The 111,014-nt window shown below is 60.3% G+C and carries 118 protein-coding genes, 6 tRNA genes and 1 pseudogene (1 of these 125 only partly in view); 64 read left to right on the forward strand and 61 right to left on the reverse strand.

Translation table 11 applies throughout. The features are described 5' to 3' along the window. Both ACLD1Y_RS17790 and ACLD1Y_RS17795 read right to left on the reverse strand, forming a co-directional pair. Window positions 1–1,203: the 5' portion of an O-antigen ligase family protein gene (locus tag ACLD1Y_RS17790; RefSeq protein WP_429479167.1), read on the reverse strand. 198 nt of this gene lie to the left of the window's left edge; the window shows 1,203 of its 1,401 coding nt (coding positions 1–1,203); it begins with the start codon at window positions 1,201–1,203; its stop codon lies beyond the left edge, outside the window. Window positions 1,204–1,238: 35 nt separating this feature from the next. Then, window positions 1,239–1,655, reverse strand: a complete 417-nt coding sequence (locus ACLD1Y_RS17795; protein WP_429479275.1) for a pilin — start codon at window positions 1,653–1,655, stop codon at window positions 1,239–1,241. A gap of 202 nt (window positions 1,656–1,857) precedes the next feature. Between ACLD1Y_RS17795 and ACLD1Y_RS17800 the strand changes: the two genes are divergently transcribed. From ACLD1Y_RS17800 to yacG, 4 genes are read left to right on the forward strand one after another with little or no spacing between them, the layout of a single operon-like run. Next, window positions 1,858–3,066 carry a type II secretion system F family protein gene (locus ACLD1Y_RS17800; protein ID WP_429479168.1) on the forward strand — a complete coding sequence of 403 codons (1,209 nt, stop codon included), beginning with the start codon at window positions 1,858–1,860 and terminating at the stop codon, window positions 3,064–3,066. Further along, a complete protein-coding gene (locus ACLD1Y_RS17805; protein WP_429479169.1) occupies window positions 3,063–3,929 on the forward strand; it encodes a prepilin peptidase in 867 nt (288 codons plus the stop codon). Before ACLD1Y_RS17800 ends, ACLD1Y_RS17805 begins: the two co-directional genes overlap by 4 nt. Further along, window positions 3,926–4,549, forward strand: a complete 624-nt coding sequence (coaE, locus tag ACLD1Y_RS17810; protein WP_429479170.1) for a dephospho-CoA kinase — start codon at window positions 3,926–3,928, stop codon at window positions 4,547–4,549. Before ACLD1Y_RS17805 ends, coaE begins: the two co-directional genes overlap by 4 nt. Next, the gene (gene yacG / locus ACLD1Y_RS17815; protein WP_429479171.1) at window positions 4,546–4,746 is read left to right on the forward strand and encodes a DNA gyrase inhibitor YacG; all 201 of its coding nucleotides are present in this window, start codon (window positions 4,546–4,548) and stop codon (window positions 4,744–4,746) included. The genes coaE and yacG overlap by 4 nt, the downstream gene beginning before the upstream one ends. Here yacG and ACLD1Y_RS17820 read toward each other — a convergent pair. Both ACLD1Y_RS17820 and ACLD1Y_RS17825 read right to left on the reverse strand, forming a co-directional pair. Further along, complete coding sequence (locus ACLD1Y_RS17820; RefSeq protein WP_003171680.1) at window positions 4,743–4,958, reverse strand: hypothetical protein; 216 nt, start codon at window positions 4,956–4,958, stop codon at window positions 4,743–4,745. The genes yacG and ACLD1Y_RS17820 overlap by 4 nt on opposite strands. A 66-nt stretch (window positions 4,959–5,024) precedes the next feature. Continuing rightward, the gene (locus tag ACLD1Y_RS17825) at window positions 5,025–5,714 is read right to left on the reverse strand and encodes an energy-coupling factor ABC transporter permease (protein ID WP_429479172.1); all 690 of its coding nucleotides are present in this window, start codon (window positions 5,712–5,714) and stop codon (window positions 5,025–5,027) included. Between the two features lie 101 nt (window positions 5,715–5,815). Here ACLD1Y_RS17825 and ACLD1Y_RS17830 point away from each other — a divergent pair, with 101 nt between their 5' ends. Genes ACLD1Y_RS17830 through ACLD1Y_RS17840 form a run of 3 tightly spaced genes read left to right on the forward strand, consistent with a single transcriptional unit; the run spans window position 5,816 to window position 8,032 of the window. Further along, complete coding sequence (locus tag ACLD1Y_RS17830; RefSeq protein WP_315336904.1) at window positions 5,816–6,445, forward strand: DUF1780 domain-containing protein; 630 nt, start codon at window positions 5,816–5,818, stop codon at window positions 6,443–6,445. Between the two features lie 54 nt (window positions 6,446–6,499). After that, a complete protein-coding gene (locus tag ACLD1Y_RS17835) occupies window positions 6,500–6,673 on the forward strand; it encodes a DUF3094 family protein (RefSeq protein ID WP_122489560.1) in 174 nt (57 codons plus the stop codon). Window positions 6,674–6,733: 60 nt separating this feature from the next. Then, entirely contained in the window at window positions 6,734–8,032 is a 1,299-nt protein-coding gene (locus ACLD1Y_RS17840) for an NAD(P)/FAD-dependent oxidoreductase (protein ID WP_429479173.1), read from the forward strand. A 193-nt stretch (window positions 8,033–8,225) separates the two neighbouring features. Here ACLD1Y_RS17840 and ACLD1Y_RS17845 read toward each other — a convergent pair. The 7 genes from ACLD1Y_RS17845 to rluD form a co-directional block, all read right to left on the reverse strand. Then, window positions 8,226–8,302 (reverse strand) — tRNA-Pro (locus tag ACLD1Y_RS17845). 94 nt (window positions 8,303–8,396) lie between these two features. Then, a tRNA-Lys gene (locus tag ACLD1Y_RS17850) sits at window positions 8,397–8,472 on the reverse strand. A 5-nt stretch (window positions 8,473–8,477) separates the two neighbouring features. Continuing rightward, window positions 8,478–8,554, reverse strand: a tRNA-Pro gene (locus tag ACLD1Y_RS17855). Between the two features lie 9 nt (window positions 8,555–8,563). Next, window positions 8,564–8,639 (reverse strand) — tRNA-Asn (locus ACLD1Y_RS17860). Between the two features lie 303 nt (window positions 8,640–8,942). Further along, window positions 8,943–11,507: an ATP-dependent chaperone ClpB gene (clpB, locus tag ACLD1Y_RS17865; protein WP_429479174.1), complete on the reverse strand. Its 2,565-nt coding sequence runs from the start codon at window positions 11,505–11,507 to the stop codon at window positions 8,943–8,945. Window positions 11,508–11,637: 130 nt separating this feature from the next. Then, window positions 11,638–12,363: a peptidoglycan editing factor PgeF gene (gene pgeF, locus ACLD1Y_RS17870; RefSeq protein ID WP_429479175.1), complete on the reverse strand. Its 726-nt coding sequence runs from the start codon at window positions 12,361–12,363 to the stop codon at window positions 11,638–11,640. After that, a complete protein-coding gene (gene rluD / locus ACLD1Y_RS17875) occupies window positions 12,360–13,322 on the reverse strand; it encodes a 23S rRNA pseudouridine(1911/1915/1917) synthase RluD (protein WP_429479176.1) in 963 nt (320 codons plus the stop codon). Before rluD ends, pgeF begins: the two co-directional genes overlap by 4 nt. Window positions 13,323–13,471: 149 nt before the next feature. Here rluD and ACLD1Y_RS17880 point away from each other — a divergent pair, with 149 nt between their 5' ends. After that, window positions 13,472–14,497: an outer membrane protein assembly factor BamD gene (locus ACLD1Y_RS17880; RefSeq protein WP_429479177.1), complete on the forward strand. Its 1,026-nt coding sequence runs from the start codon at window positions 13,472–13,474 to the stop codon at window positions 14,495–14,497. A 126-nt stretch (window positions 14,498–14,623) separates the two neighbouring features. Beyond that, window positions 14,624–14,857: a PP0621 family protein gene (locus ACLD1Y_RS17885; RefSeq protein WP_429479178.1), complete on the forward strand. Its 234-nt coding sequence runs from the start codon at window positions 14,624–14,626 to the stop codon at window positions 14,855–14,857. On the opposite strand, the gene thiO is transcribed toward ACLD1Y_RS17885, so the two are convergent. The 5 genes from thiO to pilV form a co-directional block, all read right to left on the reverse strand. Continuing rightward, window positions 14,844–15,953, reverse strand: coding sequence for a glycine oxidase ThiO (thiO, locus tag ACLD1Y_RS17890; protein ID WP_429479179.1), 1,110 nt, complete (start codon window positions 15,951–15,953; stop codon window positions 14,844–14,846). The two genes, ACLD1Y_RS17885 and thiO, sit on opposite strands and share 14 nt — an antisense overlap. A gap of 62 nt (window positions 15,954–16,015) precedes the next feature. Then, complete coding sequence (locus ACLD1Y_RS17895) at window positions 16,016–16,417, reverse strand: type IV pilin protein (protein ID WP_429479180.1); 402 nt, start codon at window positions 16,415–16,417, stop codon at window positions 16,016–16,018. 11 nt (window positions 16,418–16,428) lie between these two features. Next, window positions 16,429–16,959: a pilus assembly PilX family protein gene (locus ACLD1Y_RS17900; protein WP_429479181.1), complete on the reverse strand. Its 531-nt coding sequence runs from the start codon at window positions 16,957–16,959 to the stop codon at window positions 16,429–16,431. A 7-nt stretch (window positions 16,960–16,966) separates the two neighbouring features. Then, window positions 16,967–17,671 (reverse strand): PilW family protein, encoded by a 705-nt coding sequence (locus ACLD1Y_RS17905; RefSeq protein WP_429479182.1) that lies wholly within the window; start codon window positions 17,669–17,671, stop codon window positions 16,967–16,969. Then, entirely contained in the window at window positions 17,668–18,141 is a 474-nt protein-coding gene (gene pilV, locus ACLD1Y_RS17910) for a type IV pilus modification protein PilV (RefSeq protein WP_429479183.1), read from the reverse strand. Before pilV ends, ACLD1Y_RS17905 begins: the two co-directional genes overlap by 4 nt. Before the next feature lie 194 nt (window positions 18,142–18,335). Here pilV and ACLD1Y_RS17915 point away from each other — a divergent pair, with 194 nt between their 5' ends. Then, window positions 18,336–18,896, forward strand: a complete 561-nt coding sequence (locus tag ACLD1Y_RS17915) for a GspH/FimT family pseudopilin (protein ID WP_429479184.1) — start codon at window positions 18,336–18,338, stop codon at window positions 18,894–18,896. On the opposite strand, the gene ispH is transcribed toward ACLD1Y_RS17915, so the two are convergent. The 6 genes from ispH to murJ form a co-directional block, all read right to left on the reverse strand. Continuing rightward, complete coding sequence (ispH, locus tag ACLD1Y_RS17920; protein ID WP_429479185.1) at window positions 18,850–19,797, reverse strand: 4-hydroxy-3-methylbut-2-enyl diphosphate reductase; 948 nt, start codon at window positions 19,795–19,797, stop codon at window positions 18,850–18,852. The two genes, ACLD1Y_RS17915 and ispH, sit on opposite strands and share 47 nt — an antisense overlap. A gap of 179 nt (window positions 19,798–19,976) precedes the next feature. Then, window positions 19,977–20,414: an FKBP-type peptidyl-prolyl cis-trans isomerase gene (locus tag ACLD1Y_RS17925; protein ID WP_169918885.1), complete on the reverse strand. Its 438-nt coding sequence runs from the start codon at window positions 20,412–20,414 to the stop codon at window positions 19,977–19,979. 7 nt (window positions 20,415–20,421) lie between these two features. After that, the gene (gene lspA, locus ACLD1Y_RS17930; protein WP_429479186.1) at window positions 20,422–20,934 is read right to left on the reverse strand and encodes a signal peptidase II; all 513 of its coding nucleotides are present in this window, start codon (window positions 20,932–20,934) and stop codon (window positions 20,422–20,424) included. After that, window positions 20,927–23,758 (reverse strand): isoleucine--tRNA ligase, encoded by a 2,832-nt coding sequence (gene ileS, locus ACLD1Y_RS17935; protein ID WP_429479187.1) that lies wholly within the window; start codon window positions 23,756–23,758, stop codon window positions 20,927–20,929. Before ileS ends, lspA begins: the two co-directional genes overlap by 8 nt. 14 nt (window positions 23,759–23,772) lie before the next feature. Further along, window positions 23,773–24,711, reverse strand: a complete 939-nt coding sequence (gene ribF / locus ACLD1Y_RS17940) for a bifunctional riboflavin kinase/FAD synthetase (RefSeq protein ID WP_429479188.1) — start codon at window positions 24,709–24,711, stop codon at window positions 23,773–23,775. Window positions 24,712–24,830: 119 nt separating this feature from the next. Next, window positions 24,831–26,369 carry a murein biosynthesis integral membrane protein MurJ gene (gene murJ, locus ACLD1Y_RS17945; protein WP_429479189.1) on the reverse strand — a complete coding sequence of 513 codons (1,539 nt, stop codon included), beginning with the start codon at window positions 26,367–26,369 and terminating at the stop codon, window positions 24,831–24,833. 254 nt (window positions 26,370–26,623) lie between these two features. Between murJ and rpsT the strand changes: the two genes are divergently transcribed. Beyond that, the gene (gene rpsT / locus ACLD1Y_RS17950; RefSeq protein WP_016976313.1) at window positions 26,624–26,902 is read left to right on the forward strand and encodes a 30S ribosomal protein S20; all 279 of its coding nucleotides are present in this window, start codon (window positions 26,624–26,626) and stop codon (window positions 26,900–26,902) included. A 273-nt stretch (window positions 26,903–27,175) separates the two neighbouring features. Here the strand turns inward: rpsT and ACLD1Y_RS17955 are convergent, their stop codons facing one another. Then, a complete protein-coding gene (locus tag ACLD1Y_RS17955; protein ID WP_016976314.1) occupies window positions 27,176–27,661 on the reverse strand; it encodes an FKBP-type peptidyl-prolyl cis-trans isomerase in 486 nt (161 codons plus the stop codon). Between ACLD1Y_RS17955 and ACLD1Y_RS17960 the strand changes: the two genes are divergently transcribed. The 3 genes from ACLD1Y_RS17960 to ACLD1Y_RS17970 all read left to right on the forward strand — a co-directional run bounded on the left by ACLD1Y_RS17960 (window position 27,660) and on the right by ACLD1Y_RS17970 (window position 31,029). Further along, window positions 27,660–27,950, forward strand: a complete 291-nt coding sequence (locus tag ACLD1Y_RS17960) for a DUF3565 domain-containing protein (protein WP_429479190.1) — start codon at window positions 27,660–27,662, stop codon at window positions 27,948–27,950. The two genes, ACLD1Y_RS17955 and ACLD1Y_RS17960, sit on opposite strands and share 2 nt — an antisense overlap. 79 nt (window positions 27,951–28,029) lie before the next feature. Beyond that, complete coding sequence (gene pta, locus ACLD1Y_RS17965; protein ID WP_429479191.1) at window positions 28,030–30,129, forward strand: phosphate acetyltransferase; 2,100 nt, start codon at window positions 28,030–28,032, stop codon at window positions 30,127–30,129. After that, a complete protein-coding gene (locus ACLD1Y_RS17970; RefSeq protein WP_429479192.1) occupies window positions 30,130–31,029 on the forward strand; it encodes an acyltransferase in 900 nt (299 codons plus the stop codon). It abuts the gene before it with no gap. Window positions 31,030–31,204: 175 nt separating this feature from the next. Here ACLD1Y_RS17970 and cysN read toward each other — a convergent pair whose 3' ends face one another. The 3 genes from cysN to ACLD1Y_RS17985 all read right to left on the reverse strand — a co-directional run bounded on the left by cysN (window position 31,205) and on the right by ACLD1Y_RS17985 (window position 35,054). After that, on the reverse strand, window positions 31,205–33,103 hold the full coding sequence (gene cysN, locus ACLD1Y_RS17975; protein WP_122489541.1) for a sulfate adenylyltransferase subunit CysN: 1,899 nt from the start codon (window positions 33,101–33,103) through the stop codon (window positions 31,205–31,207). A 9-nt stretch (window positions 33,104–33,112) separates the two neighbouring features. Then, entirely contained in the window at window positions 33,113–34,030 is a 918-nt protein-coding gene (gene cysD / locus ACLD1Y_RS17980; protein WP_017137614.1) for a sulfate adenylyltransferase subunit CysD, read from the reverse strand. A gap of 265 nt (window positions 34,031–34,295) precedes the next feature. Then, window positions 34,296–35,054, reverse strand: a complete 759-nt coding sequence (locus ACLD1Y_RS17985; protein ID WP_429479193.1) for a Nif3-like dinuclear metal center hexameric protein — start codon at window positions 35,052–35,054, stop codon at window positions 34,296–34,298. A gap of 102 nt (window positions 35,055–35,156) precedes the next feature. Between ACLD1Y_RS17985 and algW the strand changes: the two genes are divergently transcribed. Continuing rightward, window positions 35,157–36,311, forward strand: a complete 1,155-nt coding sequence (gene algW / locus ACLD1Y_RS17990) for a Do family serine endopeptidase AlgW (RefSeq protein WP_429479194.1) — start codon at window positions 35,157–35,159, stop codon at window positions 36,309–36,311. 112 nt (window positions 36,312–36,423) lie between these two features. Beyond that, the gene (locus ACLD1Y_RS17995) at window positions 36,424–38,517 is read left to right on the forward strand and encodes a TonB-dependent siderophore receptor (protein WP_429479195.1); all 2,094 of its coding nucleotides are present in this window, start codon (window positions 36,424–36,426) and stop codon (window positions 38,515–38,517) included. 130 nt (window positions 38,518–38,647) lie between these two features. Here ACLD1Y_RS17995 and hemH read toward each other — a convergent pair whose 3' ends face one another. Then, window positions 38,648–39,664 carry a ferrochelatase gene (hemH, locus tag ACLD1Y_RS18000; protein ID WP_429479196.1) on the reverse strand — a complete coding sequence of 339 codons (1,017 nt, stop codon included), beginning with the start codon at window positions 39,662–39,664 and terminating at the stop codon, window positions 38,648–38,650. Window positions 39,665–39,678: 14 nt separating this feature from the next. Further along, on the reverse strand, window positions 39,679–40,578 hold the full coding sequence (locus tag ACLD1Y_RS18005; protein ID WP_429479197.1) for a TIGR01777 family oxidoreductase: 900 nt from the start codon (window positions 40,576–40,578) through the stop codon (window positions 39,679–39,681). A 211-nt stretch (window positions 40,579–40,789) separates the two neighbouring features. Here ACLD1Y_RS18005 and ACLD1Y_RS18010 point away from each other — a divergent pair, with 211 nt between their 5' ends. The 12 genes from ACLD1Y_RS18010 to ACLD1Y_RS18065 all read left to right on the forward strand — a co-directional run bounded on the left by ACLD1Y_RS18010 (window position 40,790) and on the right by ACLD1Y_RS18065 (window position 50,773). Further along, window positions 40,790–41,776, forward strand: a complete 987-nt coding sequence (locus ACLD1Y_RS18010; protein ID WP_429479198.1) for an NAD(P)/FAD-dependent oxidoreductase — start codon at window positions 40,790–40,792, stop codon at window positions 41,774–41,776. Continuing rightward, window positions 41,773–41,988, forward strand: a complete 216-nt coding sequence (locus ACLD1Y_RS18015) for a TIGR02450 family Trp-rich protein (protein ID WP_429479199.1) — start codon at window positions 41,773–41,775, stop codon at window positions 41,986–41,988. Before ACLD1Y_RS18010 ends, ACLD1Y_RS18015 begins: the two co-directional genes overlap by 4 nt. A gap of 112 nt (window positions 41,989–42,100) precedes the next feature. Further along, window positions 42,101–43,060 carry a YbgA family protein gene (locus ACLD1Y_RS18020; RefSeq protein WP_429479200.1) on the forward strand — a complete coding sequence of 320 codons (960 nt, stop codon included), beginning with the start codon at window positions 42,101–42,103 and terminating at the stop codon, window positions 43,058–43,060. Between the two features lie 3 nt (window positions 43,061–43,063). Continuing rightward, the gene (locus ACLD1Y_RS18025) at window positions 43,064–43,981 is read left to right on the forward strand and encodes a MerR family transcriptional regulator (RefSeq protein WP_429479201.1); all 918 of its coding nucleotides are present in this window, start codon (window positions 43,064–43,066) and stop codon (window positions 43,979–43,981) included. Further along, entirely contained in the window at window positions 43,982–45,427 is a 1,446-nt protein-coding gene (gene phrB, locus ACLD1Y_RS18030) for a deoxyribodipyrimidine photo-lyase (protein ID WP_429479202.1), read from the forward strand. After that, the gene (locus tag ACLD1Y_RS18035) at window positions 45,420–45,842 is read left to right on the forward strand and encodes a nuclear transport factor 2 family protein (protein WP_429479203.1); all 423 of its coding nucleotides are present in this window, start codon (window positions 45,420–45,422) and stop codon (window positions 45,840–45,842) included. The genes phrB and ACLD1Y_RS18035 overlap by 8 nt, the downstream gene beginning before the upstream one ends. Further along, entirely contained in the window at window positions 45,839–46,621 is a 783-nt protein-coding gene (locus tag ACLD1Y_RS18040; protein WP_429479204.1) for an SDR family NAD(P)-dependent oxidoreductase, read from the forward strand. The genes ACLD1Y_RS18035 and ACLD1Y_RS18040 overlap by 4 nt, the downstream gene beginning before the upstream one ends. Then, on the forward strand, window positions 46,618–47,865 hold the full coding sequence (locus tag ACLD1Y_RS18045) for an NAD(P)/FAD-dependent oxidoreductase (RefSeq protein WP_429479205.1): 1,248 nt from the start codon (window positions 46,618–46,620) through the stop codon (window positions 47,863–47,865). The genes ACLD1Y_RS18040 and ACLD1Y_RS18045 overlap by 4 nt, the downstream gene beginning before the upstream one ends. Then, window positions 47,862–48,671, forward strand: a complete 810-nt coding sequence (locus tag ACLD1Y_RS18050) for a DUF1365 domain-containing protein (RefSeq protein ID WP_429479206.1) — start codon at window positions 47,862–47,864, stop codon at window positions 48,669–48,671. Before ACLD1Y_RS18045 ends, ACLD1Y_RS18050 begins: the two co-directional genes overlap by 4 nt. Further along, window positions 48,658–49,929 carry a class I SAM-dependent methyltransferase gene (locus tag ACLD1Y_RS18055; protein WP_429479207.1) on the forward strand — a complete coding sequence of 424 codons (1,272 nt, stop codon included), beginning with the start codon at window positions 48,658–48,660 and terminating at the stop codon, window positions 49,927–49,929. Before ACLD1Y_RS18050 ends, ACLD1Y_RS18055 begins: the two co-directional genes overlap by 14 nt. Further along, window positions 49,922–50,413 (forward strand): DUF2878 domain-containing protein, encoded by a 492-nt coding sequence (locus ACLD1Y_RS18060; protein ID WP_429479208.1) that lies wholly within the window; start codon window positions 49,922–49,924, stop codon window positions 50,411–50,413. Before ACLD1Y_RS18055 ends, ACLD1Y_RS18060 begins: the two co-directional genes overlap by 8 nt. Window positions 50,414–50,467: 54 nt before the next feature. Continuing rightward, window positions 50,468–50,773 carry a YkgJ family cysteine cluster protein gene (locus tag ACLD1Y_RS18065; protein WP_056859129.1) on the forward strand — a complete coding sequence of 102 codons (306 nt, stop codon included), beginning with the start codon at window positions 50,468–50,470 and terminating at the stop codon, window positions 50,771–50,773. A gap of 138 nt (window positions 50,774–50,911) precedes the next feature. On the opposite strand, the gene ACLD1Y_RS18070 is transcribed toward ACLD1Y_RS18065, so the two are convergent. The 6 genes from ACLD1Y_RS18070 to hemA form a co-directional block, all read right to left on the reverse strand. Further along, on the reverse strand, window positions 50,912–51,430 hold the full coding sequence (locus tag ACLD1Y_RS18070) for an acyloxyacyl hydrolase (RefSeq protein ID WP_429479209.1): 519 nt from the start codon (window positions 51,428–51,430) through the stop codon (window positions 50,912–50,914). Between the two features lie 112 nt (window positions 51,431–51,542). After that, complete coding sequence (gene murI, locus ACLD1Y_RS18075; RefSeq protein WP_429479210.1) at window positions 51,543–52,337, reverse strand: glutamate racemase; 795 nt, start codon at window positions 52,335–52,337, stop codon at window positions 51,543–51,545. Continuing rightward, window positions 52,330–53,085, reverse strand: coding sequence for a molybdopterin-synthase adenylyltransferase MoeB (locus tag ACLD1Y_RS18080; protein ID WP_429479211.1), 756 nt, complete (start codon window positions 53,083–53,085; stop codon window positions 52,330–52,332). The genes murI and ACLD1Y_RS18080 overlap by 8 nt, the downstream gene beginning before the upstream one ends. Beyond that, the gene (gene prmC / locus ACLD1Y_RS18085; RefSeq protein WP_429479212.1) at window positions 53,079–53,909 is read right to left on the reverse strand and encodes a peptide chain release factor N(5)-glutamine methyltransferase; all 831 of its coding nucleotides are present in this window, start codon (window positions 53,907–53,909) and stop codon (window positions 53,079–53,081) included. The genes ACLD1Y_RS18080 and prmC overlap by 7 nt, the downstream gene beginning before the upstream one ends. Then, window positions 53,910–54,992, reverse strand: coding sequence for a peptide chain release factor 1 (gene prfA / locus ACLD1Y_RS18090; RefSeq protein WP_429479213.1), 1,083 nt, complete (start codon window positions 54,990–54,992; stop codon window positions 53,910–53,912). Beyond that, window positions 54,989–56,278, reverse strand: a complete 1,290-nt coding sequence (hemA, locus tag ACLD1Y_RS18095) for a glutamyl-tRNA reductase (RefSeq protein WP_429479214.1) — start codon at window positions 56,276–56,278, stop codon at window positions 54,989–54,991. The genes prfA and hemA overlap by 4 nt, the downstream gene beginning before the upstream one ends. A gap of 182 nt (window positions 56,279–56,460) precedes the next feature. On the opposite strand from hemA, the gene ACLD1Y_RS18100 reads away from it, so the two are divergent. The 19 genes from ACLD1Y_RS18100 to ACLD1Y_RS18190 all read left to right on the forward strand — a co-directional run bounded on the left by ACLD1Y_RS18100 (window position 56,461) and on the right by ACLD1Y_RS18190 (window position 70,790). Beyond that, the gene (locus ACLD1Y_RS18100) at window positions 56,461–58,185 is read left to right on the forward strand and encodes a tetratricopeptide repeat protein (protein ID WP_429479215.1); all 1,725 of its coding nucleotides are present in this window, start codon (window positions 56,461–56,463) and stop codon (window positions 58,183–58,185) included. Between the two features lie 4 nt (window positions 58,186–58,189). Next, window positions 58,190–58,807, forward strand: coding sequence for a lipoprotein insertase outer membrane protein LolB (lolB, locus tag ACLD1Y_RS18105; protein WP_429479216.1), 618 nt, complete (start codon window positions 58,190–58,192; stop codon window positions 58,805–58,807). Between the two features lie 49 nt (window positions 58,808–58,856). Further along, window positions 58,857–59,660, forward strand: a complete 804-nt coding sequence (gene ispE / locus ACLD1Y_RS18110; RefSeq protein WP_429479276.1) for a 4-(cytidine 5'-diphospho)-2-C-methyl-D-erythritol kinase — start codon at window positions 58,857–58,859, stop codon at window positions 59,658–59,660. A gap of 37 nt (window positions 59,661–59,697) precedes the next feature. Beyond that, window positions 59,698–59,772 (forward strand) — tRNA-Gln (locus tag ACLD1Y_RS18115). 45 nt (window positions 59,773–59,817) lie between these two features. Next, window positions 59,818–60,759, forward strand: coding sequence for a ribose-phosphate pyrophosphokinase (locus tag ACLD1Y_RS18120; RefSeq protein ID WP_003208392.1), 942 nt, complete (start codon window positions 59,818–59,820; stop codon window positions 60,757–60,759). A 138-nt stretch (window positions 60,760–60,897) separates the two neighbouring features. Continuing rightward, on the forward strand, window positions 60,898–61,497 hold the full coding sequence (locus tag ACLD1Y_RS18125; RefSeq protein ID WP_429479217.1) for a 50S ribosomal protein L25/general stress protein Ctc: 600 nt from the start codon (window positions 60,898–60,900) through the stop codon (window positions 61,495–61,497). Window positions 61,498–61,664: 167 nt separating this feature from the next. Further along, window positions 61,665–62,249, forward strand: a complete 585-nt coding sequence (pth, locus tag ACLD1Y_RS18130; protein WP_010213318.1) for an aminoacyl-tRNA hydrolase — start codon at window positions 61,665–61,667, stop codon at window positions 62,247–62,249. A gap of 21 nt (window positions 62,250–62,270) precedes the next feature. Next, the gene (ychF, locus tag ACLD1Y_RS18135) at window positions 62,271–63,371 is read left to right on the forward strand and encodes a redox-regulated ATPase YchF (protein WP_003171595.1); all 1,101 of its coding nucleotides are present in this window, start codon (window positions 62,271–62,273) and stop codon (window positions 63,369–63,371) included. A gap of 343 nt (window positions 63,372–63,714) precedes the next feature. Next, the gene (locus ACLD1Y_RS18140) at window positions 63,715–64,674 is read left to right on the forward strand and encodes a sigma 54-interacting transcriptional regulator (protein ID WP_429479277.1); all 960 of its coding nucleotides are present in this window, start codon (window positions 63,715–63,717) and stop codon (window positions 64,672–64,674) included. Between the two features lie 171 nt (window positions 64,675–64,845). Then, window positions 64,846–65,019 (forward strand): hypothetical protein, encoded by a 174-nt coding sequence (locus ACLD1Y_RS18145; protein WP_429479219.1) that lies wholly within the window; start codon window positions 64,846–64,848, stop codon window positions 65,017–65,019. Window positions 65,020–65,104: 85 nt separating this feature from the next. Beyond that, complete coding sequence (locus ACLD1Y_RS18150) at window positions 65,105–65,470, forward strand: hypothetical protein (protein WP_429479220.1); 366 nt, start codon at window positions 65,105–65,107, stop codon at window positions 65,468–65,470. A gap of 4 nt (window positions 65,471–65,474) precedes the next feature. Continuing rightward, window positions 65,475–66,260 carry a type III secretion system inner membrane ring lipoprotein SctJ gene (gene sctJ, locus ACLD1Y_RS18155; RefSeq protein ID WP_429479221.1) on the forward strand — a complete coding sequence of 262 codons (786 nt, stop codon included), beginning with the start codon at window positions 65,475–65,477 and terminating at the stop codon, window positions 66,258–66,260. Further along, window positions 66,253–66,795: a type III secretion protein gene (locus ACLD1Y_RS18160; protein ID WP_429479222.1), complete on the forward strand. Its 543-nt coding sequence runs from the start codon at window positions 66,253–66,255 to the stop codon at window positions 66,793–66,795. Before sctJ ends, ACLD1Y_RS18160 begins: the two co-directional genes overlap by 8 nt. Before the next feature lie 10 nt (window positions 66,796–66,805). Then, window positions 66,806–67,402 carry a type III secretion system stator protein SctL gene (gene sctL, locus ACLD1Y_RS18165; RefSeq protein WP_429479223.1) on the forward strand — a complete coding sequence of 199 codons (597 nt, stop codon included), beginning with the start codon at window positions 66,806–66,808 and terminating at the stop codon, window positions 67,400–67,402. 74 nt (window positions 67,403–67,476) lie between these two features. Next, window positions 67,477–67,713, forward strand: coding sequence for a hypothetical protein (locus ACLD1Y_RS18170; protein ID WP_429479224.1), 237 nt, complete (start codon window positions 67,477–67,479; stop codon window positions 67,711–67,713). Next, the gene (locus ACLD1Y_RS18175; protein ID WP_429479225.1) at window positions 67,691–68,110 is read left to right on the forward strand and encodes a type III secretion protein; all 420 of its coding nucleotides are present in this window, start codon (window positions 67,691–67,693) and stop codon (window positions 68,108–68,110) included. The genes ACLD1Y_RS18170 and ACLD1Y_RS18175 overlap by 23 nt, the downstream gene beginning before the upstream one ends. Window positions 68,111–68,125: 15 nt before the next feature. Further along, the gene (gene sctC / locus ACLD1Y_RS18180; protein WP_429479226.1) at window positions 68,126–70,267 is read left to right on the forward strand and encodes a type III secretion system outer membrane ring subunit SctC; all 2,142 of its coding nucleotides are present in this window, start codon (window positions 68,126–68,128) and stop codon (window positions 70,265–70,267) included. Beyond that, window positions 70,264–70,467 (forward strand): HrpT family type III secretion system protein, encoded by a 204-nt coding sequence (gene hrpT / locus ACLD1Y_RS18185; RefSeq protein WP_429479227.1) that lies wholly within the window; start codon window positions 70,264–70,266, stop codon window positions 70,465–70,467. The genes sctC and hrpT overlap by 4 nt, the downstream gene beginning before the upstream one ends. Then, window positions 70,464–70,790, forward strand: coding sequence for a transcriptional regulator (locus ACLD1Y_RS18190; RefSeq protein WP_429479228.1), 327 nt, complete (start codon window positions 70,464–70,466; stop codon window positions 70,788–70,790). The genes hrpT and ACLD1Y_RS18190 overlap by 4 nt, the downstream gene beginning before the upstream one ends. Here ACLD1Y_RS18190 and sctU read toward each other — a convergent pair whose 3' ends face one another. From sctU to sctW, 11 genes are read right to left on the reverse strand one after another with little or no spacing between them, the layout of a single operon-like run. Beyond that, window positions 70,791–71,888, reverse strand: coding sequence for a type III secretion system export apparatus subunit SctU (sctU, locus tag ACLD1Y_RS18195; RefSeq protein ID WP_429479229.1), 1,098 nt, complete (start codon window positions 71,886–71,888; stop codon window positions 70,791–70,793). It abuts the gene before it with no gap. After that, entirely contained in the window at window positions 71,885–72,673 is a 789-nt protein-coding gene (sctT, locus tag ACLD1Y_RS18200; protein WP_429479230.1) for a type III secretion system export apparatus subunit SctT, read from the reverse strand. Before sctT ends, sctU begins: the two co-directional genes overlap by 4 nt. A gap of 10 nt (window positions 72,674–72,683) precedes the next feature. After that, window positions 72,684–72,947, reverse strand: a complete 264-nt coding sequence (gene sctS / locus ACLD1Y_RS18205; RefSeq protein WP_429479231.1) for a type III secretion system export apparatus subunit SctS — start codon at window positions 72,945–72,947, stop codon at window positions 72,684–72,686. Between the two features lie 7 nt (window positions 72,948–72,954). Further along, on the reverse strand, window positions 72,955–73,608 hold the full coding sequence (sctR, locus tag ACLD1Y_RS18210) for a type III secretion system export apparatus subunit SctR (protein WP_429479278.1): 654 nt from the start codon (window positions 73,606–73,608) through the stop codon (window positions 72,955–72,957). After that, window positions 73,608–74,636 carry a FliM/FliN family flagellar motor switch protein gene (locus ACLD1Y_RS18215; RefSeq protein WP_429479232.1) on the reverse strand — a complete coding sequence of 343 codons (1,029 nt, stop codon included), beginning with the start codon at window positions 74,634–74,636 and terminating at the stop codon, window positions 73,608–73,610. Before ACLD1Y_RS18215 ends, sctR begins: the two co-directional genes overlap by 1 nt. Then, window positions 74,633–75,079, reverse strand: a complete 447-nt coding sequence (locus ACLD1Y_RS18220; protein WP_429479233.1) for a type III secretion system HrpP C-terminal domain-containing protein — start codon at window positions 75,077–75,079, stop codon at window positions 74,633–74,635. The genes ACLD1Y_RS18215 and ACLD1Y_RS18220 overlap by 4 nt, the downstream gene beginning before the upstream one ends. Then, a complete protein-coding gene (locus tag ACLD1Y_RS18225) occupies window positions 75,076–75,489 on the reverse strand; it encodes a type III secretion system stalk subunit SctO (RefSeq protein ID WP_429479234.1) in 414 nt (137 codons plus the stop codon). The genes ACLD1Y_RS18220 and ACLD1Y_RS18225 overlap by 4 nt, the downstream gene beginning before the upstream one ends. Then, a complete protein-coding gene (locus tag ACLD1Y_RS18230; RefSeq protein WP_429479235.1) occupies window positions 75,476–76,834 on the reverse strand; it encodes a FliI/YscN family ATPase in 1,359 nt (452 codons plus the stop codon). The genes ACLD1Y_RS18225 and ACLD1Y_RS18230 overlap by 14 nt, the downstream gene beginning before the upstream one ends. Continuing rightward, a complete protein-coding gene (locus tag ACLD1Y_RS18235) occupies window positions 76,831–77,724 on the reverse strand; it encodes an FHA domain-containing protein (protein WP_429479236.1) in 894 nt (297 codons plus the stop codon). The genes ACLD1Y_RS18230 and ACLD1Y_RS18235 overlap by 4 nt, the downstream gene beginning before the upstream one ends. 36 nt (window positions 77,725–77,760) lie before the next feature. Continuing rightward, window positions 77,761–79,854 (reverse strand): type III secretion system export apparatus subunit SctV, encoded by a 2,094-nt coding sequence (sctV, locus tag ACLD1Y_RS18240; RefSeq protein WP_429479237.1) that lies wholly within the window; start codon window positions 79,852–79,854, stop codon window positions 77,761–77,763. After that, the gene (gene sctW, locus ACLD1Y_RS18245) at window positions 79,851–80,924 is read right to left on the reverse strand and encodes a type III secretion system gatekeeper subunit SctW (protein ID WP_429479238.1); all 1,074 of its coding nucleotides are present in this window, start codon (window positions 80,922–80,924) and stop codon (window positions 79,851–79,853) included. Before sctW ends, sctV begins: the two co-directional genes overlap by 4 nt. A gap of 260 nt (window positions 80,925–81,184) precedes the next feature. Between sctW and ACLD1Y_RS18250 the strand changes: the two genes are divergently transcribed. The 9 genes from ACLD1Y_RS18250 to ACLD1Y_RS18290 all read left to right on the forward strand — a co-directional run bounded on the left by ACLD1Y_RS18250 (window position 81,185) and on the right by ACLD1Y_RS18290 (window position 89,743). After that, on the forward strand, window positions 81,185–81,736 hold the full coding sequence (locus ACLD1Y_RS18250; RefSeq protein ID WP_429479239.1) for an RNA polymerase sigma factor: 552 nt from the start codon (window positions 81,185–81,187) through the stop codon (window positions 81,734–81,736). Between the two features lie 189 nt (window positions 81,737–81,925). Continuing rightward, a tRNA-Met gene (locus tag ACLD1Y_RS18255) sits at window positions 81,926–82,002 on the forward strand. A 154-nt stretch (window positions 82,003–82,156) separates the two neighbouring features. Next, window positions 82,157–82,666, forward strand: a complete 510-nt coding sequence (locus tag ACLD1Y_RS18260; RefSeq protein ID WP_429479240.1) for a sigma-70 family RNA polymerase sigma factor — start codon at window positions 82,157–82,159, stop codon at window positions 82,664–82,666. Window positions 82,667–82,669: 3 nt separating this feature from the next. After that, window positions 82,670–83,608: a FecR domain-containing protein gene (locus ACLD1Y_RS18265; protein WP_429479241.1), complete on the forward strand. Its 939-nt coding sequence runs from the start codon at window positions 82,670–82,672 to the stop codon at window positions 83,606–83,608. A gap of 116 nt (window positions 83,609–83,724) precedes the next feature. After that, window positions 83,725–86,154 carry a TonB-dependent siderophore receptor gene (locus ACLD1Y_RS18270; RefSeq protein ID WP_429479242.1) on the forward strand — a complete coding sequence of 810 codons (2,430 nt, stop codon included), beginning with the start codon at window positions 83,725–83,727 and terminating at the stop codon, window positions 86,152–86,154. Window positions 86,155–86,296: 142 nt separating this feature from the next. Then, the gene (locus tag ACLD1Y_RS18275; protein ID WP_429479243.1) at window positions 86,297–87,076 is read left to right on the forward strand and encodes a PhzF family phenazine biosynthesis protein; all 780 of its coding nucleotides are present in this window, start codon (window positions 86,297–86,299) and stop codon (window positions 87,074–87,076) included. A gap of 36 nt (window positions 87,077–87,112) precedes the next feature. Then, window positions 87,113–88,942, forward strand: a complete 1,830-nt coding sequence (ggt, locus tag ACLD1Y_RS18280) for a gamma-glutamyltransferase (protein ID WP_429479244.1) — start codon at window positions 87,113–87,115, stop codon at window positions 88,940–88,942. Between the two features lie 257 nt (window positions 88,943–89,199). After that, entirely contained in the window at window positions 89,200–89,442 is a 243-nt protein-coding gene (locus ACLD1Y_RS18285; RefSeq protein ID WP_429479245.1) for a hypothetical protein, read from the forward strand. Further along, window positions 89,429–89,743 carry a helix-turn-helix domain-containing protein gene (locus tag ACLD1Y_RS18290; protein ID WP_429479246.1) on the forward strand — a complete coding sequence of 105 codons (315 nt, stop codon included), beginning with the start codon at window positions 89,429–89,431 and terminating at the stop codon, window positions 89,741–89,743. The genes ACLD1Y_RS18285 and ACLD1Y_RS18290 overlap by 14 nt, the downstream gene beginning before the upstream one ends. 19 nt (window positions 89,744–89,762) lie before the next feature. On the opposite strand, the gene ddlA is transcribed toward ACLD1Y_RS18290, so the two are convergent. The 4 genes from ddlA to ACLD1Y_RS18310 are packed head-to-tail and all read right to left on the reverse strand — an operon-like array spanning window position 89,763 to window position 92,355. Continuing rightward, the gene (gene ddlA, locus ACLD1Y_RS18295) at window positions 89,763–90,857 is read right to left on the reverse strand and encodes a D-alanine--D-alanine ligase (RefSeq protein ID WP_429479247.1); all 1,095 of its coding nucleotides are present in this window, start codon (window positions 90,855–90,857) and stop codon (window positions 89,763–89,765) included. Window positions 90,858–90,901: 44 nt separating this feature from the next. After that, window positions 90,902–91,537: a LysE family transporter gene (locus ACLD1Y_RS18300; protein ID WP_429479248.1), complete on the reverse strand. Its 636-nt coding sequence runs from the start codon at window positions 91,535–91,537 to the stop codon at window positions 90,902–90,904. 25 nt (window positions 91,538–91,562) lie between these two features. Beyond that, complete coding sequence (locus ACLD1Y_RS18305) at window positions 91,563–91,784, reverse strand: helix-turn-helix domain-containing protein (RefSeq protein ID WP_429479249.1); 222 nt, start codon at window positions 91,782–91,784, stop codon at window positions 91,563–91,565. A 7-nt stretch (window positions 91,785–91,791) separates the two neighbouring features. Further along, window positions 91,792–92,355, reverse strand: a complete 564-nt coding sequence (locus ACLD1Y_RS18310; RefSeq protein ID WP_429479250.1) for a DUF2975 domain-containing protein — start codon at window positions 92,353–92,355, stop codon at window positions 91,792–91,794. A gap of 205 nt (window positions 92,356–92,560) precedes the next feature. Between ACLD1Y_RS18310 and ACLD1Y_RS18315 the strand changes: the two genes are divergently transcribed. After that, complete coding sequence (locus ACLD1Y_RS18315) at window positions 92,561–93,370, forward strand: AraC family transcriptional regulator (protein WP_429479251.1); 810 nt, start codon at window positions 92,561–92,563, stop codon at window positions 93,368–93,370. Window positions 93,371–93,397: 27 nt separating this feature from the next. Here ACLD1Y_RS18315 and ACLD1Y_RS18320 read toward each other — a convergent pair whose 3' ends face one another. Next, window positions 93,398–94,741: an MFS transporter gene (locus ACLD1Y_RS18320; RefSeq protein ID WP_429479279.1), complete on the reverse strand. Its 1,344-nt coding sequence runs from the start codon at window positions 94,739–94,741 to the stop codon at window positions 93,398–93,400. A gap of 122 nt (window positions 94,742–94,863) precedes the next feature. On the opposite strand from ACLD1Y_RS18320, the gene ACLD1Y_RS18325 reads away from it, so the two are divergent. Continuing rightward, window positions 94,864–95,748 carry a LysR family transcriptional regulator gene (locus ACLD1Y_RS18325; protein ID WP_429479252.1) on the forward strand — a complete coding sequence of 295 codons (885 nt, stop codon included), beginning with the start codon at window positions 94,864–94,866 and terminating at the stop codon, window positions 95,746–95,748. Between the two features lie 3 nt (window positions 95,749–95,751). Here the strand turns inward: ACLD1Y_RS18325 and ACLD1Y_RS18330 are convergent, their stop codons facing one another. The 3 genes and pseudogenes from ACLD1Y_RS18330 to ACLD1Y_RS18340 form a co-directional block, all read right to left on the reverse strand. Further along, a complete protein-coding gene (locus ACLD1Y_RS18330) occupies window positions 95,752–96,327 on the reverse strand; it encodes a flavin reductase family protein (protein ID WP_429479253.1) in 576 nt (191 codons plus the stop codon). Between the two features lie 51 nt (window positions 96,328–96,378). Continuing rightward, entirely contained in the window at window positions 96,379–96,810 is a 432-nt protein-coding gene (locus ACLD1Y_RS18335; RefSeq protein WP_429479280.1) for a methyl-accepting chemotaxis protein, read from the reverse strand. Window positions 96,811–96,918: 108 nt separating this feature from the next. Next, a pseudogene (locus tag ACLD1Y_RS18340) lies at window positions 96,919–97,737 on the reverse strand (PAS domain-containing protein); the annotation flags it as partial. Window positions 97,738–97,918: 181 nt separating this feature from the next. Between ACLD1Y_RS18340 and ACLD1Y_RS18345 the strand changes: the two are divergent. Next, window positions 97,919–99,289, forward strand: coding sequence for a gluconate:H+ symporter (locus ACLD1Y_RS18345; RefSeq protein ID WP_429479254.1), 1,371 nt, complete (start codon window positions 97,919–97,921; stop codon window positions 99,287–99,289). A gap of 41 nt (window positions 99,290–99,330) precedes the next feature. Here ACLD1Y_RS18345 and ACLD1Y_RS18350 read toward each other — a convergent pair whose 3' ends face one another. The 3 genes from ACLD1Y_RS18350 to ACLD1Y_RS18360 all read right to left on the reverse strand — a co-directional run bounded on the left by ACLD1Y_RS18350 (window position 99,331) and on the right by ACLD1Y_RS18360 (window position 102,337). Further along, complete coding sequence (locus tag ACLD1Y_RS18350) at window positions 99,331–99,828, reverse strand: DUF4411 family protein (protein ID WP_429479255.1); 498 nt, start codon at window positions 99,826–99,828, stop codon at window positions 99,331–99,333. Beyond that, window positions 99,825–100,961 (reverse strand): ImmA/IrrE family metallo-endopeptidase, encoded by a 1,137-nt coding sequence (locus tag ACLD1Y_RS18355; protein ID WP_429479256.1) that lies wholly within the window; start codon window positions 100,959–100,961, stop codon window positions 99,825–99,827. Before ACLD1Y_RS18355 ends, ACLD1Y_RS18350 begins: the two co-directional genes overlap by 4 nt. Before the next feature lie 71 nt (window positions 100,962–101,032). Continuing rightward, on the reverse strand, window positions 101,033–102,337 hold the full coding sequence (locus ACLD1Y_RS18360; protein WP_429479257.1) for an MFS transporter: 1,305 nt from the start codon (window positions 102,335–102,337) through the stop codon (window positions 101,033–101,035). Between the two features lie 184 nt (window positions 102,338–102,521). On the opposite strand from ACLD1Y_RS18360, the gene ACLD1Y_RS18365 reads away from it, so the two are divergent. Next, complete coding sequence (locus ACLD1Y_RS18365) at window positions 102,522–103,940, forward strand: short-chain fatty acid transporter (RefSeq protein WP_429479259.1); 1,419 nt, start codon at window positions 102,522–102,524, stop codon at window positions 103,938–103,940. 35 nt (window positions 103,941–103,975) lie between these two features. Here ACLD1Y_RS18365 and ACLD1Y_RS18370 read toward each other — a convergent pair whose 3' ends face one another. Together ACLD1Y_RS18370 and ACLD1Y_RS18375 are read right to left on the reverse strand one after the other, a co-directional pair. Continuing rightward, the gene (locus ACLD1Y_RS18370) at window positions 103,976–104,320 is read right to left on the reverse strand and encodes a HepT-like ribonuclease domain-containing protein (RefSeq protein WP_429479260.1); all 345 of its coding nucleotides are present in this window, start codon (window positions 104,318–104,320) and stop codon (window positions 103,976–103,978) included. Continuing rightward, window positions 104,317–104,607 (reverse strand): nucleotidyltransferase family protein, encoded by a 291-nt coding sequence (locus ACLD1Y_RS18375; RefSeq protein ID WP_429479261.1) that lies wholly within the window; start codon window positions 104,605–104,607, stop codon window positions 104,317–104,319. The genes ACLD1Y_RS18370 and ACLD1Y_RS18375 overlap by 4 nt, the downstream gene beginning before the upstream one ends. Window positions 104,608–104,764: 157 nt before the next feature. Here ACLD1Y_RS18375 and acpA point away from each other — a divergent pair, with 157 nt between their 5' ends. The 3 genes from acpA to ACLD1Y_RS18390 all read left to right on the forward strand — a co-directional run bounded on the left by acpA (window position 104,765) and on the right by ACLD1Y_RS18390 (window position 108,412). Then, window positions 104,765–106,465, forward strand: coding sequence for an acid phosphatase (acpA, locus tag ACLD1Y_RS18380; RefSeq protein WP_429479262.1), 1,701 nt, complete (start codon window positions 104,765–104,767; stop codon window positions 106,463–106,465). 122 nt (window positions 106,466–106,587) lie between these two features. Beyond that, complete coding sequence (locus ACLD1Y_RS18385) at window positions 106,588–107,757, forward strand: hypothetical protein (RefSeq protein WP_429479263.1); 1,170 nt, start codon at window positions 106,588–106,590, stop codon at window positions 107,755–107,757. A gap of 157 nt (window positions 107,758–107,914) precedes the next feature. Next, the gene (locus tag ACLD1Y_RS18390; protein WP_429479264.1) at window positions 107,915–108,412 is read left to right on the forward strand and encodes an SET domain-containing protein-lysine N-methyltransferase; all 498 of its coding nucleotides are present in this window, start codon (window positions 107,915–107,917) and stop codon (window positions 108,410–108,412) included. A 5-nt stretch (window positions 108,413–108,417) separates the two neighbouring features. On the opposite strand, the gene can is transcribed toward ACLD1Y_RS18390, so the two are convergent. Continuing rightward, window positions 108,418–109,062, reverse strand: a complete 645-nt coding sequence (gene can / locus ACLD1Y_RS18395) for a carbonate dehydratase (protein WP_003188288.1) — start codon at window positions 109,060–109,062, stop codon at window positions 108,418–108,420. A 154-nt stretch (window positions 109,063–109,216) separates the two neighbouring features. On the opposite strand from can, the gene ACLD1Y_RS18400 reads away from it, so the two are divergent. Then, entirely contained in the window at window positions 109,217–109,519 is a 303-nt protein-coding gene (locus tag ACLD1Y_RS18400) for a serine kinase/phosphatase (RefSeq protein WP_429479265.1), read from the forward strand. Between the two features lie 119 nt (window positions 109,520–109,638). Here ACLD1Y_RS18400 and rimI read toward each other — a convergent pair whose 3' ends face one another. Further along, complete coding sequence (gene rimI / locus ACLD1Y_RS18405) at window positions 109,639–110,091, reverse strand: ribosomal protein S18-alanine N-acetyltransferase (RefSeq protein ID WP_005784514.1); 453 nt, start codon at window positions 110,089–110,091, stop codon at window positions 109,639–109,641. Then, window positions 110,084–110,830 carry an energy transducer TonB gene (locus ACLD1Y_RS18410; protein ID WP_429479281.1) on the reverse strand — a complete coding sequence of 249 codons (747 nt, stop codon included), beginning with the start codon at window positions 110,828–110,830 and terminating at the stop codon, window positions 110,084–110,086. Before ACLD1Y_RS18410 ends, rimI begins: the two co-directional genes overlap by 8 nt. Window positions 110,831–111,014 lie beyond the last annotated feature (184 nt).

A 111,014-nucleotide genomic window follows, 5' to 3' on the forward strand; every position in this document is an offset into this window, starting at 1 on the left:
CACATGCAGCCCCATCAGCCAACCCACGATCAGCGCCAGCCAGACCTGGGAGTTGGGCATCACGATCACGCCATCAACCATCGACTGCACCAGTGCGCCGATCAACGCGGCAAACAGGCACAACCGCAGCAGGTCCGAACGCTCGCTGGACAGCATCCGCTCGCGCAGCACGCCCAACGTGGCCCAACCGCCCCGCCATGCCAGAGTTGCCACACACAACGCCGATGGCACGCCCCATTCACTGGCCCATTGCAGAATGGCCTGGTGGGGATGCGCGGCGATCTTGTTAGCGATATCGGCAAAATGCATCGGCCCGAAGCCCAGCCATGGATGCTCGGCCAGCATATGCCAAGCTTGCCACCAGATCGGACCTCGGCCTGACAGTGACGTGGTCAGCCGATCACTGGCCCCAGCAGACATGCGGATACCTAGGTAATCCGCCAGTACGGTAAACGCCAACCCGTACAGCAGCATCCCGCCAACCATCGCAGCCAATTGCCAAGCCAACCAGCGCCGCCCCCAGGGCCCGAGCAGCGCCAGCACCACGCCGGCCACCGCCATACCCAGCCAGGTACCGCGAGTGCCGCCACCGATTGCGATCAACCACCAGACGCACAGCAACGTGAACACTACAGCCCGCAGGGAACGGGAGACCGTAGGTATCAGCAAAGGAAGCGCCAGCAATGGCAATGTGAACGTCTGGAATTGACCGTAGAAACGCTTGTTGGAAAAACCGATCAGCAACGCGTCAAGGTCCAGCTCCCGCTCGCCGTGGGACAGGGCAAGCACACCTGCGTACAGGTACTGAATCGACTTGATCAGGCACAGCAACACCACTATCAGGATCAAGACGCGGTCCAACCGCTCGCCACCCTGACGACGCAGCAAGGCAAACGCCACGGCGATTGCCCCACAACTGATAACCAGCGCGACTTCGGTGAACGCCCAAAGCGGCTGGTGGGCCAACGCGGCGGACACCAGGCCCAACGTGATGATCAACATCAGGCCCAGAACGGTAGGCCGGTCCACCAGGCGCTCAGCGGAAGGGACCGACACCCGGTACAGCACCGCGCAAACCCCGATGGCGATCTGCATCGCCCGCTGCAGGTCGTGCCCACTGAACGGCGCACAAATCCCGACAACCAACAGGCATACCGTTACGACCAGGAAAATACTGCCACGCTGCTGTACGGATAACGACATCGGCCACCTCTGCGTCCATGTGGAGGGTTTAGCAGTTATGCCCCGTCTGCGCCGCAGCCCTTGGCGACATATTTTTCTTCAGCGGTCGTGGTGCATTTCCAGCCGGTGGTGGCATTGCGCGTCAGGGTGATGACCTTGTTCAGCACGGGCGCCGGGGCGTCGAGGATTTCGCAGCTGAGTGTGCCCGCACCGGTGGTCACATCACCCGTCACGTCGATCTTGCAGTTGGCGGTGGTGTCGCCGGTGCCGCCGATCAGTGCCAGGGTCGGTACGGTGCCCTGGTTGATGGTGGACTCATACCCGGCCTTCAAGGCCGTAATTTCAGCCAGCCCGGCGGTGAACTTGGCCTTGGCTTGGTGCGTGGTGTACATCGGCAGGCCGATGGTGGCCAAAATGCCGATGATTGCCACGACGATCAACAGCTCGATCAGGGTAAAACCTTTTTGACGTATCACATTCACTCTCCAGGATAGAACTCATGACAAGGCGCATCCTGCGCCCCGTATTGTGCAGCGGCGCCAGTGTACTCATCCGCACGCAGCCAGGCGCCTGCAAGACGCATATTCTGACATTTTATCCTTGGCTTCCCGCCGGCCAGAATCCGTCACCTGACTAAGCTATAAATCTTCGACGACCTCTGCGCGGAACCGTGACATGGACAACGCTTCGACGATCTACGCCTGGGAAGGCATCAACCGCAAAGGGCGCCGCGTGAGCGGGCAAACCAGGGGCCACAATCCCGCCCTGATCAAGGCCCGACTGCGCCAGCAAGGCATCAGCCCTGAGCGTGTGCGCAGGCAGTTACCGAGGCTGCCGGGCCTAACGCCGGCGATCAAGCCAGCGGACATCACCCTGTTCACTCGCCAACTGGCCACGCTACTCAAGGCGGGAGTTGCGCTGCTGCAAGCCCTCGACATCATCAGCGAAGGCTTCGACAACCGCCCTGTACGTGAGCTGGTGCAGGGGCTCAAACAAGAGATTGCCAGCGGCACTAACCTGGCCGACGCCTTGCGCAAACAACCGCGTCATTTCGATGAGCTGTATTGCAACCTGGTGGCTGCCGGCGAACAGTCCGGGGCGCTTGAAACGCTGTTGGAGCGCGTGGCGATCCATCGGGAAAAGAGCGAGCAACTCAAGGCCAGGGTCAAAAAGGCCATGACCTACCCGATCACTGTCCTGATAGTCGCCGGCCTTGTCACCGCCGTGTTGCTGATCCATGTAGTCCCCCAGTTCCAGAACCTGTTCGCCGGCGTCGATGGCAAGCTGCCAGGGTTCACCTTGCACATCATTGCCCTGTCCGAATTCATGCAACAGGCCTGGTGGATGCTGGCGCTCGGGCTGGCTACTGGAGCCATGGGGCTGCGGCAAGCCTATAGGGTGCGCGCTGATTTTCGCGATTGGCTGGACGCCGGTTTGTTGAAAGTGCCCCTGGCAGGCAAACTGCTGAAAAATTCGTCCGTAGCCCGCTACGCCCGCACGCTGTCCACCACCTTTGCGGCGGGTGTTCCGCTGGTGCAAGCCTTGGACTCAGTGGCAGGGGCAGCGGGCAATGGGCCGTTCAAACAGGCAATCGAACATATGCGTCACGATGTATCTACCGGCATGCAGTTGAATCAATCCATGGTCAGCAGCGGCCTGTTCCCCAGCATGGCGATCCAGATGACCGCGATTGGTGAAGAGTCGGGCACCCTGGACTGCATGCTGGAAAAAGTCGCCAGCCATTTTGAGGCCGATGTGGACAACCGGGTCGATCACCTCACCAGCCTGATGGAACCACTGATCATGGTGGTGTTGGGGGGGATTGTGGGCGCGCTGGTGATTGCCATGTACCTGCCGGTGTTTCAGTTGGGGAGCGCGTTTTGAGCCTGTTGTTGAGTGAACACCCGCAAGCCTTTGTCTGGCTGGCGCTGGTTCTGGGGTTGATCGTCGGCAGTTTTCTCAACGTGCTGGTGTGGCGCCTGCCGAAGATGCTCGAACGGGAGTGGCGCGCCCAGGCCCATGAGGTTCTCGGTTTGCCCGCCGAGCCTGCCGGGCCGGTCTACAACCTGATGCACCCCAATTCCTGCTGCCCACACTGCGAGCACCCGATTCGCCCTTGGGAAAATATCCCACTGCTCAGTTACCTGATGCTACGGGGCCGTTGCGCCCGATGCCGAGGCGCGATCAGTGCTCGCTACCCGCTCACGGAGCTGGCATGCGGGCTGATTTCGGCGTTCGTGGCCTGGCATTTCGGCTTTGGCTGGCAAGCGGGCGCGGTGATGCTGTTGAGTTGGGGCTTGCTGGCAATGAGCTTGATTGATGCTGACCACCAACTGCTGCCCGACGTGCTGGTGCTGCCATTGCTGTGGCTGGGGCTGATCGTCAACGGGTTCGGCTTGCTGACCCCATTGCACGATGCCCTGTGGGGCGCGGTGATCGGGTACATGAGCCTGTGGAGCGTGTTTTGGTTGTTCAAGCTGGCCACCGGCAAGGACGGCATGGGCTATGGCGATTTCAAATTAATGGCGCTGCTGGGCGCCTGGGGCGGCTGGCAAATTCTGCCGATGACACTGCTGATGTCGTCGCTGGTAGGTGTGTTTATCGGGCTGATCCTGATGCGGGTACGCAAGACGCAGGCGTCCACGCCAATGCCATTTGGGCCGTATCTGGCAATTGCCGGCTGGATTGCATTGCTCTGGGGTGGTCAAATAACCGACTTCTATTTGCAGTCTGTCGGTTTCAAATGACCACTTCTGTTGCAACACCCTGGATTCTTGGCCTAACCGGCGGCATTGGCAGCGGTAAAAGCGCAGCGGCCCAGCACTTTATTGACCTGGGCATCGACCTGGTGGATGCCGACCATGCTGCCCGCTGGGTGGTGGAACCGGGTCGACCGGCATTGGCCCGTATCGCCGAGCATTTTGGTGCCGGGGTGCTGCAGCCCGACGGCCAATTGGACCGCGCCGCGTTGCGTAAACTGATCTTTGAAGTACCCGAGGAGCGCCGCTGGCTGGAAGCCCTTTTGCACCCGTTGATTGGCGAAGAGATTCGTAGCCATCTGGCGCGCGCGCAGTCGCCTTACGCGATCCTGGTGTCACCGCTGCTGGTCGAGTCCGGCCAATCCAGCATGACCCAGCGCGTGCTGGTGATCGACGTGCCGCAATCACTGCAGATTCAGCGTACCCTGCAGCGCGACGGCATCAGCGAGCAGCAGGTGCAGGCGATCCTCAAGGCTCAATCCAGCCGCGAAGACCGCCTGAAACATGCCGATGACGTGCTGGTCAATGACAAGGACCTCGCCTGGCTGCACAGCGAGGTCGAGCGACTGCACCACTTTTACCTTACTTTGCGTGGAGGCCGATCATGAGCCAACCCTTGACCGTCGATTGCCCAACCTGCGGCGCACCCGTGGAATGGACAGCGACCAACCTCAACCGGCCGTTTTGCTCGGACCGTTGCAAACTCATCGACCTGGGCGCCTGGGCCGCCGAAGAACACAAGATCCCGGTAGCACCGGATGCCGAAGACGAACTGTTTTCCGAAAATCTACCGCCGCGCCATTAAGGGCGCATAAAGGCGTATTCCTGCTGGTCGTCGAGGTTCTCTGCAAGGTATTGCAGCTCGTCGGCCAGGTCTTCGAAACTGCGCACGCCCTTGCTCTGCTGCACCACCGCGCTGAGCATGGCACGCAGGGTCAAGCCGGGGTCAAAGCCGATTTCCTGTGCCGCGTCCTGGCTTCTGCGCAACTCCTGCCGTGCCCATTCGTACACACTCATGATCCGTGCTCCTGGAAAAATTCTGCAGAGCATGGGCTTGCCTGGGTGCGCGGGATTTGATCTGGATCAACGCTGCGAATCGTCTTCCTTCCAGGGCGCCGAGAGGTAGCGGGTGCGGTTGAACGTTTCCAGCCATTCCGGGCAAAACACCACCAAAGCGCTGATCACCATGCCGTTGATAAACGCTTCGGGGAAGATGATCAGCCACAGGTAGCCGACAAAATCTTCCAGCCATTCGGGCATGGCGAAAACACCGTCGCACCACAGTAGACCCAGCCCGAACAGCAGGCAGAGCAACGCCGACAGCGCGGCGGCAAAAAAGCCCGAACAGAAGATATACACAAAGGGATTGCGCGGTTGTGCGCGCTCCACCAACAGCGCACAGCATTCGGTGACCAGCACCGGCAGGCCGATCAGCAACAAGCCGTTGACGCCGAGGGCTGCCAGGTCCTGGCGCCCCAGCAACATCAAACCAAGCTGGGCGGCAAACCCGCCGACGATCGCCAAGGGCCAGTCCAGCAGCAGGGTCACGGCGGTCATGCCGATAAAATGGTAGGAGACCCCGGTATCGAAATCCCGTCGCACCAACCACAACATAAACAGCGCGAACACGGTGCCGAACAGCAAATGCTGGCGCCGTCGGTCAGCGAACAACTCTACCCACGGCGAACGGAGGATCGCCCACAGCACCAGCGGCGCATACAACAGCCAACCAACACCGAGGGTTTGTGGTGCGAGCACAGTGGCGCTGATCACGGCGGCATTCCCACACTTGAATAAAGGGTAAGCCGCCAGTCTACACCGACCTTTTGCAGCAGGACTTCCTGCGGTCATCATTTGAACGCTAAGCTGGTGGCATGGATGACTCAGATTACTTGCGCCTGCTCACCGTAGCGGCCGAACAAGCCAACGCGTTTTTGTCCAATGCCCGCAAGTGGGAGCGTGAGCGTTGGGTCTGCCAGCGCCTGCTGCAAGGCCTGAATGTGCCGTACCGAGCCGAAGAATTTCACCCGGCTGGGCAAGAGCCGCCGGACGTGTTGTTTCGCGATGCCAGTTTCGAGGTGTTTTTTGTACTGGACGAAGGCCGGCGCCTGAACGACGAATGGCGCGACGAACTGCTGCGCCGGCGCAGTGCCTTCTCCCTGAGCCAACTGGTACGGCGCGAAGCCAAGCCGCGGCGCATTCCGGCCCATGAATTCCTGCTGCGCCTGGCGCCCACGTTGCGCAAGAAGGCCCACAACTACAAAGAACGCGGGATGGACCTGGGGGAGCTGGACCTTGTCGCCTTCACCAGTCTCAAGCGCGAGGTGCTCGACCTCAATAGCCATTTCCCGCCGCCGACGGAATACCTGCGCCAGGGCTGGCGCTCGCTGTCCCTGGTGGGGCCGACCTTTGCACGGGTGCTGTTCGCCCATCCGGACGCGCCGGATTTCTTGCGCAACAACCTGGGCCGCAGCATAGTGTTCGACGTGGGCATCAGCCTCTGATCCCCCCGACTGTAACGTGGCGCCCTTTTGCAACGTCTACCTGACGAGGCCTTTATGACCAGCCGCCTGAACCCCGATGACCAACAGCATGTCGAAGAGTACCTGCAACTCTCCCAGAACAGAGTCGAGCGCAAGCCTTTCCGGCCGTGGCTGCTCCTTTGTGTGGTGCTGGTAGTGGTGATCGGGCTCGGTCTGCTGAGCCGCCTTTTGAGTTACCTGACGCTATGAGCTGCCTGGCGCTCGCGGGGGTAACTGCTCCGATTTCTTTTAGCCTTGCGAGATATCCCCATGACCCATCGTATTATTATCGTCGGCGGCGGCGCCGGCGGCCTGGAGTTGGCTACCCGCCTGGGTAAGACTCTGGGCAAGCGCGGCACCGCCAGCATCACGCTGGTGGACGCCAACCTGACCCATATCTGGAAACCGCTGCTGCACGAAGTCGCTGCCGGTTCGCTGAATTCTTCGGAAGACGAGCTCAATTATGTTGCCCAGGCCAAATGGAACCACTTCGAGTTCCAACTGGGGCGCATGAGCGGGCTTGATCGCGAACAGAAGAAAATCCAGCTGGCCGCCACCCTCGATGAAGAAGGCCGCGAGCTAGTGCCCGCGCGCGTGCTGAGCTATGACAGCCTGGTGATCGCGGTCGGCAGCACCACCAATGACTTCGGCACCGAGGGCGCGGCGCAACACTGCCTGTTCCTCGATACCCGTAAACAGGCCGAGCGTTTCCATCAGCAATTGCTCAATCACTATCTGCGCGCCCATGCGGGGCAGACCGACGTGGTGGAGCAGATCAGCGTCGCCATCGTTGGCGCGGGTGCCACCGGCGTAGAGCTGGCTGCCGAGTTACACAACGCTGCCCACGAACTGGCAGCCTACGGCCTGGACCGCATCAAGCCGGAAAACATGCACATCACCCTGATCGAAGCCGGCCCACGGGTATTGCCTGCCCTGCCGGAGCGGATTGGCGGGCCTGTGCATAAAACCCTGGAGAAACTCGGGGTCACCGTGCTGACCAACTCAGCGGTAAGCGAAGTGACGGCCGACGCGCTGATCACCAGCAGCGGCCAGGTGATTCCCGCCAGCTTGAAGGTGTGGGCGGCCGGGATTCGTGCACCAGGCTTCCTCAAGGACATTGATGGCCTGGAAACCAACCGCATCAACCAATTGCAGGTGTTGCCGACGCTGCAAACCACCCGTGACGAGAACATCTTCGCCTTTGGCGACTGCGCCGCCTGCCCACAACCGGGCACCGACCGCAACGTGCCGCCACGGGCCCAGGCCGCTCACCAGCAGGCTTCGCTGCTGGCCAAGTCGCTGAAGCTGCGTATCGAAGGCAAGGACCTGCCGAGCTACAAGTACACCGACTACGGCTCGCTGATTTCGCTGTCGCGTTTTTCCGCTGTGGGTAACTTGATGGGCAACCTCACTGGTAGCGTCATGCTGGAGGGTTGGTTGGCGCGGATGTTTTATGTGTCGCTGTACCGCATGCACCAGATGGCGCTGTACGGGTTCTTCCGTACGGCAATGTTGATGCTGGGGAGCAAGATTGGGCGTGGGACTGAGCCACGTCTCAAATTGCATTAACAACCGGGTCTAGAATGTGACATGGTAAATGTGGGAGCGGGCTTGCTCGCGAATGCGGTGGTTCAGTGCCAGATGCACTGACTGACACACCGCATTCGCGAGCAAGCCCGCTCCCACATTTGCTTTGCGCAGGATTCAGGATTTACGCAGACAAAAAAAATCCCCGTATCTTTCGATACGAGGATTTTTAATATGGTCGGGGTAAGGGGATTCGAACTCCTGACATCCTGCTCCCAAAGCAGGCGCGCTACCGGACTGCGCTATACCCCGGTAAAAAAAAGGCGACCTTTCAGTCGCCTTCTTCGATCAGCGCTTTTGGCCTCTGATCTTAAGATTCGATTCCAGCGTTAACTGGTCTCAAAAATGGTGGGTCGTGTGGGATTCGAACCTACGACCAATTGGTTAAAAGCCAACTGCTCTACCAACTGAGCTAACGACCCAAATATGGTCGGGGTAGGGGGATTCGAACTCCCGACATCCTGCTCCCAAAGCAGGCGCGCTACCGGACTGCGCTATACCCCGGTTTGAAATTGGCTCCGTGACCAGGACTCGAACCTGGGACCCAATGATTAACAGTCATTTGCTCTACCGACTGAGCTATCACGGAACTACATATTTCAAATGTACAACTTCTACTGCGGTGTAACCTTCTCTTCGAGTCTTCCGTATCGCTACGTTGTCATGTCTGAGGCGCGCTATTCTACAATCTTAAAAACCCCTGTCAACCCTTTAAATTGCTTTTAAGACAATGATTTGCGCTTGTTTCTGATTTCTTCTTGGGGAGAAGAAACCCGTGGGCTGACGTTGTTGCGGGGCGCACTTTACTAGCCTTTTCCTTACAGTTCAACGCCCTATCGAAAAAAAAGGCCCCGCGATGCGGGGCCTCCTTTTACAACACCACTGACTGGGCTTAGTGGAAGACAATTTCGTCGTTTTCCACAGTCGCTTCGACGCTGGTGCCAGGCATAAAGCTGCCCGACAAAATCAACTGCGCCAGTGGGTTCTCGATCCAGCGTTGGATCGCACGTTTCAGAGGCCGTGCGCCATACACCGGGTCGTAACCGACCGCGATCAGCTTGTCCAACGCCTCGCTGCTCAGCACCAGGTTGAGCTCGCGCTCTGCCAGGCGGCTACGCAGGCGACCCAGTTGGATCTCGGTGATACCCGCGATCTGATCCCGCGCCAGAGGCTCGAAGATCACCACTTCATCGACCCGGTTGATAAATTCCGGGCGGAAGTGGCTGGTCAGCGCATCCATGACAGCAGCGCGCTGGCCTTCACGGTCCCCCACCAACTCCTGGATCTGCGCAGAGCCCAGGTTGGAGGTCATCACGATCACCGTATTACGGAAGTCCACGGTACGCCCGTGGCTGTCCGTCAGGCGGCCGTCTTCCAGCACTTGCAGCAGGATGTTGAACACATCCGGATGCGCCTTCTCGACCTCATCCAACAGGATCACCGAGTAAGGCTTACGCCGCACGGCTTCGGTCAGGTAGCCACCTTCCTCGTAGCCCACATAGCCTGGTGGTGCGCCGATCAGGCGAGCCACCGAGTGTTTCTCCATGAACTCGGACATATCGATCCGCACCATGGCCTCTTCAGTATCAAAGAGGAACTCGGCCAAGGCCTTGCACAGCTCGGTCTTACCCACGCCGGTTGGGCCGAGGAACATAAACGAGCCGCTTGGGCGATTAGGGTCGGACAAACCGGCCCGCGAACGCCGCACTGCGTTGGACACGGCCACCACAGCCTCTTCCTGGCCAATCACACGTTGGTGCAACAAGTTTTCCATCTTCAGCAGCTTGTCGCGCTCACCTTCGAGCATTTTCGACACTGGAATACCGGTCCACTTCGAGACGACTTCGGCAATTTCTTCCTCGGTCACCTTGCTGCGCAGCAACTGGTTCTCAGGCTTGCCATGCTGATCGACCATCTGCAGGCTGCGTTCCAGGTCCGGGATGACCCCGTACTGCAACTCGGCCATGCGGTTCAGGTCGCCTTTACGGCGCGCCGCTTCCAGTTCCTGGCGGGACTGCTCGATCTTTTGCTGGATCTGCGCAGAGCCCTGCACTTCAGCTTTTTCCGACGTCCAGATTTCTTCCAGGTCCGAATACTCGCGTTCCAGACGGACGATTTCTTCCTGGAGTTTTTCCAGGCGTTTCTTCGCCGCGTCGTCTTCTTCTTTCTTCAGGGCCTGGGACTCAACTTTCAGTTGAATCAGGCGCCGATCCAGACGGTCGAGCACTTCCGGCTTGGAGTCGATCTCCATGCGAATGCGGCTGGCCGCTTCGTCGATCAGGTCGATGGCCTTGTCGGGCAACTGGCGGTCAGTGATATAGCGATGGCTCAATTTGGCCGCCGCAATGATCGCGCCGTCAGTGATTGCCACCTTATGGTGGACCTCATACCGCTCTTTCAGGCCACGCAGGATCGCGATGGTGTCTTCTTCGCTCGGTTCTTCCACCAGCACTTTCTGGAAGCGACGCTCAAGAGCGGCATCTTTTTCAATGTACTGGCGATATTCGTTGAGCGTCGTGGCACCGACACAGTGCAACTCACCCCGCGCCAAGGCTGGCTTGAGCATGTTGCCCGCGTCCATGGAGCCTTCGCCTTTACCGGCGCCGACCATGGTGTGCAGTTCGTCGATAAACAGAATGATCTGCCCTTCCTGCTTCGACAGCTCATTAAGCAGGGATTTCAGGCGCTCTTCGAACTCACCGCGGAACTTGGCGCCAGCGATCAACGCCCCCATGTCCAGGGACAGCAGGCGCTTGCCTTTAAGGCCGTCCGGCACTTCACCGTTGATGATGCGCTGGGCCAGACCTTCGGCAATCGCGGTTTTACCCACGCCAGGCTCACCGATCAGCACCGGGTTGTTCTTGGTGCGACGTTGCAGCACCTGGATAGTGCGACGAATTTCATCGTCACGGCCGATCACCGGGTCGAGCTTGCCGTCTTCGGCGCGCTTGGTCAGGTCGACGGTGTATTTATCCAGGGCTTGGCGCGACTCCTCATGGTTGGGGTCGTTCACCGCGTCGCCACCACGCAGGTTGTTGATGGCGTTTTCCAGGGCTTTCTTGCTCACACCCTGGCCCAGCAACAACTTGCCGAGCTTGCTGTTTTCGTCCATGGCGGCGAGCAGCACCAGTTCGCTGGAGATGAACTGGTCACCTTTTTGCTGGGCCAGACGGTCTGCTTGATTAAGCAGGCGCGCCAGGTCCTGGGACATATTCACGTCGCCGGTCGGGTTTTGGATTTTTGGCAGTTGGTCGAGCTCTTTGCTCAACTCCTTGCGCAGGCTGTTGACGTCGAAGCCCACCTGCATCAGCAAGGGCTTGATAGAACCACCTTGCTGTTCCAGGAGCGCCTGCATCAAGTGCGCAGGCTCAATGGCCGGGTGGTCGAGGCCCACCGCCAAGGATTGAGAGTCAGACAGTGCCAACTGTAATTTGCTGGTTAAACGATCAATACGCATTAGTCACCTTCCTTTTGAGCAGGCCGGAGCTATAAAACATCCTGAATGAAGAAACCTGCCAGATACCCCTATAGATGGGGTGGATTCTGGAAGTTTCAAGCGTTCGACAGTTGACCCAAGTCAGGAGAGTCTAGCGTTCCAGCCAGATAAGGGAGGCAAACCGACCAGTGCGAGGACTGCGGCGGTAGGAAAAGAAGCGCGGGTCGTTCACGGTGCAGAAGCCGCCGCCATAAACAGCAGTGACACCCCGCGCGGCAAGGCGCAGGCGAGCCAGCTTATAGATGTCAGCCATGAACTTGCCGGGGTTGCGGCTGGGCACGAAAGCTTCGGCGCTGATCGGCAGTTGCTGCATGAAGGCTTCGCGCACTTCCGGGCCGACTTCAAAGGCTTGCGGGCCAATGGCTGGGCCGAGCCAGACCAGAACCTCGCCGGGTTCGGTATCCAGGCTTTCAAAAGCGCCTTCCAGCACACCCGCTGCCAGGCCGCGCCAACCGGCATGGGCCGCCGCAACACGGGTGCCGGCGCGGTTACAGAACAGAGCAGGCAGGCAATCGGCAGTCATCGAGGTGCAGGCGATGCCTGGGGTGCTGGTCCAACTGCCATCCGCTTCGACGGTGCGACTGGGGTCGGCTTCGACCACAGTGACCCCGTGAACCTGACGCAGCCAGGCCGGCTGAATATTGAAGGCATCACTAAGACGACGGCGATTCTCAAGGACGGCCTCGAGGCTGTCCTCGACATGATCGCCCAGGTTGAGGCTGTCGAACGGCGCCAGACTGACGCCGCCCGCACGGGTGGTGACGCAGGCTTTCACCTGAGCCGGCGCAGGCCAGTCAGGAATCAGCCAGTCACTCATCCGATAAATGCCTCGCGGTCCTGCTTGAGCAGCGACAGCAACCAGACCAGATCGTCTGGCAGAGGCGATTCCCAGCTCATGCGCTTACCGCTCGTCGGATGATCCAGCTCCAGGAAGCGTGCATGCAGTGCCTGGCGCGGGAAGGTTTTCAACGATTCAACCATGGTCTGGCTGGCCGCAGGCGGAATGCGGAAGCGACCACCGTAGGCAGGATCGCCGACCAACGGGAAGTTAATGTGGGCCATGTGCACCCGAATCTGGTGGGTACGACCGGTTTCCAGCTTGACCCGCACATGGGTGTGGGAACGGAAACGCTCCAGCACACGGTAGTGGCTAACGGCCTGCTTACCGCCCTCCATCACCGCCATACGCTGGCGCTGCTGGCCGTGACGACCGATTGGGGCGTTGATCTTGCCACCGGCCACCACGACGCCGATCACGATGCACTCGTAGATCCGGCTGACGCTGCGGCTTTGCAGTTGTGTGACCAACTGCGTCTGCGCCTGAATGGTCTTGGCCACCACCATCAAGCCGGTGGTGTCCTTGTCCAGACGGTGCACGATGCCGCAGCGCGGGACGTTGACGATGTCCGGCACATGGTGCAACAGGGCATTGAGCAAGGTGCCATCAGCGTGCCCGGCAGCCGGGTGAACCACCAGGCCTGCGGGTTTGTTGATCACCAGGATGTCGTCGTCTTCGTAGACGATGTCCAGTTCAATGTCCTGGGCAATCCATTCTCCCTGGGCTTCCTGCTCGGCAGTCAGCTCAAGAATCGCACCGCCATGGACTATGTCTCGCGGGCGGATAACCGCTCCATCCACAGTCAGGCGGCCGTCTTTGATCCAGGCGGAAAGGCGCGAGCGCGAGTGCTCAGCGAATAATTGTGCGGCGACTTGATCGAGGCGTTGGCCGCCCAATTCGGACGGCACCTCTGCGCGAAGTTCAATTTTATCGGACATGCTCAGACTAGGCGTGGCACAGCCTTTGGTTTCGGCTGCGCGCTTGTGGTTAAATACGGCGTCTTTTGCCCCGAGGCTTTCAACGGGGCGCTCATCATAACAGGACGGCCCCGCCCAAGACAGCGGCCGTCATAGGGACGCAAGCCGCCATGCAAGTGAAACACCTGCTGCTGATCGCCATCCTCGCCATGACTGCTGCTTGCTCGTCAACAAAGGAAGTCGTCGACGAAAACCTGAGCGAAGTCGAGTTGTACCAACTGGCTCAGAAAGACTTGGACAATAATAGCTACACCAGCGCCACAGCCAAGCTGAAGGCCCTGGAGTCACGCTATCCGTTCGGGCGCTACGCCGACCAGGCCCAACTTGAGTTGATCTACGCCAACTACAAGAACGCCGAGCCGGAAGCTGCCAAGTCTGCTGCCGAGCGCTTTATCCGCCTGCACCCGCAGCATCCGAACGTGGACTACGCCTACTACCTCAAGGGCCTGACCTCGTTCGACCAGGACGTTGGCCTGCTGGCGCGCTTCCTGCCGCTGGACATGACCAAGCGTGACCCGGGCGCTGCCCGCGACTCCTACAACGAGTTCGCCCAGCTGACCAGCCGCTACCCCAACAGCCGCTACGCACCGGATGCCAAGCAGCGCATGATCTACCTGCGCAACCTGCTGGCGTCCTACGAGATCCATGTGGCCCACTACTACCTGACCCGTCAGGCTTACGTAGCCGCTGCCAACCGTGGTCGTTATGTGGTGGAAAACTTCCAGGAAACCCCATCCGTGGGTGATGGCCTGGCCGTGATGACCGAGGCTTACCAGCGTCTGCACTTGGACGAGCTGGCCAACACCAGCCTGGAAACCCTGAAACTCAACTACCCGGATCACCCAAGCCTGAAAGACGGCCAGTTCGTACCGCAGGTTGCCGAAGCGGACAACCGCTCGTGGCTGAGCAAGTACACCTTGGGCCTGATCGAATCCCGTCCACCGCTGCCGCCGGGCGAAACCCGCGCCAACCAGGACGTGATGAAACAGTTCCAGGACGCCAAAGAAGCCATTCCTTCGGACCTCAAGCCGCATGACGAGAACGGCGACGTGATCGAAGAAGAAGAACCGCAGGCCCTAGGCAACAACCAGGACCGCTCGTGGTTCAGCTACATGACCTTCGGTGTGTTCGACTGATCCAGCCGGCGCAACGCAAAAAGGGAGCCCTCGGGGCTCCCTTTTTTATGGGCCAGCATTATTGCGCTGTGCGCCCGCAACGTCCTTGGCTAAACTGGCGCATTCCTTGTCGAGAAATTACCCATCATGGTTCGTCTACTGTTCTGGATTGCCGTTATTGCTGCCGCGGTATGGTTCTGGCGCAAATTCAAAAGCCCGGCCGCCAAACAGCAACGTACCGGCGAGCCCGGCGCCGCCCTGATGGTGCGCTGCGCCCACTGTGGCGTGCATCTACCGCAGGACCGCGCCTTGAGCTCACGCCAGGAGTGGTATTGCACCCAGGCGCACCTGGAGCAAGGGCCGAAATCTATCCAGCGTTGATCCGACCTTCGGGCGCATAAGGTGCCGGATCAATAATCGGCGCGTGCCCCAGCAATAAATCGGCGAACAACTGGCAGGACGCCGGCGCAAGTACTAGGCCATTGCGGTAATGCCCACAATTGAGCCACAGGCCGTTAAAGCCTGGCACCGGGCCGATATAGGGAATGCCCTCCGGTGAGCCGGGCCGCAAGCCGGCCCAATGCCCCACCACCTCGGCGTCAGCCAGAGCCGGGATCAACTCTATTGCCGACGCCTTGAGGCTTTCCAACGCCGACTCGGTTGGCGTTTTATCGTAGCCCTCATGCTCCAGGGTGCTACCGATCAAAATGTGCCCGTCGCGTCGAGGGATCGCATAACGACCCTTGGCCAGGACCATGCTCGACAGGAAGTCCGAAGCGCACTTGTACAGGATCATCTGGCCTTTGACCGGCTCTACCGGCAACGCCAGACCCAATGTACCGAGCAGATCCCCACTCCATGCCCCGGCCGTCAGTACAACCTGATCGCCTAAGATCGGACCATGAGCCGTATTGACGCCGACCACGGTACCGTCATCCACAACGAACCCGGTCACCTCGCACTGCTCGCGAATGGTTACGCCTGGCAGCGCCAGGAGGGCCGCTTTGAGGGACTTGACCAGGCGCGGGTTACGCACGTTCGCCACATTAGCCATGTAGATCGCTTGCGAGTAACCGCCGCCAAGCACCGGAACGGCATCATGAGCGGCTGAAATGTCTACTTTGCTCAGGGGCCGTCCTTCACGTACGGCCCAGGCCAGTGCCTCGGTCTCATCATCCAGGTCAAGCCAATACAGGCCTGTGGTATGAACCTGCGGATCAACTCCCGTGGCAGCAAACAGGCGCTCGGCCAGCTGTGGATAAAAATCCTGGGACCAATGGGCCAGCGCAGTGACCGCGGGGCTGTAGCGCCACGGATACAACGGCGAAACAATACCGCCACCGGCCCAGGAAGACTCCTGCCCCAACCCAGCCCGCTCCAGCAACACAACCGCCTGCCCCTGGGAGGCCAAGTTGAACGCCGTCAACAAGCCGATGACTCCGCCACCGACAATCACTACCTGCTGTTGCTTTGCCATCATTTGATCCAGCCGATAAATAGGAACAAGCGCACCCGGCGCCCAGTCATCCAGCACCCTCATCATTGCCCCCAACACGCCGTGCGCGACATGTCAGGTGCGGCACCCGGGTTGGCTCGCGCACCGGTACTGGCCAGGCTGAATTCGCCGCAAGGGTCACCCGCCATCACCGAATCAACAACAGGCGTGGCCACCAAGTAGAAATCCTGAGGGGTCAATGCAGCGGTGATTCTATAGCGATCATTGCCCGCACTGACGCCGCCGGCATCAATAAAAGTGCCGTTTCTCGTATAAAAGCGTTCCAGGTGCTGAGCTTGCTCAGTCAACAGCCCGACAATTTCCGTGCGATAGACCTTTTTCATATGACTGGCATATCCGGGGTAAGCGATCCCGGCCAAAAAAGCGATGATCGTCACCGCGACCAGTAACTCGATCAAGGTAAAACCCTGGTTGTCCCTATCCATTCCACTGCTCCCTATTGAAGTTGTCTCCATGCCACTCGCCGAAATCGCGAACCGCCCTTCCCCTCCACCCGCACATACAGACTTTCCAGCACTGTGCGCGACTGACCACTGAGCCCCACCGCCGTCAGCCGATACAACGCGGCCGGGGATTGCGCTGGCAATTGGGGCAGCCCCAAGGCCACCCCCAAGGATTGAATGCCGTAGAAGCCACCCTTCACAGCAACCCATGCAACGCCGGAAACAGGGCCTACACCTGCGCCCATCACGGAAAACGCCTCGGGCGGTGGCGCACACGCAACGATGGATTGGCACAACGGCAACGCCGCAAATGCACGCCGCACAGTCGCCTCCCCCAGCCTCAGGCCGCTCTCGGCACTTTGAAACGACTGATTGCGATGCCAGAGGCTGCCGGCGATTTTTTGTTGGGCGGCCGCACCTTGCAGGGATGACAGGCCGATCAGCGACAACAGCAGCAGAAATACGAGACCAATCAACAGAACCATGCCGCCTTGAAGCCGTTGACCGTGTTCGGCAAGTACCATGACCGCCCTACCCCAACCGATTTCGCAGCGCCGTAACGACGCTGTAGGTTTGATCTTTCACCCGGCCACTCGGGTCCTGCAGTGTCATCAGGATGCGCACACTGCGTATCAGGGATGTGTCGCTGGGGCTGATGTCATAACGCACCACTGCGGCCGACTCCTGTTTGGCCGCCACACCGAAACTGATATCGAACGCCCGCACGTTATCTACCAGCACCGCCTTGGCGGGAGTCGCGGGTGTACTGAGCTTCAACTGGCCCGCCTCGAAGGTGTAAGTGAGTTGGCGTATCGCAAAACGGATTTGCCCGGGGCCTGGTGCCGGCGGATTTGCCGCGTACGCTTGGGCTGATGTTGTGCAATCGGACAACACCGTCCAGTCAGGCCTGCCTGCGTCACCGGCATCAGCCGTCACCAGTGTCAAAGCCTTTGAATGGCTACCGGCACTCCAAGCGACAGGCCGATCAAAGGCCGCCGGCGCGTTGTCGATATACGCCGTGGCCAGGCAGCCAAACATGCCCGCCTGGCGGATGTCCTGGACCATTTTGCCAAGCACGAACCGCGCGTCGTCCTGCAACAGCATCGCGGCTTGCTGGCTGCCCTGGGTCATCCGGGAACTGATCGCTACCTGGCTCACCCCAAGCACCACTATCAGCCCCAATGCCAGGGCCAGCAGCATTTCCAGCAGGCTGAAACCTCGGGCAAGGCCACTCATTGCGCCCCCTCTATGCGACTGGTCAGCGTGAAGGTTTCCCAGGCGCCAGGCGCATAACTGCTGCGGCGATCTTCCCAACGGATACTGACGGTTACCTCGCTGTCGCTGATCACTACCGAACCTTTGGCGTCCTGCCCGGCAAACCCGAGGACGTTGGCCTCAAAATCATGCAAATCCAGGTCGCGAACACTGGAGGTTGCCGTGCTCGCAGGCGCCCCCTCGGTTCTGCCCCAGGAGTAATCTGCACCAGGGTTGGCACGGATTCGGTCGAGCATGTCGTAGGCGATGAAGCTGGCCTGACTGGTCATTCTTGAACTGTCGGTGAACCTGAGCGCATTGAGCTGGAGCAACGCTGCGCCCACTAGCCCGATGGCGAGAATCAGTACCGTCACCAGCACCTCGATCAGCGTCATGCCGGCTTGGTAGCGAGGTAAAGCATGGGGAGCAAATGTGTTGAGGCAGGCAAGCATTACCATCGTCATCCGTGTCGAAGGCCTAGGAAAAAGCAGGAAAAACCTACTGTGTGGGCCAAGACTAGCGCCGGTTTTTCGCCCGTGTTGCGATCGGAACAAAGGGAAATACTTTGGACATAAAAGCCATCATCCAGCCCGACAGATCGGGCGCTATACCTATGGCTGCAAACACATCCATGGAAGGTGGACTTATGATCCAGCGAGGTTTCACTCTGCTCGAATTACTGCTCGGACTGATCGTGAGCGGCGTCCTGGCGCACCTTGCAGTGCCCGGTTTCAAGCACCTGCTGCAATCCCAAGCGCAACACAATGCGGCGCAATCGCTGGCGCAAGGGCTGCGCCACGCACGCACCGAGGCCATCGTGCGCAACAGGCCAGTGGTCATTCAAGCGCGGGACGGTGATTGGGGCCAGGGTTGGCAAGTCATCCTGGATGCAGAGGAACACCCGGTATTGCTGGAGCGCCAGGACAGCGGCAAGGTGCCGATTGCAGGCAACGGGCCAGTGAGCAATCAGGTCCGCTTCAATGGCTTGGGCGAGCCGGTCTTTTCAGGCGGGGGATTTCGTGCCGGCACGTTGCATGTGTGTGCGGTAGACCAGGCACAGAGCCTGTATCAGATCGTTTTGGCACCCAGTGGGCGCATCAGCCTGCGCAGCGAGAGCGCCGAGCAGGCGTTGTGCCGGAATGGCTCCGGCACACGGGCACTCAGAGCAGCGAGCGGACCCGCAGCTCCTTGGGCATGGAGAACGTGATGTTCTCTTCCCGACCGGCCAGCTCGTCAGCGCCGGTGGCGCCCCAGGCATGCAACTGCTGGATCACGCCACGTACCAGCACTTCGGGGGCCGAGGCGCCCGCGGTGATGCCGATACGCTCAACGCCATCGAACCAGCTGCGCTGCATGTCTTCGGCACCATCGATCAGGTATGCCGGTGTATCCATGCGCTCCGCCAGCTCGCGCAGGCGGTTGGAGTTGGAACTGTTTGGGCTGCCGACGACCAGGACCACATCGCATTCGTTGGCCAGTTGCTTCACCGCATCCTGGCGGTTTTGCGTGGCGTAGCAAATGTCATCCTTGCGCGGCCCGCCAATGGCCGGGAAACGACTGCGCAACGCGTCGATCACGCGACTGGTGTCGTCCATGGACAAGGTGGTCTGGGTCACGAATGCCAGGCGTTCTGGGTTGTGTACCTGCAGGTTGGCGACGTCTTTCTCGTCTTCAACCAGGTAGATGGCGCCGCCATTGCTGGCGTCGTACTGGCCCATAGTGCCTTCGACTTCCGGGTGGCCGGCGTGGCCGATGAGGATGCACTCACGGCCGTCACGGCTGTAGCGCGCAACTTCAATATGCACCTTGGTGACCAACGGGCAGGTGGCATCGAACACTTTCAGGCCGCGGCCTGCCGCTTCGGTACGTACTGCCTGGGATACACCGTGGGCGCTGAAGATGACGATCACGTCGTCCGGTACCTGGTCCAACTCTTCGACGAAGATGGCGCCACGGGCGCGCAAATCTTCGACCACGAATTTGTTGTGGACGACTTCATGGCGCACATAGATCGGCGGCCCGAAGACTTCCAGGGCGCGATTGACGATTTCGATCGCCCGGTCCACGCCGGCGCAGAAGCCACGGGGGTTGGCGAGTTTGATGTGCATGCTGTGCCTCGTGTCTTGCGGCCACTGGGGTTCAAGCTTGACGCTAACCCACCTGACAATAGAGATCAAAGGTGGGAGCGGGCTTGCTCGCGAATGCGGTGGGTCAGTAAATAAATCCGTTGACTGACACTCAGCATTCGCGAGCAAGCCCGCTCCCACATTTTTAACCGCGTTGTTGATTAGAGCGCTTTAACGTCGATGATTTCAACGTCAAAGGTCAAGGTTTTACCGGCCAACGGGTGGTTGAAGTCGATGGTCACTTGGGTGTCATCGAAGGCCTTAACCACGCCAGGCAGCTCGGTATTCGCTGCATCATTGAAGATCACCAGCAAGCCTTCCGACAGGTCCATGCCTTCGAACTGCGAGCGCGGGATGATCTGTACGTTTTGCGGGTTGGGCTGGCCAAAGGCGTTTTCCGGCAGGATCTGCAGGTTGCGCTTGTCGCCGGCCTTGAAACCGAACAGGGCTGCTTCGAACCCCGGCAGCAGGTTGCCGTCGCCCACTTTAAAAGTGGCTGGGGCTTTGTCGAACGTGCTGTCGACCGTGTCGCCATTCTCCAGGCGCAGTGCAAAATGCAAAGTGACTTCCGTGTTCTGGCCGATGCGTTGCTCAGCCAATACCTGATCAGTCATTGACGGTCTCTCCGGTTTTCTTACTTTTGAACATGTCCAACGCCAGCATGATTGCGCCGACGGTGATGGCGCTGTCGGCAAAGTTGAACGCCGGGAAGTACCAGCGGTTCTGCCAATGCACCAGAATAAAGTCGATCACATGGCCCAGGGCAATGCGGTCGTACAGGTTGCCCAGCGCGCCGCCCAGCACCAATGCCAGGGCGATAGCCAGCCAGGTGTCATCACGGCCCAAGCGTTTGAGCCAAACCACCAGCACCGCGCTGACCACCACGGCGATCAGGGCAAACAACCAGCGCTGCCAGCCGCCACCGTCGGCGAGGAAGCTGAACGCAGCGCCAGTGTTGTAGGCCAGGGTCCAGCTGAAGTAGTCGGGAATGACCACAATCTGCTGGAACATCTGCAGGGAGCCTTCGAAGTGAGCCTTGCTGACCTGATCGATGATCAGGACCAGCACGCTCAGTACGAGCCAGCCCAGACGTCCGAAACGACTGGAAGCGTTAGGCATAGTGGCGAACCTCACCCGCACCGCTGATGTTGTCGACGCAACGACCGCAGATCTCTGGATGCTCAGGGTTCACGCCGACGTCTTCACGGCAGTGCCAGCAACGGGCGCACTTGGCAAAGGCCGACTTGACCACTTTGAGCTTCAGGCCCGGCACCTCGGTGGCGACCGCGTCTGCCGGGGCCTGGGCGAATGGCGCCAGGCTCGCGGTGGAGGTGATCAGCACGAAGCGCAGTTCGTTGCTCAGCTTGGCCAGGTCGGCGGTCAGGCCTTCCTCGGCAAACAGGGTGACTTCGGCTTGCAGGTTGCCACCGACGGCCTTGGCCGCACGCTGTACTTCCAGCTCCTTGTTCACCGCAACCTTGACGGCCATCACGCCTTCCCAGTACTCGCGGCCCAGTTCGAAGTCAGCCGGCAGTTCGGTCAGGCCTTTGTACCAGGTGTTGAGCATCACGGACTCGTTACGCTCGCCCGGCAGGTATTCCCACAGTTCGTCGGCGGTGAAGGCCAGGATCGGTGCGATCCAGCGCACCAGCGCTTCGGAGATATGGAACAGCGCGGTCTGCGCCGAACGGCGGGCCTTGCTGTTGGCGCCGGTGGTGTACTGGCGGTCCTTGATGATGTCGAGGTAGAAGCCACCCAACTCCTGCACACAGAAGTTGTGGATCTTCGAGTAGACGTTCCAGAAACGGTATTCGCCGTAGTTTTCCTGCAACTCGCGTTGCAGCAACAGGGTACGGTCCACGGCCCAACGGTCCAGGGCGAGCATGTCCTCGGCCGGCAGGATGTCGGTGGCCGGGTTGAAACCGGTCAGGTTCGACAGCAGGAAGCGTGCGGTATTGCGGATACGACGGTAAGCATCGGCGCTACGGGCCAGGATCTGGTCCGAGACGGCGATCTCGCCCGAATAGTCAGTCGACGCTACCCACAGACGCATGATGTCGGCGCCCAGGGTGTCGTTGATCTTCTTCGGCTCGATCACGTTTTTCAGCGACTTGGACATCTTGCGGCCCGTCTCGTCGACGGTGAAGCCGTGGGTCAGCAGTTCGCGGTACGGCGCGTGGTTGTCGATGGCGCAACCGGTGAGCAACGACGAGTGGAACCAGCCACGGTGTTGGTCGGAGCCTTCCAGGTACAGGTCGGCACGCGGGCCAGTCTCGTGGCCCATCGGGTGCGAGCCACGCAGCACGTGCCAGTGGGTGGTGCCCGAGTCGAACCATACGTCGAGGGTGTCGCTGATCTTGTCGTACTGCGGCGCTTCATCACCCAGCAGTTCGGCGGCGTCCAGCTTGAACCAGGCTTCGATGCCTTCTTGTTCAACGCGCTGGGCAACGGTTTCCATCAGCTCGACGGTACGTGGGTGCAACTCGCCGCTTTCCTTGTTCAGGAAGAACGGGATCGGCACGCCCCAGTTACGCTGGCGAGAGATGCACCAGTCCGGGCGGTTGGCGATCATCGAGTGCAGGCGCGCCTGGCCCCAGGCCGGGACGAACTTGGTGTCTTCGATGGCTTTGATCGCACGGTTGCGCAGGGTGTCGCCGCTGGTGGGCTCTTTGTCCATGCCGATGAACCACTGCGCAGTGGCGCGATAGATCAGCGGGGTCTTGTGACGCCAGCAGTGCATGTAGCTGTGCTGGATGGTGGCGGTTTGCATCAGCGCACCGACTTCACGCAGCTTTTCGATGATCGGCTGGTCGGCCTTGAAGATGAACTGGCCGCCGAAGAACTCCAGCGACGGCACATACACACCGTTGCTTTGCACCGGGTTGATGATGTCATCGTTGACCAGGCCGTACTTCTTGCAGATCACAAAGTCGTCTACGCCGTAGGCAGGCGAGCAGTGAACGATACCGGTACCCGAACCCAGCTCAACGTAGTCAGCCAGGTACACCGGCGACAGACGGTCATAGAACGGGTGACGGAAGTTGATCAGTTCCAGCGCGGTGCCGGTGGTGGTGGCGATGACCGAGCCTTGCAGCTCGTAGCGCGCCAGGCAGGCTTCAACCATTTCTTCAGCCAGCACCAGCAGGCGATCACCGACGTCCACCAAGGCGTAGGTGAATTCCGGGTGCACGTTCAGCGCCTGGTTGGCCGGGATGGTCCACGGGGTGGTGGTCCAGATCACGATGGCGGCAGGCTTGGCCAGCGATGCCAGGCCAAACGCCTCGGCCAGCTTGGCCTCGTCGGCAACCGGGAACGCTACGTCGATGGTCGAGGACTTCTTGTCTTCGTACTCGACTTCCGCTTCAGCCAGGGCCGAACCGCAGTCGAAGCACCAGTTCACGGGCTTGAGGCCCTTGAACACGAAACCGCCCTTGACGATTTCGGCCAAGGCGCGGATTTCACCGGCCTCGTTCTTGAAGTTCATGGTCTTGTACGGGTTGTCCCACTCGCCGAGCACGCCCAGGCGGATGAACTCGGACTTCTGCCCTTCGATCTGCTCGGTGGCGTAGGCACGGCACAGTTCGCGGGTTTTATCCGCGCCCAGGTTCTTGCCGTGGGTCACTTCGACCTTGTGTTCGATCGGCAGGCCGTGGCAGTCCCAACCCGGCACGTACGGCGCGTCGAAGCCCGACAGGGTTTTCGAGCGCAGGATCATGTCCTTGAGAATCTTGTTCAGTGCATGACCGATGTGAATCGTGCCGTTGGCATAAGGAGGGCCGTCGTGCAGGACGAATTTCGGACGATCCTTGCCAATTTCGCGCAACTTTCCGTACAGGCCAATACTGTCCCAGCGCTGCAGGATCTGCGGTTCGCGCTGTGGCAGGCCGGCCTTCATTGGGAAGGCGGTGTCCGGAAGGTTTAGCGTGGCTTTATAGTCGGTCATTTAAGGCTCTTCGGTTAGCGATGGGCGCTAGGTGCGGCTAGTGCACGGGCGGCGGCGACATCCGCATTGATCGCCGTTTTCAACGCCTCAAGGGAGGCGAAACGCTGCTCTTCACGCAGCTTTTGGTGGAAAACCACCGTCAAACGCCGGTCATACAGATCACCGGCAAAATCCAAAAGGTGAACTTCCAGGTGGGCCTTGCCATCACCTGCAACCGTGGGCCTGACGCCTATGTTGGCGACTCCCGGCCACGGTTGGCCGTCGATATCGACACTCACCAGGTAAACCCCGGTCAGCGGCACACGACGGCGCTTGAGTTGCACGTTGGCGGTTGGCGTGCCCAGTTGGCGCGCCAGCTTCTGGCCGTGCAGGACCCGCCCGGCAATGCGGAACGGGCGACCGAGCAAACGCTCGGCCAAGGCGAAGTCGGCAGCGGCCAGGGCGTTACGCACCTGGGTACTGCTCACGCGCAGGCCTTCGAGTTCGACGGTTTGCGCGGCTTCGACGGTAAAACCCTGGTTGACGCCGGCATGTTGCAGGAAATCGAAATCGCCAACGCGGTCGCAACCAAAACGGAAGTCGTCGCCGACCTCCAGGTGCTGCACGCCGAGACCGTCAACGAGGATACGGTCGACGAACTCGGCGGCGCTAAGGCTTTGCAAACGCTGGTTGAAGGCCAGGCAGAGAACACGGTCCACGCCCTCCTCGGCCAGCAGTTGCAGCTTGTCCCGCAGGCGGGCCAGGCGCGCCGGCGCGGTCTCGGGGGTAAAGTATTCCCGCGGCTGTGGCTCAAAAATCACCACGCAGCTGGGCACGCCCAACTCGACCGCACGTTCGCGCAGCCGGGCCAGGATAGCCTGGTGGCCACGGTGAACACCGTCAAAGTTGCCAATAGTGGCGACGCAGCCCCGATGCTGGGGGCGCAGGTTGTGGAGACCTCGAACCAGCTGCATAACGCGCTTCTTGCTCATAAAGTGGTCGATTATAACCACACCCAGCCCCGGACGACAGGCAACAGAACAGGCCAAATGGGTCGAATCGATAAAACAGCCGCTTTATCGCGGCAAACGCTCTAGCCAATCGACTTGCGATTGAAATCCCGCAGCCGGAACCCCTGCAGCAGCAACATCCCGAAGTACACCACCACACCAGCCACCACCAAGATGCCCAAACGCATGAAGCGCTCCAGCATATGGCCTTCGTCCCAGGCAGGCATAACGTGCATCAGGCCCAGCAATACCGCCGACATCGCCGCCACCGCCACCACCAGTTTGAGGGCGAACATGCCCCAGCCCGGCTGCGGCTGGAACATCTGCTGCTTGCGCAGTTGGTAAAACAGCAAGCCAGCATTGATGCATGCACCCGCACTGATGGCCAGGGCCAGGCCGGCATGGGCCAGCGGGCCAATAAACACCAGGTTGAGCAGTTGCGTGACGATCAGCGTGAAAATCGCGATTTTCACCGGTGTACGGATGTTCTGCTGGGCGTAGAAACCCGGCGCCAGCACTTTGATCACGATGATGCCGAGCAAGCCGACAGAATAGGCAACCAGCGCGTGCTGCGTCATGAGCGCGTCATGCGCGTCGAACTGACCGTATTGGAACAGCGACACGGTCAGCGGCTCGGCCAGGATCCCCAGCGCCAGGGAACACGGCAGCACCAGCACAAAGCACAGGCGCAAGCCCCAATCGAGAATGCGCGAATACTCCTGGCGGTCCTTGCTGGCGTAGGTACGCGCCAGGGTCGGCAACAAAATCGTGCCCAAAGCCACGCCCAGCACGCCGGACGGCAGTTCCATCAGACGGTCGGCGTAGTACATCCACGACACCGAGCCTGAGACCAGCAGCGAAGCAAACGCGGTGTTGATGATCAGGGAAATCTGGCTCACCGACACCCCGAGGATCGCCGGCAACATATTGCGCATTACGCGCCACACACCGGTGTCCTTGAGGTTCAGGCGCGGCAATACGAGCATGCCGATTTTTTTCAGGTGCGGCAGTTGGTACAGCAACTGCGCCAGGCCGCCGGCCAGTACAGCCCAGCCCAGGGCCATGACCGGCGGGTCGAAGTACGGTGTGAGAAACAGCGCGAAGATGATCATGCTGACGTTCAGCAGCGTCGGCACGAATGCAGGCACTGAAAAACGGTTCCAGGTATTGAGGATCGCACCGGCCAGCGACGACAGGGAGATCAGCAATATATAAGGAAAGGTCACCCGCAGCAGGTCGGTGGTCAGCGCAAACTTTTCTGGCGTGTTGGCAAACCCGGGCGCGGTGGCCCAGATCACCCAAGGGGCGGCGAGCATGCCGATGACGGTGACCAGCATCAGCACCAGGGTCAGCAGGCCCGACACGTAGGCAATAAAGGTGCGCGTCGCCTCCTCGCCCTGCTGGGTCTTGTATTCGGCCAGGATGGGCACGAATGCCTGGGAAAACGCGCCCTCGGCGAAGATCCGCCGCAGCAGGTTAGGCAGTTTAAAGGCAATAAAGAAGGCATCCGTGGCCATGCTTGCACCAAAAATGCGTGCCAGCAGGGTGTCGCGCACGAAGCCCAAAACCCGGGAGATCATCGTGATAGAGCTGACGGCGGCCAACGATTTGAGGAGGTTCATTGAAAGAGTTTGCGCCTATTAGATAAACAGCAGGCGAACAACGCGCCTACTTATGCGATACTGCGCGCCTGCAACAGCACAGAGCCAAAGCTCGCGAGTTTACAGGTCAAGCGCCGGAAATAAATCACCCGCCTCTTCAGATCGACCACTCAGCAGTTCGCATCAGCCGCCCTTGACAACACATCAAGTCATCGGCATGATTCGCGGCCTATTTTGTTTGCTATTTCCTAAAAAGTCTTTCGAGGAGCTCGACGGTGGCCAACACACCTTCCGCCAAAAAACGTGCAAAACAGGCTGAGAAGCGTCGCAGCCACAACGCCAGCCTGCGTTCCATGGTTCGTACCTACATCAAGAATGTAGTTAAAGCCATCGACACCAAAGACGCTGAAAAAGCTCAAGCTGCTTACGTTCTGGCTGTGCCTGTTATCGACCGTATGGCCGATAAAGGCATCATCCACAAGAACAAGGCCGCTCGTCATAAGAGCCGTCTGAATGGCCACATCAAGGCTCTGAGCGTCGCTGCTGCAGCCTAAGTGGTAACAACTGCATCGCAACCCTGGTTGTGTAACAGTTAAAAAATGCCCCGTACCGAAAGGTCCGGGGCATTTTTGTTTGTGTGTGGGAGCGGGCTTGCTCGCGAATGCGGTGGCTCAGTAAAAGATTTAGCGACTGACACTCCGCATTCGCGAGCAAGCCCGCTCCCACATAAGCCCCCTCCCACATTTGTACCGCGTACATTCTCCGGGCAAAAAAAAACGCCCCGAACCAGTCGGGGCGTTTTTGCTAGCAGCTGATCAATGCATCAATCAGTGCTGGTGACCGCCTTCACCGTGAACGTGGCCGTGGGCCACTTCTTCCTGGGAAGCGTCGCGGATGGCAACGATCTTCACTTGGAAGTTCAGGCGCTGGCCAGCCAGCGGGTGGTTGCCGTCGACGGTGACGTCGTCGCCGTCCAGATCACGGATGGTCACGATCTGCATTTGGCCGTCCGGCGCGGAAGCGTGGAACTGCATGCCCACTTCCAGCTCGTCAACGCCTTCGAACATGCTGCGGCTCAGGGTGCTGACCAGTTCGGCCGAGTACTCGCCATAAGCATCTTCAGGTTCTACGGCAACCGTCAGCTCATCACCGACATTCTTGCCTTCCAGAGCCTTTTCCAGGCCTGGAATGATATTACCTGCGCCTTGCAGATAGACCAGCGGCGCGCCGCCGGCGGAGCTGTCGATGACCTCACCAGCGTCGTTGGTCAGGGTATAGTCGATGGAGACAGCCTTGTTAGCGGCGATCGTCATGGGGCGAGACCTTTTGCATAAGAATGAAGAACGGACAAGTCTAAACAAGGATTTGCCCGAAAGCGAACAGAACCCGGACAGACGGGGTCGCACAAGCGACCCGACGGTCACCGGATTCCACCAGGACGACGACCAGCACTGGGTTGCCGAGCTGTCCTGCGGCCACACCCAGCACCTGCGCCACCAGCCGCCATGGCAGTCCCGCGCCTGGGTCCTGGACCCTGCGCAACGCCTGAAAAAAATAGGCCAGCCGTTTAAATGCGGCTGGTGTGCGCAAGCGCTTGAATAACGATAACCTTGGCGCCTGATTCCCGGTAGACGCTCAGTCATAGAGCGCCACCGAAGCCATGCACCTCCAGAGAATTCGCATGCAGACTTTTTTTATCGCGCCCACCGATTTTGGTGTGGGTCTGACCTCCATCAGCCTTGGGCTGGTGCGCACCCTTGAACGGGCCGGGCTGAAAGTCGGTTTCTTCAAGCCGATTGCCCAGCCGCACCCCGGCGACACCGGCCCCGAACGCTCCACCGAGCTGGTGGCGCGCACCCACGGCCTGAAGCCGCCACAGCCCCTGGGCCTGGCCCACGTAGAGCGCATGCTCGGTGACGGCCAACTCGATGAGCTGCTGGAAGAAATCATTACCTTGTACCAGCAAGCCGCCGTGGGCAAAGACGTGCTGATCGTCGAAGGCATGGTGCCGACGCGCAATGCCAGCTATGCGGCGCGGGTCAACCTGCACCTGGCCAAGAGCCTGGATGCGGAGGTGATCCTGGTTTCCGCCCCGGAAAACGAAGTGCTCACCGAACTCTCCGGCCGCGTGGAATTGCAGGCCCAACTGTTCGGCGGCCCGAAAGACCCAAAAGTACTCGGCGTAATCCTCAACAAGGTGCGCACCGAAGAAAGCATGGAGGCCTTCTCGGCGCGCCTCAAGGAACATTCGCCCCTGCTGCGCAGCGGTGATTTCCGCTTGCTTGGCTGCATTCCTTACCAACCGGAACTCAACGCCCCGCGCACCCGCGACGTGGCTGACCTGATGGGCGCACAGGTGCTCAACGCCGGCGACTACGAAACCCGGCGCATGACCAAGATCATCATCTGCGCCCGCACCATGCGTAACACCGTGGAACTGCTCAAGCCCGGCGTGCTGGTGGTGACCCCGGGCGACCGCGACGACATCATCCTCGCCGTCAGCCTGGCCGCCATCAACGGCGTGCCGTTGGCCGGCCTGTTGCTGACCAGCGACACCCTGCCCGACCCGCGCATCATGGATCTGTGCCGTGGCGCGTTCCAGGCCGGGCTGCCGGTGTTGTCGGTGAGCACTGGCTCCTACGACACCGCCAACCAGCTCAACAGCCTGAACAAAGAAATCCCCATTGATGACCGCGAGCGTGCGGAGATCATCACCGATTTCGTCGCCAGCCACCTCGATGCCCGCTGGCTGCACCAACGCTGCGGCACGCCTCGGGAGATGCGCCTGTCACCGGCCGTGTTCCGCTACCAGTTGATCCAACGCGCCCAGGCCGCCAACAAGCGCATCGTCTTGCCCGAAGGCAGCGAACCGCTGACCGTGCAGGCCGCCGCCATCTGCCAGGCCCGCGGCATTGCCCGCTGCGTACTGCTGGCCAAACCTGCGGACGTGGAAGCGGTGGCTCGCGCCCAAGGCATCGAATTGCCCGAAGGCCTGGAGATTCTCGACCCGGACCTGATTCGCCAACGCTACGTCGAACCGATGGTGGCACTGCGCAAGAGCAAAAGCCTCAATGCGCCAATGGCCGAACAGCAACTGGAAGACACCGTGGTGATCGCCACCATGATGCTCGCCCTGGATGAAGTGGACGGCCTGGTCTCCGGCGTCATTCACTCCACCGCCAATACCATCCGCCCGGCCCTGCAACTGATCAAGACCGCGCCGGGCTGCACGCTGGTGTCGTCGGTGTTCTTCATGCTGTTCCCCGAGCAGGTGCTGGTGTACGGCGACTGCGTGATGAACCCACACCCAAGCGCGGCAGAACTGGCGGAGATCGCCCTGCAAAGCGCCGATTCCGCCGCAGCGTTCGGCATCACCCCGCGCGTGGCGATGATCAGTTATTCCAGCGGCGACTCGGCCAGCGGTGAAGAGGTCGAAAAAGTCCGCGAAGCCACCCTGCTCGCCCACGAACAGCAAAGCTCGCTGCTGATCGACGGCCCGCTGCAATACGACGCCGCCGCCAACGAAACCGTAGCGCGGCAACTGGCCCCCAACAGCCAGGTGGCCGGCAAAGCCACGGTATTTGTGTTCCCTGACCTCAACACCGGCAACACCACCCACAAGGCCGTGCAGCGCAGTGCCGATTGCGTGAGCCTGGGGCCGATGCTTCAAGGCCTGCGCAAACCGGTCAACGACCTGCCACGCGGCGCCCAGGTAGATGACATCGTGTACACCATCGCACTCACTGCGATCCAAGCCGCCAACCGACCTATGGATATCTAAATGCTGGATTTTCTACCTGCCGCCCTGCGTGGGGTGATCGCGTCGTTGTTGTTGGCGCTGAACACGATCCTGTTGTGTTCGTTCCTGTTTATCGTGGCGCTGTTCAAGGCGCTGCCGTTCGCCAAGCGCTTCAGCGAATGGCTGATGAACCACACCCACGAGGCCTGGGTCACCAACAACAAAGGCTGGATGAACCTGGTGCGCCGTACGCGCTGGCACATCAAGGGCCTGGAAGGGCTGGATTACCAACACTCGTACCTGGTGACCAGCAACCACCAGAGCTGGGTCGACATCATGGTGCTGCAATACGTGCTCAACCGCCGCATTCGCCCGCTCAAGTTTTTCCTCAAGCAGGAGCTGATCTGGGTGCCGGTGATTGGCCTGGCGTGGTGGGCATTGGGCTTCCCGTTCATGAAGCGCTACACCAAGGCGTACCTGGAAAAGCACCCAGAGAAGAAAGGCAAAGACCTGGAAACGACCCGCAAGACCTGTGCGAAGTTTCGCGACAACCCGGTGGGCATTTTCAACTTTGCCGAGGGCACGCGCTTTACCCCAGGCAAGCATGCGCAGCAGAAATCGCCGTTCCGCTATCTGCTCAAGCCTAAAGCCGGCGGCATTGCGTTTGTGTTGGATGCGATGGGTGAGCAGTTGAAGTCATTGGTCAATGTGACCATTCACTACCCTGCCGGGCGCCCTGGGTATTGGGATTTGCTGTGCGGGAATGTACAGGACGTTGTCGTGCAGTTTGAAGAGGTGCAGATCCCGGCTGAGTTCATTGGCAAGAACTATGAGCAGGATGGGGAGTACCGGACGGCGTTCCAGGGTTGGATCAACCGGTTGTGGGAAGACAAGGATGCACTGCTAGACAAGCTGCACACCGAATTCCCAGACAAACAGTGATCAAAATGTGGGAGCGGGCTTGCTCGCGAAAGCGGTGTATCAGAAACAGATGTGCTGACTGACACACCGCTTTCGCGAGCAAGCCCGCTCCCACAGTTGGCCGAGTTGTTTTCAAGACCCCACAAAAAAGCCCGCCACCGAGTAATCGGTGGCGGGCTTTTTTGGGCGGCGAGGGTTAGATCGCGCCGCGCTGACGCAACAGCTCCAGCACTTGCTTGACGCTCTCCTCCAACGACAACGCCTGGGTGTCGATCACCAGATCGGCATTCAACGGCACGTCGTACGGGAAGGATTCGCCAGGGATGTTATCCCCACCGGCCGCATACAGGCCTTGCGGATCACGCTCGGCGCACACCAAAGGCGACGCTTGCACGTAGACGGTCAGCAGGCGGTCGCCACCGATCAGTGCCTTGGCCTGCTCACGGCCTTCGGCATCCGGTGCGACGAACGCCGCCAGGGTCAGCAGGCCCGCTTCGTTGAACTGGCGCGCCACGTGGGCGGCACGACGCCAGTTCTCGGTGCGGCCGGCACGGTCTTGCGGCAAGCCTTTGTTCAGGTCATGACGCAGGTTCTGGCCATCCAGCACGAACACCGCACGGCCCATGTCGAACAGCTTGCGCTCAACCGCATAGGCCAGGGTGCTCTTGCCAGCGCCCGACAGGCCGCTGAACAACACGGTGGCCGGCTGCTGGCCGAAGCGCTGGGCGCGCTCTTCGGTGGCCACGTGGGCCAACTTGCCGTGCTGCGCCGAACTGCCGTGGGTAACCGGCGGCGCGATGATCATGCCGGCCGCGACGGTGCCGTTGGTCAAACGGTCGATGACGATGAACGCACCGGTGGTGCGGTTGCTGTCGTAACCGTCCAACGCGATGGCGGCATCAAGGCTGACCTTGACGCGACCGATCTCGTTCAATTGCAGCGAACTCGCCGGGCCTTCGGCCAGGGTGTTCACATCCACACGATGCACGATGCTGGTGATGGAACCCGGCACGTAGCTGGTGGCGCGCTTGATGTCGTATTTCTTGCCCGGCAGCATCGGCTCTTCGGCCATCCACACCAGCATGGCGTCGAAGGCGTCGGTCACTTGCGGCACGTTGTCGGCGTGTACCAGCAGGTCGCCACGGGAGATGTCGATCTCGTCTTCCATGGTCAGGGTCACGGCCTGGCCTGGGCCTGCGTGTTCCAGTTCACCTTCAAAGGTGACGATGGATTTGACGCGGCTGCTCTTGCCCGACGGCAGCACCACGACTTCGTCGCCCTTGTGCACGATGCCGCTGGCCAGGGTGCCGGCAAAACCACGGAAGTTCAGGTTCGGACGGTTGACGTACTGCACCGGGAAACGCAGGTCGGTGTAGTTGCGGTCGTTGGCGATCTCGACGGTTTCGAGGATCTCCATCAGCGACTGGCCGGTGTACCAAGGCGAACGCTCGCTCTTGTTCACCACGTTGTCGCCCTTGAGCGCCGACATCGGCACGAACGCCATGGTGCTCGGCTTGAACGCGATACCTTCGGCGAACTTCAGGTAGTCGGCCTTGATCGACTCAAACACGCTTTGGTCAAAGCCGTTGATGTCCATCTTGTTGACGGCAATCACGATATGCTTGATGCCCAGCAACGAGGCAATGTAGCTGTGACGACGGGTCTGGGTCTGCACGCCGTAGCGGGCGTCGATCAGGATGATCGCCAGGTCACAGGTGGAGGCACCGGTGGCCATGTTGCGGGTGTACTGCTCATGGCCGGGGGTGTCGGCGATGATGAATTTGCGCTTGGCGGTGGAGAAATAGCGGTAGGCAACATCGATGGTGATGCCCTGCTCACGCTCGGCTTGCAGGCCGTCGACCAGCAACGCCAGGTCGATGTCGTCGCCGGTGGTGCCGGATTTTTTCGAATCGCGGGTAATGGCTTCCAGGTGATCTTCGTAGATCATCTTGGAGTCGTGCAGCAGGCGCCCGATCAGGGTGCTCTTGCCGTCGTCGACGTTGCCACAGGTCAGGAAGCGCAACATCTCTTTGCGCTCGTGCTGGCCCAGGTAGGCGAGGATGTCCTCGCTGATCAAATCAGATTGATGCGACATGACAGCCCCTTAGAAATAGCCTTGACGTTTTTTATCTTCCATCGAGCCTGCGCCATCGTGGTCGATGACACGGCCCTGGCGCTCGGAAGTTCGCGTCAGGAGCATTTCCTGAATGATGTCCGTCAGCGTCTCGGCTTCGGACTCTACCGCGCCCGTCAACGGGTAGCAGCCAAGGGTACGGAAACGTACTTTCTTTTTGACGATTCGGGCTTTGTCTTCGTCAGACAAGTGCTCGAGGATGCGGTCGTCGTCGATCATGATCAACGTGCCGTTCTTCTCGATAACGTCGCGCTCGGCGGCGAAGTACAGCGGAACGATCGGGATGCCTTCCAGGTAGATGTACTGCCAGATGTCCAGCTCGGTCCAGTTGGACAGCGGGAACACACGGATGGACTCACCCTTGTTGACGTTGCCGTTGTAGACGTTCCACAGCTCCGGGCGCTGGTTCTTCGGGTCCCAGCGGTGTTTGCTGTCGCGGAACGAGTACACGCGCTCTTTGGCGCGGGATTTCTCTTCATCGCGACGGGCACCGCCGAACGCTGCGTCGAAACCATGCTTGTCCAGGGCTTGCTTGAGGCCCTCGGTCTTCATGATGTCGGTGTGCTTGGCGCTGCCGTGGGTGAACGGGTTGATGCCCTGCGCAACGCCGTCTGGGTTGACGTGGGTGATCAGGTCCAGGCCCAGCTCTTCGACCATTTTGTCGCGGAACTTGTACATCTCCTGGAATTTCCAGCGGGTGTCGACGTGCATCACCGGGAACGGCAGTTTGCCCGGGAAGAAGGCCTTGCGTGCCAGGTGCAGCATCACGGCGGAGTCTTTACCGATCGAGTAGAGCATCACCGGGTTATCGAACTCGGCGGCGACCTCGCGGATGATGTGGATGCTTTCCGCCTCCAGCTGTTTCAGATGCGTCAGTTTGTCGACCATGGTTACTCACGGAAAAACGATCTTATGGACGGCCTTCGGGCCGTGTTCGAGCGGGGCATGCTAGCACAGCACCTTCTTCTATTCAGGGAGCGGGCTAGATCGAAACGGTATATGAATATGCCCCCAAGTTTGGGCTGATAGATAGCAACTGTAGGAGCGAGCTTGCTCGCGAAAATCGTCAACGATAACGCATGCATTTAGGATACACGCGTCGCTCTCGGGTTTTTCGCGAGCAAGCTCGCTCCTACAGATTGGGTGGTGTTGGTTAGATCGGGTTGGGGCAATCGATAAACAGGTGCTCCAGGGCAAAGCGCCGCGCCAGGTAGTCACCCAAGGCCTGCACACCGTAGCGCTCAGTGGCATGGTGGCCGGCGGCGATGAAGCTGATGTCGTTTTCACGGGCGCTGTGGAACGTTTGCTCGGAGGCTTCGCCACTCAGGAACAAGTCGACCCCAGCCGCAATCCCGTGGTCGATGTAACCCTGGCCACCACCGGTGCACCAGCCGACGCGGCGGATCATCTCGCTGCCTTCGATCAGCAGCGGCTCACGGCCCATGACCTCCTGCACACGGCGGGCGAAATCACGCGGCGACAACGGCTCGGCGAGGGAGCCGACCAGGCCGACGATCTTGGGGTCATTCGGGTCCAGTGGACCTTCGACGGTGATATCCAACTGACGCGCCAGTTGCACGTTGTTGCCCACATCAGGGTGCAGGTCCAGCGGCAGGTGGTAGGCCAGCAGGCTGATGTCGTGCTTGAGCAGCGTCTTGAGACGGCGTTGCTTCATGCCGGTGATGCAGGGATTTTCGCCCTTCCAGAAATAACCGTGGTGCACCAGGATCAAATCCGCCTGGGCTTCGACGGCCGCGTCCAGCAACGCTTGGCTGGCGGTGACGCCGCTGACGATGCGCATCACCTGCGGGCGCCCTTCCACTTGCAGGCCGTTGGGGCAGTAATCGGCAATTTTGGCGCTGCCGAGGTAGCGGTCGGCTTCCTCGACGAGGGTGGTAAGGGCAACGGCCATAAAAGACTCCTAAATATCCCGTTCGAAGGCGCTCGCAGCCTCGTATAATGCGCGACATTATGGGCGCTCTCCCGCCCCCTGCAACCTGTCAGGACTTACTTGATGCTCAAGGCGCTGCGTTTTTTTGGATGGCCATTGTTGGCTGGCGTGCTGATCGCGATGTTGATCATTCAACGTTTCCCCGGGCTGGTGGGTCTGCCCAGCCTGGATGTAAACCTGCAACAGGCCCCGCAAACCAACGCGGTGGTGCAAGGCCCGGTGACGTACGCGGACGCGGTGGTCATCGCCGCCCCGGCGGTGGTCAACCTCTACACCACCAAGGTCATCAACAAACCGGCGCATCCGCTGTTTGAAGACCCGCAATTTCGCCGCTATTTCGGCGACAACGGGCCCAAGCAACGGCGCATGGAATCGAGCCTGGGTTCGGGCGTGATCATGAGCCCCGAGGGCTACATCCTCACCAACAACCACGTGACTACCGGCGCCGACCAAATTGTGGTGGCCCTGCGTGACGGTCGTGAGACCCTGGCCCGCGTGGTCGGCAGCGACCCGGAAACCGACCTTGCGGTGCTCAAGATCGATCTGAAAAGCCTGCCGTCGATCACCATCGGCCGTTCCGAAGGGCTGCGGGTAGGCGATGTGGCGCTGGCCATCGGCAACCCGTTCGGCGTTGGGCAAACGGTGACCATGGGCATCATCAGCGCCACCGGGCGTAACCAGTTGGGCCTTAACAGCTACGAAGACTTCATCCAGACCGATGCGGCGATCAACCCCGGCAACTCTGGCGGTGCGCTGGTGGATGCCAATGGCAACCTGACGGGTATCAACACGGCGATTTTCTCCAAGTCCGGCGGCTCCCAGGGCATCGGCTTTGCGATCCCGGTGAAACTGGCGATGGAAGTGATGAAGTCGATCATCGAACACGGCCAGGTGATTCGCGGCTGGCTGGGCATTGAAGTACAGCCGTTGACCAAGGATTTGGCCGAATCGTTTGGCCTCACTGGGCGCCCAGGCATCGTAGTGGCTGGGATCTTCCGCGACGGCCCGGCGCAGAAAGCTGGCCTGCAACTGGGCGACGTGATCCTGAGCATCGACGGCGAGCCCGCCGGCGATGGCCGCAAGTCGATGAACCAGGTGGCGCGCATCAAGCCGACAGACAAGGTCACGATCCTGGTGATGCGCAACGGCAAAGAGATCAAGCTGGCGGCAGAAATCGGCCTGCGTCCACCGCCTGCGCCGGTTAAAGAAGAGGAATAACCAGCACCAGACAGGTACCCGTTCGCGGGTACCTGTAAGCTCATATTTCGAAGCGATTCATTCTCATTGGACATGTTATATTGTTTCAATACAGTTATTGGAACGCTCTATCATGCCGTCTCGAAGAATCGCCCCCTTGGCTGGCCTGGCCTTGGGTTTGTTGCTTGACCCCGCCTTTGCCGAAGAAAACACCCTGGAACTGGACACCATCAGCGTCACCACCGACGCCTATGAATCTGCCACCGGGCCCGTCAAAGGCTACCGCGCCACCCGTTCCGCCAGCGCGACCAAGACTGACACCGCCCTGCGTGACATCCCACAATCCATCAGCGTGATTCCCGCCACGGTCCTCAAGGACCTGGGCAGCGCCAACGTGGAACGTGCCCTGGAATTTGCCGGCGGCGTGTCCAAGCAAAACAACTTCGGCGGCCTGACTCTGTATGAATACAGCGTGCGCGGCTTCACCACATCAGAGTTCTACCAGGACGGTTTCAGCGCCAATCGTGGATACCCGAGTACACCCGACACGGCCAATATCGAGCGCATCGAAGTGCTCAAAGGCCCCGCCGCCAGCCTGTACGGCCGTGGCGACCCTGGCGGCACTGTAAATATCGTCACCAAAAAGCCCCAGCCCGAGGCCTTCACCACCGTGCAAACCAGCGCTGGCAGCTGGGACCGCTATCGCACCGCCCTGGACCTCAACACCCCGCTGGACAGCGAAGGCAGCGTGCTGTCGCGGGTCAACCTGGCGGTGGAAGACAACCACAGCTTTCGCGACCACGTGCAGAGCAAGCGCGTGTTCGTCGCGCCGTCGTTCAGTTGGCAACTGAGCCCCGACACCCACCTGCTGGTGGAGAGCGAATTCGTGCGCCACAGCTCCACCTTCGACCGTGGCATCGTCGACGCCTCCGGCGTCTCGCGCTCAACCTTCCTCGGCGAGCCCAACGACGGCGATATCGACAACCACAACAACCGCCTGCAGGCCACCCTTGAGCATCACCTCAACGACGCCTGGAAACTGCGCCTGGCCAGCCATTACAAACAAGGCAGCTTGTGGGGCGACGCCTCGGAAAACCGCGCATTAAATGCTGACGGCCACACCCTCAACCGCCGCTACCGCGAACGCTCCATGGGTTGGCACGACAGCATCACCCAGCTTGAACTGCGAGGCCTGTTCGACATCGGCAGTTGGCAGCATGAGCTGCTGATCGGCACCGAATACGAGGACTACCGCAAGAAGGAACGGGTGACTGCCATCAGCGGCAGCCCCTACGCCATCGACCTCTACAACCCGGTCTACGGCCAACCCAAACCAAACGGCCTGCGCACCGGCACCGACTTCTTCGAGCAGACCAAAAGCCACGCACTGAACCTGCAAGACCAGATCATCTTCACCGACCGCCTGCGCGGCATGCTCGGTGCGCGCTTCGAGCATTTCGACCAGAGCATCGAAGATTTCACCGGCGCCCCCAAAAGCCATCAGACCCACGACGCCTTCACCCAACGCGCTGGCCTGCTCTACCAACTCACGCCAGAGATTGGGGTATTCGCCAACGCCTCCACCTCGTTCAAACCCAACAGCGGGTTGGACGCCAACCGCAAATCCTTCAAACCGGAGGAAGGCGTGGGCTATGAAGTGGGGCTCAAAAGCGAGCTGTTCGACGACCGCCTCAGCGCCACCATCGCCGCGTTCCATATCGAAAAAGAAAACGTTCTCGCCCTGGACCCGGCCACCAACCTCAACCGCGCCGTGGGCAAGGCACGCAGCCAGGGCGTTGACCTGCAACTGACGGGGCAAGTGACCGATGCCGTACGGGTGATTGGAGCGTTTGCCTACATTGATGCCGAGGTCACCAAAGGCGATAAAGCCATTCCCGCCGGCAGCCGGATTCTTGGCGTCGCCAAGCGCAGTGGCAGTCTGTTGGGGGTGTATGAATTCCAAGATGGGGCGTTGCGTGGGTCTGATCTAGGTGCGGCGTTTACGTATGTGGGGGATCGCTCTGGGGAGGCGGGTGGCAGCTTTGAATTGCCGGCGTATCACACGGTGGATGTGTTGGCGCATTACAAGGCTACGGAGAATGTCACCGTGGGCCTGAACCTCAATAACCTGTTTGATGAGAAGTACTACGAGCGCTCTTACAGCAGCTATTGGGTCAACCCCGGCGAACCGCGAAACCTCACGGTCAGCCTGACCCTAAACCTGTAAACATGTGGGAGCTGGCTTCCTGTGGCGAGGGAGCTTGCTCCCGCTGGGCTGCGCAGCGGCCCCAAAATCTTGGGAGCGCTTCGCACTCCAGCGGGAGCTGGCTCCCTCGCCACAACAGCTCCCCACATCTTTACCCGGCGGCTCTTTCGCATAGGGTATTGAGCGCCGCCGCCCACTGCGGATCATCATTCAAGCACGGCACCAGCACCAACTCCTCGCCCCCCGCCTCACGGAATTGTTCCAACCCACGATCCCCAATCTCCTCCAGGGTCTCAATGCAGTCAGCGACAAACGCTGGGCACATCACCAGCAGCTTTTTCACGCCTTGCTGAGCCAGGGTTTCCAGGCGCGCTTCGGTGTAGGGTTCGATCCACTTGGCACGGCCCAGGCGTGATTGGAACGCCACCGACCACTTGTCTTCCGGCAAGCCCATGCGCGCAGCAAAGTCGCGAGCCACGCTAAAGCACTGCCCGCGATAGCATTTAGCACGCACTTCGGGGGATGCGTTCACGCAGCAATCGGTGGCACCGTCAAAGGTATGCCCAGGGTTGAGCTTTTGCAGGTGCCGCTCCGGCAGGCCGTGGAAGCTGAATAACAAGTGATCGTAGTCCTGCTGCAAGTGCGGCTTGGCACTGGCCACCAGGGCATCGAGGTATTCGGGTTGGTCGTAAAAGGGTTGCAGGGTGGATAATTGCAGGTCGAGCTTTTTGTCGCGTACCACACGGCGTGTTTCTTCAATCACGGTGGTCACAGTGCTGTCGGCAAACTGCGGGTACAACGGCGCCAGCGTGACCTTGCGAATACCTTGGCCCGCAAGGCGCACCAGCACGCTTTCAATGGACGGCTCGCCGTAGCGCATCGCCAACTCCACCGGGCCGTGGGTCCATTGCGTGGTCATCTGCTGTTGCAGGCGACGGCTGAGCACCACCAGCGGTGAGCCTTCGTCCCACCAAATGGAGGCGTAAGCGTGGGCCGACTGCTCAGGGCGCTTGATCAGGATCAGCGACACCAACAAGCGCCGCACCGGCCACGGCAGGTCGATCACATAAGGGTCCATCAAAAACTGATTGAGGTAGCTGCGCACATCGGCCACCGAAGTGGACGCCGGTGAACCCAGGTTGACCAGTAACAACGCGTGATCCGTCATGCAACATCCTATCTCTAGAGGCGGCTGGACAGGTCGTCCAACGCCGCACGCAACTCAGTGAACTGGAAAGTGAAACCCGCGGCCAGCAACCGCTCGGGCAGCGCCTTCTGCCCGCCCAGCAGCAAGCCGGACAATTCGCCCAGACCCACCTTCAACGCAAACGCCGGCATGGGCATGAACGCCGGGCGGTGCAGCACCTGGCCGAGCGTCTTGGCGAACTCGCGGTTGCGCACCGGGCGTGGCGCGCAGGCATTATAAGGACCACTGGCATCGGGCTTGTGCACAAGAAAATCAATCAAGGCGATTTGATCCTTGATATGCACCCACGGCATCCACTGCCGACCATTACCGATAGGCCCGCCCAGCGCCAGTTTGAACGGCAATAACAGCCGCGACAAAAAGCCGCCCTCGGCCGCCAGCACCAGGCCGGTGCGCACCAGCACCACACGCAGCCCCAAGGCCTCGGCACGCTGTGCGGTCTCTTCCCAGGCAATACACAGTTGGCTGGGGAAATCGTCCTGCACCGGGCCGCTGGCTTCGGTCAATTCGCGCTCGCCACCGTCGCCGTACCAGCCCACGGCCGAACCGGACACCAGCACCGAAGGTTTCTGCTCCAGGCCTTCCATCCAGCTAAGCAGTGCTTCGGTGAGACTGATGCGGCTGCTCCATAACAACGCCTTGCGTTTGTGGGTCCAGGGTCGATCCGCGATAGGTGCACCGGCGAGGTTAATGACCGCGTCCACCGGGCCGATAACCTGTTGTAGGCGGCCGACTCCCGACACCTGAGCGCCGCAGACCTTGGCAACCTGTTCCGGGTGGCGGCTCCACACGGTCAGGCGATGACCCTGGGCAAGCCAGTGTTGGCACAGTCGGCGGCCGATCAACCCCGTACCGCCGGTCAGCAAAATATGCATGGGACGCTCCTCATGTAACGTTCGCCGCCGATCACTGGTCTATTTTATAGGCAGGGATCATTTGTAAGCGGCCGTAACGTTGGTTCAAGCCTCAGCTTTAACCATAGGTCACACCGTAATAACAGGTCAGCCAAAACTTATACCAAAAAACAATATTGTACAGCTATTGGTGTCGGCGTAGTCTGTGCACAACGGTAAAACGAGGCCTCCCATGACTGTTCCCATCGCGATCATCGGCACCGGCATCGCCGGTCTCTCCGCCGCCCGAGCGTTACAAGACGCGGGGCACGTTGTACAACTCTTCGATAAAAGCCGCGGCAGTGGTGGCCGCATGTCCAGCAAGCGCAGCGATGCAGGCTCCCTGGACATGGGCGCGCAATACTTCACTGCCCGCGACCGCCGCTTCGTCAATGAAGTGCAGCGCTGGCAAAGCCACGGTTGGGCCGAGCAGTGGAAGCCCCAGCTGTACAACTTCAAGTCTGGCCAACTCACGCCCTCCCCCGATGAACAAATCCGCTGGGTCGGCACGCCGCGCATGAGCGCCATCACCCGCGCCCTGCTTGATGACCTGCCGGTGCAATTCGGCTGCCGCATCACCGAAGTGTTCCAAGGCACGCAACACTGGAACCTGCTGGACGCCGACGGCGGTAACCACGGCCCGTTCAGCCACGTGATCATTGCCACGCCGGCGCCCCAAGCCACCGCCCTACTGGCCGCCGCGCCCAAGCTGGCGAGTGCCGCTGCGGGCGTGAAGATGGACCCCACCTGGGCCATCGCCCTGGCTTTCGACACCCCTCTGGATACCCCTATGGAAGGCTGCTTCGTGCAAGACAGCCCCCTCGACTGGCTGGCCCGCAACCGCAGCAAACCGGGGCGCGATGTCACCCTCGACACCTGGGTGCTACACGCCACCAGCGCCTGGAGCAAGGCCCACCTGGACCTGCCCAAAGAGGCCGTGATCGAACACCTGCACGGCGCGTTTGCCGAGCTGTTGCACAGCGCCATGCCCGCGCCGTCGTTCAGCCTGGCGCATCGCTGGCTCTACGCACGCCCCTCCGGCAGCCATGAATTCGGCGTGCTCGCCGACGCCGACCTGGGCCTGTACGTGTGTGGCGACTGGTGCCTGTCGGGCCGCGTAGAAGGCGCATGGCTCAGCGGCCAGGAAGCGGCGCGACGCTTGATCGAGCACCTGCAATGAACCGCATCAACCCCGCCAAATTGCTGCTGTCGAAGTGGACAGCAGCACGCCCCTGGAACAAGGAAAAACACTTCCTGGTCACCGAGCTGTTGCGTGATGAAGAAGGCGTCGTGCTGGAAATCGAACTGCAAGCGGTCATGACCCGGCGCACCGAGCGCCTGGCCTGGCAAACCCTGCAAAATGCCGAGGACTGGAAAATCGGCTGGCAGTAGTCTTCGCGCAAAAACTTGTACAAAGAATTTGACTTGTACAGCATCGAACCTATGATGAGATTTAGTTGTACAAGGCTTCCGTCTTGTACAGGAATCTTGCCGGGGTTTGAACATGTCCAGCATCCGCAAACCGAAGATCGCCATCAGCGCCTGCCTGCTGGGCGAGAACGTGCGCTTTAACGGCGGACATAAACAATCCCTGCTGTGCAGCCAAACCCTTGCCGATTATTTCGACTTTGTGCCGCTGTGCCCCGAAGTCGCCATCGGCCTGGGCATCCCCCGCGAACCGATCCGCCTGGTGGGCGACCCAGCCCACCCGCAAGCCGTGGGCACCGTGCACCGCGAACTCAACGTGACCCAGCCACTGGACGACTACGGCCAGCAGATGGCGCTGGAACACACCGACCTGTGCGGCTACATCTTCATGCAGAAGTCGCCCTCCTGCGGCCTGGAGCGAGTCAAGGTCTACCGTGAAAACGGCACCCCGGTGGACGGCGGTGGGCGCGGTATCTACGCCCAGGCCTTTTGCGCGCGTCACCCCAACCTGCCGGTAGAAGAAGACGGTCGGCTGAATGACCCAGTGTTGCGGGAAAATTTCCTGACCCGCGTATTTGTCTACGCCAGTTGGCAGCAATTGCTCGCCGAAGGGCTGACCCGCCACCGCTTGCTGGCCTTTCACTCGCGCTACAAATATTTGCTGATGGCCCACAGCCCGGCGCATTACAAAAGCCTCGGCCACCTGCTGGGCAACATGGGCAAGGGCGCCAACCTCGACGAACTGGCCGCCTGTTATTTCAGCGACTTGATGACCGGCCTGACCAAGTGCGCCACCCGTGGTACCCACACCAATGTGTTGCAACACATCAGCGGCTATCTCAAACAGGCCATCAGTGCCGATGACAAACAGGAAATGCAGACCGTCATCGGCCAGTACCGCCACGGCATCGTGCCGCTGGTGGTGCCGCTCACCCTGCTCAAACACCACTTTCGCCAACACCCGGACCGCTACATCGCGCAGCAGGCCTACTTGCAGCCGCACCCGGAAAACCTCAGCCTGCGTAACGCGATCTAACCCATGAAAACTGCCCAGCAAGAAGACCTCAACCAAGCCCTCGAAGACGGTTGGTTGCCTATCCGCGAAGTGGCGCGCCAGACCGGCGTCAACGCCGTGACCTTGCGCGCCTGGGAGCGCCGCTATGGGCTGATCGTGCCCCAGCGCACGCCCAAGGGCCATCGGCTGTTCAGCGCCGAACACGTGCAACGCATCCACACCATCCTCACCTGGCTTAATCGCGGCGTGCCGGTCAGCCAGGTCAAAGGCTTGATCGACTCCGCCCAACCGATGCCCGATGCCGTCGAGAATGAATGGCACACCCTGCGCCAGACCCTGGTGCAAGCCATCAGCGAGTTGGCCGAGCGCCGGGTCGATGACGTCTTCAATCAGGCCATGGCGCTGTACCCACCGCGCACCCTGTGCGAGCAATTGCTGTTGCCGCTGTTGCAGGCCCTGGAGCAACGCTGGCAGGGCCAGTTCGGCGCGCAGATGGAGCGAGTGTTTTTCCTGTCCTGGCTGCGCAGCAAGTTCGGCGCACGCATCTACCACAACAACCGCCAGTTGCAGGGCGCACCGCTGTTGTTGGTCAACCAGTCCGACCTGCCCTTGGAGCCACACCTGTGGCTCAGCGCCTGGCTGGCCAGCAGCGCCGACTGCCCGGTGGAAGTGTTCGACTGGCCGCTGCCCGCTGGCGAACTGGCCCTAGCAGTGGAACACCTGCAACCGCGCGGGGTGCTGCTGTATTCGAGCAAAGCCCTGCAGTTGCCGGCCCTTGGCAAATTACTGGGCGGCATTAATTGCCCGACGCTGCTGGTCGGACCAACGGTATGCATCCACCAGGCCGAGTTAGCCGTATTAACCCGTGACACTCCGCAATTGTGCGTGGCCGAAGACCCCTTGTCGGCCCACCAGCAACTGATCCAGCGTGGAATCGTTTAAATGCATTTGATCTGGCTGCGCACCGACCTGCGCCTACACGACAACACCGCCCTGGCCGCCGCGAGCCAGCGAGGCCCGATGGCGGCTGTTTTCCTGATCACCCCCGAGCAGTGGCTGGCCCACGATGATGCGCCGTGCAAGGTGGACTTCTGGCTGCGCAACCTGCAGCACCTGAGCACCGCACTGGGCGAACTGAATATCCCGCTGCTGATCCGCACCGCCCCGACCTGGGACCAGGCGCCCGCCGTGTTGAGCCAACTGTGCCGTGAACTGTCGGTTGAGTCGGTGCACGTCAACGAGGAGTACGGCATCCACGAAAGCCGCCGTGATGCGGCCGTGTCCAAAGCGCTGGAAGCCGACGGCGTGAGTTTCCACAGCTACCTGGACCAATTGTTTTTCCAACCCGGCAGTGTGCTGACCAAGACTGGCACGTACTTCCAGGTATTCAGCCAGTTCCGCAAGGTCTGCTACACCCGCCTGCACAGCAGCCTGCCGCGCCTGGTGCCAACGCCCAAGGCCCAGGCGAAACTTGCGATCAAAAGCGACCCCATCCCGTCGACCGTCGACGGCTTTGCACCGCCCAGCGAGACTCTGCGCGCCCTGTGGCCGGCCGGCGAAGACGAAGCCCGTCGCCGCCTCGACGCTTTTGCCGACCAACAGATCAGCTACTACAAGGATGAACGCGACTTCCCTGCCAAGCCCGGCACCAGCCAGCTCTCGGCGTACCTCGCGGCGGGCGTGGTTTCGCCGCGCCAGTGCTTGCATGCCGCGCTGCAAACCAACCAGGGTGAATTTGAAAGCGGCGACATGGGCGCCATCACCTGGATCAACGAGTTGCTGTGGCGCGAGTTCTACAAACACATCCTGGTGGGCTACCCACGGGTCTCGCGCCACCGCGCGTTCCGCCCCGAAACCGAAGCCGTGGCCTGGCGCAATGCGCCCAAGGACCTGGCCGCCTGGCAAGAGGCGCGCACCGGCCTGCCGATCATCGACGCCGCCATGCGCCAGTTGCTCGAAACCGGTTGGATGCACAACCGCCTGCGCATGGTGGTGGCGATGTTCCTGACCAAGAACCTATTGATCGACTGGCGCGAAGGCGAGCGCTTCTTTATGCGCCACCTGATCGATGGCGACCTGGCGGCCAACAACGGCGGCTGGCAGTGGAGCTCTTCCACCGGCACCGATTCGGCGCCCTATTTCCGAATTTTCAGCCCGTTGAGCCAGTCAGAAAAATTCGACAGCGAAGGCATTTTTATCAAGCGCTGGCTGCCTGAGTTGGCTGCGTTGAACAAAAAAGAAGTGCACAACCCCGAGGCGGCTGGCGGCCTGTTTGGCGTAGCCGATTACCCACGCGCCATCGTCGACCTGAAAAAGTCCCGCGAGCGCGCCCTGGCCGCCTTCCGCAGCCTGCCTTCACGCGAAGCCGCTGGAGGCATTCATGAGTGACTTCCTGCGCCGGTTCGCCCAAACCTTTGCCACGCTGGACAAGCACAACCTGCACCTGCTCGACAGCCTGTACAGCCAAGACATCGCGTTTGCCGACCCGCTGCATGAAGTCCACGGCCTGACTGCGCTGCACAGCTACTTTGCGCAGTTGTATAGCAACGTCAGCCAACTACGCTTCGACTTCCACGGTTTCGATCAAGTAGCTGAAGGCGAAGGTTACCTGCGCTGGAAAATGAGTTTCTGCCACCCGCGACTGGCTGGCGGCCAGGTGATCCGGGTGGAAGGCTGTTCGCACTTGATGTGGCGCGACAAGGTGTATAGCCACCGTGACTATTTCGATGCCGGCGCCATGCTCTACGAACACCTGCCCGTTCTGGGCAGCGTCGTCGGTTGGCTGAAAAGGAGAGTGGGATGAACACTGTGCCTCCCCGTCGTTATTGGCTGACCGGCGCCAGCAGTGGCATCGGTGCCGCACTGGCGATCGAACTGCTCAACAGCGGCGCCCACGTGGCCGTCAGCTCACGTTCAAAAGCGCCATTGGACACCCTGGCTGAACACTATCCAGGGCAAGTGCTGGTGGTAGCCGGCGACCTGACCAACAGCCAGACGGTGCGCGAGATCGGCGAACAGATCGCGGCGACCTGGGGCACGTTGGACACCGTGATCCTAAATGCCGGCACCTGTGAATATATCGACGCCAAGCAATTCGATTCATCGATCATCGAGCACGTGGTGCGCACCAACCTGCTGGCCAGCAGTTACTGCATCGAGGCCGCCCTGCCGCTGTTACGCGCCGGTCGTACGCCGCATTTGGTGGGTGTGGCGAGCGCGGTGACCTACCTGCCGATGCCCCGCGCCGAAGCCTACGGCGCTTCCAAGGCGGGCCTGCGCTACCTGTTTGAATCCCTGCGTATCAGCCTCTCAACGGAAAACATCGACGTCACGGTGGTCAGCCCAGGCTTTGTCGATACGCCGCTGACCGAGCGCAACGATTTCCCCATGCCCCTGAGCTGGCCGGCCGACAAAGCTGCCCGGCATATCTTCGCCAAACTGGAAAAACGCCCGCTGGAAATCGCCTTCCCGGCACTGTTTATCGCCACCCTGTGGCCGCTGTCGAAACTGCCCAACCGGGCGCAGTTGATCATCGGCAAGCGCATGCTGCGCAGCCCGCCGCCGAAAAAGGACGACCTGTGAAGATCGCTATTATCGGCAGCGGCATTGCCGGGCTGACCAGCGCCTACCTGCTCAGCCGCCAGCATGAAATCACGCTGTTCGAAGCGGGCGACCGCATCGGCGGGCATACCCACACGGTCAATGTCACCGTCGAGGGTAAACGCTATGCAGTGGACACCGGTTTTATCGTGTTCAACGACTGGACCTACCCCAACTTCATTCGCTTGCTGGGGCAGATTGGGGTGACGTTCAAACCCACTGAGATGAGTTTTTCGGTGTGCGATGAAAACACCGGGCTTGAGTACAACGGCAACAACCTCAATAGCCTGTTTGCCCAGCGGCGCAATATCTTGTCGCCAGGGTTTTGGGGCATGTTGCGCGACATTTTGCGCTTCAACCGCCAGGCGCCGCTGGACCTGCAGGAGCAACGCATCAGCGCCGAAATGACCCTGGGCGACTACCTCGCCGCCGGCGGCTATGGCGAGCGGTTTATCCGGCACTACATCGTGCCGATGGGGGCGGCGATATGGTCGATGTCCCTGGCGGACATGCTGGGCTTTCCGCTGCAGTTTTTCGTGCGGTTCTTCAAGAACCACGGCTTGCTCTCGGTGAGCAACCGCCCGCAGTGGTGCGTGATCGAAGGCGGCTCCAGCAGCTATATAGAACCGCTGACCCGAAGCTTTCACGAGCAGATCCGCCTCAACTGCCCTGTGGGTAAAGTGGTACGCACCGGCGACGGCGTGGTTATCCACAGCCCGGTCGGTATCGAACAGTTTGACCGCGTGGTGTTTGCCTGCCACAGCGACCAGGCCCTGGCCTTGCTCGCCGACCCCAGCCAAGCCGAACAAGACATCCTCGGTGCCCTGCCCTACGCCGACAACGACGTGGTGCTGCACACCGACACCCGCCTGCTGCCCGACCGCAAGCTGGCCTGGGCCAGTTGGAATTACCGGCTGAGCGGCAATGCCCAGAGCCAGGCTGCGGTCACCTATGACATGAACATCCTGCAGGGCATCGACAGCGCCACCACCTTTTGCGTCAGCCTCAACCAGACATCGGTGATCAACCCGCTCAAAATCCTGGCCCGCTACACCTACGCCCATCCGCAATACAGCCTGGCGGCGGTGGCGGCCCAGGCGCGCTGGGAAGAATTGTGCGGTGCCCACAACACCTTTTATTGCGGCGCCTACTGGGCCAATGGCTTTCACGAGGATGGCGTGGTCAGCGCCTTGCGCGTGGCCCAAGCGTTTGGGGAAAGCCTGTGAACAGCGCCCTGTACAGCGGCTGGATTGCCCATCGCCGGTTTGCGCCCAAGGCCCACGCCTTTCGCTATCGCATCGGCCTGCTGTACCTGGATTTGAGCGAAGAACAGCAAGTGCTGGGCCTCTCGCCGCTGGCCGGGCGCAGTCGTTTTGCGCCCTTCGGTTTTCGCCAGCAGGATTACCTGCGTGAATTGACGCGCACCGGCATGAGCTTGAGCGATGCCGTGCGCCAGGAAGTCGGCAAGGCACTGGGGCGTACACCCCAGGGCGTTATCTGCCTACTGACCCAGGCCCGCAGTTGGGGCCTGGCTTTTAACCCTGTGAGTTTCTTCTACTGTTTCGAGGCCGACGGACAACTGGCCGCGATCCTGTGTGAAGTGACCAACACTCCATGGCGCGAGCGCTATCACTACGTGCTGCCGGCCCAGGCCCTGGACGCCGATGAGCATCAGCATTTCGCCGTGGCCAAGGCTTTCCATGTGTCGCCGTTTTTGCCCCGTGACCTGGAATACCGCATGAGCTTCAGCCCGCCCGCCGCCAAACTCGGCGTGCATATGGCCGACTGGCAAGGCACGCAGAAAGTTTTCGACGCCACCTTGAGCCTGCAAAAGGAAGCACTCAGCCGCGCCAGCCTGCATCGCTACCTGTGGCGCTTCCCTTGGATGACCGCCAAGACCTGTCTCGCAATTTACTGGCAGGCCCTGCGCCTGTTGCTTAAACGCACACCGATTTTCCCCCACCGGGCCGCCGATGGCGTCTCCAGCACCGCAGTCGGGTACACCAAGGATCGCCGCCATGAAAACCCCTAGCTTATCGGTCAAGGCCAACCGCCTGAACGTCAACGGCATGACCAGCGCCCTGCTGCGCAAGGCCGTGCTGCGCCAACTCGGTCAACTGCGCCACGGCCAGTTGGTGGTGATCGAAGACGGTGAACGCCAGGTCTTCGGCGCACGGGAAGCGCACCTGCTGGGGGAAATCCAGATCCTCGACCCGGCCGTGTGGGGCCTGGTGGCGGCCAACGGCTCCATCGGTGCTGGCGAGGCGTTTATCCATGGTTACTGGAGCAGCCCGGACCTGACCGCCGTGGTGCGCGTGATGGTCAGCAACCTGGATGTACTCGACGCGATGGAAGGTGGCCTGGCGCGCCTGGCACGCCCGCTCACCCAAGGCTTGCACTGGCTGAACCGCAACACGCGCAAGGGCTCGCAAAAAAACATCGCGGCCCACTACGACCTGGGCAATGACCTGTTCGAAGAATTCCTCGACCCGACCATGATGTATTCCGCCGCGCAATTCCTCACGCCCGACGACACCCTGGAACAGGCACAACTGAACAAGCTGGAACGCATCTGCCAGAAACTCGCCCTCAAACCCAGCGACCACCTGCTGGAAATCGGCACCGGTTGGGGCAGCATGGCGCTGTATGCCGCGCAGCATTACGGGTGCAAGGTCACCACCACGACCTTGTCCAAGGAACAGTTCGCCTACACCGAAAAACGCATCAAAACCTTGGGCTTGCAAGGCCAGGTGACCCTGTTGTTGCAGGACTACCGCGACCTGACCGGCCAGTACGACAAACTGGTGTCCATCGAGATGATCGAAGCCGTGGGCCATCGGTTCCTGCCCACCTACTTCAAGCAATGCGCGCAGTTGCTAAAGAGCGATGGCCTGATGCTGCTGCAAGCCATCACCATTCGCGACCAGCGCTATGAGCAGGCCAAACGCAACGTCGATTTTATCCAGCGCTATATCTTCCCCGGCGGCGCCCTGCCCTGCGTGCAAAAGATGCTGGAGATCGTCAGCCGCGACACCGACATGAACCTGATGCACATGGAAGATTTCGGCCTGCACTACGCACGCACCCTGCGCCTGTGGCATGAGAACTTTCGCCGCGCCCACGGCCGTCTTGGGGAGCTGGGCTACGATGAGTACTTCCTGCGCTTGTGGGAGTTCTACCTGTGCTACTGCGAGGGTGGGTTTATGGAACGCACGATCGGTACCGCGCAACTGTTGCTGGCCAAGCCGGCCGCACTCAACCCACCTTTGCTGGGACGTTTCAGTGCTTAAACCACTGGCCAATGCCGTGCTGTTCCAGTGCGGCTGGCTGGCCTGTGTGCTCGGCGGCAATGGCCCATGGTTGCTCGTGGGGTTGGCCGTATTGGTCATCCACCTGCTGTGGATAAGTGCCTGGTCCAAGGACGGGCAGGTGATCCTTGCCGTGACCTTGCTGGGGACGGTGGTGGACACCTCGCTGCGCACCTTTGGCGTCTTTCATTTCAGCATGCCGGGGCCGTTGATTCCCTTTTGGCTGATTGTGCTGTGGGCGTTGCTGGCCACCACCTTGCGCCATTGCCTGGCCTGGAGCGCACTGCCCTGGTGGCGCGCCAGCCTGTTGGGCGCGGTAGGTGGGCCGCTGTCGTACTACGCGGGCAGCCAGTTGGCCGGGGTGAGTTTTGGCTACGGTACGGCGCCGACCCTGATCGGCCTGGCGGTGCTGTGGGCCCTGTTATTTCCCGTGTTGCATTGGGTCGCTGATCAGCTTGGGCACTGACGCCCGTCAGAGCATCCGTACGCGCGTCACCGGCTTGCCTTACACTGCGCGCCTATGACCAACATCCCTCACACCCAAATCACCGAACCCGCCGTCACCTGCTCGACGTGCGCGGCCTGCTGCTGCCAGTTGGAAGTGATGCTGATCACTGACACCGGCGTGCCGGAACGCTACATCGATACCGACGATTGGGGCGGCGAGGTCATGCTGCGCCTGGACGACGGCTGGTGCGCGGCGCTGGACCGGGACACGATGATGTGCACGATCTACGAGCGACGGCCGCTGATTTGCCGGGAGTTCGAGATGGGCGCGCCGGAATGCCTCGAAGAACGGCAGGGGATTGCGACGGCCTACCGCTGAGAATCAGGCTATTGGCGATCCAAATGTGGGAGCGGGCTTGCTCGCGAATGCGGTGTATCAGTCAACATGTTCAGCGACTGACACACCGCATTCGCGAGCAAGCCCGCTCCCACAGGGGACCTGCTGTGGTCTTTAGATCTACAGCGGCAAGGTGTAATGCAGCGAGTAGCTCTCTACCCCATCGTTATTACTGCTCAAGCCCGCATTGGAATAGTGCGTGGCCCGAATCCCCACCTCATGCCCACCGGCAAAGCGCAGGCCAAAGCCCAACCGGTCTTCGAACTGAAAGGCCTGGCCGATGTTGTTGTCCTCGACTTTTGTGCGCGAGAACACCGCCACACCGATCCCCGCCTCGATGTACGGCTTGACCTTCTCCCCGGCGAACTCATACACAAACACCGGCGAGAACGACAGGCTGCTGACACTGGAACGCTTGTCCCCGTCCCAGTAGGTGTAGGCGCCACTCCAATAGCCAGTCAGACGGCCGGTTTCGCTCTGCCACCAGCTTTTATCCCAGTCCGAGGTGAGCCCCAGCCGATAGGTCATGGTCGAATCACTGGTGCTCCCCACCCCCAATTCCAGGCCTGCGGCCTGCGCCGAAACAGAGTGTCCTACAACGACGGCCGCAATCGCAGCCAAACAGAACAAGCGCTTCATAAGAAACATCCTTTCCCAACGACGTTATGTGATTTTGTACAAGCTAACTCGCTATAGAAGCCGGCGAATAGACGGAAGTTCCAGCTTATAACGCCGGTATTTAACGAATTTTTCACACCGCGAAGCGTCGCACAACGCCAGGATGTTTCCATAGTGTCGGTAGGATATTTCTTAGGTGATACACATCGCCGCTGGTCCAGAACTGTGCCGGTTGCGGATTACCAGCGGCCAGCAGGTCGCGCTCGCCCAGCAAGCGCTTAAGCTGGCGGGCCACGGCCGCGCCGGTGTCGATGAGGATGATGCTGGGGGGCAACATCTGCGCCAGAAGCGGCTTTAGGAAGGGATAGTGGGTGCAGCCGAGGATGATGGTGTCGCAGCCGGCGCTCACCAACGGTTCGATATAGCCCTGCAACATCAGGCGCAAGGCCGGGCTGTCCAGGTCGCCGGTTTCGATCAGCTCCACCAGGCCCGGGCAGGGCTGGGTGATGACCCGGACATCGGTGGCAAACCGATCGAGCAAGGCGGCAAACTTGGCGCTTTGCAGGGTGCCGGTGGTGGCAAGCACGCCGACCACACCACTGCGAGTGGCCGCGGCGGCGGGCTTGACGGCGGGTTCCATGCCCACCAACGGCCACTCGGGGAAATCCTGGCGTAAATCAGCCACGGCCGCGACGGTCGCCGTGTTGCAGGCAATCACAAACGCTTTGGCGCCCTTTTCGCGGAAAAACCCGGCGACTTGCCGCGAACGCTCAAGGATAAACGCCGGGCTTTTCTCCCCATAAGGGATATGCCCGCAATCGGCCACATACAGCAGCGATTCCTGCGGCAGCAGTTGCTGGATTTCTTCCAGCACCGACAGGCCGCCGACGCCGGAGTCGAACACACCGATGGGCGCGTCCTTAACCATGTGCAGTCCCACACACGCTGCAACCCGGGTCGCGCTTAACCCGCAGCTCGCGAAAACGCGTGGTCAGCGCATCGATCAGCAACAAGCGCCCCACCAGCGGCTCGCCGAAACCGGCCAGCAACTTCAAGGCTTCCAGGGCTTGCAAGCTGCCGACCATCCCCACCAGCGGGCCGACCACGCCAGCTTCGCTGCACGTGAGTTCGGTGTCGCTGCCATGCCCGTATAAACAGTGGTAGCACGGGCTGTCGGCGCGGCGCGGGTCGAACACCGACAATTGCCCCTCCAGGCGAATCGCCGCACCGCTGATCAACGGTTTGCCAGCGGCCACACAGGCGGCGTTGACCGCTTCGCGGGTAGAGAAGTTGTCGCTGCAATCGAGTACCACATCCACCGCCGCAACTGCCGCCGCCAGCGAATCGGCGTCCAGCGCGGTGCGATGGGCGATCAGCTTAATCTCGGGGTTGATGGCCGTCAGGCGGCGCAGGGCCGAATCGACCTTGGTCTGCCCGACACTGTCGGTGTCATGGATGATCTGGCGTTGCAGGTTGGTCAGGTCAACCGTATCGAAGTCCGCCAGGTGCAGCTCGCCAACGCCCGCGGCGGCCAAGTACAACGCCACCGGCGCGCCCAGGCCACCGAGTCCGATGATCAACGCGCGGCCGTTTTTCAGGCGCAATTGGCCGTCGATGTCGACATGTTGCAACAGAATCTGTCGGCTATAGCGCAACAGCTCCTGGTCGGTCAGCACGGCCGGCGCCCCAGGGTGATGCGCTCATGGTTGCCGAGGTCGATGCGGCTATGGACCTCCTCGAAACCTTCGGTCAACAGCAGGTCACGTACGGCCAGGGCCTGGTCGTAACCGTGCTCGAGCAACAGCCAGCCACCGGCATTCAGGTGCGCTGGCGCTTGTTTGATGATCAGGCGCAAATCGTCCAAGCCATCATGGCCTGCCACCAGCGCGCTGGCCGGTTCGAAACGCACGTCACCGGCCGCCAGGTGCGGGTCGTTGGCGGCGATATACGGTGGGTTGCTGATGATCAGGTCGTAGGTACGGCCTTGCAGGGCACTGAACCAATGGCTGTTGAGTACCGTGGCGTTGTTCAGGTGTAGGCGCTGGCGATTGCGCTCGGCCAGGGCAACGGCTTCCAGCACGCGGTCGACGGCAGTGACTTGCCAGGCCGGGCGCTCACTGGCCAAGGCCAGGGCAATGGCGCCGCTGCCGGTGCCCAGGTCGAGCACTTGAGTCGGCGTTGCCGGTAACAATTCCAGGGCCGCTTCGACCAGCAGTTCTGTGTCCGGGCGCGGGATCAGCGTGTGCGGCGCGACTTCCAGGTCGAGCTTCCAAAAGCCCTGCTGACCGAGGATATACGCCACCGGCTCACCGCCACGGCGGCGTTGCAGGTAGCCGGCAAAGGTCAGCGCGTCTTCGCTGGTAACGATTTTTTCCGGCCAGGTGTGCAGGTAGCTGCGGGACTTGCCCAACGCAGCGGCCAGCAACAACTCGGCATCCAGGCGCGCGGTGGGCGAGTCGGGCAGGTCGGCGGCGCGCAGCAGGCTGGCGATGATGGTCATTTATTCACCTATCGCGGCGAGCTGATCGGCTTGGTATTCGGCAAGCAACGGCTCGATCACCGCGTCTACACCGCCTGCGAGAATCTCGTCCAGGGAGTAGAGGGTGAGGTTGACCCGGTGGTCGGTCACCCGGCCCTGGGCAAAGTTATAGGTACGGATGCGCTCGGAACGGTCGCCCGAGCCCACCAGCAACTTGCGCTCGCTGGCAATCGCGTTGGCGGCGGCGCTGCTTTGCTGGTCGTTTAGCTTGGCCGACAGCCAGGACATGGCTCGCGCCCGGTTCTTGTGCTGGGAGCGTTCTTCCTGGCATTCCACCACGATGCCCGACGGCAAGTGGGTGATGCGGATGGCGGAGTCGGTCTTGTTGACGTGCTGACCACCGGCGCCCGACGAGCGGTAGGTATCAACCCGCAGGTCTGCGGGGTTGATCTCGATGGCTTCCTGCTCGTCCGGCTCGGGCAATACGGCCACGGTGCAGGCGGAGGTGTGGATGCGCCCCTGGGATTCGGTCGCCGGAACGCGCTGTACGCGGTGGGCGCCGGACTCGAATTTCAGCTTGCCGTAGACGTTGTCGCCTTCAACCCGGGCGATGACTTCTTTATAGCCGCCGTGCTCGCCTTCGTTCTCCGAGAGGATCTCCACCCGCCAGCCGCGGCGCTCGGCGTAACGCGAATACATGCGGAACAGGTCGCCGGAGAAGATCGCCGCCTCGTCGCCGCCGGTGCCAGCGCGGATTTCGAGGAACACGTTGCGCCCGTCATTCGGGTCTTTGGGCAGCAGCATGCGTTGCAGGCTGCCTTCCAACTCGGTGAGTTTTTCCTTGGCCTCGCGGACTTCTTCCACGGCCATTTCGCGCATGTCCGGGTCGCTGTCCTTGAGCAACGCCTGGGCGCCTTCAAGGTCGGCCTGGGTTTTCAGCCATTGCGAATAGACGGCCACAATCGGCTCAACTTCCGCGTATTCCTTGGAATAGGTGCGGAACTTGGTTTGATCGGCAATGATCTCGCCATCGCCGAGCAAGGCGGTCAGTTCTTCGAAACGGTCCTGGAGCACGTCCAGTTTATTGAGCAGTGACGCTTTCATTGCGGTTTTTTATCCGAAGAGCTTTCTGACGCGCCCTCACCGAGGGCAAAGAGTTCCTGGGCCATGGCCAGCGCATCGAGGCGGCCTTCGGCGGTAAGCTTTTTCAACTGAACGCTGGGAGCGTGGAGCAACTTGTTGGTGAGGCCACGGGCCAGCTGCATCAGCACTTCTTCAGCGCTGCTGCCGTTGGCGAGCAAGCGCTGGGCCTTGCTCAGCTCCTCGTCGCGCAGGCGTTCGCCTTGCTGACGATACGCCTTGAGCACATCCACCGCCGCCAGTTCACGCAGGCGCACCATAAAGTCTTCGGCGCCGGTGCTGACCATTTCCTCGGCGGCCTGGGCAGCGCCCTGGCGACTCTTGAGGTTTTCGGCGACCACTTCGTGCAGATCGTCGACGCTATAGAGGTAAACGTCGTCCAACTCGCCGACTTCGGGCTCGATATCCCGGGGAACGGCAATATCCACCATGAAGATCGGTTTGTGCTTGCGCAACTTCAACGCGCTTTCCACCGCGCCCTTGCCAAGAATCGGCAGCTGGCTGGCGGTGGAGCTGATGACGATATCGCTGCGCACCAGTTCAGCCGGGATATCTGCCAGCAACACGGCGTGGGCACCGAACTGTTCGGCGAGGATGCTCGCGCGCTCCAAGGTACGGTTGGCCACCACGATACGCTTGACCCCCAGGTCATGCAGATGGCGGGCGACCAAAGTGATGGTCTCGCCAGCGCCGATCAACAACGCTTGGCTGCGCTGCAAGTCACTGAAAATCTGCTTGGCCAGGCTCACGGCTGCAAACGCCACGGACACCGGGTTTTCGCCGATGGCCGTATCGGTGCGCACCTGCTTGGCCGAATTGAACGTGGCCTGGAACAACCGGCCCAGCAGCGGGCCGACGGTGCCGGCCTCACGCGCCACGGCGTAGGCGGATTTCATCTGGCCCAGGATCTGCGGCTCGCCCAACACCAGCGAATCGAGACCGGCCGCCACGCGCATCATGTGACGAACTGCCGCATCCTCTTCATGCACATAAGCGCTCGCGCGCAGGTCGTCGAGGTTCAAATGGTGGTAATCGGCCAGCCAGCGCAGCACGACATCTGCTGAAAGATGTTCCTGCTCTATATAAAGCTCGCTGCGATTGCAGGTCGAAAGGATCGCAGCTTCGCGGCTGTCGGTGAGCCGGCAGAGCTGCTGCAAGGCCTCAACCAACTGCTCAGGCGTAAACGCCACGCGCTCGCGCACGTCTACGGAGGCAGTCTTGTGGTTAATACCGAGTGCGAGGAAGGCCATTCAATATCGCTGATGATGTCGGGAAGCCGACAATTGTCCTACTTCGAAAGATTCAGAACAACCACCGTAAGCTATTGTCCTAATGCCTTGTGTCTATAAAGGCACCAACTGAGACTCGGTTATGTTTGGCCGAAGGCTTGTGTCATGATGATCCGACCGCAGGTTAGTCGTCCTCTTCCTATATGAATAGATCTTCCGCGTTGCTCCTAACTCTTGTTTTCCTCAGCGGCTGCCAGGCTATGGCCCCCGTGTCGCCGGACGGTACGCCGCCGGTGGAAGACACCACTCCCGCCCCTGAAAAACCCAAGGTTTATTCCTCGTTCAGTGAAGATACGGTGTTCAGCCTGCTGAGCGCGGAGCTGGCTGGCCAGCGCAATCGTTTCGATATTGCCCTGGATAACTACGTGACCCAGGCCATCAACACACAGGATCCGGGGATCTCGGAGCGGGCGTTTCGCATCGCCGAGTACCTGGGGGCCGACCAAGCAGCGCTGGACACCTCGTTGATCTGGGCGAAAAACGCACCGGACGACCTGGAAGCGCAACGCGCAGCCGCCATTCAACTGGCCCGCGCCGGGCGCTATGACGACTCCATGGTCTATATGGAGAAAGTCCTGCAGGGCAAGGGCGACACCCATTTCGACTTCCTCGCGCTGTCGGCTGCCGACACCGACCAGGACACGCGCAACGGCCTGATGAAGAGTTTCGACCGCCTGCTGCAAAAGCATCCGAAGAACAGCCAGCTGATTTTCGGCAAGGCGTTGCTGCTGCAACAAGATGATGAAGCCGACGCCGCACTCAAGCTGCTTGAGCAAAATCCGCCGGAAGAAGGCGAAATCGCCCCGATTCTGCTGCGCGCACGACTGCTGCAAAATCTCAATCGCGGCAAGGAAGCGATTCCGCTGCTGGAAAAAAGCATCAAGAAGTACCCGGACGACAAACGCCTGCGCCTGACTTACGCGCGCATGCTGGTGGAACAGGACCGCATGGAGGACGCCAAAGTGCAGTTCGCCAACCTGGTCCAGCAATACCCAGACGACGACGAACTGCGTTACTCCTTGGCGCTGGTGTGCCTGGAAGCCAAGGCCTGGGACGAGGCCAAGGGTTACCTGGAAGAATTGATCGAGCGCGAAAGCCATGTGGATTCCGCACACCTGAACCTGGGCCGTATTGCTGAAGAGAAAAACGACCCGCAGGCCGCCTTGCTTGAATACGCCCAGGTCGGCCCCGGCAACGACTACCTACCAGCACAATTGCGCCAGGCCGATATCCTGATGAGCAACGGCCGCACCGACGAGGCGGAAAAACGCCTGGCGGCAGCGCGGGATGCCGAACCGGACTATGCGATCCAGCTGTACCTGATCCAGGCCGAGACGTTGTCGGCCAACAAACAAGGTGAGCGCGCCTGGAAATTGCTGCAACAAGCCTTGTTGCAATTCCCCGACGATTTGAACCTGCTGTACACCCGCGCCATGCAGGCCGAAAAACGCAATGACCTGGCGCAGATGGAAAAAGACCTGCGCCTGATCATCAAGCGCGACCCGGACAACGCCATGGCCCTCAATGCCCTGGGCTACACCCTGTCGGACCGCACCACGCGCTACGACGAAGCCAAGGTATTGATCGAGCAAGCCCACAAGCTCAACCCGGAAGACCCGGCCGTGCTCGACAGCCTGGGCTGGGTGAATTACCGCCTGGGCAACCTGGACGAAGCCGAACGCTTGCTGCGCCAGGCCCTGGAACGCTTCCCCGACCAGGAAGTCGCGGCCCACCTGGGCGAAGTACTGTGGGCCAACGGCAAGCAGCGCGAAGCGCGACAAATCTGGGAAAAATTCCTCAAGGAACAACCCGAAAGCCCCATCCTGCGCGGCACCATCAAGCGCCTGACCGGATCCGAGACCCTTTAAGCTTATGTTCTTGCGCCATGTTGTAGTGTTCAGTCTCATCGCCCTGCTCGCCGGTTGTGCGGGCATCGGCAGCCGTGAATCCGTTGAAGGCCAGGGCAACCCGGCGCAATGGAAACAGCACAAAGACCAGCTCAGCAGCATCGACGGCTGGCAGATCGAAGGCAAGGTAGGGGTTCGCGCGCCAAAAGATTCCGGCAGCGGCACCTTGTTCTGGCTGCAACGCCAGGACTACTACGACATTCGCCTGTCGGGCCCGCTGGGCCGTGGTGCGGCGCGCCTGACCGGCCGACCGGGGCAAGTAAGCCTCGAAGTGGCCAACCAGGGCCGCTACGAGGCGACGTCGCCCGAATCGCTGCTGGAAGAACAAATTGGCTGGAAGCTGCCGGTGTCCCACCTGGTGTGGTGGGTGCGCGGCTTGCCAGCGCCCGACAGCAAGAGCCGTCTGGGCCTTAATGGAGACAGCCGCCTGGCCACCCTCGAACAGGATGGTTGGCAGGTAGAGTATTTGAGCTACGTCCAGCAAAGCGGATATTGGCTGCCTGAGCGCATCAAACTGCACGGCACTGACCTTGACGTCACGCTGGTGATCAAGGACTGGCAACCGCGCAAGTTGGGGCAATAACGTGACCGTGGAACGCTTGACCCTGCCCTCCCCCGCCAAACTCAATTTGATGCTGCACATTCTGGGTCGCCGTGAAGACGGCTACCACGAGTTGCAGACACTGTTTCAATTTCTTGATTACGGCGATGAGCTGACCTTCGCCGTACGCGACGATGGCGTGATCAAGCTGCACACTGAATTCGAAGGTGTGCCCCACGACAGCAACCTGATCGTGAAGGCGGCGAGAAAACTCCAGGAACAATCCGGGAGCGTCCTCGGCATCGACATATGGATCGACAAAATCTTGCCCATGGGCGGCGGCATCGGCGGCGGCAGTTCGAATGCGGCCACCACACTGCTGGGTCTGAATCACTTGTGGCAGCTGGGTTGGGACCCTGATCGTCTGGCTGCGCTGGGCCTTACACTGGGCGCCGACGTCCCGGTTTTCGTGCGTGGACACGCCGCATTTGCTGAGGGTGTCGGGGAAAAACTGACCCCTGTAGAGCCCGAGGAGCCTTGGTATCTCGTGCTTGTGCCGCAAGTATCTGTAAGTACAGCAGAAATTTTTTCAGATCCGTTGTTGACACGTAACTCTGATCCCATTAAAGTGCGCCCCGTTCCCAAGGGAAACAGTCGAAATGACTGCTTACCGGTTGTAGCAAGGCGTTATCCAGAGGTACGTAACGCTTTGAATTTGTTAGGTAAATTTACCGAAGCAAAATTAACCGGAACTGGAAGTTGTGTGTTTGGGGGCTTCCCAAGCAAAGCTGAAGCTGATAAAGTCTCGGCCCTTCTTACAGAGACCCTTACAGGGTTTGTAGCAAAGGGAAGCAACGTTTCGATGTTGCATCGCAAGCTGCAAAGTCTGCTCTAAAAGGAACCGAGTGTTAGGCACTCGTTGCAACAGATACAGGGGCGTCGCCAAGCGGTAAGGCAGCAGGTTTTGATCCTGCCATGCGTTGGTTCGAATCCAGCCGCCCCTGCCATTTTCTATACTCATCCAGGTTACCCTCAGCCTCTAGGTACTGCGCGTGTCCAAGATGATGGTCTTTACGGGGAATGCTAACCCCGATCTGGCTCGGCGTGTCGTACGTCAGCTGCATATCCCTCTCGGTGACATCTCTGTCGGTAAGTTCTCCGACGGTGAAATTACAGCCGAGATCAATGAAAACGTCCGCGGTAAAGACGTCTTCATTATTCAGCCGACTTGCGCTCCGACCAACGATAACCTGATGGAACTCGTCGTGATGGCTGATGCCTTCCGCCGCTCCTCAGCGACTCGAATCACAGCTGTAATCCCTTACTTTGGTTATGCCCGTCAGGATCGCCGTCCGCGTTCCGCACGTGTGGCTATCAGCGCGAAAGTCGTCGCTGACATGCTGACCGTGGTAGGCATCGACCGTGTTCTCACGGTTGACCTGCACGCTGACCAAATCCAGGGGTTCTTCGATATTCCGGTAGATAACATCTACGGTTCGCCAGTATTGGTGGATGACATCGAAGACCAGCGCTTTGAAAACCTGATGATCGTGTCCCCGGACATTGGTGGCGTCGTGCGTGCACGGGCTGTTGCCAAATCCTTGGGCGTGGACCTCGGGATCATCGACAAACGCCGCGAGAAAGCCAATCACTCTGAAGTGATGCATATCATCGGTGATGTCGAAGGGCGTACCTGTATTCTGGTTGATGACATGGTCGACACCGCCGGCACCCTGTGCCACGCGGCAAAAGCCTTGAAAGAGCACGGTGCAGCAAAAGTCTTCGCCTACTGCACACACCCTGTGCTGTCGGGCCGAGCGATCGAGAACATCGAGAACTCCATGCTGGACGAACTGGTGGTGACTAACACCATCCCGTTGTCCGCAGCAGCTCAAGCCTGTTCGCGTATCCGTCAACTGGATATCGCACCGGTAGTTGCCGAGGCGGTTCGCCGCATCAGCAATGAAGAATCGATCAGCGCGATGTTCCGCTAAGGGTCAAACCTTCGGTACACCTCACTGACGAAAAGCGCCCCGCCCCAGCATTCTGTTGGGGCGGGGCTTTTTTGCCCATATCGCCTTTAGCGCTGGTCGCAAACGCTGGGGCGAATGTGGTTATTTTGGAGATACAACATGAACGATTTTACTCTGAATGCTGAAGCGCGTTCCGACCTGGGGAAAGGTGCGAGCCGCCGCCTGCGTCGTCTCGCAAGCCTGGTTCCAGCTGTAGTTTACGGTGGCGACAAAGCCCCTGAATCCATCAGCATGCTGGCCAAAGAAATCGCCAAACTGCTCGAAAACGATGCGGCTTACAGCCACGTTATCGAACTGAACGTTGGTGGCACCAAGCAAAACGTAATCATCAAAGCTCTGCAACGTCACCCGGCTAAAGGCCACGTGCTGCACGCTGACTTTGTACGCGTTGTTGCTGGTCAGAAACTGACCGCTATCGTTCCAGTTCACTTCGTAGGCGAAGCTGCCCCGATCAAGAAAGGCGGCGAAATCTCGCACGTTACTTCTGAAATCGAAGTTTCCTGCCTGCCGAAAGACCTGCCTGAGTTCATCGAAGTCGACCTGTCGGCCGCTGAAATCGGCGCCATCATCCACCTGTCCGACCTCAAAGCCCCTAAAGGCGTTGAGTTTGTTGCACTGGCTCACGGTGATGACAAAGCTGTTGCAAACGTACACGCTCCACGCGTTGCACCAGAAGCTGAAGAAGGCGCTGCAGAGTAATTCACTCTGTATTGCCGGAGCTTGAGGAAACATCGCGGACCGAAACGTAGCGAGAAAGCGGGCGATAACGCGGCGTTTACTCTTGAGTAAATGATGTAGTGTTGTCCACTTTCGCCGCACCAAGGTTCGGCGATGTTATCCACAACTCCAAAGGAAGGGCCCCTGTCGTGACTGCCATTAAACTGATCGTTGGCCTGGGAAATCCAGGCGCCGAATACGAACAGACCCGGCATAACGCGGGGGCCCTTTTTGTTGAGCGTATCGCCCACGCGCAAGGTGTAAACCTTGTGGCCGATCGCAAATATTTTGGCCTGACCGGGCGCTTCTCGCACCAGGGTCAGGATGTTCGTCTGCTGATTCCCACCACCTACATGAACCGTAGCGGCCAAGCTGTCGCGGCGCTTGCGGGGTTCTTCCGGATCAAACCCGAAGAAATCCTGGTGGCCCATGACGAACTGGACCTGCCACCCGGCGTTGCCAAGCTCAAGCTGGGCGGCGGACACGGCGGGCACAACGGGTTGCGCGACATCATCGCGCAGCTGGGTAATCAGAATAATTTCTACCGTCTGCGGCTCGGCATTGGCCACCCAGGCGTTGCCAGTATGGTTTCAAATTTCGTCCTGGGTCGTGCGCCACGCGCCGAACAGGAAAAACTCGATGCCAGCATCGATTTTGCCCTCGGCGTGCTGCCGGATATCTTCGCCGGTGAATGGAACCGCGCGATGAAAAACCTGCACAGCCAGAAGGCCTGACTCTTACCGAGGGGAAACACCATGGGATTCAATTGCGGCATCGTCGGCCTGCCCAACGTCGGCAAATCCACCCTGTTCAACGCCCTGACCAAGTCCGGTATTGCGGCGGAGAACTTCCCCTTCTGCACCATCGAACCCAACAGCGGTATCGTGCCGATGCCGGACCCACGCCTGGACGCCCTGGCGGCCATCGTCAATCCAAAGCGCATCCTGCCGACCACCATGGAATTCGTCGACATCGCGGGCCTAGTTGCCGGCGCATCGAAAGGTGAAGGCCTGGGTAACAAGTTTTTGGCCAACATCCGTGAAACCGATGCCATCGCTCACGTGGTCCGCTGCTTTGAAGACGAGAACGTGATTCACGTCTCCAACAGCGTCGACCCGAAACGCGACATCGAGATCATCGACCTGGAACTGATCTTCGCCGACCTCGACAGCTGCGAAAAGCAATTGCAGAAAGTCGCGCGTAACGCCAAGGGCGGCGACAAGGATGCAGTGGTTCAGAAAGGCCTGCTGGAGCAATTGATCGCTCACTTCACCGAAGGCAAGCCCGCACGCAGCCTGATGAAGAACATGGGCGCTGACGAGAAGGCCGTGATCAAGGGCTTCCACCTGCTGACCACCAAGCCTGTGATGTACATCGCCAACGTGGCTGAAGACGGCTTCGAGAACAACCCGCTGCTGGACGTGGTCAAAGCCATCGCCGACGAAGAAGGCGCGATCGTGGTTCCGGTGTGCAACAAGATCGAAGCGGAAATCGCCGAGCTGGATGATGGCGAAGAAAAAGACATGTTCCTTGAGGCCCTGGGTCTGGAAGAGCCTGGCTTGAACCGTGTGATCCGTGCTGGCTACGAAATGCTCAACCTGCAGACTTACTTCACCGCCGGTGTCGAAGAAGTACGTGCATGGACCGTCAAGGTCGGCGCCACCGCGCCACAGGCTGCTGGTGTGATCCACACCGACTTCGAAAAAGGTTTTATCCGCGCCGAAGTGATTGCCTACAACGACTTCATCCAGTTCAAGGGTGAAGCCGGTGCCAAGGAAGCAGGTAAATGGCGCTTGGAAGGTAAGGAATACATCGTTAAAGATGGCGATGTGATGCACTTCCGTTTCAACGTTTAAACGTTACTGCTTTTAGTAAAAAGCCGATGCCTTGCATCGGCTTTTTTGTGCTCGTTACTTTAACGTACCCACATACATGCACACACTATTAACACCGCCCCAAACGAATATTTTTCAACTAGCTGCCTACCCAGTCAAACTATTCCCTTAATCTTTAAGATTTACCTTACGTCACGCAAAGCATCTACACGCAACTACGGCTTGCACTTCTTGTTCAGTTACTTATTAAAAACCACTAATCATCAGCCCTGCCCGCAATCCCAGTGACAACTTCGCTAGTTTCCGGTCTACTGACTCCGACTTCACCTCCATGAAGTGGCAACAGCATTGGAGCAATAGCAATATGTCGGCCCTTAACCAAGATCAGACGGTTAGCGATACATCTTTTATCGACTGTCCTGCCATCGAGTCCACTGTCAGCAATGCCGCCCCCCTCAACATTGATGTGCTGCTACTGGGAGAAACGGGTACGGGCAAGGACACCCTGGCGCAACGCATACATGGTTTATCTGGACGCAAGGGAAACTTCGTCGCAGTCAACTGTGCCGCCATCCCGGAAACCCTTGCCGAAAGCCAGTTGTTCGGCGTCAACAGCGGCGCCTATACCGGTGCAATGCAATCGCGCGCGGGGTTTGTCGAGGCCGCTCACTTGGGCACTTTGTACCTAGATGAAATCGACAGCATGCCTCTGACGCTGCAAGCCAAGCTACTGCGGGTACTGGAGTGCCGCGGGATTGAGCGCCTGGGCTCGACGCGGTTTATCCAGGTGGACATGCGCGTCATTGCGTCTGCCCAGCACTCCTTGCAGGACATGGTGGAGCGAGGTGCCTTCCGCCGTGACCTGTACTTTCGCCTTAGTGTCATTAACATCCACCTTCCCCCTTTGCGAGAGCGGCGAGAGCGCATCATTCCGCTGTTTCTCGACATGATTAAACAAGAGGCCGACGCGTTTAAATGCCCGGCGCCGCCCCCCGCAGGCGCTCTGCTTCAGCAACTGCTCTGCCACCGCTGGCTTGGCAATGTCCGCGAGCTTCGCTCAGCTGCAAAGCGCTTCGTATTGGGCCTACCACCACTGCCCATGAGTCACTCGCCCCATGCAGAAACAAACTTGAAAACGCGACTGCAACAAGTCGAGAAAGCATTGATCGAAGAATCACTGCACCGTCATGAACATAACGTCGACAGTGCTGCAGCAGAACTGGGCGTCGCCAAGCGCACGCTTTACTATCGAATCAAACAACTGGACATATCATGCGATTCAAATCAAGCGAGCAGCCGGCAAGTTAAAACATTAAATACCTGACTTTTTATCGACTGACGAAACATCTAAAAACAAACCCCTCATATAACATTGGAACGCCGCACACATCATTCACCACGCAGAAAATGAGCATATTGGCGGTGGCTCAACACGCTGCGGGCATTAAACACATGATGTCAGCAGTCCAATCAAAACATACACAAAGGTGGCTCTATGTCCTCTATACCTTCCGTCGGCGCAGGCGCGAACAGCGCGTCTGCCCAAGCCCAGCTTGACCAAATTAACGCCAACAAAGAAAAGAAACTTGTTGAAGAAGCAGCAAAGACTGCCGAACAGGAACTCACTACGGCGAAGGCCGGCCGCGTGAAATCGCTAAGGTACGCTTAAGTACCATCGACCTCCTCAGCCAAAGGCCGAGGAGGTCGTTACTTTTACCACCGCTTGACCATCGGCCGATTCGAGGGAATTTCATATGTACATCTCCGAAGCTGAGTTCCCGGAAACCGGGAGCATTGCCTCCCAGGGCGAAACGCCTGCTGCGATCAATGGGGCTTCCGACATCAACTTTTTCAACGCGCAACTGAACCCGATCGGACAGCACGGCAAGCCCCCCCAGCCGTCCACAACCGCCAATCCATTGGCCATCGGCGCGCCTGATGCAAACGTTGCATACAAACGCGTAAAAAGAGGGATGCGCGACACCCTACTGAACAAACAGACCAAGGACGCCCATGCGCTGCCCGAGTCTCTGGCTGCAGCGAATCTCGATGTGGTGGCACGGGTCAAGATGCTCGGTTCGCTGGTCAAAGGCGTCGATAAAATCTCCACCATGGGATAGCCGCATGCACCGCTATCTATGCATTGCACTCTTGTATCTATCGACATTAATACTGGCCGGCTGCAGTGAGAGTGTAGAACTCCATCGACAACTGTCGGAGCAGGAAGCCAATGAGGTCATCGCCGAACTGGCTGACAAACAGATCCGTGCCCAGAAGATTCCGGCAAAGGACGGTGTGGTTGTACGCGTGCGGGCCAATGACATCAGTCGGGCGGTTCGCACGCTGGAGGCCGTTGGCCTGCCCAAGGTGGCCCGTTCGACGTTGGGCGATATCTTCCGCAAGGAAGGGGTGATTTCCACACCGCTGGAAGAGCGTGCACGCTACATCTATGCACTGTCCCAAGAACTGGAAGCCACCTTGTCGAACATCGACGGGGTGATCGTTGCACGGGTGCACGTGGTCCTGCCTGAACGGGTGGCGCCTGGCGAGCCGGTACAGCCCGCGTCCGCGTCCGTGTTCATCAAGCATGATCCGCGACTGGACCCTGACAACATTCAACCCCGCGTACGCAGGATGGTGGCCAGCAGTATTCCCGGCATGGCCTCTGCCATAGAAAACACGCAAAAACTGACCGTGGTTTTTGTGCCGGCAACGGCCTATCAGGAGCAGCAGCAACTCACCTATCTCGGGCCCTTCCTGGTACCCGGGCAAGACCTTGGATTCTGGCGCGCAAGCCTCATAACGCCCTTGATCGTGCTCGTGCTGGGGGGCGCCGGATGGTTGTTCTGGCGGCGCAGGGCCACGAACACTCAGCAGGCACAACCGGCAATCGCACACAGCAATGAGTAAAGAACTCACGTGGGTGCGCTGGTGGGTGTCGCCCTGGAAAAGCGCCCACCACGACTGGTGTAAGCACAAGGGTTTTGTAGAAAACGCAACGCTCTCGCGCAGCCATCATCAACAAGTCAGTCGCCTCTTTGAAATCGTGCCTGGGCTGCCTCCTCAGCCATCGGCACCCGTGCTGCAACTGGTGCTCAGCGGCTCCCAAGAACGCGGCCTCGCTCTACTGCTGGTCAAGGAAGTATGTAATCCCAGCCGCGACAGCCGCTTGAACGAGGAACAGCAACTCTGGTGCCAGCGCCTGGCCAAGGCACTGGCACCCGACCCGGTGCCGATGAACATCGACGACCCACTGCACTGCCTGCGCGCATGGGTCTCACCCGCTACCTGGCAGCGGTTACGATTGAGTTTTGCCTACCATCGGGTACTGGAACTGGAACGGCACCCCAGACTGCTCCACCCCCATGGCCGTCTGGACACCTTGTGGCAAGCCGCACTCTGGCGTGCAACATCCCACCCCGCCAATGCCCCTGTGCTCGAGTGAGAAACCCCGCATGTTTTGCACCCGTAAAATCGAGCTGCATACCGTCACCGCCAACCCGCCGACAGCCCTGATCCCCCGGGAAATGCTGGCCGACTACACCCAAGCCAATCAGTTGCTCGAACAGGCCAGGGCGCAGGCCCAGGCACTCATATGCCAAGCCGAAAACCAGTGCAAACAAGTGCTGGAAAACGCTGGCTACCAATTTTGGCAGCGTGCCAACAGCCAACTGCAGCGTTGGGAGTCGGAGCGCCAAGCGATGCACGACAACCTGGAACAGATCGCCACCTCAGTGATCAACACAACCCTTCGAAGCTTCCTGGATGAGGTACCGCCTATCCAACGCATCACGGCACTGCTCAACCAGCTGCTGAGCGCTCAGCTGCCTCCCGTCCAGGCAACCCTGCTGTGCCATCCAGTGGACCGTGAAGCAGTCGAGCACTGGCTCGCGCGCCTGGGGGAAGTACCTTGGGCGCTTCGAGCTGAAAGCGAGGTCGCTGCCCAATCACTGATGCTGGAGACAGACGACGGCGCGTTTCATATCAACTGGAACGACGCACTGAACCAACTGATACCCGCCTCGCCGCCCGCCATGAACCCACATGTTTAACAAATGCGTCAGCCGATGGAACCCGTTACACATCAGCGGCCACACATGAGGTAGCAACCTAGTGGAGACAACCGATGATTGGCGACGACCGCATACTTCCAAAACTCTACCGGCAGATGGCACTCGCCGAAAAGCGCTTCGATGACATCAGCGCTCTTGCTCAAGACGCGCAAGACAGCGACGAGCGCGCGATGCTCTTCCAGCAGATGATAGAGACAAAATCCAGCCTCGTTTCCGATATGGCACTGAGCTCGTCCTACCAGACCTTCCTGCAAGAGACCGTGAAATTTGCCCTCACAAACAGCGCCTAGCCGTTGGCTCCAACTGCTGGGTGACTGCCTCAATGGTCGCCAAGAGCAGGCCTTGCTGTGTGAACAGGGTGACGAATTAAGCCTGCATTGCCACGAGCATCATGTGCTGCTGCGTGTGCAACTGACACACCCAGGCCTGCAAGGCTACCCATTGCAGGCCTGGGTGCGCCTGGGGCAAGCCAGCTTGGCGCATTTCAAAGGGGCCTTGGCCCTTTGTCCTGCCAGCGGCCACCTCTGGCTGGTGCAAAACCTGCCACGGGCATGCAGCCAGGATTATCTGCTGAGCGCCCTGGAAGCACTTCTCAACCAGCGTGACACCTGGCGCTGCATCGTTGCGCGCCAGGCGAGGCCGGGGCGCAAGTACCAGGCTTATCCGTTACGCAAGCCGCTGCACTGAAACCGAGAACCTGCCATGTATAACCAGCCTCAAAAACCCACTGGTTTGCCCTCAAGCTCGCCAGTCGTTATTACCAAGCGTGCCCACTGGCACAGCCTGATCGCCCTGCCCTTGCTGCTGCTAACGCTGCATGACAGTCACGCGGCTATTCCTGCCGACTGGAAAAACACCGCTTACGCCTATGAAGCCGAGCATAAGCCGCTGAGGGAAGTCCTCGATGACTTTGCCAAGACCTTCGGCACCCAGTTGCAGATCGAAGGCCTGCTCGACGGCAACGTCAATGGCAAGATCCGCGCAAACACCCCCCAGTCGCTGCTTGATCGCCTGGGCATGGAACATCGCTTCCAGTGGTACCTGTACAACAACACGCTGTACATCAGCGCCTTCGACCAGCAAGAATCCGCACGTCTGGAAGTGTCGAGTGAAACCGTGGCCGACCTCAAGCAGGCGCTCACCGACATCGGCCTGCTCGACAGCCGCTTCGGCTGGGGTGAACTGCCCGAGGATGGCGTGGTGCTGGTCTCCGGCCCCAAGCGCTACATCGAACAGATCAAGCAGTTCAGCAGCCAGCGGCGCTCGGCTGACGAAAAGCAAAGCGTACTGACCTACCCGCTGAAATTCGCGAACGCGGCCGATCGCCAAATCGATTATCGGGGTGAAAAAATGCTGATCCCTGGGGTTGTCAGCATGCTGCGCGGGTTACTTGAGCCTCGCTCGGCCACCGCACAAGCCACCCAGGCTCCGTCATCTGGCCCCGCGGTGGTTTCGCCCATGGCCCATGGTTTTCCCCGGCTGGGCAACCCCTTGCTGGGCCAGATGCTTGCCCCACCGAGCAGCCAAGTAGCGCCCAACAGCGGGATGTCGCTGACACCCCGCGCGCCCGTATCTAACGGTCGAATCCGGGTTGAGGCCGATGTGCGCAACAACGCGGTGATGATCTATGACTTGCCAGAGCGCCACGGCATGTACCGCGACCTGATCACTCAACTCGACGTGGCACGCAAGCTGGTGGAAATCGACGCCATCATTCTGGATATCGAGCGCACGCAATTGCGCGAATTCGGGGTGAACTGGGGCTTCCAGAACGGTAACTTCCGGGGCGGCGTGAATAACATTTCACCGGGGACTTCATCGCAATTGTCGATCGCCAACCGTGACGGTTTCTTTGCCAATGTGCGCGCACTGGAACGCCGTGGTCTGGCAACGCTGGTCTCCAACCCCACGGTATTGACCCTGGAGAACCAACCAGCGGTGATTGACTTCAACCGTACGCAATACCTCACCGCCGGCACCGAGGTCGCAACCATTTTGCCGATCACCGTCGGCACCAGTTTCCAGGTGGTTCCACGGGTGATCACCTCACGTGGCAGCCATCAAATCCACCTGGCAATTGATATCGAGGACGGCAATTTCGACGAATCCAACCCTAACCGCACCGGACCCGATGTGCGCAAGGGCTCGGTCAGCACCCAAGCGGTGATGGCGGAAAAACGCTCCCTGGTCGTGGGCGGTTTTCATGTCACGGAAAACGCGGACACCCTCAACAAAATCCCTCTGCTGGGTGATATCCCACTATTGGGCAAGGCACTGTTTTCGTCCACTGAGCGCAAGAATAACCGCCGTGAGCGCTTGTTCATCCTGACCCCCCGCGTTATCGGCGACCAGGCCGACCCGTCTCGCTACTTGCCCCAGGCAGACCAGGTGGAACTGCAAGCAGCCCTCAAACCCCTGGCCCGACGCCAGTCTCCTCACGCCCCCGAGATCAAGCGCAACGACTTGATCCATGCGCTGGCCACGCTGGTCAGCGGGCAAGTGCCCACAGCCTTCAAGGCGACACCTATGCCCTTGGGCCTGAACACCCTCTGTTCAACCCGCGACCTGCTCGCCCTCAACACCGAGCGCAGCCAGTGGTACACCGGTCCGCAGTTCAACGTGGCGGTCGTGGTGCTGCGCAACCAGCACAACCGCCATGTACGTATCGACGAAAAAGAGTGCAGCAACTCACAGACACTGGCGGTCACCGCCTGGCCACGGGCCTGGCTCAAGCCAGGTGAAGAAGCGGAAGTGCTGATCGCCATGCGACCGGTAGTAAAGGACGAACACATCGGCGTCTCGCGCCCCTCCTTGATCGCACCCACAGGGAAAAAACCAGAATGATCCGTTTACTGTCGAGCCTCACGTTGACGAGCCTACTGCTGGTTGTGGCCGGCTGTACATCCACTTGCCGGGGCGACTCCTGTTCACGCCCGCAATCAAGCGCTGACAAGATGGTGATCTGGTGGCCCGAGCACATGCGCACCCAACCCGGCCCCTCGGGTGAGCGCTCGGATCACCAGACCATCTCACTGGAACGATGAGCTCAAACCTGAACGACCTGGTGGGTGGTGCGACCACTCACCTGCCCCTGTCCAAAGGCATTGATCTGCGCACACTCAAAGCAGGCACGCAGCTCGGCCTGGCGCTGCAGATCAGCCGCGAGGCGCTGCAGGCCAGGCAAACGCAACAGGTGCTGGAGCGGCGCTTTGAACAGCCGCTGATGTACGAGAGGTGCTTCGTGTTTTCCAACCACGAGGACGCCTTGGTACTGTGGCACAGCGTCGAGGCGGTCGGCATGCCACCGGAGAAAATCCTCAGCCGCCTGCTGTCACTGGCCGGGCTTGATGCACTGGATCGCTCCTGATCAACGTTGATCAAGCTCCGGCATCTCCAGGGTTTCACGCTTGGCTTCATCGTCCAGCTCGCGCAAGGTGCGGTAGATAAAGGCCACCGCCTGCAGCGTATCGCGAGGAATGTTCGCGCCCAGTTTTTGCTTGTACAACGTACGCGCCAACCACACACACTGGATCACCGGGACATCCGCTGCCTTGGCACGGTCGATCAGCGTGCGGGCCTGGGCATCGGTGCCTTTTTCCACCAATAGCGGCAAGGGGGTCTTGCCGGGGCGGTAGTACAAGGCGACCGCAAAGTGCGTCGGGTTGACCACCAGCATGTCAGCCTCTTCCAGCTTGGGCAGCTTGACCTTGGGTTCCTCATTCGCCATCTCGTACGCCAATTGGCGGCGCTGGCCCTTGACGTGCGGGTCGCCCTCCATGTCCTTGTACTCTTTGACCACCTCGACCTGCGTCATACGCATACGCTTGGCAAAGAAGTACTTTTGCAGCCCCAGGTCTATCAGCGCCAAAACCAGCAGCAATCCCAGGCACACATGCAGCAAGTGGCGAAACAACGCAATCAAGGCCTGGATGTAGCTCTGCAGATCGCTGCTGGCCAGGTTGATCAGCACACCCAGTTCCGGACCAATCACCACGTACAGGATCAGGCTCAGCAGTACTGCCTTGGCCAAGCCCATCAACAGGTTCATCAGGGACTGGCCGGATAACATCTGCTTGGCCTGTTTCAGCGGGTTGAGGCGATTGAAATCAGGCTTCAGGGTTTCCGGCGCAAACAGCAGCCCGAACTGCATCCAACTGCTGATCAATTTAACGGCAATCGCCACCCCGGCCATCAACAACGCAAAGGAGAAAAACACCAGCAGGCCTTCCAACAGCACCTCCTCCAAGGTGTGTAAAAACGGCTGGCCGATGCGGCTTAATGGCAGCGTCAGCAATTGCTGAAAACGTAGCATGCTGGGTTCTGCAGTGAACAACGCAATTTCGCTCACAGCGGTCAGCACCAGTAATTTGCCGACGTCCTGGCTCTGGGCAACCTGGCCCTTCTTGCGTTGGTCACGCAGTTTCTTGGCCGAGGCGGGGTGTTTTTTCTCTCCGGAGTCACTCACGATTGTGCTCCTTGGAACATCACGCCAAGGACGTGTTTGAGGTCGGCCAGCAAGCTCATGCGTCCGACGATCAAGTCTTGCAACAACGGCAAATACAGCAGCAAAAACGCCACCCCCGCCAGGCATTTGACCGGCATTGCCAGCGACGACACCTGCAGCTGCGGGCTGTACAGGCTCAGCAGCGCCACGCCGAACTCCAGCAACAGCAACACCGCGATAAAGGGTGCCGCGTACAGCATCATATGGGTGAAGGTATCGCCCATCAGCCCCAGGAACACGGCGAAGCCATCGGCGCCAGGCAAGGGCAGCCAGACCGTGGCGGGCCAGATCAGGTAACTGTCCCAGATCACTTGGGTCAGCACGCCCAGGCCTAAGGTGACCATCAGCAAAAAAATCGCCAACTGCTTGAACATATGCCCGATGGGCGTTGCGTCCGGCCCGAGGGAAGGGTTGATCTGCCCCCCCGTCAACGCGCCGCGCTGATTGTCCAGCAAAGCGCCTACCGACTCGAATAACCAGAACGGCATGGCCAACAAAACGCCCAGCAGAATGCCTAGCGCCGTCTCTTTCAATACCAACCCGGCGATCATCGCGGCTGAATGATCCTGGCCTTGCAAAGCCGCGTGAATAGCCGGTGTCGGCATCAACGCCATGACAGCCACAATCACGTGTCGGGGCAACCCGCGAATATGTTGAAAACAGAACGCTGGCACCAGAATCGCACAGGGATAGATACGTGCCATGCCGATCACCAGGCTGGGCAAATACTCCAAATATTCCTGCAAAGGGCTTACCTCAGTTCAATGCCGAGCGCGCGATCATGTCGAAGGTCAGGTTGATCAACTGGATCAATTCCACGCCGATCCAACGGCCTGTCATCAGGAGGGTGATGCCCACCGCCACCAGCTTGATGCCGAAGGGCAGGGTCTGGTCCTGGATCTGCATCAACGCCTGTACCAGGGATGTCAGTACGCCGACGATCACCGCGACAATCAGCGGCGGCGCCGACAGCACGACCACCAGCAACATGCCCTGCTTGAACAGCATGATCGGGTCCATAAACGCCTCAGAGGTAGGACAGGAACAGGCTGTCGAGCAATCGCGACCAACCGGAGACCAGCACGAACAACAACAGCTTGAGGGGCAGTGAAATGGTCATCGGCGAGACCATCTGCATCCCCAGCGCCAACAGCAGGTTGGAGACAATCAGGTCGATGACGATAAACGGAATGTAGATCAGAAAGCCGATCTCGAACCCCGACTGCAACTGCGACAGTACATAGGCAGGAATCAGCAGGACCAAGTCGTCGCGGTGGGTGGCCTGGGCCATTTCCGGCGGCCACAGCCGTACGCTGTTTTCCACCAGGTGAGTAAGGATGTCCGGGTCGGTATTGCGCGTCATAAAGACCCGCAACGGCTGGATGGCGTGGCTACTGGTGTCCTGGAACGCCTGCACGCTGCTCACGTCCACCGGGGTGTCCTTGACGACCTGTGCGATCTCGTACCCCACCGGCGCCATGATGAACAGCGTGGCGGCCAGGGCAATGCCATTGATGGCCATGCTCGGCGGGACCTGCTGCACGCCGAGGGCGTTGCGCGTAATCATCAGCACAATGACGATCTTCAAGAACGCGGTACACACAATCAGCAACATCGGCGTCAACGATACGGCACCCAGAAACAGTGCCAGCAGAACGGGGTCGACCCCCTGGAGATTCATCAAGAAAAAATCACCCGATCCAGTTGCAAGCCCAAGCGGCCATCCACATCCACCAGCTTGCCGTGGCCGATGGGGCGCTCGCCGTAATACAGCCCCGCCATTCCCGGCGCATACCCCGACACGCCTACGACCGCACCGGGAGCCAACTGACGCAACTCGCCCAGGGTCAGTTGCAGCGTGCCGCAGCGCACACTCAAGCCCATCGCCAGTTCGTCAAACGGCTCATGCCCGAATACATCCACCGGGGCCTGATCTGCGGCGGCGGTGGATTCGGTCCAATCGTAGCCTGGGTCCTGGCCTGCCAATACTTCATCCACACATATGTCCTCGATAGAAAAAAGGCTAAACCGCAAGGTCCCGTGGTCATTATCCAGGCGTCCTTGCAGACGATGGCGCCCCAGGCACAAGCGCCCCTCGCCGCTGGCACTGAACATCGGGTGTTTCAACATCAACACGTCACCCGGCCGTATGCTGCTGACCTCGCCGATGGGCAGTTGCGAACGGCCCAGCAGCAGTGGTAGCGAGAGGGATACCGAAGGGGGCAGCGTTTGCGCCATGGGGTGCCAAGTCCTGGCATCGCACAGGGCCAGAAACGTATCCGGGGCCAACGTCAGGCAATCGACCACCCGCGATGCCCCCAACGTGACGGTCAGTCGACAACTGAACCCAGTGGGACGCGCGCCCGTCTGCAATCGCAGGAAACCAAGCAGTGACTGCACTTGCGGGCTGAGTTGATGGTGGAACAACGCCCAGAACCAGGCATCAGGATCATTGCCCTGCGCAGCCAACGTGACCGGGCAATCGCCGAGCAGGCTGAGCACAGGTCCTGCATCCCCGAACGCCAGCACACCAACCGCAGTTTCAAAGCCAAAGGCGCAATGCCGGATGGGCGCAGGCCCTGGCTCCATGATCAGTTCGCCGTGCTGGTCGGCGACTTGGAAAGGCATGCGCAAACCACGCCCCAACCGACGCAAGGCCGCTACGGTAGCGCTATCGACCACGGGCAATGTCAGGGGTGAAATCCTCATCGGCTGCCCGCTGTCGCCAGCGACAGATGCACCGGCAGCCCCAGGTCGATGCTCAAGCGGTGCTGGCAGCACTGTTTCACGCCAACCAGCCACAACCTCGTGCGCTCGTCCTGCGCATCTAATTCAAGGTGCCAGGCACGTTGCTCACGCCGTGCACTGACATCGATCCGGCCCAGGCGGGGCAGGAAAAACGCGGCTTGCAAGGGCCACTGGCTGGCGGCGTTCAGGCGTGGCACTAACTGCTCGGCAAAGGTCTCGAACAATGCCAGGTCGGTGCGCGCCTTCGACGCGGTCAAGGATTGGCCGAAGCCCTCCCCCCCCCCTTCACCGGCAAACAGCTGTGAAAAAAATCGCCCTTGCTCCCACGGCAACACAGCTCCCGGTATCGACTCGCGTTCCTCACGCGGCGGGCGCTCGAGCTTACCGGACGGTACCTGAGTCACGTTGGCTCCTGCTTCAGCAGGGTTGAAAGTTCCTGGAGTTTTTCCACTTGGCGCAGGCACTGGCTGGCCTGCTGTTGCGCCTGCTGCACTTCGATCACCTGTGCCGCCTTCTGCTCGTGCAGTGTGTGTATATGGCCCTCTTCACGACGGGTCTCAGCCGACAGGCTCTGCTCCTTAGCGGCCCAGGATTTGAGCGCCTCTCGGGAAACGACGTGCCCTTGGTGCTCGCTCAACAATTGCGCGCTTTGCAGGGCCTGCTGTTGACGCGTATCTACCAACGCGGCTTCGGCGTGTTCGATGCGCACCAGCAGTGTTTGCTGGTGTCGCTTGGCCTCACGCAACATGCGCTCGGCGCGGTCGGCACGGTGCCTGCGCAGGCGGCGCAGGGTCTCGAGTTCAGAAAGGGACATACGCCGTCAGCTCCGTCAGTTGTTCAAGGGTACTGGCCAATGGCGAGGGCTCGCGCAAATCCTGGCGCAGGAAACTGTCCACCGCCTGACGGCTCTCCACCGCCCTATCCGTGAGGGCATCGTTGCCAGCCTGGTATTCCCCCAGCTTGAGCATCAGCTCTATCTGCTGGTACGCCGACAACAACCGTCGCAGCGCAGTGCCGCCTTGTATGTGCTCAGGCTGCGCCACATTGCTGAGGATCCGCGAGAGGCTGGCCAGCACGTCCACCGCCGGGTAGTGCCCACGCTCAGCCAGCTTGCGCGACAGCACGATGTGGCCGTCGAGCAGCGAGCGCACTTCATCGGCTACCGGGTCGCTCATGGAGTCTTGTTCGATCAACACGGTGTAGATTGCCGTGATTACCCCTTCGCGGGTCAGGCCGGCGCGCTCTACCAGACGCGGCAGCAAGCTATAGACCGACGGCGGCAACCCTCCCCGGCCCAGTGGTTCACCGGCGGCCAGGCCGATTTCACGCTGGGCCCGCGCAAAGCGGGTGAGGGAATCGATCAGCAGCAACACCCGCTGGCCCTTGCGCCGAAACCCCTCGGCAAGGGCCGTGGCGGTAAACGCAGCCCGCGCACGCTCCATACTAGAGCGATCGGATGTCGCACACACCAGCACCGCCTTGGCGCGCAGTTGGTCATCCAGTTCATGGTCTAGAAACTCGCGTAGTTCGCGCCCACGCTCGCCGATCAGGCCGAACACAATCACATCGCACTCAACGTTACGGGCGATCTCGGCCAGCAAAGTGGTCTTGCCGCAACCGGCACCGGCAAACAGGCCGACGCGCTGGCCTTCGCCCAAGGTCAGCAGGCCATCGATCGAACGCACGCCCGTGGCCAGCGCTTGGTGAATACGCGGACGCTCGGTGGGAAGAGGGGCCTCGCACAGCACGGGGGTTGCTTGCTCCGTATCGCCTTCGACAAATGCGCCAAGCCCATCACCCGCAATCGGCCGCCCAAACCCATCAAGCACCTGCCCCAGCAAGTCATCTCCAACCCGAACGCGATGAGGCACGCCCAAGCGCTGCACGCTAGCGCCCACCTGCACCCCTTCAAGGTTGCCCAGTGCACTAAGTACCGCGTCCTGGTGGTCGAAGCCGATGATCTCAGCGAGCATGCTGTCGCCGCCGGGTTTATCCACTTTGCACAGGTCACCGATACGCGCCTGGGGCAGCCGGCATTGCAGCAACATACCGTTGACGCGCTGGATACGACCGCGCACGGACACCGGAGCAAAGCTGGCTAATTGGCTGGCCTGACGCAACCGCCAGGCGTCGAGACGAGCTTGCTGATCCTGGATCACCAGCGCACCTCAAAGCGTTGTCGGCCGTCGAATACCAAACGGCCATTGTCGATGGAAACCAGACGCAAGCCATCCACCTCGTCTCCAAGAAACAGGCGCTGGCCGCTTTCCAGGACGACATGTCCATTCGGGCCACCGACGATCTGTGTGATCTTGAACGGTGGCTGGCTGCCACCCTCGCGCACCCGGCTCATGACCGGCACCGCGCTGTCGAACTGCTCGGTAAAGCGGGTGAGCATGCGCGACAGCAAGGCCATTTGCTCCTGGGACACGTCGCCATGGAGTGAGACCTGCCCATTGACCGCCTGTAACGTGACCCGTTGCGCCAGGTCTCGCTCGTTGAGCATCCTGAGCAATTGCTGGCGCACTTCAGGCACCGTGACCAGCGCGTTTTTTTGCGCAGCGGCCTGCATCAGCGAGGCCTGGGGCTGGCTGTCTCCAGCGTTCATCATGCCTACCACCGTGACCAGAACGGCGACCACCAGCAGCCCGCCCATCCAGCGCTTTTGAGTGGGCTTGGGCATCGTGCTCAACGGCAGGGACGGCGACGAATCAACAAGCGTCTGCAGTGGCACCGATTCAGGCTCTGCGGGCCAAGGCTGATCCGTTAGGGACACGCACAATCGAATACCGCTGATAGAAAACGACAGGTCCACAGTCAGGTCGGCAATCTGCGCCACCACCTGGCCAGTGTTGTCCTGCACCAGCCCCGCCTCGGCCTGCACACACCATCGGTCCGCCGTCCGGCGTACCCACACATGGCGTAGTTCAATGGCGGGGTCGTGGAGCACCAAGTCCGCCTCAGGGCTGGCGCCGATACACCATTGCTCACCGAACAGCGGCAACGCAGCGCCTTGTTGCGAGCCGTTGAGCACGCGTAATTCAAACATCACCGCCCCTCACTGCTACAAACATGTAACCAGTACTCATGCCACCGCCTCATGCAACTGGCCGTCCCCGTCCAAGTCAAAACGCCCCAACACTTTCACCTTGGAGGCACTGCCCAGTTCGGCAAAAGACAGTACCGGCACATGGTTGAACTCTTCGAGCAAAAGGGTTCGCAGGGGGCTGCGTAGGTCTTGTGCTACAAGCAACACGCGCTTGCCTTTGGCGCGTAGCGGGAAGGCTTGCTTGAGCAGGCTGATCAGCACTGCGCTGCTGTCGTTGTCGAGGGCGAAGAACACTCCGGTCTGAGTCTGGCGCAGGGCCTCGCGCAGGATGTTTTCGGTCTGGGGCGATAGCAGCCAGGCATGCAGGCCATCGGCTTCGCTGTGCTGGTGAAAGATATGCGCCTTGAGGGCGATGCGCGCATAGTCGGCCAGTGCTTCGGGCTCGCGCTCGTGCTGGCCGTACTCCACTAGCGATTCGACGATCAGGCGCACAGCACGTAGCGGCACGCCCTCACTCGCCAGGCGTTGCAGCACCGCCGAGAAGCGCGACAGCGGCATGATGCGCTGTATCTCCTGCACCAACTCGGGCTGGCTGGTTTCCAGCCAACTGAGGATCGACTTGCTCTCCTGCACCCCCAAAAACTGCGGGCCGCTGAGCATCATCGCCCGGCTCATGCGCTCAAGCAGCAACGCCTGTGCCGTGAAGCGCTCCACCTGCTCGTCATCGAGCACAGGATGATCCGGCGCCAGCCACATCCACATATCCTCTTCACGCGATACCAACCCCTTTGTGCCTGACTCCACTGGCGCTGCCAGGGCAGTTTGCTCTACCGCGACCCAGGGCCCTATGGTCGCCCTGAGCACAGGTATTTCATGGACACAGAAGCACAGTTCATCGTCCTCAAGCGCTGGCAAGAACTCGACTTCAAACGGCGGAAGGGTTAGCCCCAGGTCGGCCACCAGCCCATTGCGGGCCTGGCGAATACGCTGCATCAATTCTGTGGCGAGGCTGCTGCCCTGCAACCGAGAGGGAAACTGCAGCAAGTACGGGCGCGAAGGATCGAAGGCGCGCAGGTCTTCATCCCCATTGTCGTGCGCCGCTGCAGCGTCGTTGTCAGCCGCGTCGGGCCGGTCTTGCCTTTTACGTTCCTGTGCCAGGTAATAGCCCAGGCCACCGGTGACCAATGCAATGAGAATAAACACCACAGTCGGCATTCCCGGCAGTGCGGCAAACGCCAACATGCCCACCGAGGCGATCATCCAACTCTTGGGCTCGCTGGTCATTTGCCGGGCGATTTCAGCGCCCATATTGGTCACGCCCCGGCGCCCATCCGGGGCGACACGGGTGATGATCATACCGGCGGTCAAGGAGATCAGCAGCGCCGGGATTTGCGCGATCAGGCCGTCACCGATGGTCAATACCGAGTACAGCGCCATGGAGTCGCCAGCGCTCATGCCATGCTGGAACATTCCGGTAGAGAAACCACCCAGCAGGTTGATCACCACGATCACCAGGCCCGCAATCGCATCGCCCTTGACGAACTTCATCGCCCCATCCATGGCGCCGAACAGCTGACTCTCGCGTGACAACTGCTCACGTTTGTCCCGTGCCTGCACGCCGTCGATAAGGCCGGCGCGCAAGTCGCTGTCGATAGACATCTGCTTGCCGGGCATGGCGTCCAGACTGAAACGCGCGGCCACTTCGGCGACCCTTTCCGAACCTTTGGTGATCACCAGGAAGTTGACGATGGTGAGGATCATGAAGATCACCAGGCCCACCGCCAGGTTGCCGCCTACCACGAAGTTACCAAAGGCCTCGACAATGTCACCGGCGTCCTGCTCCAACAGGATCAGGCGTGTGGTGGCAATCGACAACGCCAGGCGGAACATGGTGGTCAGCAACAGGATCGACGGAAACGACGAGAACGCCAATGGCCCGGGCAGGTACAACGCCAACACGATCAACAGGCAGGAGATACAGATGTTGAGCGCGATCAGGATGTCCACCAACCAGGTCGGCAGCGGCACGATAAAGATAAACACGATGGCCATGACCACCACCGCGCCCAACACCTCGGCACGCTGCGCTATCTTGAGCAGCACGCGGTTGATGCTCGCCAGCGCGGTCACGCCTTGGCCCTCGGCGCAGCACCTGGGCGCTGGAGCAGTTTCTCCTGGCGGGTGAGTTCATCCATCACCAACAGGACGTTATGCAAGCCCTCCTGACGCCCCCGGCTGTCGCGCCACAACGCCAAGGGCAAGCCCTTGAGCATCGGGTAAATCCCGTTCAGCGTGGTCAATTGGCCCGGGGACGATGCGCCGGTCAAGTCCGCCGCCAGCCGCTGGACCTCGGCACACGCGATGCCGCCCCCCGCGTACCCTAGCAAACGCTGGAGCAGTACCACTGCATCGTGCTCAACCTTGAGACGTTGGATCAACAGCCCGCAGTTGCTCAACACACTGCCCAACTGCCCGCAGCTTTGCAGCCCCAGCAGCAGCGTGCGCAACTGGGCGCAAGGAATCGATGAAGTCTGCGCCGCGATATCGTCTGCCAGGGCCCGGCGCATCAGGTTGAGCCCGGCGGCGAACTGCTCGCCGCCGTACACGCCCAGCAGTGACTGCATCATGGTCGCCAGGGATTGGCGCACCACCACGCTGGCGTAGTAAAGCGCCCGCACCGCCTGACGCTCTTGCGGGTCGCCCGTGGCGGCCTGCAACGCCATGGCGATGTTCAGGCCTGCCTGGATTTCCCGCTTGTAGCGCACCTCAAGCTTGGCCAGGGCATCACGCGCCAGTGCCGCTTCGGTCTTGCGTACTTCAGCTTCGGCCTGGGCCGTCACCTGGCGCAGCACCACAAACGTGCGTGCCGGATCATTCCCGGTGAGTTCCAACAATTTGTCGACGCTGGGTTGCTGCAACAACTGCATGCGCACACGGCGAGCAATCGCCGCCAGACTCGCCTGGGCCGGATGACCCAACTGGTCATACAGCTGCGACAGCTGTTCCATCGGGGTTACCCGCGCGCCTATTGCGCGCTGGCTCAAAGCCTTGCTGTTAAACGCCACTTCCTGGCTAAAAAGATTGGCAAGGTCATCGCCTGGCTGCACAGGCGCAGGCACCTGAGTACGGGCCGTGCTGCCAGCGGCAGGCTGATCCAGGCCTTGGAGCGTTTGCACATCGGAAACGGATTCGACTTTCATGGGCGTGCCGGACAGGAAGTGTGTGCTTGTGTGGCAAACCTCCCCGGTTCGGTTCCATAAACATCAGCATTGCCTGGCGTATTGAATAAGCCGGCACAGCCTCAGGCCGTTTTGTGCAAGGCGTTGCACGAAAACCATCGATTTCAAGATATTTATTTATATAAATCATACAGTTATATGATTTTTTTGCTTGGCATAACCAGTGCTAAAGGGCTTTGCGTCGACACCATTTCGATCGCGTCTACCCTGAGGAAAAAATCATGGATATCCCAATTGGTGCTTTAGCTCACCTAGTCGGCGGCTCGCCTCAATTCATGCTCCACCTGACGGACGACCATCAGAAAAAACTCCGACGATTTATCCACAAACGCGTACTCAACCCTGAGGATGCTGATGACATCCTGCAACTGACCTACCTGGAAGCCTGGCGCAACAGAGAACGCTTTAGCGGCCAGGCGACCCTCAGCACGTGGATGTGCGGGATCGCGCAGAACCTTATTCGCAACCACTTCCGGCGCCTGTATGCCAAGCCGGTGCACTGCGAATTCGACGAAGCCTTGTGGCATGGCCAAGAGGAAAACCACAATCTGGATTGGGAGTTCGAGATCAACAGGCGACTGGAAAAAACCCTGATTGCCATGAAAGACCTGCCGGTGGAAATGCGCAAAACACTGTACGCATCCCTTGAGACCGACGGCAGCTACCAGGACACTGCCGACGTGTTGGACATTCCCATTGGCACCGTGCGCTCACGCCTGTCGCGGGCACGCGAACAGCTCAAGCGCGTCACCCATAACCCGTTGTACCCGTAAGCCAGGCCAATAGGCACTGTTGGGCGGCAGGGATATCTGCCCAACTTGATGCCCCCCCGCAAGACCCGCCTCTCCCCCGCCGCTCGTCGCTCAATCGCCTGTTTTTGCTTAAACAGTTGAAAGCGTAGAAAAATTTTCAATAAAAACGCTTGACGCATTCCCGTTCCAAGCGAATAATGCGCGCCACTTGGCTACATAGCTCAGTTGGTTAGAGCATAGCATTCATAATGCTGGGGTCCGGGGTTCAAGTCCCTGTGTAGCCACCAAGTACTAAAAACGGCTTACCGAAAGGTAGGCCGTTTTTTTATGCCCGCAGAAAAGCCCTGCTTGGCACTCCCCCAAAATCCCGGCCTTGCAAAAATACCCAGCAAACCAGAAAATGAGATTGATTATCATATAAGCCGTTTCCAGGTTTAAACCATGCCCCCCGTCGACCATCTGCATCAACAGACCGTGCACACGCTTTATGCCGACCATCATTCCTGGCTCTGTGGCTGGCTGCGCAAACGCTTGGGGTGTGTCGATCACGCGGCGGATATGGCCCAGGATACGTTCGTTCGGGTGCTGACCCAACGCAAGGCCCCTGAGTTGCGTGAACCACGTGCGTACTTGAGCACCATCGCGCGCAGCTTGATGATCGACATGTTCCGGCGCCGTACGTTGGAAAAGGCCTACCTGGAAACCCTGGCATCCCAGCCCGAAGCATTGGATATCTCACCGCAAACCCGTCTGCTGATCATTGAAACCCTGCTGGAAATCGACCGCATATTGGACGGGTTAGGCGCGCGTACTCGGCAAATCTTCCTGATGGCTCAGCTCGATGGCTTGAGCTATGTCGAGATCGGCCGGCAGTTGCAGGTGTCCGTCAACACGGTCAAGAAGCACGCGGTACGGGCATTGCTGCATTGCCTGCTGGCCACCGAGGAGTAAGCCATGGCGCTGGATCATGCGACCCTCGAAGCGGCCGCGCGCTGGTACGTGGATTTGCGCTGCGACGACGCCAACCAGGCCACCCGCGATGCGCACCGGCACTGGCTTGAAGGGGCACCGGCGCATCGCCAGGCCTGGGAACGGCTGATCCAATTGCAGGAGCGCTTTGAGCGGGTAGGCCCTGGCGTCGCGCGCCCCACGTTCAGCAGTGCCCGGCTCAAACGCCGCGAAGTGCTCAAGGTGCTGTCGCTGCTGCTCGCCGCTGGCGGCACCGGCACCTTGGCCTGGCGCACCACCTCGCTGCCGTCACTGGTGGCCGACCAACGCACTGCCACCGGCGAAAGCCGCAGCCTGCGCCTGGACGACGGCAGCCAGGTCAAACTCAATACCGCCACCGCGCTGAACATTCACTACAGCCCAAGCCTTCGCGAGCTGCACTTGCTCAGCGGGGAAATCCTGGTGCAAACCGCCCGTGACGCCCAAGCCCGGCCATTCGTGGTGCACACCCGTGAAGGCAGTATCCGCGCACTGGGAACACGCTTTATTGTGCGCAGTGACAACGATCAAACCCAGGTGTGTGTACTCGAACATGCGGTCGAAGTGCGTACCGCAACCCAGACGCCACCGGTGCGGGTCGAAGCAGGCCAGCAGTTGCTGTTCAGCCAGACCCAGGCCGGCAGCCTGCAACCGGCCAGCCCCAACGCCGACGCCTGGACCCTGGGCATGCTGGTGGTCAACAACTGGCGCCTGGACACGTTGATTGTTGAACTGCAGCGCTACCGCCCTGGTCACCTGGGCTGCCACCCACAGGTTGCAGGGCTGCCGATCTCGGGCGCTTTTCACCTGGACAACATCGACGCCATCCTGGAAAACCTTTCGTCCACCCTGCCCGTGCGCATCCGCCAATTCAGCCGCTATTGGGTGCGCGTGGAACCTGCGTAAAGCCCCTGCAAAAAAATTGCGCCCAGGGGTTGTTGATTTAGATTCTCGTTCGACTTGGTAGATAGAGGCGCATCAGACGCCACCTCATCTACTGCCAATGGGCGAAAGGAAACGGTATGTCCGTAAGCAAGCCAACCACTCAACGACCCGCTTCACTCACCCGCGCCGTGCTCCAGGCGTTACTCGGCATGGCCCTGGGTACGCCGCTGACCGCACTGATGGTGGTCACGCCCGCCTGGGCACAGACTGGCGCTGCCAGCCAGTTCGATATTCCGGCAGGCTCGATCAATAACGCGCTGGCGCAGTTTGCCGCCACGTCGGGGGTGAATATCTCGTTCAACCCGGCCCTGGCCCAAGGGCAGCAGTCCCAGGGTTTGCACGGCGTCTACAGCGTGGATGCGGGCTTGCGCCAACTGCTCGCCGGCAGCAAGTTGCAAGCGGTATTGCTGGGCAATGGCAGCTACTCGCTGATCCCCATGGACGACGCACCGCTGCAACTGGACCCCACCAGCATCACCGGCAAATCGGTGGAGTCCAGTGCTGGCCCGGTTGAAGGCTACGTCGCCACCCGCAGCAGCGCCGGCACCAAGACCGACACACCGATCATCGAGGCCCCGCAGTCGATCTCGGTGATTACCCGCCAACAGATGCAAGCCCAAGGCGCGCAGACCGTGACCGATGCGCTGCGCTACGTGCCTGGCGTCAAGGTGGAAGCCTATGGCCTGGACCCAAAAGGCTTCGACTGGTTGTACATTCGCGGCTTCAACGGCCAAGCCAGCAGCGACTATCTCAACGGCCTGCGCCAGCAAAACAACAGCTACGCGTTTTTCCGCAGCGAGCCCTACGCCCTGGACCGTATCGATGTTGTCCGTGGCCCGGCTTCGAGCCTGTTCGGTCAGGGGGATGCAGGCGGGATCGTCAACCGGGTGAGCAAAAAACCGGAAGCCAATCACGTCAACGAAGTGCAAATCACCGGCGGCAATCATGACCGCCTGCAAGGCCAGTTTGATATCGGCGGCGTGTTGGCTGACGATCAGCATCTGCTCTACCGCGTGGTCGGCCTGGCCCGCGATACCGAAACCCAGGTGGACTACGCCGACGGCCACGCGTTGAAAGACGACCGCCTGTATATCGCGCCATCCCTGACCTGGGCACCGGATGACGACACCAGCCTGACGCTGCTCAGCGACTTCCTGCGCGACTCCAACGGCGGCTCGCTGTTCGCCTACAGCACGCCCAGCGGCCACACCACCAACATCCTGATGGGCGACCACAGCTTCAACCACCTGGACCAGCAGCAATACAGCCTGGGCTACGAGTTCCGCCACCGCCTGGACGACACCTGGGAGTTCCGCCAGAACGCCCGCTACGGGCAGGTCGACCTGATCTTCCAGAACCTGCTGCCCACCGCCGTCGACACCAGCACTGGCACCGTTTCAAGGATTGCCGACCGCTTCGACCAGCACATGGACACGTTCAACCTGGACAACCAATTGCAGGCCAACTTCACCACCGGCCCGCTGAGCCATACGCTGCTGATGGGCGTCGACTACACCTGGCAAGACGCCGATATCACTCGCTGGCGCACCACGGCGCCGAGCATGAACCTCTACACGCCGCAATACGGCATGGCCATTGCCCGGCCAAATGCGGCAACCAGTTTCAGCACGATTGATTACGACCAGACCATCGAACAGGTCGGTGGCTACCTCCAAGACCAGATCAAGTTCGACGACCACTGGATCGTCACCGCCGGCGGGCGCTACGACTATGTGCGCAACGCCATGGACAACCACGTCGGCGCCTCCACCAACCAGAAAGACAACGCCTTCACTGGCCGTCTGGGCCTGACCTACCTCACCGAATTTGGCCTGGCGCCGTACGTGAGCTACGCCGAATCCTTTACCCCCAACACCGGCACCGACCGCAGCGGCAGCGCCTTTGACCCGAGCATGGCGCACCAGTGGGAAGTGGGCGTTAAGTACCAGCCCACCGACGCCATCCTGATGACCCTGGCGGCTTACGACCTGACCAAAACCAACGTGCTGACCACTGAAATCGTCAACGGCGTAAGCAGTGCCTACAGCGTTGCCACCGGCGAGCAGCAGTCACGCGGTATCGAAGCCGAGGTCAAGGCGCGGCTGGATCAGCACTGGGACTTGATCGCGTCCTACACCTACACCGACGCCGAAATCACCAAGAGCAATCGCGGCGACGAGGGCAACCGCCCGGCCAACGTGCCCAAGCACATGGCGTCTGCCTGGTTGAATTACACCTTCCACGACAGCCTGCTCAACGGCCTGAGCTTGGGCGGCGGCGCGCGCTATACCGGCGTGTTGTATGGCGACAACGCCAACAGCTACCACATCGACAACTACACGCTGTTCGATGCGGGCGCGAGCTACCCGATAAACAAGCATGTGACCCTCTCGGTCAACGCGCAAAACCTGCTGGACACCGAATACGTGGCGACCTGTGATGACTCCTACGAGTGCTACCCAGGCATGCGCCGCACGTTGCTGACCAGCGTCAAGTACGCGTGGTGATCACACCGCTTTTGATGTAGAAAAAACGGCTTACCCCCAGGTAGGCCGTTTTTTTATGCGCGCAAAAAAAGTCGTCATCTGTACGGCGACGCTTGCTCGGCCCGCTGTTAGTGTCCAGCCTCCCCAACACGGAGTGCCCCCGATGCAACTGGATATCTACCAAGTCGACGCTTTCAGCCAACAGGTTTTCGGCGGCAACCCGGCCGCTGTCTGCCCGCTTACCGAGTGGCTGCCCAACGAGTTACTGCACAAGATCGCCGCTGAAAACAATCTGTCGGAAACCGCGTTTTTTGTACGCCGTGACGACCTCTATGAGCTGCGCTGGTTTACCCCGGAAGTTGAAGTGGACCTGTGTGGCCACGCCACCTTGGCCGCCGCCTGGGTGCTGATCCACAAGTTGGCAGATACGTCGCCCGTGCTGCGTTTTGCCACCCGCAGCGGCGAGTTGCGGGTGACGCGCAATGGCGACGAACTGGCGATGGACTTCCCGGCCAAGCAGCCTGAGCGTTGCGAGCCGCCAGCAGGTCTGTTGAGCGCCTTGGGGCTTGAGCATGCCGAGGTATATGGCACCGACGACTACATCGTGCTGGTGGAGGATGAAGCCCAGATCGCCGCGCTGACGCCGGACTTCGCGCGCCTGCGGGGCCTGCCCAAACGCGGGATCGCCGTGACCGCCAAAAGCACGCGATTCGACTTTGTTTCGCGCTGGTTCGGCCCGAACGTGGGCATCAATGAAGACCCGGTGACCGGCTCGGCCCACACCTCGCTAACCCCGTTCTGGGCCAAGCGCCTGGGCAAGTCGCAGTTGACTGCCGAACAAGGTGGCCAGCGCCGTGGCCAGCTGCGGTGCGAGCTTAAGGGCGACCGGGTGATCATCTGTGGCCATGCCGTGCTCTATCTTCAAGGCACGATTTACCTGTAAAAAGAACGGCCCAAAGGACAACAGATCATTCTCAAAATGAACGGAGTTCAGCGCGTGCTTTCGATTTACCGCCGGCCGTTATCAGTGATGGCGGCAGCCCTTGCTCTGGTCGCCTGCCACACACCAGTCAACGAACAGCCACCGGCACCAGAGTTGGGTTCGGGCTATCGCACCGACCTGACAACCCGCCACGCCGAACGCCATATGGCTGCCGCCGCCAACCCACTGGCAGCAGAAGCCGGGCGCGAGATGTTGCGCCAAGGTGGCTCGGCGATTGATGCGGCGATTGCCATGCAGGCCGTATTGACCCTGGTGGAGCCGCAGTCGTCCGGCATTGGTGGCGGTGCGTTCATCATGCTGTGGGACGGTAAAAACGTACACGCTTATGACGGTCGCGAAACCGCACCGGCCGGGGCGACTGAGCGGTTGTTCCTGAAGGCCGACGGCACGCCGATGGCGTTTGTCGAGGCGCAGATTGGCGGGCGTTCGGTGGGCACGCCGGGGGTATTGCGCGCCCTGGAAATGGCCCATAGAAAAACCGGGCACCTGCCATGGGCCAAGTTGTTTGAACCGGCGATTCGTCTGTCGGAGCAGGGTTTTGCGATTTCCCCGCGCTTGCACGCGCTGATCGCCGCCGACCGTTATATCCCACAGTCGCCCGACATGGCGGCGTACTTTTTGAACACCGATGGCACGCCCAAGGCCACCGGCACCCTGTTGAAAAATCCGGCACTGGCCGCCGTGCTCAAACGCATCGCCAAGGAAGGGCCGGACGCGCTGTATCACGGGCCGATTGCCGATGAGATTGCGCGCAAGGTCCAGGGCAATCGCAACCCGGGCAGTTTGTCCCAGGCCGACCTTAGCGGATATGCCGCCAAAGAGCGTGCGCCGCTGTGTACCGATTACAAACAATGGAAGGTGTGCGGCATGCCGCCGCCATCGTCGGGCGGGGTGGCCATCGCGCAGATCCTGGGCACCTTGCAGGCACTGGAAACCCGCGACCCGCGCCTGGCCATCGCGCCGATGAAGCCGGTGAAGAGCCCAACGCCCGCCGGCCTTGAGCCCACGCCCGAGGCCGTTCACTTGCTCGCCGAAGCCGGCCGCCTGGCCTTCGCCGACCGGGGCTTGTATGTGGCCGATAGCGACTTCGTGCCAGTGCCGGTCGCGGGCCTCGTTGCCCCGAATTACCTGGCCACACGCGCCGCATTGATCGGCGAGCGCAGCATGGGTATTGCTCAACCGGGTACACCAGCGGGCATTCAGGTGGCGTATGCGCCGGACCGCTCGCCGCTGCGCATCTCCACCTCGCAAGTGGTGGCGGTGGATGACCAGGGCGGCGCCGTGTCGATGACCACCACGGTGGAAGCGGCGTTCGGCGCCCATGTGATGGTCCAGGGCTTTTTGCTCAACAACCAGATGACCGACTTCTCTTTCATCCCCGAAGAGAACGGCCAGCCGGTGGCCAACCGTGTCGAGCCCGGCAAACGCCCACGCTCGGCCATGGCGCCGACGCTGGTGTTTGACCGCCGCAGCGGCGAGTTGTTGGCCACCGTGGGCTCGCCGGGGGGATCGCAAATCATCGAATACGTGAGCAAGTCCCTGGTGGCCATGCTCGACTGGAGCCTCGACCCGCAAGCCGCCATCAGCCTGCCCAATTTTGGCAGCCGCAATGGCGCGACCGAGCTGGAAAAGGGCCTGTTCAGCCCGGCGTTGAAGCAAGCCCTCAAGGACAAGGGCCACGCGCTGAGCGAGATCGATATGACCAGCGGCATCCAGGCCATCGTGCGCAGCCGCGATGCCCAGGGCAACGTGCGGCTGAACGGCGGCGCAGACCCTCGGCGTGAGGGCGAAGCGGTCGGCGATTGACCCGGCCTTTTGACTGAATGGGCGCAAAAAATAAAACCCGCGCGCCGATTTGTAACAGCGAATACAAAGTGCCATGTCATTTTTTGCGATACAAAGCGCCTTGAGCCGCCCCTTTCTTCCTGCGAATTTCTGGCCCGCTCTTTCTTGCCAGAGGCTACGTCAAAGACGTAGAATTTTGCGTGTTAACAATCATCGAATCCCCCTTGTTCAGTAGATTATGGCCTGACTATTGGACCGAAGAGGAAAGAGGTATTTTCATGGCTTTTTTAGCCAGCCACCCAGAAGCCGGTACGGTTGTACCCGGCTCTGGTGGTTGCCGAAAAGTGCGCTGGAACTTGGAAGGCCGAGGCAAGAGCGAATCTGTGCGGATCATTTACACCACACAGTTAGCCTGCGGGGCTCTGGTTGCCCTACTGATTTACGGCAAGGGCGCGGCCGAGAATATTCCTGCGCATACCCTGTATAAAATCGCGAAGGAAATGAACCATGCCACTCACTGAGAAACAGCTGAAGGAACGTGACGCCAAGCGCAACATCGGCGAGGAATTACTCGCCGCCATTGTGGATGTCAAAGCGGGGCGTCACGGGCAAGTGCATCAAGTCGAAATAACCCAAGCCGCTGAAGCAAGAAGCAAGACAGGGCTATCGCAGCCAAAATTTGCCGAGCTTTTGGGTGTGTCGGTAAGAACCCTTCAAGAATGGGAACAAGGGCGTCGCTCACCCTCTGGTGCTGCACGCTCCCTACTCCATATTGCGGCGACAAGGCCTGATGTTTTTCGAGAAGTCCTCAGTAACGCCTAATGGCGGTACCGGCCATTTTCTATCGACTGATCTTCAGGCCCTTACGCCCCGCATGCCGCTCCAATGCCAATTCGATCAAGCGGCTGACCAGTTCGCTATAGCTCATGCCCGCCGCCTGCCACAGCTTGGGGTACATGCTGATGCGGGTGAAGCCGGGCAGCGAGTTGAGCTCGTTGATCAGCACTTCGCCGTCATCGGTGAGAAACACATCGACCCGCGCCAGGCCCGAGCAGCCGAGCACTTCGAACGCTTCAATGGCCAGGCGACGAATACGCTCGCTGGCGTGCGCGCTGATGTCCGCCGGCACCACCACCTGGGCCGCCTGGGCGTCGATGTATTTGCTGTCGTAGGAATAGAAGCCGCTGCTCACCACGATCTCGCCGCAGCCGCTGGCGATGGGGTCGTCGTTGCCCAACACGGCGCATTCGATTTCACGCCCTTTGACGGCGGACTCCACCAACACTTTTTCATCAAAACCCAGGGCCAGTTCGACGGCGGCGTGGTACTCGGTTTCGTCGGCAACTTTGCTCACCCCTACCGAAGAACCCTGGTTGGCCGGTTTGACGAACATCGGCAGGCCCAAGGCGCTCACCGCCGCCGCGAAGGAGGTACGCGCCGCGTTGCGACGGGTCAGGGTAATGAACGGCGTGACGGCGATACCCGCATCGCGCAGCAGGCGCTTGCTGATGTCTTTGTCCATGCACACTGCCGAACCCAATACGTCGGAGCCGACGAAAGGCAGGTCAGCCATACGCAACAGGCCTTGCAAGCAGCCGTCTTCGCCAAGGGTGCCGTGGACGATGGGGAAGATCACATCGATGTGTTCCAGCAGGCCGCTGCCCGTGGTTTCCACCACTTGCTGGCTGGCTTTGCCGGGCACTACCGCCAGTTCGCGGTTGGATTGATTGAGGGCGATCAGGGCCGGGTTTTCCTGGTTGATCAGGAAGTTCGAGGTGTCGTTGAGGTGCCAGTGGCCAGCCTTGTCGATGCCGATCAATACCGGCTCAAAGCGCGTGCGGTCCAACGCATCAACAATATTGCGCGCCGACTGCAGCGAGACTTCGTGCTCGGCCGAACGGCCACCAAAAATAATACCTACCCGCACCTTGCTCATGACCCGGCCTCATTGTTGAACGTAAGGCTTCTTACCACGCCCCGTCAGCGATTCGCCACCAGATGTGCGCCGAACAACACGTAGCAACCACCGGCGAAACGGTCGAGCCACTTGCGTGAACGGCTGTAGAGGTTGGCCATGCGCTCACTGGAAAACACCAGGGCGACGCTGGAATACCAACTGAACGACAAGGTGGCCATGGTGATCACCGCCAAGGTCAGTAGCATCGGCGATGGCGACGGCGGCATGGTGGACGCGAAGATGGTGGCGACAAACAGTGCGGCCTTGGGGTTGGACAGGTTACCCAGCAAGCCCAGGCGCCAGGCAGAAAACAGCGAGCGCCGAGGCTCGTCCGGCAGCAGGTTCTGGCCCATGGCGGGTGCCGCACGCTTGAACAGTTTCAGGCCGAGGTAGATCAGGTAGCAGCCACCGATAATCTTGAACGCCAGGTACAACATGGGCGCTGCGGTAAACAGCGACTTGATGCCCAGGCCACCCGCCAAGCCCCACATGATCGTTCCGGTTGCCACACCGGCCGACGCCACCACGCCATGGCGGCGCGAGCAGCTCGCCGCCAGTTGCGCGGTATTGAAAAAATTCGGGCCGGGCGTCACCACGGCGACGGTCCAAAGCAACGCCAGCGACAACAACGGTGCAGCGTATGGCAGGTCAGAGAACATTGATGATCCCTCTTATCGGTAGCCGTTATGGCTCAGCCTCAGGCTCGGGAAGGTGCACCAGCAAGTCACCCGGTTGGCATTGCAGGTGGGTGCAGATGGCGTCCAGCGTTCCCAGGCGTATGCCCTTGACTTTACCTTGTTTAAGCAATGACAGGTTCTGCTCGGTAATTCCGATGGCGGCCGCCAAGTCTTTGGACTTGACCTTGCGCCGGGCAAGCATGACATCCAGTTCAATCACAATGGGCATGTCGATCTCAAACAAAAGTGCGGTTTTCAGAATCCACTTCACTGGCCTGCCACAAGATACGCGCGATCACCGCGATGCAGGCGGCCAGAAACAGTGCCACAAAGCTGGGGGCCGTCAGGCTCAGGGTGATTAGCCGCTCGCCGACCGGCGCGTTCATTGTTACCCAGACACTGAGCAATGGCTCACATAAAAAATCCAGCACCACCCAAATTGCCACTGCCTTGCCGACTTTGCCCAGGTGCATCGCGGACGTGCTGGAGAAATATTCGCCACGGGCGTAGCTCTTGAACAACTTGCGCAGGTGGTTCAAGCCAGACGCCAGCGCCATCAACGGGATGCTGGACAACACGATGCCCCCCACCACTTGCCACAAAGGAAACTCGGCTACTTGCTCGGCTCGGCCCTGAATCAAGCGGTCGCTCAACGCAAAGCCAAGCCCCAGCCCGTCGGCAGATGAACTCAGCACCGGAAACAGCCATACAGCGGCATTCAAGGCCAACATGGTGATGATCAGTAGCAGTGTGAGCAGCGACATGCGCTGGCTGAGCTGGGCGAGACGTTGCGTATTCATAAAGACCTCAAGGAGCGTGAATGTGGGGGCAAGATAGCGAATAAATTATCGTAAAACAATAATAAATCATCGCAAAATAATTATTACCCATTCGCATCGCAACGCCGTCTCCTGCGAAAAACCTGCACAATCGTTCAAGACCTCGACAGACAACCCACGCCACACTGGGTTAACGTGTTTCCACCTCTTCTTGTGACAAACCACCATGGGCACACCCACCGCCAACCTCGACTGGATGCACCGCGCCCCGCATGCCAGCGGCCTGGACCGTATCGAGGCGTACTTTGCCGGCTTCGCCTTCGACCCCCATCGCCATGACACCTACGCCATTGGCCGAACCCTGTTCGGTGTGCAGAGTTTTCACTACCGCGGCAGCATGACCCACAGTCTGCCCGGCGCGACCATGGTGATTCACCCCGATGAAACCCACGACGGCCGCGCCAGCAGCGAGGAAGGCTTCAAGTACCGCATGATTTATGTGGAGCCGGCGCTGATCCAGCAGATCCTGGGGGGCAAGCCGTTGCCGTTTATCCCCAGTGGGCTGACCAACGACCCGCGGCTGTTCCGCGCCAGCGAAGTGTTGCTGCAAAGCCTGGATTGCCCGATTGATCCGCTGCAGGAACAGGACGCGATGTACGACGTGGCCCAGGCCCTGAGCGACGCCAGTGGGGTGATCGTCACTCGCAAGACCTTCGATTACGTGGCCGCCGAACGCGCCCGGGAATTTATCCACAGCGCCTTGGGCCGCAGCATCACCCTGGACGAAATGGCCGACCACGCAGGGCGTGACCGCTGGGCGTTGTCACGGGATTTTCGCTTGTTGTTCGGCACAAGCCCCTACCGTTACCTGACGATGCGCCGGCTGGACCTGGTGCGCAGCCTGTTGGCCCAGGGCTATTCGCTGGTGGATGCGGCGATGACCGCAGGTTTTACCGACCAGAGCCACATGACCCGACAGTTTCGCAGCACCTACGGTATGCCGCCGTCGCGGTGGGTGAAGATGCTCGGGCGTTGATTTGAAATGCGATAAAACATGTGTGACCTAAGTTGCTTCCGGAATCGAGCTCGGCTTGGTATCGATTTCCCTCAACCCCACTGCCGCCACCGCCCCCACCAACGCAATTCCCGCACTCCACCACAACGCCAGCTCAATCCCCCCGGCATTGGCCACCGACACCAACACCGCCAAGCCCAGCGCCCCGCCAATCTGCTGGCTGGTGGACGCCATGCCTGCCGCCACGCCCTGCTCTCCCGGCCGAATGCCCAGGCCCGCCGCCACCCACATCGCCGTCCACGTCATACCCTGGCCGAGGCTCAAGATAAAAATCCCTGGCAGCAGCGACCAGAACCCCACCCCTGTCGGCAGCGCCCAACACACCAGCGCGATGCCCACCGCGCCCGCCAGCTGTCCTGTGACCAAGGTGCTACGCAGCCCAATCCGGGCCAGCGAGCGCTCCGCCAGCCAGATGCCGAACGTGCACACCAACGTCGCCGGCAAAAACGCCAAGCCCGCCTGCAACACGCTGTAGCCATAGACCTGCTGGTAATACAACGCGAGGAAGTAGTACTGCACGCCAAAGCTGCTCATGAACACCGCGGTGAGCACCATGGCCATGCGCAGTTCGCGGTAGGCGAACAGACGCAGCGGCATCAGTGGGTCGCGGCCGCGATGTTCGATCCAGGCGAACAGCCCCAGCAACGTCACAGCCAAGGCGATGCAGCCCAGGGTCGACGGCGCCGTCCAGCCCCATTCCGGGCCTTGTACCAGGGCGAACACCAGCAACGTGCCGCCGACGGTCACGGTCAATGCGCCACTGATATCGAAGTTGCGCCCACGGGCCCGCTCGCCGTCGGCGGGGATCCAATAGCGCGCCGCCCAAGCACACCCCCCCGCCAACGGCACATTCACCAGGAACACCGCCTCCCAGCCCCAGACTTGGGTCAGCACACCACCGAGCAGCGCACCCAGTGCCAGGCCCGCCGCCGACGCCGCGCTCCACACGGCAAAAGCGCGGTTGCGCTCAGGCCCTTGCGCGTAGTGGGTGTTGATCAACGCCAAGGTCGCCGGAAACAACAACGCCCCGCCCACGCCCTGCACTGCCCGCGCCAGCACCAGCAATACCGCGCTGCCGCCAAGCACCGCCGCCAGCGACGACAGCGCATAAAGCGACTGCCCCACACGGTACAAACGGCGCTTGCCCAGCAGGTCCGTGGCCCTGCCACCCAGCAGCAGGAACCCGCCAAACGCCACGCTATAGGCGCTTACCACCCACTGCAATTGCTGGGCGGAAAAATCGAGGTGGGTGCCGATCTGCGGCAAGGCGACAAACACAATGGTCGCATCAAGGGCGATGATCAGTTGTGCAGTGGCCAGCAGCGCCAGCATCCAGCCTGAGGGTCGAGGGGGAGACATCACAGCGTCCTGTCCGAAAATGAAGTGCCGCCAGTGTCTTTTATGCTTAACAGATGATAAATAGCGTAAACACTCTTTCAGTAATGACTTTAATCATGGATCTGAATGCTGTTCGCCTGTTGGTCCGCGTCGCCGAAACCCGCAGCTTTACCCGCGCAGCGGGTGACCTGGGACTGACCCAATCCGGCCTTTCCCGTGCGATTTCACGCCTGGAGAGCGAACTGGGCGTGCGCCTGCTGCAACGTAATACGCGCAGCGTCAGCCTCACGCCCGACGGGCAAATGCTCTACGAGCGCAGCGCCCCATTGCTGGCAGAGTTGGCCGAAACCGAAAAGCTGATGCTGGACCGGCGCAGCACACCGTCCGGCCTGTTGAAAATCAGCACACCGTCACTGTTCGGGCGCAAGGTGGTGATGCCGGTGATTGGCGAACTGACGCTGCGCCACCCCGAGTTGCGCATCGAAGCGGTGATGACCGATCGGCTGGTGGATATCGTCGACGAAGGCTTCGACGCCCTGCTCCGCACCGGCGAGATCCAGGACCAACGCCTGATCGCCCGCACATTGACGCCGCTGCGTTGGGTCACCGTGGCCTCCCCCGCTTATCTCGCGCGTTTCGGCACGCCGCAAACCGTCGACGAACTGAAGGACCACCATTGCCTCACCGTGCGTAATTTGCGCAGCGGGCGCATGGTGGATTGGCAGTTCATGCTTACTGGCAAGGTGCAGGACGTGAATGTCGAAGGTCGGCTGATCTTTGATATCGGCGACGCACTGGTAGACGGTGCCGTGGGCGGCTTCGGCATCGCCCAAGTGATGGACTTTGCCGTACGCGACGACCTGGCCGCCGGGCGCCTGGTGCCGGTGCTGCAAGCCTTTGCCGGGCGCACTCGGGCAATTTCACTGGTGTATCCGCCGTCACGCCAGTACTCGCCGAAGCTGATGGCGTTTGCCGAAGGCTTGGCAAACGCCCGCTGGTAGGGCTTAGAGCTGGCGCCCGGTAATCGGCGCGCCGATGCTCAGGAAGTTACCACCCGCGATATGGTGCAAGGTGCGCAACTGATCCTGGTCCTCAAAGTGCCAGTGGCCCTCGCTGAACACGCGGTCATCGGCATAAGCCGCGACCACTTCGCCCAGAAACAGGTCATAGGCCTGCTGGTTGTGGGGTTCGGGCAGCAGGCGGCATTCCAGCCAAGCGACACAGCCTTCCAGCAGCGGCGCCTCGGTGTGTTCGCCGTTGAACGTCTGCAGGCCGTAGGTGGCGAATTTATCGGTGTCGGCGCCACTGGTGTTGCCGACGGTTTGCACCAGGTCGGCCTGGGCCACGCACGGCACTTGCAACACAAAGGTGCCGCTGCCTTCCAGCAGTTGGCGGGTCCAGGTGGACTTGTCCAACACCACCGCAACCTTCGGCGGCTCGAAATCCAGCGGCATGGCCCAGGCGGCGGCCATGATATTGCGCCGACCGTTGTGGGCGGCGCTCACCAGCACGGTCGGGCCGTGGTTAAGCAAGCGATAGGCCTTGGACAGCGGAACGGGACGACAGTGGGCAGGGCTCATGGACAGTCGGCTCTCAAACGGGAAAGCGCCTACGATACCTGAGCCCCAGGTTCAGCTCGACAGTTGGTTGGCGAACTGTCCTACGGCGCTCACTACTTTTTGTGCGCCGTCCTGAATCTCCACAATCACCGTCCCCGCCTCGGCCGCCAGGGCCAGGCCCTGCTCGGCTTGCAGACGCCCGTCGGTCATCAGGCTGACCGCATCGCGGGCCATGTCCTGGTTCTGACGCACCACGCCGACAATCTCCTCAGTGGCCTTGCTGGTGCGCGATGCCAGCTGGCGCACCTCATCGGCCACCACCGCAAAGCCTCGCCCCTGCTCACCGGCACGCGCCGCTTCGATGGCGGCGTTAAGCGCCAGCAGGTTGGTTTGCTCGGCAATGCCGCTGATGGTCTTGACGATGCTGCCAATCACTTGGGATTGGGCATTGAGTGCCTCGATACCTTCGCCAGCCTGTTGCATGTGCTTGGCCAGGTCACGCATCACGTCCACCGCCTGGGTCACCACCGTGGTACCGCGTTGGGCACTGTTGTCGGTTTGCAGGGAAGTGCTGTAGGCAATGTTGGCGGCTTCGGCGACGGCCTGCTCCTGGTTGACCTGGTCGGTGATCACCGTGGCGAACTTGACCACTTTGTAGAGGCGGTCAGTGGCGTCCAGTACCGGGTTGTAGGTGGCCTCCAGCCACACCACGCGGCCATGGCTGTCCACCCGTTTGAAGCGCGCCGCCACGAACTCACCGTTGTTCAAGCGTTTCCAGAAGTTCTGGTACTCGGCGCTGTTGTACTCCTCCGGCTCGCAAAACATGCGGTGATGTTTGCCCTGGATCTGCGCCAGGTTGTAACCCATGCCGCCCAGGAACCGCTCGTTGGCAGTGAGCACATGCCCGCCCAGGTCGAACTCGATCACCGCCGTGGACCGTACCAGCGCGGTGATCAGGTTTTCGTGCTCGCGCGAAGCCTCAATGGTGCGGGTGAGGTCGCTGGCGTAAATCGAAAAGTGTTTGATGCGCCCATCGGAGCTGCGTACTGGCTGCACGATGGAGCGCAACCACGCCTCCTGACCATTGCCGCGCATCAGGCGCACCGTGCCGGCGAAGTGTTCGCCGCGTGTGAGGGCGTTCATGAAGCGTTGCTGGAACTCATCCCGTTTCACATGCGCCGGCGCCAGGTCCTCGATCGCGCGGCCTTGAAGCTGGCCACTCTGGTAAGCCATCTCCTTGAGGAAGTTGCCATTGGCCCAATCGATGCGGCCCTGGGCGTCCAGCGTCAGGCACAGCATTTCGCTTTCCAGGCTCTCCTTGACCTGTTGCAAGCTGGACAATTCTTCGCGAAGAGCCGACAGCTCCTGCTTCAAACGGGTGTTGAACATTAGGCACCGATGGTCAAGTGGGGAGAGGGATCTGACCTGCATCGGCGCTGGGGGCGTTTTCTTAAGGCGGTTTGAGCGGAGCGCCCCACTATATTTTCCCGGCAGATGAACAATCGCACCAAAATTGCGCAGCAGCGCTCTGCAACAGCCTTATCCGGTATGCTTTTCAGGCAGGAAACAAAAAGAAACAATTTTCCCAACCTGTTCGATAAGGAGTCCCGTCTTGGAGTTATCGACTGCCGCGTGGATGGTTCACGACACCCGTCTTATGTTTTGTGTGCTGCTGGCCATCGCCAGCATCATTGTGCTGATCAGCGCGACCAAACTGCCGCCCTTCCTGTCGATCCTGATCGGCACCTTTATCGCCGGAGTGGGTGCAGGGCTGCCGCCGGAAGAAGTAGCCAAGGCATTCAGCAAAGGTGCCGGGGCGATCCTGGGGGAAGCCGGGATCATCATTGCCCTGGGTTCGATGCTGGGGGCGCTGATGGCTGAATCCGGCGCAGCCGACCGCATTGCCACCACCCTGCTCGGGCTGGGCAAGGGCAAGTCGTTGCCCTGGGTGATGGCACTGGTGGCCATGGTGATCGGCCTGCCACTGTTCTTTGAAGTGGGCCTGGTGATGATGGTGCCGATCATCTTTGTGATGGCTAAGCGCTCGAACCAACCGCTGCTGAAAATCGCCATCCCGGCACTGGCGGGCATGACCACCCTGCACGCCTTGATGCCACCGCACCCTGGGCCGCTGATTGCGGTGGGTGCGCTGCACGCCGACCTCGGCCTGACCATGTTGCTGGGGTTCTGCCTGGCAGTACCGGCGGTGATCCTGGCAGGCCCGATCTATGGCAACTGGCTGTCCAAGCGCCTGCATGTGGATGAACCGGCCGACATCGGCGCACTGTTCAGCGCTCCGCCCAAGGCGCCACGCCAGCCGAGCTTTGCGGTGTCATTGCTGATCATTTTGTTGCCGGTGATCTTGATGCTCGGCAGCACCCTGGCCAAAGTCGCGCTGCCAGCAGAAAGCACAGTAGGCCTTACCCTGAAATTCCTCGGTGAACCACTGATCGCCCTCGGCCTGGCCGTGATCGCCGCCGTGATCTGCCTGGGTTGGGCCGCCGGCATGCCGCGTGCGGAAGTCGGCAACACCCTGCGCAAAGCCCTCGCCCCTATCGCCGTCTTGCTGTTGACCATCGGCGCCGGCGGCGGCCTCAAGCAAACCCTGCTGGACGCCGGCGTGAGCCAAACCATCAGCAAGGTCGCCGAAGGCGCGCACATGCCGTATTTGCTGCTGGCGTGGCTGATCGCCGTGGCATTGCGCCAGGCAACCGGCTCGGCCACGGTCGCCACCACCACGACTGCGGGCATCCTCGCACCGATGATGGCCGGGTTGGCGGCGACGCAAAGCTCATTGGTGGCGCTGGCGATTGGTGCAGGCTCGGTGTTCTTTTGCCACGTCAACGACGCCGGCTTCTGGATGGTGCGCGAGTACTTTGGCTTGCAGTTAAAGCAGACGATTTGGGTGTGGTCGGTGTTGCAGACGATCGTATCGGTCGTCGGTTTGATCGGTACGTTGCTGTTCTGGCATTTCTTGACCTGACAATGCTGTATTGAGGGGAAGTTCTCTTTCCCTCAGTAGGTTCACTGATGCAAAACAAAGCGAGCATCGAGCTTGCCGAGCAATTCGAATGTGTTCATGTAAGGCACGCTAAACAATGAACCCACATTGGGGATTGTGAACTTGCGTTTGATGTCGAGGTTATAGACTTCATGGGTGACCACTACAGCACCCGTCGTCATCGCCTTGGCTATCAACCAAGGATCAGCACCCTCAAGAAACTCTTCAAATGCTCCGGCCTTCATCAGAGGTACCTGCTCCGCAATCTTTGCGACGATATGCTCAAATGCAGCCTGAGTGGGCCCATCGCTTGCGTCTTCAAAGAGCTGCGTGTTGCCTTTTACCCATTGGGTCAGATCATCATTGCCTCTGGCCAGTTCGTCCCTAACCGGTACGATACTGGCAATCTCCAGCGCCTGATGCTGTTGAAGAATCCAGGCCCAGTAACCAGGGCAAATCGTCATTCCGTAATACCGATTCTTGGCCTCGATCAGCGTATTCGAATCCAGTAGATGCTTCATGCAGAGAGTTTCATCCCATAAGCCTTCAACTTGGCGGGCTGTACACCCAACAACTTCCCGGCGTCCCTTAGTAAGATCCGGCCACTTTGCGCCTCTGCAAGAACGGCCCTGCTCAACCGAGTACTGTTTCTAACGGCTGCCGTGCGGTAATAGTCCCCTCCGTTACCGCCTTTATCTCGGTACGCCTGCAAGACCCGAAGATAATAGGCACCGTATTGATCGCCGCTGATATAGCCAAGATCACGGGCACGACGAGCAATCACTACCCCGCTGACGTGAAAGAGCGCAGCCAAGGGCACGAGGTTTTCTTCCCAGTGCACATCCGAAACCCAGTTAGCTCGAAAAACCTGTTCAGGCGCCAGGAACTCTCCCGCCACTGCGTTGCAAAACGCCTCCTCCTGGCGAGCACTTTGACTGCCACCATCGGAGATACCCGTGCTGCCAATCCAGATATGCGCCAGTTCGTGCATCAATGTGAATAGCCGCGCCGCTGGCGCATCCGCACTGTTAATGAAAACCACGGGCGCCATGGCGTTGCTGATCGCAAATCCGCGAAACTCGCTGACATCGAGCTTGCGATGGGTATTTCCCAATGCCACACCACTGCGCATCACGAGAATTCCGGCATCCTCCGCACCACTCACCAATGCCCTTACATAGTCTTCATAGCCCATGCGAGCAAAAGCATCCGTCACGCCAAGTACACGACGAATATCAGTAACAACATCGTTGATGGGCGAATGGCTATGGAAACTGCCTACGAAGGTCAGCGGGGAGCGTTCGTGATCCTGCAAGTATTCCAGGTACCAGTCTTGCTTGCGGAGCACGTCTCTGACAGTGTCCATCAAGTTCAGGCTGGGCTTTTCGGGCATTACGCCACCTACGGTACGCAGGTCTGGAAGCGGAAGTTGATCCTGGGGCGGGGTCTTGAGAAAGAGAAAACCGAAAGGAACATGCACAGTGGCAGCCCATTTTTGCGCCTGAGTGAAGGAGGGAAGGCTCTGACCACCTTCCCACTGCGCAATCCTTTCCAATTTAACCGTCATCCCCTTGGCAACTTGCGCCTCAGACAACCCCGCCCGCTGGCGAGACCAGGACAGGATTGCAGGGTTGATAAAGGCAGTCTGAGTCATGGGATGATGGTCGCCAATCAAAGGTGGACGTGACTATAGAAGTGGCCACCTTAATCGTCAATTGATGGCCTCTAGGCCGCATTTGTAACTGTATCCAATGCATGACGCTTGCCAAACAACGCCACACTCACCACCCCCACCGCCCCCATCACCACGCAATACCCCACACATATCCACGGGCTGGTCGGCATCAGCGCAATCAACAGCAGTGGCGTGGTACTCGCCCACAGCGCGTAGGCAATGTTGTAGGTGAAGGAAATCCCTGACACCCGCACCTGCGCCGGAAACAACCCGACCATCACCGACGGCACCGCGCCGACCACCCCGCAACTCAAGCCCGCCACGGCATACGCCGCGCCCAGCCAAATGCCACCATTGATCAGGCTGGCGTACAACAGCGCAATGCCCACCGGCAGCAGCAGGCTGTAGACCAGCACGGCGCGCCAGGCACCGATGCGGTCCACCAGCAGGCCGGCGAGGACGCAGCCGATGTTCAGGAATACGATGCCCAGGGCGCTCAAGGCGAAGGTATGGCTGGGGGTCATGCCGAAGGTTTTCTGCATCATGGTCGGGGTGATAACCACCAGCACCACCACGGCGGAGGTGAGCACGCAGGTGAGGATCATCGCCGGCAACAGCACGGCGCGATGGTCGCGCAGCACGGTGCGCAGCGGCATTTCCGCAGCCGCCAGACGCCGGGCCTGCATTTCGAGGAACACCGGGGTTTCGCTGAGCCAGCGGCGCAGCCACACGCCGATTACGCCGAACACGCCGCCGAGCAGGAAGGGGAAACGCCAGGCGTAGTCGAGGATCTCGGCAGGGGTAAAGATTTGCGCCAGCAACGTGGCGGTGAGTGCGCCGAGCAGGTAGCCGAAGGTCAGCCCTGCCTGTAGGAAACCCAGCGCATAGCCGCGATGATTGGTCGGTGCATGCTCGGCAACGAAGGTCCAGGCGCTGGGCACTTCGCCGCCCACGGCCGCGCCTTGCAGCACACGCAGTAGCAGCAGGATCAGCGGTGCGAAATAACCGATTTGCGCGTAGGTCGGCATGATCCCGATCAGCAGGCAGGGCAAGGCCATCATCAGGATACTCAAGCTGAACACCCGCTTGCGTCCCAGGTGGTCGGCAAAGTGCGCCATCAGGATGCCGCCCAATGGGCGCGCCAGGTAGCCGGTGACGAAGATGCCAAAGCTTTGCAGCAGGCGCAGCCACTCGGGCATTTCCGGGGGGAAGAACAATTGGCTGAGCGTCAGCGCAAAGAACACAAAGATGATGAAGTCGTAGATTTCCAGCGCGCCGCCCAAGGCGGCCAGGCCCAGGGTTTTGTAGTCGGAGCGGGAAAAACGCTGCGCCTGTGGAGAAAAGGTGGCAGTCATGGTGAGGCTCGGCAGACAAACGAAATGGCGTGCAGGTTATGAGTTGAGCCGGATGATGGCAATCGCGGCAGATATATTTGTTTTCCTCATGGATCGATGAAGATAACTGCATTCCCATATCAATGGGGGTAGCGGAACATGCCGAAAATTGCCTGCGCCCTAATAAATATAAGAGGACTGACCCGTGGCCGATGCTCTCGAAGAAAGCCGCTATGCCCGCTTTGCCCTGCGTTGTTCCAACTTCGCCGAACGCTGGTTCCCCGACTCCTGGGTGTTCGCCGCCCTCGCCGTGATCATCGTCGCCGTGGCGACCCTGGGCATGGGCGCGGCGCCGACCGAGGCCGCCAAGGCGTTTGGTGACGGCTTCTGGAGCTTGATCCCATTCACCATGCAGATGGCTTTCGTAGTGATCGGCGGCTATGTGGTGGCAAGCTCGCCACCGGCCGTGAAACTGATCGACCGCCTGGCGCGTATCCCCAAGAACGGTCGCTCAGCAGTAGCCTGGGTGGCATTGATCTCCATGGTCGCCTCTCTGCTCAACTGGGGCTTGTCCCTGGTGTTCGGCGGTTTGCTGGTACGGGCGCTGGCTCGTCGTACGGATTTGCGCATGGATTACCGCGCGGCCGGTGCTGCGGCCTATTTGGGGCTTGGCGCGGTGTGGGCGCTGGGGCTGTCGTCGTCAGCCGCGCAGTTGCAGGCCAACCCGGCGAGCTTGCCGCCGTCGATCCTGTCGATCACCGGGGTGATCCCGTTCACCGACACGATCTTTTTGTGGCAATCCGGTGTACTGCTGCTGGCGCTGATCGTGGTGTCGCTGATCATTGCCTACGCTACCGCACCGGGGCCGAACAGTGCGCGTGATGCCAAGGCCTGCGGCGTCGACCCGGCGTTCAACCTGCCCAAGATACAAGCGCCGACCCGTCCAGGCGAATGGCTGGAACACAGCCCGTTGCTGACCATTTTGCTGGCGTTGCTGGCGGCCGGGTGGCTGTTTCATGAGTTCTCGACCAAACCTGCGATCAGCGCTATTTCGGGGCTGAACACCTATAACTTTCTGTTCATCATGGTCGGTGCGCTGCTGCACTGGCGCCCGCGCAGCTTCCTGGATGCAGTGGCCCGTGCGGTGCCGACCACCACTGGCGTGCTGATCCAATTCCCGCTGTACGGCTCGATTGCCGCGCTGATGACGGTGGTCAAGGGCGGTGACGGCCAAACACTGGCGCACCATATCTCCACCTTCTTTACCTCCATCGCCTCCCATGACACCTACGCACTGCTGATGGGCGTGTACTCGGCGGTACTGGGCTTCTTTATTCCGTCGGGCGGCGGCAAGTGGATCATCGAAGCGCCGTACGTGATGCAAGTAGCCAATGACCTGCAATACCACCTGGGCTGGGCGGTGCAGATCTACAACGCGGCCGAAGCGCTGCCGAACCTGATCAACCCGTTCTATATGCTGCCGCTGCTGGGGGTATTGGGCTTGAAGGCACGGGACTTGATCGGGTTTTCGTTTGTGCAGTTGCTGGTGCACACGCCGTTGGTGTTGTTCTTGCTGTGGGCGTTGGGGACGACGTTGAAGTATTTGCCGCCGGTGATGCCTTAATCAAAAAATGACGCATCTGTACTGCAATAGATGCGTCATTCAGGACGTTCGGGAAGGCGCTTTAGCAAATCGGGCAATGCGCTTTGGAGAGTGTCCCAAACCACATCGAGGTTTATATCAAAGTACCCGTGGGCGATCCGATTGCGCATTCCACGCATACTACGCCAAGGGATCTGGATATGAACTGCAGTGAAGTCCGGATGCAGGTCCATGATCTTGGTCGACGCCTCACCAATGATGATCAGGCTCATCACTACCGCTTGTTGAGTCCGTCGATCTTCCAGAAACTCTTCTTTGCTCAGCCCTTCAATAAAGCTGATCGCATCAGTGGCTGCCAGCCTGATGTGATCCAGATAATCTCCGAGGCGACTTGCAGTCATATTGGTTGTGCCTCAGCCAATACCTTTGCGCGAAAATTCAACGGTAGATCGGCGGGCGTCAGTAAGTCCACGCTGACGCCCAGTAAGTCCTCTAGTTCGACCTGTAGCCCACCCAGATCAAACAGAGTGGTCCCCGCAGGTGCGTCGACCAAAAGGTCCAGATCACTGCCTTCTTGGTCGGTACCCAGCAAGACGGATCCAAACACTCTCGGATTTGAGATACGAAATCGGCCGACTACTTCTCTGACGGCCGCTCGTTGTAGATCAAGGGCGGTTGAAGGTTTCACGGTTCACCTCGGTGATATCCATAATCGGAGCAGTCTAGCAGCGCAGTGGGTATAGAGGCACATCCCGCCTGATCATCCCTGTCTTCGTTCCGTCACATTGCATTGCTACCGTCCTGCGAAATATCTTGCAACATCTCGCCAGCAAGGACCCTCCGCAATGAGTGATGAGCACGAAGACCGCCCTTCCCCCGATTCCACAGCCCAAACGCCGGTAGACACCAGCCGCCGGCGCTTCCTGGGGGGCGCGGCAGTGTTGGGGGTTGGCGCGACGTTAAGTGCCTGCGGTAATCCCAACGAAGCGCCGGGCAAGCCGGTGCCACGGCCGCTCACCCCTCAAGAACTGGACAAGGCCCTGCATGACCAGGTGAAAACCGTGGTGGTGATCTATGCCGAGAATCGCAGCTTCAACAACCTGTTTGCCGACTTCCCAGGCGTCGAGAAACCGCTGTCGGCACTTTCCACAGCAGACGCCCAGCAGCGCGACCGCGACGGCAGCTTGCTAACCACCCTGCCTCAGGCCTGGGGCGGCGTGCTGCAAGTCGGCCCACAAAGCGTGGACGGGGTGACGTACCCCAGCGAAGTGCAATACCAGGAAAACCTGCCCAACGCGCCGTTCGCCCTTAAGGGCCCGAACGCCGAAGACCTGCCGCTGAGCTTGGTCACCCGCGATTTGTGGCACGTGTTCTACCAGAACCAGATGCAGATCAACGGCGGCAAGAACGACAATTTCGTCGCCTGGGCCGACTCCGGTGGCCTGGTGATGGGTTATTACGCCCAGAGCCGTTATTCCCTGCGCCTGTGGGACGTGGCCAAGGAGTTTGTGCTCTGCGATAACTTCTTCCAGGGGGCCTTTGGCGGTTCGTTTCTCAACCACCAGTACCTGATCAGCGCCACCGCGCCGTTTTATCCAAATGCCGCGCAGTCGGTGGCCAAGGCGCAGATCGCCACGCTGCAAAGCGATGACCCCACCGACCCGCGCCTCAAACCACTGGATAAGTCCCCGGCCAGTGCCATGACCGGCGCGCCGCAATTCGGCCCCAGCGCACTGACGCCAGATGGCTACGGCGTGAACACCTTGGCGCCGCCCTATTGGCCGACCTGGATCCGCGACCCGGAAAACCCGGATTACGCCAAACCGGATCTGCCCAATGTGCTGGTGCCACAAACCCACGAGCACATCGGCGACAAACTCTCGAAAAAGAACATCGATTGGGCCTGGTACGCCGGTGCCTGGCAGGCCACGTTGGATCAGTTCAAAGACTCGGGCGGCATTCCAAAGATCCCCAACTTCCAGTACCACCACCAACCGTTCAACTACTTCAAGCAGCAAGGCCCCGAGAATCGCGCCGAGCGCGATAAACGCCTGCGTGATGGCGGTTTGGGCGATGAGTCCAGCACCAATAAGTTCTTTGCTGACGCCCAAGCGGGCAAGTTGCCGGCGGTGAGTTTCTACAAGCCTCAAGGCAACCTGAACATGCACGCGGGCTACGCCGATGTGGCCTCGGGCGACCGTCATATCGCCCGCGCCTTGAAGGTGCTGCAAGAGAGCCCGCAGTGGAAAAATATGGTGGTGGTGGTGACCGTCGATGAAAACGGCGGCTGGTGGGACCATGTTGCACCGCCCAAGGGCGACCGCTGGGGCCCTGGCACGCGGATTCCGGCGCTGGTGGTGTCGCCGTTTGCACGCAAAGGCACGGTGGACCACACGGTGTACGACACCGCGTCGATCCTGCGTTTGATCACTCGGGTGTTCCTGTTGGAGAAACTGGACGGTCTCAAGCAACGCGATGACGCCATGATCGCCCGTGGCCAGAAGCCCATGGGCGACCTGAGCAACGCCTTGCAGTTTGATGCGTAGGTTTTCTTATCCAATAGCGACACGCTTGGCGATTTAGCACGCGGTTTCACTGGTCAGCCGCTACTGTGTGGAAGTGGGCTTTCACCCCGCGCAGACGGGCTTTCGCTGACAAGGAATCACACATGTTTAAACCGACCAGGTTGTCCTTCACCTTGGCCGCACTGCTGGCGAGTGCGGTCGTACAGGCCAACATCGAGGTGCCGCTGGGGAGCACGCAACGTGTCACCCGGCTGTTTGCGTTCCCCAATAACTGCAATGTGATCTGCTTTCGGCCATGGACGCTGGAACAGACCGTCGAGCATTACCTGGCCCAAAGCCTGCTGCGGGACGGCTATAGCCGGGCCAAAGTCAGCGTGAAGAGCCACGACGGGCAGCTCTCGGCGACCTTCACCGGCGTACCCGACAGCTACGGCCAGCCGTTGACCACGCTGCTCAATACCGCCGACCTGGCCTACCAGGGTGCGAGCCGGCTCAACAATGACGGCAAGTGGGCCTATAACTGGTACCTGTTCCTGCCGCTGGGCATGGCCCTGGAAAACCGCAAGAGCATCGAACTGCTGCACTTCCCACCGGATTATTCGCTGACCCAGGCTCAGGACTACCTAGAGTCGGCCACCACCGACCGTTGGGCCAGCCTGCTCACCGATAACGGCATCCCCGCCAGCGAAACCCCGGCCTACCAGACCATCATCGATATCGCGCCCATCGCCGCGCCGTCCAACGCCGGCAAAGACCTGGAAAACGTCTACAGCTACTTCACCGATTACCAGACACGCATGGTCAAGGAACTGAGCCTGCTGCCCAACGCTTCATTGCCGATGGTGGCGTTCGGCTCGCCGGTGCGCAGTTGGATCAAGCAGCAATACGGGCAGACCGTGGGTGTGCTGGGCCTGGCGCAGATCAGCCCGGAGCCGGGCAAAAACGTGTCGGTCTTGGGCGCCAACCACCCGAGCTACATCTGGTATGCCGCTGACCCCGCGACCTACGAGGGCAATGAGCAGCAGGCCGACGAAGCCGGCTTGAAGGTGATGGGCCAAGACTTGAGCGCCGCCTGCTGGCAAGCCGGTATGGGGCGGAAACCCGCGAGCGATCCGAATGTGTTGCTCAAGGCCTGCATGAATACCTGGCAGGTAACGCGCAAGGAGCAGACCTGTGAATTGTTCTATACCTCGGTGCGCAGCTTGCCCCCTGAAAAGGCCAACGCCAAATGCGCCACGCCGCCCGTGAAGGCGCAGTTGAAACAGCTGAAAAATGAAGTGCCTGCACCTGCCGTAACGGTGCCAGCCTTGTAATAGGGCGGCCTATCCACAAAAAAGCATCGATTTCTACTGTCAACGTTGACAGTAGAAATCGGATCCAACATCAGTAAGTCTTGAGCCGCGTCCATTCGCTGCAAGACTGGTAGTCAGATTCCATCCGCAGGTCGATGCAGCCGAACCCAGGAGAGTTATGAAAACTCAAGCCATGGATAAGGCTAAAACCGTCACGCCTGCCTGCCTGTACCCGTTCAAGTCCTTGAGCGTTGAACAGGGCTACCCCTCGACCCGGCAATTCCAGGTTGGGAACAACGGTGTCAAGGCACGCGTGCACTTTGACAATCGCACCCGTATCGCCAGGGTCTCCGGTTGGGCCGTGGGCGAACGACGCCCGCATACCTTGCAGTTGTCGCCACGCATTCATCTGTACGACTGCTGGTTCAGCGGCCTGCTACAACACTCGTGCAACCCGAACGTTTTTTTTGACTCAACGTACTTGGAGCTCTGGACCCTGCGCGCCATCGTGCCAGGCGAGATGCTGACGATGGATTACGCCAGCAACGAAGAGGTGCTGTCCCGCCAGTTTCCATGCACCTGCAACGAGCTACGCTGCCGGCGCTGGATCACCGGCAGCGAGGAACCCCTGAACGCCGAAGGCCTGGCGTTCATGGCCCGCTACCTTGGGCGCTGACAGCCTCAGGCTTCGCCCAGCGGACGCAGGCGGTACTGCGGTGGCAACTGCTCGAAACCACTGATGGTGGTGTTCAAGCTCTTCCAGCGGCCATCCTTGATGCCATAGATGCAACCATGGATCGACAGGCTCTGCCCACGGTGCCAGGCGTTTTGCACAATGCTGGTGTGACCGACGTTGGCCACTTGCTGGATCACGTTCAGCTCGCACATGCGGTCGACACGTTCTTCTTCGGTCGGCAGTTGGGCCAGCACGTCGCGATTTTCGTAGTAAAGATCGCGGATGGTACGCAGCCAGCCGTCGATCAGGCCGAACTGGCGGTCCTGCATCGACGCGCGCACGCCGCCACAGCCATAGTGGCCGGTGACCAGGATGTGTTTAACCTTGAGCACGTCCACTGCGTACTGGATCACCGACAGGCAATTGAGATCGGTGTGCAGCACCACGTTGGCCACGTTGCGGTGTACGAACAGATCACCGGGCAGCATACCGACGATCTCGTTGGCGGGTACACGGGCGTCGGAGCAGCCGATCCACAAGTACTCAGGGGTTTGCTGGCGGGCGAGCTTGGCGAAGAATTCGGGATCTTCCTGTTTGATCGCATCCGCCCAGCGTTCGTTGTTATCAAGCAGGTCTTGTAGTTCGTTCATCAGGGAAAGCCTCAGGAATGATGCGCAGGTTTGTGACTGACATCCCTTCATCCAGGTCACGCACTGCCTGTGAATAACAAGTATGAATTAGCTTGAATCTTTGGGGCGCGCAGCCTGTCCACACACTATAAGCCCCACAGTATGAGGATTGGCCATGACTGAATCACGACGCCCCTACGGCGCTACGCAACCTGAGCCCATTGATGACAACGAAGACCGCATGGGTTCGATGCGCGAACTGGATTTTGATAAAGACACACCGACGGCGCAGAGCGGTGATGAATTGACCCCGCAAACGCTGACGCCTGAGAGCGGGGCACGGGATGCGCTGGAGGAAGGGGATGATGATCCGGCGGATTATGATCTCAGCATCGTTGATGAGGATGAGATTGGCGGTGGGAATGGGCTGGATGAGGCTGAGTTGGCTGATATTGAACCGGTAAACGGAAACCGCTGAGGCGACGCCATCTAAAATGTGGGAGCGGGCTTGCTCGCGAATGCGGTGGGTCAGTCAAAGATATGCTGACTGAACCACCGCATTCGCGAGCAAGCCCGCTCCCACATGGGGATCATCGCTCAGTCCACCAACGTACAGGCCATCACCACCGCATCTTCGCGGCCACCCACCGCCGGGTAGTAATCCCGACGGCGGCCGATTTCGTTGAAGCCATAACGCTCATACAGGCGAAACGCCCCGGTATTGCTGTCACGCACTTCCAAAAAGCATTCGCGCGCACTGGCAGCATATGCGCGGGACATCAGGTGTTCCAGCAACGCCAACCCCAAACCGCGCCCCTGGTTTTCCGGCTTGACGGTGATGTTCAGCAAATGCGCTTCATCCAGGATGATCTGCACCACGCCGTGGCCCACCTGCTGCTCGCCTTCGAACATCAGCCAGATCTGATACTTGCCCAGCCCGTCGAGAAAAATCCCACGGGTCCAAGGATGGCTGAATGCCGCGTATTCGATTTTCAGCACGGCGTCGAGGTCTGCCTCGGTCATCGGGCGGAAGGATAAAGCCTCACTCATCGGTTGTTTTCCAGCGCGCCATCAGCCGGCGCATGGCTTGCCAGACATCAGCCTTACGCTGTGGCTCTTCCATTAATAATTCCAGGCCCGGCAGGGCCCATACCGAACCCAGGCCTTCGACTTGAAGTTCGCGATACCAGGCTTCGGCGTTGGCCTCACCGGCAAAGCGCACGGCGGGCAGGCCGATCAGCCACAGGCACACGCAGGGTTCGTCTTCCAGGCGCGCAGACACAAAACCTTGCACAAAATCCCGTGCAGCCTCAGGGCCCTGGTCCATGTTGCCGCGCACCAGCAACGGCCAGCGCACCGGGTCGCCGATGATCTGCGGGCTGTCGGGCAGGCCGGCGGCGCGCAGCATGTCCTTGAGCAGCAGGTAGGCTGGGTCGCGGGTCTGGAAACGTTCGCCGGTGGGTAACTCCACCAGCAGCAGGCAACGCCCGGCGCGCAACAGTTGCAGGGCAAAACGCGGCGGAGGGACAACCGGGGCCTTCACCACCGGCGCAGCCTCTTCGGCCACCACGGCAGCCTTTGCCACCGGCGATGGGCGCGGCACTTCAATCTTGGCCCGCTCGACCGCCGGGCGCACAGGCGCTTCGGACTTGACCACCGCCACCGGTGCAGCCGCTTCTTCGCCCGAAGACTCGAACGCCTCATAGGGCTCAAGCGCCTGCAACAGCTCGGGCCGCGATGGCGCGGCAAACGGCAGTTCGGTGCGGGGCAGCCAGTTGACCACCTGCATGGCGGTCAAGTAAGCGCGACGTCGGGACTCGATAAGCACAGCTCGGCCACTTGTGGATAACTAAAGAGCGGGGATTCTACCGCTGTTCGGTAACAATCGCCCACTGCACACTGACCGGCTGTGGATAAATCCCGTGCCTGATGCAGTACAATCGCGACTTTTCATCGCCAACCAGCCGGCCATT

It is taken from the genome of Pseudomonas sp. 18175 (assembly GCF_050432925.1).
Taxonomy (GTDB): domain Bacteria; phylum Pseudomonadota; class Gammaproteobacteria; order Pseudomonadales; family Pseudomonadaceae; genus Aquipseudomonas.

Bases quoted from the DNA above. Each gene is read 5' to 3' on its own strand.
- ychF (WP_003171595.1), top strand. From the start codon at position 62,271: ATGGGATTCAATTGCGGCATCGTCGGCCTGCCCAACGTCGGCAAATCC.
- murI (WP_429479210.1), bottom strand. From the start codon at position 52,337: ATGGTTAAGGACGCGCCCATCGGTGTGTTCGACTCCGGCGTCGGCGGC.
- ACLD1Y_RS17840 (WP_429479173.1), top strand. From the start codon at position 6,734: ATGACCCATCGTATTATTATCGTCGGCGGCGGCGCCGGCGGCCTGGAG.
- ACLD1Y_RS18335 (WP_429479280.1), bottom strand. From the start codon at position 96,810: ATGCGTGACCTGGCCAAGCACATGCAACAGGCTGGCGAAGGTATCGAG.
- phrB (WP_429479202.1), top strand. From the start codon at position 43,982: ATGCATTTGATCTGGCTGCGCACCGACCTGCGCCTACACGACAACACC.
- yacG (WP_429479171.1), top strand. From the start codon at position 4,546: ATGAGCCAACCCTTGACCGTCGATTGCCCAACCTGCGGCGCACCCGTG.
- ACLD1Y_RS18410 (WP_429479281.1), bottom strand. From the start codon at position 110,830: ATGCAGGTGGTCAACTGGCTGCCCCGCACCGAACTGCCGTTTGCCGCG.
- lspA (WP_429479186.1), bottom strand. From the start codon at position 20,934: ATGCCTAACGCTTCCAGTCGTTTCGGACGTCTGGGCTGGCTCGTACTG.
- ribF (WP_429479188.1), bottom strand. From the start codon at position 24,711: ATGCAGCTGGTTCGAGGTCTCCACAACCTGCGCCCCCAGCATCGGGGC.
- ACLD1Y_RS17880 (WP_429479177.1), top strand. From the start codon at position 13,472: ATGCAAGTGAAACACCTGCTGCTGATCGCCATCCTCGCCATGACTGCT.
- can (WP_003188288.1), bottom strand. From the start codon at position 109,062: ATGAACGAACTACAAGACCTGCTTGATAACAACGAACGCTGGGCGGAT.
- rimI (WP_005784514.1), bottom strand. From the start codon at position 110,091: ATGAGTGAGGCTTTATCCTTCCGCCCGATGACCGAGGCAGACCTCGAC.
- ACLD1Y_RS18005 (WP_429479197.1), bottom strand. From the start codon at position 40,578: ATGCATATTTTGCTGACCGGCGGTACGGGGTTGATCGGCCGCCGACTG.
- ACLD1Y_RS18225 (WP_429479234.1), bottom strand. From the start codon at position 75,489: ATGTCCCTTTCTGAACTCGAGACCCTGCGCCGCCTGCGCAGGCACCGT.
- ACLD1Y_RS18065 (WP_056859129.1), top strand. From the start codon at position 50,468: ATGACCAACATCCCTCACACCCAAATCACCGAACCCGCCGTCACCTGC.
- ACLD1Y_RS18025 (WP_429479201.1), top strand. From the start codon at position 43,064: ATGAAAACTGCCCAGCAAGAAGACCTCAACCAAGCCCTCGAAGACGGT.
- prmC (WP_429479212.1), bottom strand. From the start codon at position 53,909: ATGACCATCATCGCCAGCCTGCTGCGCGCCGCCGACCTGCCCGACTCG.
- ACLD1Y_RS17995 (WP_429479195.1), top strand. From the start codon at position 36,424: ATGCCGTCTCGAAGAATCGCCCCCTTGGCTGGCCTGGCCTTGGGTTTG.
- ACLD1Y_RS17835 (WP_122489560.1), top strand. From the start codon at position 6,500: ATGACCAGCCGCCTGAACCCCGATGACCAACAGCATGTCGAAGAGTAC.
- ACLD1Y_RS18100 (WP_429479215.1), top strand. From the start codon at position 56,461: ATGAATAGATCTTCCGCGTTGCTCCTAACTCTTGTTTTCCTCAGCGGC.
- ACLD1Y_RS18310 (WP_429479250.1), bottom strand. From the start codon at position 92,355: ATGAATACGCAACGTCTCGCCCAGCTCAGCCAGCGCATGTCGCTGCTC.
- ACLD1Y_RS17820 (WP_003171680.1), bottom strand. From the start codon at position 4,958: ATGAGTGTGTACGAATGGGCACGGCAGGAGTTGCGCAGAAGCCAGGAC.
- sctS (WP_429479231.1), bottom strand. From the start codon at position 72,947: ATGGACCCGATCATGCTGTTCAAGCAGGGCATGTTGCTGGTGGTCGTG.
- ACLD1Y_RS18390 (WP_429479264.1), top strand. From the start codon at position 107,915: ATGAAAACTCAAGCCATGGATAAGGCTAAAACCGTCACGCCTGCCTGC.
- ACLD1Y_RS18260 (WP_429479240.1), top strand. From the start codon at position 82,157: ATGCCCCCCGTCGACCATCTGCATCAACAGACCGTGCACACGCTTTAT.
- ACLD1Y_RS18385 (WP_429479263.1), top strand. From the start codon at position 106,588: ATGTTTAAACCGACCAGGTTGTCCTTCACCTTGGCCGCACTGCTGGCG.
- ACLD1Y_RS17970 (WP_429479192.1), top strand. From the start codon at position 30,130: ATGCTGGATTTTCTACCTGCCGCCCTGCGTGGGGTGATCGCGTCGTTG.
- ACLD1Y_RS18305 (WP_429479249.1), bottom strand. From the start codon at position 91,784: ATGCCCATTGTGATTGAACTGGATGTCATGCTTGCCCGGCGCAAGGTC.
- ACLD1Y_RS18270 (WP_429479242.1), top strand. From the start codon at position 83,725: ATGTCCGTAAGCAAGCCAACCACTCAACGACCCGCTTCACTCACCCGC.
- ACLD1Y_RS18235 (WP_429479236.1), bottom strand. From the start codon at position 77,724: ATGTTTGAATTACGCGTGCTCAACGGCTCGCAACAAGGCGCTGCGTTG.
- sctR (WP_429479278.1), bottom strand. From the start codon at position 73,608: ATGAATCTCCAGGGGGTCGACCCCGTTCTGCTGGCACTGTTTCTGGGT.
- ACLD1Y_RS18040 (WP_429479204.1), top strand. From the start codon at position 45,839: ATGAACACTGTGCCTCCCCGTCGTTATTGGCTGACCGGCGCCAGCAGT.
- ACLD1Y_RS18370 (WP_429479260.1), bottom strand. From the start codon at position 104,320: ATGACTGCAAGTCGCCTCGGAGATTATCTGGATCACATCAGGCTGGCA.
- murJ (WP_429479189.1), bottom strand. From the start codon at position 26,369: ATGAACCTCCTCAAATCGTTGGCCGCCGTCAGCTCTATCACGATGATC.
- ACLD1Y_RS17955 (WP_016976314.1), bottom strand. From the start codon at position 27,661: ATGACGATCGCCGCTAACAAGGCTGTCTCCATCGACTATACCCTGACC.
- ggt (WP_429479244.1), top strand. From the start codon at position 87,113: ATGAACGGAGTTCAGCGCGTGCTTTCGATTTACCGCCGGCCGTTATCA.
- acpA (WP_429479262.1), top strand. From the start codon at position 104,765: ATGAGTGATGAGCACGAAGACCGCCCTTCCCCCGATTCCACAGCCCAA.
- ACLD1Y_RS18150 (WP_429479220.1), top strand. From the start codon at position 65,105: ATGTACATCTCCGAAGCTGAGTTCCCGGAAACCGGGAGCATTGCCTCC.
- ispH (WP_429479185.1), bottom strand. From the start codon at position 19,797: ATGCACATCAAACTCGCCAACCCCCGTGGCTTCTGCGCCGGCGTGGAC.
- ACLD1Y_RS17830 (WP_315336904.1), top strand. From the start codon at position 5,816: ATGGATGACTCAGATTACTTGCGCCTGCTCACCGTAGCGGCCGAACAA.
- ACLD1Y_RS18355 (WP_429479256.1), bottom strand. From the start codon at position 100,961: ATGACTCAGACTGCCTTTATCAACCCTGCAATCCTGTCCTGGTCTCGC.
- coaE (WP_429479170.1), top strand. From the start codon at position 3,926: ATGACCACTTCTGTTGCAACACCCTGGATTCTTGGCCTAACCGGCGGC.
- ACLD1Y_RS18010 (WP_429479198.1), top strand. From the start codon at position 40,790: ATGACTGTTCCCATCGCGATCATCGGCACCGGCATCGCCGGTCTCTCC.
- hrpT (WP_429479227.1), top strand. From the start codon at position 70,264: ATGATCCGTTTACTGTCGAGCCTCACGTTGACGAGCCTACTGCTGGTT.
- ACLD1Y_RS18070 (WP_429479209.1), bottom strand. From the start codon at position 51,430: ATGAAGCGCTTGTTCTGTTTGGCTGCGATTGCGGCCGTCGTTGTAGGA.
- ACLD1Y_RS18035 (WP_429479203.1), top strand. From the start codon at position 45,420: ATGAGTGACTTCCTGCGCCGGTTCGCCCAAACCTTTGCCACGCTGGAC.
- ACLD1Y_RS18290 (WP_429479246.1), top strand. From the start codon at position 89,429: ATGCCACTCACTGAGAAACAGCTGAAGGAACGTGACGCCAAGCGCAAC.
- ACLD1Y_RS18215 (WP_429479232.1), bottom strand. From the start codon at position 74,636: ATGAGGATTTCACCCCTGACATTGCCCGTGGTCGATAGCGCTACCGTA.
- ACLD1Y_RS18320 (WP_429479279.1), bottom strand. From the start codon at position 94,741: ATGCTGGCGCTGCTGGCCACTGCACAACTGATCATCGCCCTTGATGCG.
- thiO (WP_429479179.1), bottom strand. From the start codon at position 15,953: ATGGCAAAGCAACAGCAGGTAGTGATTGTCGGTGGCGGAGTCATCGGC.
- hemA (WP_429479214.1), bottom strand. From the start codon at position 56,278: ATGGCCTTCCTCGCACTCGGTATTAACCACAAGACTGCCTCCGTAGAC.
- pilV (WP_429479183.1), bottom strand. From the start codon at position 18,141: ATGCTTGCCTGCCTCAACACATTTGCTCCCCATGCTTTACCTCGCTAC.
- sctJ (WP_429479221.1), top strand. From the start codon at position 65,475: ATGCACCGCTATCTATGCATTGCACTCTTGTATCTATCGACATTAATA.
- ACLD1Y_RS17985 (WP_429479193.1), bottom strand. From the start codon at position 35,054: ATGGCCGTTGCCCTTACCACCCTCGTCGAGGAAGCCGACCGCTACCTC.
- ACLD1Y_RS17915 (WP_429479184.1), top strand. From the start codon at position 18,336: ATGATCCAGCGAGGTTTCACTCTGCTCGAATTACTGCTCGGACTGATC.
- ACLD1Y_RS18330 (WP_429479253.1), bottom strand. From the start codon at position 96,327: ATGAGCCCTGCCCACTGTCGTCCCGTTCCGCTGTCCAAGGCCTATCGC.
- ACLD1Y_RS18285 (WP_429479245.1), top strand. From the start codon at position 89,200: ATGGCTTTTTTAGCCAGCCACCCAGAAGCCGGTACGGTTGTACCCGGC.
- ACLD1Y_RS18160 (WP_429479222.1), top strand. From the start codon at position 66,253: ATGAGTAAAGAACTCACGTGGGTGCGCTGGTGGGTGTCGCCCTGGAAA.
- ACLD1Y_RS18140 (WP_429479277.1), top strand. From the start codon at position 63,715: ATGTCGGCCCTTAACCAAGATCAGACGGTTAGCGATACATCTTTTATC.
- ACLD1Y_RS18400 (WP_429479265.1), top strand. From the start codon at position 109,217: ATGACTGAATCACGACGCCCCTACGGCGCTACGCAACCTGAGCCCATT.
- cysN (WP_122489541.1), bottom strand. From the start codon at position 33,103: ATGTCGCATCAATCTGATTTGATCAGCGAGGACATCCTCGCCTACCTG.
- ACLD1Y_RS17895 (WP_429479180.1), bottom strand. From the start codon at position 16,417: ATGGATAGGGACAACCAGGGTTTTACCTTGATCGAGTTACTGGTCGCG.
- ACLD1Y_RS18055 (WP_429479207.1), top strand. From the start codon at position 48,658: ATGAAAACCCCTAGCTTATCGGTCAAGGCCAACCGCCTGAACGTCAAC.
- ACLD1Y_RS18190 (WP_429479228.1), top strand. From the start codon at position 70,464: ATGAGCTCAAACCTGAACGACCTGGTGGGTGGTGCGACCACTCACCTG.
- ileS (WP_429479187.1), bottom strand. From the start codon at position 23,758: ATGACCGACTATAAAGCCACGCTAAACCTTCCGGACACCGCCTTCCCA.
- ACLD1Y_RS18020 (WP_429479200.1), top strand. From the start codon at position 42,101: ATGTCCAGCATCCGCAAACCGAAGATCGCCATCAGCGCCTGCCTGCTG.
- clpB (WP_429479174.1), bottom strand. From the start codon at position 11,507: ATGCGTATTGATCGTTTAACCAGCAAATTACAGTTGGCACTGTCTGAC.
- ACLD1Y_RS17885 (WP_429479178.1), top strand. From the start codon at position 14,624: ATGGTTCGTCTACTGTTCTGGATTGCCGTTATTGCTGCCGCGGTATGG.
- ACLD1Y_RS18350 (WP_429479255.1), bottom strand. From the start codon at position 99,828: ATGAAGCATCTACTGGATTCGAATACGCTGATCGAGGCCAAGAATCGG.
- ACLD1Y_RS18265 (WP_429479241.1), top strand. From the start codon at position 82,670: ATGGCGCTGGATCATGCGACCCTCGAAGCGGCCGCGCGCTGGTACGTG.
- algW (WP_429479194.1), top strand. From the start codon at position 35,157: ATGCTCAAGGCGCTGCGTTTTTTTGGATGGCCATTGTTGGCTGGCGTG.
- ACLD1Y_RS18015 (WP_429479199.1), top strand. From the start codon at position 41,773: ATGAACCGCATCAACCCCGCCAAATTGCTGCTGTCGAAGTGGACAGCA.
- ACLD1Y_RS18300 (WP_429479248.1), bottom strand. From the start codon at position 91,537: ATGTTCTCTGACCTGCCATACGCTGCACCGTTGTTGTCGCTGGCGTTG.
- ACLD1Y_RS18145 (WP_429479219.1), top strand. From the start codon at position 64,846: ATGTCCTCTATACCTTCCGTCGGCGCAGGCGCGAACAGCGCGTCTGCC.
- pta (WP_429479191.1), top strand. From the start codon at position 28,030: ATGCAGACTTTTTTTATCGCGCCCACCGATTTTGGTGTGGGTCTGACC.
- sctW (WP_429479238.1), bottom strand. From the start codon at position 80,924: ATGAAAGTCGAATCCGTTTCCGATGTGCAAACGCTCCAAGGCCTGGAT.
- ACLD1Y_RS18170 (WP_429479224.1), top strand. From the start codon at position 67,477: ATGATTGGCGACGACCGCATACTTCCAAAACTCTACCGGCAGATGGCA.
- ACLD1Y_RS18315 (WP_429479251.1), top strand. From the start codon at position 92,561: ATGGGCACACCCACCGCCAACCTCGACTGGATGCACCGCGCCCCGCAT.
- ACLD1Y_RS18275 (WP_429479243.1), top strand. From the start codon at position 86,297: ATGCAACTGGATATCTACCAAGTCGACGCTTTCAGCCAACAGGTTTTC.
- cysD (WP_017137614.1), bottom strand. From the start codon at position 34,030: ATGGTCGACAAACTGACGCATCTGAAACAGCTGGAGGCGGAAAGCATC.
- ACLD1Y_RS18325 (WP_429479252.1), top strand. From the start codon at position 94,864: ATGGATCTGAATGCTGTTCGCCTGTTGGTCCGCGTCGCCGAAACCCGC.
- rluD (WP_429479176.1), bottom strand. From the start codon at position 13,322: ATGTCCGATAAAATTGAACTTCGCGCAGAGGTGCCGTCCGAATTGGGC.
- sctL (WP_429479223.1), top strand. From the start codon at position 66,806: ATGTTTTGCACCCGTAAAATCGAGCTGCATACCGTCACCGCCAACCCG.
- hemH (WP_429479196.1), bottom strand. From the start codon at position 39,664: ATGACGGATCACGCGTTGTTACTGGTCAACCTGGGTTCACCGGCGTCC.
- sctC (WP_429479226.1), top strand. From the start codon at position 68,126: ATGTATAACCAGCCTCAAAAACCCACTGGTTTGCCCTCAAGCTCGCCA.
- ACLD1Y_RS17900 (WP_429479181.1), bottom strand. From the start codon at position 16,959: ATGGTACTTGCCGAACACGGTCAACGGCTTCAAGGCGGCATGGTTCTG.
- prfA (WP_429479213.1), bottom strand. From the start codon at position 54,992: ATGAAAGCGTCACTGCTCAATAAACTGGACGTGCTCCAGGACCGTTTC.
- ACLD1Y_RS17960 (WP_429479190.1), top strand. From the start codon at position 27,660: ATGGGGCGAGACCTTTTGCATAAGAATGAAGAACGGACAAGTCTAAAC.
- pgeF (WP_429479175.1), bottom strand. From the start codon at position 12,363: ATGAGTGACTGGCTGATTCCTGACTGGCCTGCGCCGGCTCAGGTGAAA.
- ddlA (WP_429479247.1), bottom strand. From the start codon at position 90,857: ATGAGCAAGGTGCGGGTAGGTATTATTTTTGGTGGCCGTTCGGCCGAG.
- ACLD1Y_RS18125 (WP_429479217.1), top strand. From the start codon at position 60,898: ATGAACGATTTTACTCTGAATGCTGAAGCGCGTTCCGACCTGGGGAAA.
- ispE (WP_429479276.1), top strand. From the start codon at position 58,857: ATGCTGCACATTCTGGGTCGCCGTGAAGACGGCTACCACGAGTTGCAG.
- ACLD1Y_RS17800 (WP_429479168.1), top strand. From the start codon at position 1,858: ATGGACAACGCTTCGACGATCTACGCCTGGGAAGGCATCAACCGCAAA.
- lolB (WP_429479216.1), top strand. From the start codon at position 58,190: ATGTTCTTGCGCCATGTTGTAGTGTTCAGTCTCATCGCCCTGCTCGCC.
- ACLD1Y_RS18250 (WP_429479239.1), top strand. From the start codon at position 81,185: ATGGATATCCCAATTGGTGCTTTAGCTCACCTAGTCGGCGGCTCGCCT.
- ACLD1Y_RS18360 (WP_429479257.1), bottom strand. From the start codon at position 102,337: ATGACTGCCACCTTTTCTCCACAGGCGCAGCGTTTTTCCCGCTCCGAC.
- ACLD1Y_RS17905 (WP_429479182.1), bottom strand. From the start codon at position 17,671: ATGAGTGGCCTTGCCCGAGGTTTCAGCCTGCTGGAAATGCTGCTGGCC.